The 92,320-nt window shown below is 71.0% G+C and carries 78 protein-coding genes, 1 rRNA gene and 8 pseudogenes; 55 read left to right on the top strand and 32 right to left on the bottom strand.

What is annotated here, in order from left to right; all coding sequences use genetic code 11:
• From rrf to ACFY4A_RS31370, 9 genes are all read left to right on the top strand, one after another.
• A 5S ribosomal RNA gene (gene rrf / locus ACFY4A_RS31410) occupies window positions 1–84 on the top strand; the annotation flags it as partial.
• Between the two features lie 92 nt (window positions 85–176).
• Window positions 177–821, top strand: a complete 645-nt coding sequence (locus ACFY4A_RS31405; RefSeq protein WP_390832707.1) for an HAD family hydrolase — start codon at window positions 177–179, stop codon at window positions 819–821.
• A 337-nt stretch (window positions 822–1,158) separates the two neighbouring features.
• Entirely contained in the window at window positions 1,159–2,388 is a 1,230-nt protein-coding gene (locus ACFY4A_RS31400; RefSeq protein WP_390832706.1) for an MFS transporter, read from the top strand.
• Complete coding sequence (locus ACFY4A_RS31395; protein ID WP_390832705.1) at window positions 2,339–3,511, top strand: acetoin utilization protein AcuC; 1,173 nt, start codon at window positions 2,339–2,341, stop codon at window positions 3,509–3,511. Before ACFY4A_RS31400 ends, ACFY4A_RS31395 begins: the two co-directional genes overlap by 50 nt.
• A gap of 91 nt (window positions 3,512–3,602) precedes the next feature.
• Window positions 3,603–4,418 carry a phosphatase gene (locus ACFY4A_RS31390; protein ID WP_390832704.1) on the top strand — a complete coding sequence of 272 codons (816 nt, stop codon included), beginning with the start codon at window positions 3,603–3,605 and terminating at the stop codon, window positions 4,416–4,418.
• A gap of 129 nt (window positions 4,419–4,547) precedes the next feature.
• Window positions 4,548–4,760 carry a helix-turn-helix domain-containing protein gene (locus tag ACFY4A_RS31385; RefSeq protein ID WP_004984898.1) on the top strand — a complete coding sequence of 71 codons (213 nt, stop codon included), beginning with the start codon at window positions 4,548–4,550 and terminating at the stop codon, window positions 4,758–4,760.
• 164 nt (window positions 4,761–4,924) lie between these two features.
• Window positions 4,925–5,023: a 30S ribosomal protein bS22 gene (locus tag ACFY4A_RS31380; RefSeq protein ID WP_003948845.1), complete on the top strand. Its 99-nt coding sequence runs from the start codon at window positions 4,925–4,927 to the stop codon at window positions 5,021–5,023.
• Between the two features lie 242 nt (window positions 5,024–5,265).
• Window positions 5,266–6,327 carry an NAD-dependent epimerase/dehydratase family protein gene (locus tag ACFY4A_RS31375; protein ID WP_390832703.1) on the top strand — a complete coding sequence of 354 codons (1,062 nt, stop codon included), beginning with the start codon at window positions 5,266–5,268 and terminating at the stop codon, window positions 6,325–6,327.
• Window positions 6,328–6,340: 13 nt separating this feature from the next.
• The gene (locus tag ACFY4A_RS31370; RefSeq protein WP_390832702.1) at window positions 6,341–7,402 is read left to right on the top strand and encodes a lysophospholipid acyltransferase family protein; all 1,062 of its coding nucleotides are present in this window, start codon (window positions 6,341–6,343) and stop codon (window positions 7,400–7,402) included.
• Between the two features lie 70 nt (window positions 7,403–7,472).
• On the opposite strand, the gene ACFY4A_RS31365 is transcribed toward ACFY4A_RS31370, so the two are convergent.
• From ACFY4A_RS31365 to ACFY4A_RS31355, 3 genes are all read right to left on the bottom strand, one after another.
• Window positions 7,473–8,705, bottom strand: a complete 1,233-nt coding sequence (locus ACFY4A_RS31365; protein WP_390832701.1) for a DUF5667 domain-containing protein — start codon at window positions 8,703–8,705, stop codon at window positions 7,473–7,475.
• 233 nt (window positions 8,706–8,938) lie between these two features.
• Entirely contained in the window at window positions 8,939–9,763 is an 825-nt protein-coding gene (locus ACFY4A_RS31360) for an ECF subfamily RNA polymerase sigma factor, BldN family (RefSeq protein WP_390832700.1), read from the bottom strand.
• 473 nt (window positions 9,764–10,236) lie between these two features.
• Window positions 10,237–11,163 (bottom strand): HAD family hydrolase, encoded by a 927-nt coding sequence (locus ACFY4A_RS31355; RefSeq protein ID WP_390832699.1) that lies wholly within the window; start codon window positions 11,161–11,163, stop codon window positions 10,237–10,239.
• A gap of 125 nt (window positions 11,164–11,288) precedes the next feature.
• Here ACFY4A_RS31355 and ACFY4A_RS31350 point away from each other — a divergent pair, with 125 nt between their 5' ends.
• The 8 genes from ACFY4A_RS31350 (at window position 11,289) to hemB (ending at window position 21,112) form a co-directional block, all read left to right on the top strand.
• On the top strand, window positions 11,289–11,573 hold the full coding sequence (locus tag ACFY4A_RS31350) for a glutaredoxin family protein (protein ID WP_390832698.1): 285 nt from the start codon (window positions 11,289–11,291) through the stop codon (window positions 11,571–11,573).
• A 298-nt stretch (window positions 11,574–11,871) separates the two neighbouring features.
• Complete coding sequence (locus ACFY4A_RS31345) at window positions 11,872–12,636, top strand: redox-sensing transcriptional repressor Rex (protein ID WP_390832697.1); 765 nt, start codon at window positions 11,872–11,874, stop codon at window positions 12,634–12,636.
• Window positions 12,633–14,444 (top strand): glutamyl-tRNA reductase, encoded by a 1,812-nt coding sequence (locus ACFY4A_RS31340; protein ID WP_390832696.1) that lies wholly within the window; start codon window positions 12,633–12,635, stop codon window positions 14,442–14,444. The genes ACFY4A_RS31345 and ACFY4A_RS31340 overlap by 4 nt, the downstream gene beginning before the upstream one ends.
• On the top strand, window positions 14,441–15,400 hold the full coding sequence (gene hemC / locus ACFY4A_RS31335) for a hydroxymethylbilane synthase (RefSeq protein ID WP_390832695.1): 960 nt from the start codon (window positions 14,441–14,443) through the stop codon (window positions 15,398–15,400). The genes ACFY4A_RS31340 and hemC overlap by 4 nt, the downstream gene beginning before the upstream one ends.
• Window positions 15,397–17,103: a uroporphyrinogen-III synthase gene (locus ACFY4A_RS31330; RefSeq protein WP_390832694.1), complete on the top strand. Its 1,707-nt coding sequence runs from the start codon at window positions 15,397–15,399 to the stop codon at window positions 17,101–17,103. The genes hemC and ACFY4A_RS31330 overlap by 4 nt, the downstream gene beginning before the upstream one ends.
• Window positions 17,104–17,432: 329 nt before the next feature.
• Window positions 17,433–18,077, top strand: coding sequence for an ATP-binding cassette domain-containing protein (locus ACFY4A_RS31325; RefSeq protein ID WP_390832693.1), 645 nt, complete (start codon window positions 17,433–17,435; stop codon window positions 18,075–18,077).
• Complete coding sequence (locus tag ACFY4A_RS31320; RefSeq protein WP_390832692.1) at window positions 18,074–19,750, top strand: hypothetical protein; 1,677 nt, start codon at window positions 18,074–18,076, stop codon at window positions 19,748–19,750. Before ACFY4A_RS31325 ends, ACFY4A_RS31320 begins: the two co-directional genes overlap by 4 nt.
• A gap of 369 nt (window positions 19,751–20,119) precedes the next feature.
• The gene (hemB, locus tag ACFY4A_RS31315) at window positions 20,120–21,112 is read left to right on the top strand and encodes a porphobilinogen synthase (RefSeq protein WP_390832691.1); all 993 of its coding nucleotides are present in this window, start codon (window positions 20,120–20,122) and stop codon (window positions 21,110–21,112) included.
• 79 nt (window positions 21,113–21,191) lie between these two features.
• Here hemB and ACFY4A_RS31310 read toward each other — a convergent pair whose 3' ends face one another.
• From ACFY4A_RS31310 to argS, 3 genes are all read right to left on the bottom strand, one after another.
• Window positions 21,192–21,593, bottom strand: a complete 402-nt coding sequence (locus tag ACFY4A_RS31310) for a hypothetical protein (protein ID WP_390832690.1) — start codon at window positions 21,591–21,593, stop codon at window positions 21,192–21,194.
• 86 nt (window positions 21,594–21,679) lie between these two features.
• Window positions 21,680–22,168, bottom strand: coding sequence for a hypothetical protein (locus ACFY4A_RS31305; protein ID WP_390832689.1), 489 nt, complete (start codon window positions 22,166–22,168; stop codon window positions 21,680–21,682).
• Between the two features lie 245 nt (window positions 22,169–22,413).
• Window positions 22,414–24,177, bottom strand: coding sequence for an arginine--tRNA ligase (gene argS / locus ACFY4A_RS31300; protein WP_390832688.1), 1,764 nt, complete (start codon window positions 24,175–24,177; stop codon window positions 22,414–22,416).
• Between the two features lie 231 nt (window positions 24,178–24,408).
• Between argS and lysS the strand changes: the two genes are divergently transcribed.
• Window positions 24,409–26,148 (top strand): lysine--tRNA ligase, encoded by a 1,740-nt coding sequence (gene lysS / locus ACFY4A_RS31295; RefSeq protein WP_390832687.1) that lies wholly within the window; start codon window positions 24,409–24,411, stop codon window positions 26,146–26,148.
• Between the two features lie 83 nt (window positions 26,149–26,231).
• Here lysS and ACFY4A_RS31290 read toward each other — a convergent pair whose 3' ends face one another.
• The 3 genes from ACFY4A_RS31290 to ACFY4A_RS31280 all read right to left on the bottom strand — a co-directional run bounded on the left by ACFY4A_RS31290 (window position 26,232) and on the right by ACFY4A_RS31280 (window position 29,501).
• Complete coding sequence (locus ACFY4A_RS31290) at window positions 26,232–27,530, bottom strand: DUF2637 domain-containing protein (protein WP_390832712.1); 1,299 nt, start codon at window positions 27,528–27,530, stop codon at window positions 26,232–26,234.
• Between the two features lie 125 nt (window positions 27,531–27,655).
• Window positions 27,656–28,516 carry a DUF3558 family protein gene (locus ACFY4A_RS31285; protein WP_390832686.1) on the bottom strand — a complete coding sequence of 287 codons (861 nt, stop codon included), beginning with the start codon at window positions 28,514–28,516 and terminating at the stop codon, window positions 27,656–27,658.
• 118 nt (window positions 28,517–28,634) lie between these two features.
• Complete coding sequence (locus ACFY4A_RS31280) at window positions 28,635–29,501, bottom strand: DUF3558 domain-containing protein (protein WP_390832685.1); 867 nt, start codon at window positions 29,499–29,501, stop codon at window positions 28,635–28,637.
• Window positions 29,502–29,685: 184 nt separating this feature from the next.
• Between ACFY4A_RS31280 and ACFY4A_RS31275 the strand changes: the two genes are divergently transcribed.
• Window positions 29,686–30,879 (top strand): RtcB family protein, encoded by a 1,194-nt coding sequence (locus tag ACFY4A_RS31275; RefSeq protein ID WP_390832684.1) that lies wholly within the window; start codon window positions 29,686–29,688, stop codon window positions 30,877–30,879.
• 39 nt (window positions 30,880–30,918) lie between these two features.
• Here ACFY4A_RS31275 and ACFY4A_RS31270 read toward each other — a convergent pair whose 3' ends face one another.
• Window positions 30,919–31,071 (bottom strand): hypothetical protein, encoded by a 153-nt coding sequence (locus ACFY4A_RS31270; RefSeq protein WP_384176265.1) that lies wholly within the window; start codon window positions 31,069–31,071, stop codon window positions 30,919–30,921.
• A complete protein-coding gene (locus ACFY4A_RS31265; protein ID WP_390832683.1) occupies window positions 31,071–31,847 on the bottom strand; it encodes an SDR family NAD(P)-dependent oxidoreductase in 777 nt (258 codons plus the stop codon). The genes ACFY4A_RS31270 and ACFY4A_RS31265 overlap by 1 nt, the downstream gene beginning before the upstream one ends.
• Window positions 31,848–32,406: 559 nt before the next feature.
• Here ACFY4A_RS31265 and ACFY4A_RS31260 point away from each other — a divergent pair.
• From ACFY4A_RS31260 to ACFY4A_RS31245, 4 genes are all read left to right on the top strand, one after another.
• On the top strand, window positions 32,407–33,510 hold the full coding sequence (locus tag ACFY4A_RS31260; RefSeq protein ID WP_390832682.1) for an LLM class flavin-dependent oxidoreductase: 1,104 nt from the start codon (window positions 32,407–32,409) through the stop codon (window positions 33,508–33,510).
• Entirely contained in the window at window positions 33,507–34,139 is a 633-nt protein-coding gene (locus tag ACFY4A_RS31255) for a CE1759 family FMN reductase (protein ID WP_390832681.1), read from the top strand. The genes ACFY4A_RS31260 and ACFY4A_RS31255 overlap by 4 nt, the downstream gene beginning before the upstream one ends.
• A 171-nt stretch (window positions 34,140–34,310) precedes the next feature.
• Window positions 34,311–35,039: a response regulator transcription factor gene (locus ACFY4A_RS31250; RefSeq protein WP_390832680.1), complete on the top strand. Its 729-nt coding sequence runs from the start codon at window positions 34,311–34,313 to the stop codon at window positions 35,037–35,039.
• Window positions 35,040–36,524 carry an ATP-binding protein gene (locus tag ACFY4A_RS31245; protein WP_390832679.1) on the top strand — a complete coding sequence of 495 codons (1,485 nt, stop codon included), beginning with the start codon at window positions 35,040–35,042 and terminating at the stop codon, window positions 36,522–36,524.
• A 241-nt stretch (window positions 36,525–36,765) separates the two neighbouring features.
• Here the strand turns inward: ACFY4A_RS31245 and ACFY4A_RS31240 are convergent, their stop codons facing one another.
• From ACFY4A_RS31240 to ACFY4A_RS31230, 3 genes are all read right to left on the bottom strand, one after another.
• On the bottom strand, window positions 36,766–38,577 hold the full coding sequence (locus ACFY4A_RS31240; protein WP_390832678.1) for a phosphatidylglycerol lysyltransferase domain-containing protein: 1,812 nt from the start codon (window positions 38,575–38,577) through the stop codon (window positions 36,766–36,768).
• A 225-nt stretch (window positions 38,578–38,802) separates the two neighbouring features.
• On the bottom strand, window positions 38,803–39,150 hold the full coding sequence (locus ACFY4A_RS31235) for a hypothetical protein (RefSeq protein ID WP_390832677.1): 348 nt from the start codon (window positions 39,148–39,150) through the stop codon (window positions 38,803–38,805).
• A gap of 74 nt (window positions 39,151–39,224) precedes the next feature.
• Window positions 39,225–39,557 carry a CU044_2847 family protein gene (locus ACFY4A_RS31230; protein ID WP_390832676.1) on the bottom strand — a complete coding sequence of 111 codons (333 nt, stop codon included), beginning with the start codon at window positions 39,555–39,557 and terminating at the stop codon, window positions 39,225–39,227.
• A 144-nt stretch (window positions 39,558–39,701) separates the two neighbouring features.
• Between ACFY4A_RS31230 and ACFY4A_RS31225 the strand changes: the two genes are divergently transcribed.
• Both ACFY4A_RS31225 and ACFY4A_RS31220 read left to right on the top strand, forming a co-directional pair.
• Window positions 39,702–39,917 carry a hypothetical protein gene (locus ACFY4A_RS31225; protein WP_390832675.1) on the top strand — a complete coding sequence of 72 codons (216 nt, stop codon included), beginning with the start codon at window positions 39,702–39,704 and terminating at the stop codon, window positions 39,915–39,917.
• Window positions 39,914–41,824 carry an aKG-HExxH-type peptide beta-hydroxylase gene (locus ACFY4A_RS31220; RefSeq protein WP_390832674.1) on the top strand — a complete coding sequence of 637 codons (1,911 nt, stop codon included), beginning with the start codon at window positions 39,914–39,916 and terminating at the stop codon, window positions 41,822–41,824. Before ACFY4A_RS31225 ends, ACFY4A_RS31220 begins: the two co-directional genes overlap by 4 nt.
• On the opposite strand, the gene fxsT is transcribed toward ACFY4A_RS31220, so the two are convergent.
• Genes fxsT through ACFY4A_RS31200 form a run of 4 tightly spaced genes read right to left on the bottom strand, consistent with a single transcriptional unit; the run spans window position 41,821 to window position 50,656 of the window.
• The gene (gene fxsT, locus ACFY4A_RS31215; RefSeq protein WP_390832673.1) at window positions 41,821–46,806 is read right to left on the bottom strand and encodes an FxSxx-COOH system tetratricopeptide repeat protein; all 4,986 of its coding nucleotides are present in this window, start codon (window positions 46,804–46,806) and stop codon (window positions 41,821–41,823) included. The genes ACFY4A_RS31220 and fxsT overlap by 4 nt on opposite strands.
• Window positions 46,803–48,068 carry an AAA family ATPase gene (locus tag ACFY4A_RS31210; RefSeq protein ID WP_390832672.1) on the bottom strand — a complete coding sequence of 422 codons (1,266 nt, stop codon included), beginning with the start codon at window positions 48,066–48,068 and terminating at the stop codon, window positions 46,803–46,805. Before ACFY4A_RS31210 ends, fxsT begins: the two co-directional genes overlap by 4 nt.
• Window positions 48,069–48,074: 6 nt before the next feature.
• Window positions 48,075–49,724 (bottom strand): hypothetical protein, encoded by a 1,650-nt coding sequence (locus ACFY4A_RS31205; RefSeq protein ID WP_390832671.1) that lies wholly within the window; start codon window positions 49,722–49,724, stop codon window positions 48,075–48,077.
• Window positions 49,721–50,656 carry a trypsin-like peptidase domain-containing protein gene (locus ACFY4A_RS31200; RefSeq protein WP_390832711.1) on the bottom strand — a complete coding sequence of 312 codons (936 nt, stop codon included), beginning with the start codon at window positions 50,654–50,656 and terminating at the stop codon, window positions 49,721–49,723. Before ACFY4A_RS31200 ends, ACFY4A_RS31205 begins: the two co-directional genes overlap by 4 nt.
• Before the next feature lie 468 nt (window positions 50,657–51,124).
• Between ACFY4A_RS31200 and ACFY4A_RS31195 the strand changes: the two genes are divergently transcribed.
• Window positions 51,125–51,328 carry a cold-shock protein gene (locus tag ACFY4A_RS31195; RefSeq protein ID WP_252425628.1) on the top strand — a complete coding sequence of 68 codons (204 nt, stop codon included), beginning with the start codon at window positions 51,125–51,127 and terminating at the stop codon, window positions 51,326–51,328.
• An 87-nt stretch (window positions 51,329–51,415) separates the two neighbouring features.
• Window positions 51,416–53,239 (top strand): DEAD/DEAH box helicase, encoded by a 1,824-nt coding sequence (locus ACFY4A_RS31190; protein WP_390832670.1) that lies wholly within the window; start codon window positions 51,416–51,418, stop codon window positions 53,237–53,239.
• A gap of 100 nt (window positions 53,240–53,339) precedes the next feature.
• Here ACFY4A_RS31190 and ACFY4A_RS31185 read toward each other — a convergent pair.
• Together ACFY4A_RS31185 and ACFY4A_RS31180 are read right to left on the bottom strand one after the other, a co-directional pair.
• Window positions 53,340–53,471: pseudogene (locus ACFY4A_RS31185) on the bottom strand (phosphotyrosine protein phosphatase); the annotation flags it as partial.
• A 115-nt stretch (window positions 53,472–53,586) separates the two neighbouring features.
• Entirely contained in the window at window positions 53,587–53,961 is a 375-nt protein-coding gene (locus ACFY4A_RS31180) for an ArsR/SmtB family transcription factor (protein WP_390832669.1), read from the bottom strand.
• Between the two features lie 373 nt (window positions 53,962–54,334).
• On the opposite strand from ACFY4A_RS31180, the pseudogene ACFY4A_RS31175 reads away from it, so the two are divergent.
• A pseudogene (locus ACFY4A_RS31175) lies at window positions 54,335–55,158 on the top strand (metallophosphoesterase); the annotation flags it as partial.
• Window positions 55,159–55,370: 212 nt separating this feature from the next.
• On the opposite strand, the pseudogene ACFY4A_RS31170 reads toward ACFY4A_RS31175, so the two are convergent.
• Window positions 55,371–55,664 (bottom strand): annotated as a pseudogene (locus tag ACFY4A_RS31170) (tyrosine-type recombinase/integrase); the annotation flags it as partial.
• A 531-nt stretch (window positions 55,665–56,195) separates the two neighbouring features.
• Here ACFY4A_RS31170 and katG point away from each other — a divergent pair.
• Window positions 56,196–58,388 carry a catalase/peroxidase HPI gene (katG, locus tag ACFY4A_RS31165; RefSeq protein WP_390832668.1) on the top strand — a complete coding sequence of 731 codons (2,193 nt, stop codon included), beginning with the start codon at window positions 56,196–56,198 and terminating at the stop codon, window positions 58,386–58,388.
• 77 nt (window positions 58,389–58,465) lie between these two features.
• A pseudogene (locus ACFY4A_RS31160) lies at window positions 58,466–59,022 on the top strand (IS5 family transposase); the annotation flags it as partial.
• Window positions 59,023–59,085: 63 nt separating this feature from the next.
• On the opposite strand, the pseudogene ACFY4A_RS31155 reads toward ACFY4A_RS31160, so the two are convergent.
• Window positions 59,086–59,265, bottom strand: a pseudogene (locus tag ACFY4A_RS31155) (ATP-binding protein); the annotation flags it as partial.
• Between ACFY4A_RS31155 and ACFY4A_RS31150 the strand changes: the two are divergent.
• A pseudogene (locus tag ACFY4A_RS31150) lies at window positions 59,254–59,399 on the top strand (flavoprotein); the annotation flags it as partial. The pseudogenes ACFY4A_RS31155 and ACFY4A_RS31150 sit on opposite strands and share 12 nt — an antisense overlap.
• On the opposite strand, the gene ACFY4A_RS31145 reads toward ACFY4A_RS31150, so the two are convergent.
• From ACFY4A_RS31145 to ACFY4A_RS31125, 5 genes are all read right to left on the bottom strand, one after another.
• On the bottom strand, window positions 59,371–61,113 hold the full coding sequence (locus ACFY4A_RS31145; protein WP_390832667.1) for a relaxase/mobilization nuclease domain-containing protein: 1,743 nt from the start codon (window positions 61,111–61,113) through the stop codon (window positions 59,371–59,373). The pseudogene ACFY4A_RS31150 and the gene ACFY4A_RS31145 overlap by 29 nt on opposite strands.
• Complete coding sequence (locus tag ACFY4A_RS31140; protein ID WP_390832666.1) at window positions 61,110–61,751, bottom strand: MobC family plasmid mobilization relaxosome protein; 642 nt, start codon at window positions 61,749–61,751, stop codon at window positions 61,110–61,112. Before ACFY4A_RS31140 ends, ACFY4A_RS31145 begins: the two co-directional genes overlap by 4 nt.
• 116 nt (window positions 61,752–61,867) lie before the next feature.
• Complete coding sequence (locus ACFY4A_RS31135) at window positions 61,868–62,701, bottom strand: DUF2637 domain-containing protein (RefSeq protein WP_390832710.1); 834 nt, start codon at window positions 62,699–62,701, stop codon at window positions 61,868–61,870.
• Between the two features lie 218 nt (window positions 62,702–62,919).
• Complete coding sequence (locus ACFY4A_RS31130) at window positions 62,920–64,176, bottom strand: DUF3631 domain-containing protein (RefSeq protein ID WP_390832665.1); 1,257 nt, start codon at window positions 64,174–64,176, stop codon at window positions 62,920–62,922.
• A gap of 143 nt (window positions 64,177–64,319) precedes the next feature.
• A complete protein-coding gene (locus ACFY4A_RS31125) occupies window positions 64,320–64,556 on the bottom strand; it encodes a helix-turn-helix transcriptional regulator (RefSeq protein WP_390832664.1) in 237 nt (78 codons plus the stop codon).
• Between the two features lie 440 nt (window positions 64,557–64,996).
• On the opposite strand from ACFY4A_RS31125, the gene ACFY4A_RS31120 reads away from it, so the two are divergent.
• Complete coding sequence (locus tag ACFY4A_RS31120) at window positions 64,997–65,314, top strand: helix-turn-helix domain-containing protein (protein WP_390832663.1); 318 nt, start codon at window positions 64,997–64,999, stop codon at window positions 65,312–65,314.
• Window position 65,315: 1 nt separating this feature from the next.
• Window positions 65,316–66,674: a tyrosine-type recombinase/integrase gene (locus ACFY4A_RS31115; RefSeq protein WP_390832709.1), complete on the top strand. Its 1,359-nt coding sequence runs from the start codon at window positions 65,316–65,318 to the stop codon at window positions 66,672–66,674.
• Window positions 66,675–66,741: 67 nt separating this feature from the next.
• Here the strand turns inward: ACFY4A_RS31115 and ACFY4A_RS31110 are convergent, their stop codons facing one another.
• Window positions 66,742–67,380: a hypothetical protein gene (locus ACFY4A_RS31110; RefSeq protein ID WP_390832662.1), complete on the bottom strand. Its 639-nt coding sequence runs from the start codon at window positions 67,378–67,380 to the stop codon at window positions 66,742–66,744.
• A gap of 338 nt (window positions 67,381–67,718) precedes the next feature.
• On the opposite strand from ACFY4A_RS31110, the gene hemL reads away from it, so the two are divergent.
• From hemL to ACFY4A_RS31070, 8 genes are all read left to right on the top strand, one after another.
• Window positions 67,719–69,035 carry a glutamate-1-semialdehyde 2,1-aminomutase gene (hemL, locus tag ACFY4A_RS31105; protein ID WP_390832661.1) on the top strand — a complete coding sequence of 439 codons (1,317 nt, stop codon included), beginning with the start codon at window positions 67,719–67,721 and terminating at the stop codon, window positions 69,033–69,035.
• Window positions 69,032–69,733, top strand: a complete 702-nt coding sequence (locus tag ACFY4A_RS31100) for a histidine phosphatase family protein (RefSeq protein ID WP_390832660.1) — start codon at window positions 69,032–69,034, stop codon at window positions 69,731–69,733. The genes hemL and ACFY4A_RS31100 overlap by 4 nt, the downstream gene beginning before the upstream one ends.
• A gap of 115 nt (window positions 69,734–69,848) precedes the next feature.
• Entirely contained in the window at window positions 69,849–71,147 is a 1,299-nt protein-coding gene (locus ACFY4A_RS31095) for a hypothetical protein (protein WP_390832659.1), read from the top strand.
• A 66-nt stretch (window positions 71,148–71,213) separates the two neighbouring features.
• Complete coding sequence (locus tag ACFY4A_RS31090; protein WP_390832658.1) at window positions 71,214–71,879, top strand: TlpA family protein disulfide reductase; 666 nt, start codon at window positions 71,214–71,216, stop codon at window positions 71,877–71,879.
• A 6-nt stretch (window positions 71,880–71,885) separates the two neighbouring features.
• Window positions 71,886–72,647 carry a cytochrome c biogenesis CcdA family protein gene (locus ACFY4A_RS31085; RefSeq protein ID WP_390832657.1) on the top strand — a complete coding sequence of 254 codons (762 nt, stop codon included), beginning with the start codon at window positions 71,886–71,888 and terminating at the stop codon, window positions 72,645–72,647.
• Between the two features lie 3 nt (window positions 72,648–72,650).
• A complete protein-coding gene (locus ACFY4A_RS31080) occupies window positions 72,651–74,444 on the top strand; it encodes a cytochrome c biogenesis protein ResB (protein WP_390832656.1) in 1,794 nt (597 codons plus the stop codon).
• On the top strand, window positions 74,441–75,544 hold the full coding sequence (ccsB, locus tag ACFY4A_RS31075; protein ID WP_390832655.1) for a c-type cytochrome biogenesis protein CcsB: 1,104 nt from the start codon (window positions 74,441–74,443) through the stop codon (window positions 75,542–75,544). Before ACFY4A_RS31080 ends, ccsB begins: the two co-directional genes overlap by 4 nt.
• A 25-nt stretch (window positions 75,545–75,569) precedes the next feature.
• The gene (locus ACFY4A_RS31070; protein ID WP_390832654.1) at window positions 75,570–76,004 is read left to right on the top strand and encodes an SRPBCC domain-containing protein; all 435 of its coding nucleotides are present in this window, start codon (window positions 75,570–75,572) and stop codon (window positions 76,002–76,004) included.
• Here ACFY4A_RS31070 and ACFY4A_RS31065 read toward each other — a convergent pair.
• Complete coding sequence (locus ACFY4A_RS31065) at window positions 75,958–76,407, bottom strand: nucleoside deaminase (RefSeq protein WP_390832653.1); 450 nt, start codon at window positions 76,405–76,407, stop codon at window positions 75,958–75,960. The two genes, ACFY4A_RS31070 and ACFY4A_RS31065, sit on opposite strands and share 47 nt — an antisense overlap.
• A 139-nt stretch (window positions 76,408–76,546) precedes the next feature.
• On the opposite strand from ACFY4A_RS31065, the gene ACFY4A_RS31060 reads away from it, so the two are divergent.
• Both ACFY4A_RS31060 and ACFY4A_RS31055 read left to right on the top strand, forming a co-directional pair.
• On the top strand, window positions 76,547–77,314 hold the full coding sequence (locus ACFY4A_RS31060) for a CDP-alcohol phosphatidyltransferase family protein (protein WP_390832652.1): 768 nt from the start codon (window positions 76,547–76,549) through the stop codon (window positions 77,312–77,314).
• 376 nt (window positions 77,315–77,690) lie between these two features.
• On the top strand, window positions 77,691–78,893 hold the full coding sequence (locus tag ACFY4A_RS31055) for an RNA-guided endonuclease InsQ/TnpB family protein (RefSeq protein WP_390832708.1): 1,203 nt from the start codon (window positions 77,691–77,693) through the stop codon (window positions 78,891–78,893).
• Window positions 78,894–79,388: 495 nt separating this feature from the next.
• Here the strand turns inward: ACFY4A_RS31055 and ACFY4A_RS31050 are convergent, their stop codons facing one another.
• A complete protein-coding gene (locus tag ACFY4A_RS31050) occupies window positions 79,389–79,781 on the bottom strand; it encodes a PLD nuclease N-terminal domain-containing protein (protein ID WP_390832651.1) in 393 nt (130 codons plus the stop codon).
• Between the two features lie 87 nt (window positions 79,782–79,868).
• Between ACFY4A_RS31050 and ACFY4A_RS31045 the strand changes: the two genes are divergently transcribed.
• From ACFY4A_RS31045 to ACFY4A_RS31005, 9 genes are all read left to right on the top strand, one after another.
• Complete coding sequence (locus tag ACFY4A_RS31045; RefSeq protein WP_390832650.1) at window positions 79,869–81,326, top strand: menaquinone biosynthesis decarboxylase; 1,458 nt, start codon at window positions 79,869–79,871, stop codon at window positions 81,324–81,326.
• 79 nt (window positions 81,327–81,405) lie between these two features.
• On the top strand, window positions 81,406–82,308 hold the full coding sequence (gene mqnP / locus ACFY4A_RS31040; RefSeq protein WP_390832649.1) for a menaquinone biosynthesis prenyltransferase MqnP: 903 nt from the start codon (window positions 81,406–81,408) through the stop codon (window positions 82,306–82,308).
• A 213-nt stretch (window positions 82,309–82,521) separates the two neighbouring features.
• A complete protein-coding gene (locus ACFY4A_RS31035; protein WP_390832648.1) occupies window positions 82,522–83,193 on the top strand; it encodes a UbiX family flavin prenyltransferase in 672 nt (223 codons plus the stop codon).
• A 98-nt stretch (window positions 83,194–83,291) separates the two neighbouring features.
• Window positions 83,292–83,747 (top strand): Lrp/AsnC family transcriptional regulator, encoded by a 456-nt coding sequence (locus tag ACFY4A_RS31030; protein ID WP_141366372.1) that lies wholly within the window; start codon window positions 83,292–83,294, stop codon window positions 83,745–83,747.
• Between the two features lie 89 nt (window positions 83,748–83,836).
• Window positions 83,837–85,000, top strand: a complete 1,164-nt coding sequence (gene mqnE / locus ACFY4A_RS31025; protein ID WP_390832647.1) for an aminofutalosine synthase MqnE — start codon at window positions 83,837–83,839, stop codon at window positions 84,998–85,000.
• A 56-nt stretch (window positions 85,001–85,056) separates the two neighbouring features.
• A complete protein-coding gene (locus ACFY4A_RS31020; protein WP_390832646.1) occupies window positions 85,057–85,707 on the top strand; it encodes a UdgX family uracil-DNA binding protein in 651 nt (216 codons plus the stop codon).
• Window positions 85,708–85,723: 16 nt separating this feature from the next.
• On the top strand, window positions 85,724–86,248 hold the full coding sequence (locus tag ACFY4A_RS31015; protein ID WP_390832645.1) for a GNAT family N-acetyltransferase: 525 nt from the start codon (window positions 85,724–85,726) through the stop codon (window positions 86,246–86,248).
• A 102-nt stretch (window positions 86,249–86,350) separates the two neighbouring features.
• Entirely contained in the window at window positions 86,351–86,674 is a 324-nt protein-coding gene (locus tag ACFY4A_RS31010) for a DUF4229 domain-containing protein (RefSeq protein ID WP_390832644.1), read from the top strand.
• Window positions 86,675–86,743: 69 nt separating this feature from the next.
• Entirely contained in the window at window positions 86,744–87,403 is a 660-nt protein-coding gene (locus ACFY4A_RS31005; protein ID WP_390832643.1) for a TetR/AcrR family transcriptional regulator, read from the top strand.
• 135 nt (window positions 87,404–87,538) lie between these two features.
• Here the strand turns inward: ACFY4A_RS31005 and ACFY4A_RS31000 are convergent.
• A pseudogene (locus ACFY4A_RS31000) lies at window positions 87,539–87,727 on the bottom strand (MaoC/PaaZ C-terminal domain-containing protein); the annotation flags it as partial.
• Between the two features lie 318 nt (window positions 87,728–88,045).
• Here ACFY4A_RS31000 and ACFY4A_RS30995 point away from each other — a divergent pair.
• A pseudogene (locus ACFY4A_RS30995) lies at window positions 88,046–88,774 on the top strand (AMP-binding protein); the annotation flags it as partial.
• A gap of 258 nt (window positions 88,775–89,032) precedes the next feature.
• On the opposite strand, the gene ACFY4A_RS30990 reads toward ACFY4A_RS30995, so the two are convergent.
• Complete coding sequence (locus ACFY4A_RS30990) at window positions 89,033–89,236, bottom strand: cold-shock protein (protein ID WP_004984723.1); 204 nt, start codon at window positions 89,234–89,236, stop codon at window positions 89,033–89,035.
• A gap of 358 nt (window positions 89,237–89,594) precedes the next feature.
• On the opposite strand from ACFY4A_RS30990, the gene ACFY4A_RS30985 reads away from it, so the two are divergent.
• Both ACFY4A_RS30985 and ACFY4A_RS30980 read left to right on the top strand, forming a co-directional pair.
• Window positions 89,595–90,443: a menaquinone biosynthetic enzyme MqnA/MqnD family protein gene (locus ACFY4A_RS30985; RefSeq protein WP_390832642.1), complete on the top strand. Its 849-nt coding sequence runs from the start codon at window positions 89,595–89,597 to the stop codon at window positions 90,441–90,443.
• 44 nt (window positions 90,444–90,487) lie between these two features.
• Window positions 90,488–92,203, top strand: a complete 1,716-nt coding sequence (locus tag ACFY4A_RS30980) for a serine/threonine-protein kinase (protein ID WP_390832641.1) — start codon at window positions 90,488–90,490, stop codon at window positions 92,201–92,203.
• Window positions 92,204–92,320: the final 117 nt, after the last annotated feature.

The raw sequence follows: 92,320 nt of genomic DNA, 5'->3' as shown, positions 1-92,320 counted from the left end.
TACATTCCGAACCCGGAAGCTAAGCCTTACAGCGCCGATGGTACTGCAGGGGGGACCCTGTGGGAGAGTAGGACGCCGCCGAACAAATTGTGAGAAAACCCCCGTGCCATTCGGCACGGGGGTTTTCTGCGTTTACGGCCGGTCGGCCAGGTCGGCACTCGCCTAGGCTCGTACTCATGCGCTACGACCTCGTCATCTTCGACAACGACGGCGTCCTCGTCGACAGTGAGCCCATCTCCAACCGGCTCCTCGCCGCCTACCTCACCGAGCTGGGGCACCCCACCTCGTACGAGGACTCCATCCGTGACTACATGGGGTCGGCGATGCACCGGATCCACGACCTCGTCCTGGAGCGGACGGGGAAGCGGCTGCCGGACGACTTCGACGATGTCTTCCACGCCCGTGTCTTCGCGGCGTTCCAGCGGGAGTTGAAGCCGGTGGCCGGTGCCGCCGACGTACTGGAGAAGCTGACGGTGGACGGGACGCCGCACTGTGTCGCGTCCTCGGGGAGTCATGAGCGGATCCGGGTGGGGCACCGGACGACCGGCCTGGACCGGTGGTTCGACGAGGAGCGGATCTTCAGTTCGCAGGACGTGGGCCGGGGCAAGCCGGCGCCGGACCTGTTCCTCCACGCGGCCGACCGGATGGGAGTGGCCCCGGAGCGGTGCGTCGTCGTAGAGGACTCCCCGCTGGGTGTGCGGGCCGCCGTCGCGGCCGGGATGGACGTCTACGGGTTCACGGCGATGACCCCGGCCGCGAACCTCGCGGATGCCACTCAACTCTTCTCGCGCATGGAGGAGTTGGCGGACATGCTGACATGACGCCGGCCACCGCCGCGGTACTGACAATTGTCATGCGGAGTTCCGGACGATCGTTTCTACTGGCGGACCCCCTTCACCCGCGAAGCCTTGAGCATGACGACGAACACGATGCGCGTCGAACCTCGCCCCCTGCTCATGGATGTGGCGGTGCCGGTCGGCGGGTACTACCTGCTCAAGAACGGGTTCGGGATGAGCACGCTGGCGGCCCTGGAGCGGAGCAGTGCTCCCGCCACGGTCCAGAAGTCCCCGAAGGGCCTCGCCCTTGCCCCAAAGCTGAGCAGAATTCATCTTTCACCGGACCTACCCACAGGTAGCCCAGGGTCCTACGCTCGCCGCCATGACAGATGTGCTGCGGCGCGGTAGGGCCTCTCTGGCGTTCAGCTTCTTCGCGCAGGGCGTCGCCTTCGCTCTTCTCGTGACGCGCATCCCGGCCGTCCAGGGCCGGTTCGGGGTCTCCGACGCGCTGCTGCCGGTCTTCCTGGCCGCCGTGCCGGTCCTCGCCGGTATCGGCAGCACGACCACCGAACAGCTGGTGAAACGCCTCCGGCCCAGCCGGCTGCTGCGCTGGTCCCAGCCCGTCGTCCTCCTGTCCCTGCTCGGTGTCGGGGCGGGCGACCGGGTCGCCGAACTGGCCGTCGCGCTGGCCGCGTTCGGGCTGGCCGTCGGCGTGCTGGACGCCTCGATGAACATGCTCGGGGTGAGCCTGCAACGGACGTACGGCCGCAGCATCATGCTCGGCTTCCACGCCGTCTACAGCCTCGGCGGGATCGTGGGTGCCTCGCTGGCCTGGGCCGGGGCGCACTGGCACCTGGCGCTGTGGGTGTCGTACCTGCCGGTGGTGGCGGTGCTGCTGCCGGGCGTCCTCGTGGGCAGCCGGTGGTACGTCGACGCCGACTCCGCCGCCGCACCGGACAAGGCCGGCGGGGAGGCCGGCGGGGAAGGCGGTGGGACGGTCGTGTTCCGGCTGCTGCTGCCGCTGTGTCTGGTGATGACCTTCGCGTACATCGGGGACTCGACCGTCTCCAACTGGAGTGCGAAGTACCTCCAGGACACGCTGGGCGGCTCCGAACAGCTGGCGACGGTGCCGTACAACGTCTACATGGTCACCACGCTGCTGGGGCGGGCCATCGGGGACACCGGGGTACGGCGGTTCGGTGCCGTGGCCGTCGTACGGGTGGGCGCGCTGGTGGCGGCGCTGGGGTTCGCGGTGGTCGCCGTGGCGCCCGGCCCCTGGGTGGGCATGCTCGGGTTCACGCTGCTGGGGCTGGGTCTGTGCGTGCTGGTGCCGCAGACCTTCGCCGCGGCCGGGCGCCTGTTCCCGGGTGCGTCGGACAAGGCCGTCGCACGGCTCAACATCTTCAACTACGTGGGTTTCCTGGTCGGCTCCCCGCTGGTGGGCGCGCTGGGCGACGCGTGGAGCTACCGCGGGGCGATGCTGGTGCCCATGGCGTTGGTGCTGGTGACGTCGGTGTGCGCCGGGTCGTTCGCGCCGCGACCCGACCGATACGGTGGCGGTCATGAGCGGCCGCGCACAGCTGATGTGGGACGAGGCAGTAACGGGCTATGACTTCGGCCGGGACCACCCGATGGACCCGGTCCGCCTCGTCCTGACCCGGAAACTGGTCGACGCGCTCGGGCTCGACCGGGAGGCGCGGCTGGTGGCGGCCAGGCCGGCCGGTGAGTCGACGCTGCGGCTGGTCCACCGGGAGGACTACATCGCCGCGGTGAAGGCCGCGTCGGCGGATCCGGGAGCGGCGGACGGGACGTACGGGCTGGGGACGCTGGACGATCCGGCGTTCGCCGGTATGCACGAGGTGTCCGCGCTGATCGCGGGGCAGTCGGTGGCGGCGGCGGAGGCCGTGTGGCGCGGGGATGCGCTGCACGCGGTGAACTTCGCGGGCGGGCTGCACCACGCGATGCCGGGCTCCGCGTCGGGCTTCTGCGTCTACAACGACGCCGCGTTGGCGATCGCGCGACTGCTGGAGCTGGGTGCCGAGCGGGTCGTGTACGTCGACACCGACGTGCACCACGGGGACGGGGTGCAGACCGCGTTCTGGGAGGACCCGCGGGTGCTGACGATCTCGCTGCACGAGCATCCCCGGACGCTGTTCCCGCAGACGGGATGGCCGCAGGAGACCGGGGCGCCGTCCGCCGAGGGATCGGCCGTGAACGTGGCGCTGCCGGCGGGGACCGGGGACGCCGGGTGGCTGCGGGCGTTCCACGCGGTGGTGCCGGAACTGGTCGCCGACTTCCGTCCGCAGGTGCTGGTCACCCAGCACGGGGCCGACACGCACTTCGAGGATCCGCTGGCGCATCTGGCGGTGTCACTCGACGCGCAGCGGGCGGTGCAGATGGCGTGCCATGAGCTGGCCCACGAGCACGCCGGCGGACGGTGGGTCGCGCTGGGCGGTGGCGGATACGCGGTGGTGGAGGTCGTCCCACGGTCGTGGACGCATCTGGTGGGGATCGCGGCGGGGCGGCCGGTGGAGCCGGAGACGGTGATTCCGGAGAGCTGGCGGCAGGCGGTGTACGCGCGGACACGGCAGTTGGGCCCGATGCGGATGACCGATGGGCGGTGGCCGGTGTCCTGGGCGGACTGGGAGGCGGGGTACGACCCGGCGGACCGGCTGGACCAGGCGATCCTGGCGACCCGGCGGGCGGTGTTCCCGCTGCGGGGCCTGCTGCCGTAGTGCCGGTGAGCGGGCCTTCGGATTAGGCCGACTGTGCGGTGTTCCCTGGTTCCCGGGACGTCCGCGGGGGTCGTGCGTCAGCATCGCTCGGGTGTTGAGCATCGCGGCGCTGCGCGCCCATCTGGTGAGGGCCCGTCTCGCCGGGTCGGTGACCACGACGCGGGAGGCCGGTCTGCGCAGCTATCGGCTGTTCGCGGCCCGGGACCCCCGGGTGCTGATCGGGATCGATCCCGAAGGGCCTTGGCAGCAGCGGGACTTGATCGAGCTGATGGCGCGGAGGTGTGGTGTTTCGGCCGATCCGCGGCACACCTTCGGCCCTGATGTCATCGACCCGGATCTGACGCTGGCCGCGCTGGACGCCTTCGCGGACCGGCTCGCTGCGGCGGCGCGGCGGGGTGCCCCCGTACTCCTCGGCACCGGGCATCCGCACCGGCTGCTCGGCTTCTACGCCGCGCTGGCGGACGCCCTGTCGGCGGCGGGGTGTACCGTCCTCACCCCCGCGCAGGGTCGCTGTGTCGACATAACGACCCGGTTCGGCCTACGCACGTGCCGCCTCGAGTATGTACGAGGAGTCGCCCTGGTCCGGCCGTCCGGCACCGAACGCTCCGGTTGTGAGCCCGGCGCGCACACGCATTCGCCGCTCCCGGTTCGGCTGGCGCTCGCGGCGGCGGCCGACGTCGGCGGCCCGCTGCCGGAACTGGTGATCGGGGATCACGGCTGGGTCTGTGGTGCAGGTCAGCTGGGGTTCGAGGCCATGGGGCCGGCCGACACCAACGACCCCGCGCCCTTCGTCGGGCAGGCGGAGGGGCACGTGTCCGTCGTCGTTCCACTTGATGACGGAGTGCGGCCCGCCTACTACCGTCCGCTGGCCCGCTACGTACTCAATCGAGCGTGTCTGTCACAGTAGGCCGCCGATGGGTGCACCTCTTCCCCACTTGCATCACCCGCCCCTAGTCTGGGGAGTGAGCACGCAGCGACGAAGAGTCACCGGAAGGGGAAGCCGGTGGCCGTCGAGTGCGGAAGGTTCAGGTGTGTCATGGCTGCAGCTGGCGAAAGGCCTCTGAACGAGGTTCAGTTCCTTACCGTGGCGGAAGTCGCCTCGGTCATGCGAGTGTCGAAGATGACCGTGTACCGCCTGGTGCACAGCGGTCATCTGCCCGCGATCCGGGTGGGGCGGTCATTCCGTGTCCCGGAGCAAGCGGTTCACGAGTACCTCCGCGAGAGCTACGTGGGGGTTGAAACCGCCTGACGGCGATCAGGAGGGATCCGTGAAGGACACTGCGGAACACTTCCGGATCCCTCCGGACACCTCGATTACGACCTCAGCCCTCGGGCGGGTAGGCTAGCCCCTCGTAGGTCGTGTGGGCCCATGGCGCCCAAACACCGAGTGATGAGAAGTGAGCGAGGGTAGTCGTGGGCTCTGTTATCAAGAAGCGGCGCAAGCGGATGGCCAAGAAGAAGCACCGCAAGCTGCTCAAGCGCACCCGCGTCCAGCGTCGCAACAAGAAGTAGGACGCCGGTCGCGCGAGGTACGCGCCAACGCGAAAGCGTGTCCGTGGCCCCCCACCGCATCCGGTGGGGGGTCGCGTGCGTCCTGGGCCGGCCGGCTGCCGGAGTGGGCCGATTTCGTTCGCACGTACGTACCTGCCGTCACGTCGCGCATCGAGCGCTCGTCGCAGCGCGACATCGACCCGATAGGTTGGCCGCACACGGGGAACCCGGCGGGAATCCAGGCGGGAAGGAGGGCGCTGATCTTGGGACAGGTCGTGCTCGTGACCGGAGTGGCCCGTCAGCTCGCGGGCCGGTTCGTGCGGCGCATTCAGCGTGACCCGCAGGTCGACCGGGTGGTCGCCGTGGACGCGGTCCCGCCCGAGCACCATCTGGGCGGCGCCGACTTCGTCCAGGCGGACATCCGGCAGCCCACGATCGCGCGGGTGCTCGCCGAGACGTCCGCCGACACGGTGGTGCACATGGACGTGACCGGCACCGCGCTGGGCAGCGGCAGCCGGGCCCTGGTCAAGGAGACCAACGTCATCGGCACCATGCAGCTGCTGGGCGCCTGCCAGAAGTCCCCGTCGGTCAAGCGGCTGGTGGTCAAGTCCAGCACCAACGTCTACGGCTCCGCGCCCCGGGACCCGGCGGTGTTCACCGAGACCACCCCGCCCAAGTCCCTGCCCAGCGGTGGCTTCGCGAAGGACACGGTCGAGGTCGAGGGGTACGTGCGGGGCTTCGCCAGGCGGCGGCCCGACGTCGCCGTGTGCGTGCTGAGGTTCGCCAACATCCTCGGTCCGACGGCGGACACCCCGCTCGCCTCGTACTTCTCGCTGCCGGTGCTGCCGACGGTGTTCGGCTACGACCCGCGGCTGCAGTTCGTGCACGAGGACGACGTGATCGAGGTGCTGCGGATCGCCTCCCACGAGCCGCGTCGCGCCACGCTCAACAGCGGCACGTTCAACATCGCCGGCGACGGCGTGCTGCTGCTCTCGCAGTGCTCCCGGCGGCTGGGACGTCCCACGGTGCCGCTGCTGCTGCCCGCGGTGACGTGGGCGGGCTCGCTGGTGCGTACGCTGGGAATGACGGACTTCTCACCCGAGCAGATCCGCTTGCTGACCCACGGCCGGGTCGTGGCGACGGACCAGATGCGCGAAACACTCGGCTTCGCACCCAAGTACACGACCGCGGAGACCTTCGCCGAATTCGCCCGCAGCCGCGGCCCCGGGCTGCTGCCGCCGGAGGCCCTCGCGGGGGCCGTCGACCGGATCGCCGCGCTGTCCCACCGGGGCAGTGGCCACCCCCAGACGCAGAGCGCCAACTGAGGAGCGCAGCACCATGGCGGACGCCAAGGTCATCCCGTTCGACGACGACCGGTCCCGTGGGAGCGCCGTACAGCGGCCGTCGCGGCGCCGGAGCACGGGGAGCCGCCGCACCGGCGCCGAGTCGGCCGCGGTCGGCGAGGTCCAGCCCCTGCCAGCCAGGGGGGCCGCGCAGGGCGGTGTCCCTGTGACCAGTGAGGAACAGCCGTCACAGCCGCCGAGCAGGCCGCCGGACGACGGCGGTCTGGAGCGGCGCATCGCGAGCAGTCTGGCGTTCCTGCGCCGCCGCCTCACCGGGGACTACGACGTCGACGACTTCGGCTACGACGCCGAACTCACCGACCAGCTCCTGATGTCCCTGCTCCGGCCCCTGTACGAGAAGTACTTCCGGGTCGATGTGAAGGGCGTCGGCAACATCCCCGCCGAGGGCGGCGCCCTGATCGTCGCCAACCACTCCGGCACGCTGCCGCTGGACGGGCTGATGATGCAGGTCGCCGTCCACGACCAGCATCCCGCGGGCCGGCATCTGCGCCTGCTCGCGGCCGACCTGGTGTTCGTGCTGCCGGTGGTCAACGAACTCGCCCGCAAGCTCGGCCACACCCTCGCCTGCACCGAGGACGCCGCGCGGCTGCTCGGGCAGGGCGAGCTGGTCGGGGTGATGCCGGAGGGCTTCAAGGGCATCGGCAAGCCGTTCAGCGAGCGCTACAAGCTGCAACGGTTCGGCCGCGGCGGCTTCGTGTCGACCGCGCTGCGCCAGGGCGTGCCGATCATCCCGTGCTCGATCGTCGGGGCCGAGGAGATCTACCCGATGATCGGCAACGCCAAGACCCTCGCGCGGCTGCTGGGCATCCCGTACTTCCCGCTGACGCCCACCTTCCCGTGGCTGGGTCCGCTGGGCGCGATCCCGCTGCCGACGAAGTGGACGATCCAGTTCGGCGAGCCCATTCCGACGGACGGGTATCCGCCGGAGGCCGCCGAGGATCCGATGCTGATGTTCAACCTGACCGACCAGGTCCGCGAACAGATCCAGCACACCCTCTACAAGCTGCTGGTGCAGCGCAGGTCGGTGTTCTTCTGACAGTGCCACGACGGCGGGGGCGCCCCTCGATGAGGGACGCCCCCGCCGTCCTGGGGCTGCTCGGCACCGCCTACTTCGCGTCCTCCGCGTTGATGCCGAGGCCCGGCAGCAGGCCCGGGAGGAGCGGCGGGATCGTCACGTCCGGGCCGCCGGCGGGCGGCTTGGTCGGGGACGGCGAGGCGCTGCCGCTGGGCTTCGGCGGGTCGAGCAGGCCGCCGGTGGAGCCGCCGAGCAGCCCGTCGTCCTCGCTGCCGGAGCCGGCCGACGCGCTGGGGTCGTCGCTGCCGGAGTGGGGGCTGCCGGAGGAGGCGTCGCCGCCGGTGCCGGGCTGGGCCGAGTGCCCGGCGCCGGGCGAACCGGCGGACGCCGTCGGCCGGGGGCCGTGCTGCTTGCCGTCGCCGCCCGGGGCGGAGGGCTGGGGGAGCATCGACTGCAGCGGGGCGACCTCGTCGTCTATGGCGTCGAACACCGACGACACCTGCTGACTGACGTCGCCGAGCTGCACCGGGAGCCGGTCGCGGAGCGCGCCCCAGGCCTCGCGGTGGGACCGCGAGAAGGTGGAGAGGGCCTGGATGGGACGCAGGGAGTCGGGGTCGCGTTCGTACGCTTCGTGCAGCAGGCGGTGGCCCTCGGTGGCGTCGTGCTGCACCCCGGACAGGGTGCGGCGGATCTCGCCGAGCGACTCGTGGTCGAGCTGGCCGCCGCGGCCGCGCTCCATCAGTCTGCGGGCCTCGCTCAACCGGGTCGAGGCCAGGTCGAGGTAGGCCTGGCCCTGCTCGTCGGCGCCGTCGGTCAGGTAGGTGAGCTTGAAGTCCTCGATGCCGCGCTTCAGGCCGTACAGCGAGTCACCGGGCAGGGCACTGGAGCTGGCGGCGGCCACTCCGCCGAAGGCTCCCGCGGCCACACCCACGCTGAGTCCGCCGGCGGCCAGCGACTTGCTCAGCCGCGTGCGCGGCCGCAGTTTCCCCAGGCCGCTCGCCCGGTGTGCGCCGCGCGCCCGTTGCCTGGGCACCGGTGGGTCACTCGCCTCGCCCGCCGCGGTGCTCTCCTGGAGCATGGCCTCCATCGCGGCCACCAGGCGGGCCCGCTGGACGACCTTGACCTCCGGGTCCAGCTCCGGCCGTGGCAGCGCGTCCAGACCGGTGGCCAGGGCCAGCATGCGGCCCTGTTCGGTCTGTTCCGCGGCAGCCGGGGCCGGTGCCGGTCCTTCGGCCTGTTCGGCCGCCGTGCCCCGGTCGGACAGCTCTTCCAGGGACTGGGCGAAGGCGTTCGCCCGCCGGTGCGCCGATACTTTCGCGATCACTGGCGGCACCTCCTCTCGTCATGACGGTCGACTCCCCGGGGATCCTGAGGGCGCACGTCCTCAGCCGATTCTTCCGATCGGTGATCAGGATTGGCCAGGGCGTGACCACAGGGAGCCTCTATCCCGCACAACGAGCGGCTCGGCGCTTGGGTTACGGACCCGGGCGCATCGGATCGAGAAGTCAACGCGACTCCACGGAGCGTGAGTTGAATGTCGCGGAGCGTGTGCGCGGCTCAGCGTGCGTCGTCCGGGAGAAGCCGGGCCAGGGTGCGCACGGCCCGGTACTGAAGGGTCTTGATGGCGCCCTCGTTCTTGCCCATCACACGGGCGGTCTCGGCGACGGACAGGCCCTGGAGGAAGCGGAGCATGACGCACTCCTGCTGCTGCGGGTTGAGCCGCCGTACGGCGTCCAGGAGGGCGGCGTTGGACAGGGACTCGAGGACGGAGTCCTCGGGTGAGCGCTCGACCTCGTTGGCGTCGAGCATCTCGCCGGTGGTGACCTCGAGCCGGAACCGGCTGGACTTGAAGTGGTCGGCGACGAGGTTGCGGGCGATGGTGACCAGCCAGGCGCCGAAGTCGCGGCCCTGCCAGGTGAAGGTCCCGATGCGGCGCAGGGCGCGCAGAAAGGTCTCGCTGGTGAGGTCCTCGGCCGTCGCCTTGCCGCCGACGCGGTAGTAGATGTACCGGTAGACGGTGTCGCTGTACTGGTCGTAGAGCAGTCCGAAGGCGTCGGCCTCGCCGGCCTGGGCGCGCTCGACGAGCTCCATCATCCGGGCGCTGTCGCTGTCCGCGGCCGGGCGGCGGACGGTGGCCGCCGCGGCCGAGCGTCCTCGTCTGCCGGCCGCCCGTCCGTCGCCCGTCCGTCGCCCCTCGACCACGGCGCTGCGAGTCGGCACCTGCTCCATGCCGTCGGCCAGCGCGTAGGCCGGACCTACCGGCGCGGCGGTGGCGAATGCGGGGCCGGCGTACGCGGTGGGGACGAGGCCGCGCAGCAGGTCCAGGACCGTTGCGCGGAGCGTAGCCAGGCCCGAGGCGTCAACCCCGACGTGTGGGTACACGGGACTCCCAGAGGCAGAGCTTCCATCACGTGCAGTGCGGAACCGTTCACCCGTCGTAGCGACGACGGGGTGCCGGTTTGCGTCTGAGGAGAATAACGCTTCGTGCAGGCCCTGCTACACCGAGTTGCTCAAATCATCGATTCCGTCGCTTCCGTAACCGATTGGCATGCGTTCAGACATCGCAGAGTGACCGTTTGCTGACCGATCTGTTCCGCCTTCGGTATAGGTCTGGGGCGCATCCTGGCGATGCACCGCCAAGTCGAATGGCCAGAACGGCATGGGCGTACGTTCGGTCAATTGCCCGCGCTTCCGGGTGCGCCGCACGACCGCGACCGGCGAGGGCCCGTGCCGCCACTGGGCGGCGCGGGCGGCACGGGGGTACGGACGGTGGCCGCCGGCGGCGCGGGTGGTGAGCGGCCGGTGGTGGCGGCCGGTGCTGAGTGGGGGCGGTGCGGGGCAGCGGTGCGCCGGTGTCAGCGGCGGCGGCGGTGCAGGGCGATGGCCGCCGCGGTGCCGCCGGCCACGGCGCCGACGCCGGCCGCCGCGGGGATGCCGACCTTGGCCGCCTTGCGGCCGGTGCGGTAGTCGCGCAGGCGCCAGTCCATCTCCCGGGCGTGGCGGCGGAGTTTGGCGTCGGGGTTGATGGCGTAGGGGTGGCCGACCAGGGACAGCATGGGGATGTCGTTGTGGGAGTCGCTGTAGGCGGCGCAGCGGGTCAGGTCCAGGGCCTCCGCCGCGGCCAGGGCGCGCACCGCCTCCGCCTTCGCCGGGCCGTGCAGCGGCTCGCCGACCAGGCGGCCGGTGTAGACGCCGTCGACGGACTCCGCCACCGTGCCCAGCGCGCCGGTCAGACCCAGGCGGCGGGCGATGACCTGCGCGATCTCCACCGGCGCGGCTGTGACCAACCACACCTTCTGACCGGCGTCCAGGTGGGCCTGGGCGAGCGCGCGCGTGCCCGGCCAGATCCGCTCGGCCATGTACTCGTCGTAGATCTCCTCGCCGATCGACTTCAGCTCGGCGACGCGGTGGCCCTTCACGATCGACAGCGCCGAGTCGCGCGCGTCCTGCATGTGCTCGGGGTCCTCCACCCCGGCCAGCCGGAACCACGCCTGCTGCCAGGCGAACTTGGCGAGGTCGCGCGTGTCGAAGAACTTCCGCTTGTACAGGCCCCGGCCGAAGTGGAACAGCGCGGCGCCCTGCATGACGGTGTTGTCCAGGTCGAAGAAGGCGGCGGCCCTTTCGTCCCCGTGCACCGGGAACTCCGACGCCTCCTGCGGGGACGGCGGGACGCCCGCTTCCTGCGAGGATTTGCGCGCTGCCTCCGCCGAGGCCTCGCCTGCCAACACGCTCCGCGCCGTGGCGGAGCGCCTACGGGAAGTGAGCCATCCGAGAGCGGCCATGGCGTGAGCATAGCCAGTTGGCCGGGTGGTTCCGGAGTCGAGAGGCTTCGCGGGCCGTGAACTCTTCGCGACGGCGTCGTTGCGGCGGTGCCGTCGAGGACGTCACGGCGCGTGCCGGAGCGACAATGGCCGACATGAGTCCCATCTTCCGCCGCAAGTCCCCCGGGCCCCAGGGGCGGCTCGTCACCCTCGTCCGCAAGCCGGGCTGCCACCTGTGCGACGACGCGCAGGCCGTCGTGGAGAAGGTCTGTGCCGACCTGGGCGCCGTCTGGGAGCAGAAGGACATCACCCAGGATCCGGAGCTGTACGAGCGGTACTGGGAGCAGATTCCGGTTGTACTCGTCGACGGTGAACAGCACACCTTCTGGCGGGTGAACGAGGCGCGACTGCGCAAGGCGCTCGCGGGCTGATCGAGACTGACCGAGGAGTACAAACTGGCCGGAAGTCGCCTAGGATCGATGGCGTCTTGGTCTCGGGGGCGGGGATCGTAGAGGAGAGTGTGCGGTTTTGCCCCCAACAAGAAAGGCGCAGTGGTGCGGATGTGCCGGTTCCAAACATCCGCGCCGGGGGTGCGTGACCCCGGTCACGTTGGCCGGGCAAATCGGACACCATCTTTGTGCACACGTTCACAAAGACATAGCCTGCTGTCGACGGGGCGGTCTGGGGACATATGACCGCCCGCAGCCCCGCTCTACCCGCAGGAGCACCGTGGCAACTGGCCGAACTCACCGACCGGCGACCCGTAGCCGAGGGATTCCCGAGGCCACCGTCGCCAGGCTTCCGCTGTACCTCCGAGCCCTGACCGCGCTGTCGGAGCGCTCGGTGCCCACGGTCTCCTCCGAGGAGCTCGCGGCCGCGGCGGGGGTCAATTCCGCCAAGCTGCGCAAGGACTTCTCCTACCTCGGCTCCTACGGGACCCGCGGGGTCGGCTACGACGTCGAGTATCTCGTGTACCAGATCTCCCGCGAACTCGGCCTCACCCAGGACTGGCCGGTTGTGATCGTCGGTATCGGCAACCTCGGCGCCGCCCTCGCCAACTACGGCGGCTTCGCCTCCCGCGGCTTCCGCGTCGCCGCGCTCATCGACGCCGACCCCGCGATGGCCGGCCGCCCCGTCGCCGGCATCCCGGTCCAGCACGCCGACGAGCTGGAGAAGATCATCCGGGACAACGGCGTCTCGATCGGCGTGATCTCGACCCCCGCGGGCGCCGCCCAGCAGGTCTGCGACCGGCTGGTGGCCGCCGGTGTCACCTCCATCCTGAACTTCGCGCCGACCGTGCTGTCCGTCCCGGACGGCGTCGACGTGCGCAAGGTCGACCTCTCCATCGAGCTTCAGATCCTCGCCTTCCACGAGCAGCGCAAAGCCGGTGAGGAGGCCGTCGCCGACCGCGCGCTCCCGCCCGCGGCCGCAGTCCGCGACGAGTCCACCGACCGGGGGCCGGACGGGGATGTCCCCGCCGTGATGCCGGCATGAGTCTTCTCGTCGTCGGACTGAGCCACCGCAGTGCCCCGGTCAGCCTCCTGGAGCGCGCCTCGCTGAGCGCGGACGGCCAGGACAAGCTGCTCCAGGACACGGTCGCCGCCGAGCCGGCCACCGAGGCCGCCGTGCTCGCCACCTGCAACCGCATCGAGCTGTACGCCGACGTGGACAAGTTCCACGCCGGTGTCGCCGAGCTGTCCACGCTGCTCGCCCAGCACAGCGGGGTCGGTCTTGAGGAGCTCACCCCGTACCTCTACGTGCACTACGAGGACCGGGCCGTCCACCATCTGTTCTCGGTGGCCTGCGGCCTGGACTCGATGGTCGTCGGCGAGGGCCAGATCCTCGGACAGATCAAGAACTCCCTGGCCCGCGCCCAGGACCTGCACACCGCCGGGCGTCTGCTGAACGACCTGTTCCAGCAGGCCCTGCGGGTCGGCAAGCGCGCCCACTCCGAGACCGGCATCGACCGCGCCGGGCAGTCCCTGGTCACCTTCGGCCTGCAGCAGCTGTCCGCGGGCGCGGACGTGCAGGCCTGGGCGCGCGGCAAGAAGGCCCTGGTCATCGGCGCCGGTTCGATGTCGTCGCTGGCCGCCGCCACGCTCGCCCGCGTCGGCGTCGGCGAGATAGTGATCGCCAACCGTACGTGGGACCGGGCCGAGCGCCTCGTCCAGATCCTCACCGAGGACGACGACACGGACGTGCTGGCCCGCGCGGTACCGATGGACGCGGTACCGCTCGAGCTGACACGTGCAGATGTCGCCGTCTCCTGCACCGGCGCGACGGGACTCGTCCTGACCGCCGAGACGGTCACCGCCGCGGTCGAGGGCCGTACCGGTACGCCCGTCACCGTGGCGCGGGCCGCCGAGGGAGGGCACGGCAGCGGCCGTACGGCGGTGCGGACGGACGTCCGCGAGACCCCCCTGCCGCCCGTGGGCACCACCGGTGCCGATGAGAACTGCCCGCTGGACCTCGCCGCGGCCGAGCCCGGCTTCTCCCTGATGGGCGAGTCCGCCGTGGCCGGCATGGACGCGGCCACCCTGGAGCAGCACGGCGCCTGGGTCGGTGGGGGTGCCTCCCTGCTCGAGCGGAGCCGAGAGCTTGGGGGAGGAGCCGCCGACCGCCGCGAGTCCGCGCGTGCCGAGGCCGACCCGGAGACCGACGCCGAGCTGATCACCGCGCTCGCCGCGACCGTGGCCAGCGCCGGCCGTGTCCCCGAGCACCGCAGGCCCGAGCCGGTCGCCGCCGCGCCGCGCCCCGAGCCGGCCCTCTTCGTGCTGGACCTCGCCATGCCGCGGGACGTCGACGCGGCCGTGCACCGGCTCGCCGGGGTGCGCCTGGTGGACATCGAGTCGCTCGCCGAGGCCTCCGCCGACGCTCCGATGGCCGCCGATGTCGACCAGGTCCGCCGTATCGTCTCCGACGAGGTCGCGGCCTTCGGGGCGGCCCTGCGGGCGGCGCACATCACGCCCACCGTCGTCGCGCTGCGCACCATGGCCGCCGACGTCGTGAGCAGCGAGATCGCCCGCCTGGAGGGGCGGCTGCCCGGTCTCGACGACAAGCACCGGGCGGAGATCACCCAGACCGTCCGGCGTGTCGTGGACAAGCTGCTGCACGCGCCGACGGTCAGGGTCAAGCAACTCGCGGCCGAGCCCGGCGGCGCCGGGTACGCGGACGCACTGCGCACCCTGTTCGACCTGGACCCCGAGACGGTCGCCTCCGTCTCCCGGGCCGACCGCGATTCCGACGACTCCGAGAAGCACGACGACTCCGAGAAGCACAGCAAGAACCGAGGGCCAGCATGACTGAGAAGGCACTGAGGCTCGGGACCAGGCGCAGCAAGCTCGCCATGGCCCAGTCCGGGTTGGTGGCGGACGCCGTGAGCCAGGTGACCGGACGGCCTGTCGAGCTCGTCCCGGTCACCACCTACGGCGACATCTCCCGTGAGCACCTCGCACAGATCGGCGGCACGGGTGTGTTCGTGGCCGCACTGCGCGAGGCCTTGCAGCGGGGCGAGGTGGACTTCGCGGTTCATTCGCTCAAGGACCTGCCCACCACGCAGCCGGAGGACCTGGTCCTGGCCGCCGTACCCGAGCGCGAGGACCCGCGCGACGTGCTCGTCGCCCGGGACGCGCTGAAGTTCACCGACCTGCCCCGCGGGGCGCGCATCGGTACGGGCTCGCCACGCCGCATGGCCCAGCTGAACGCGTACGCCCGCGCCCACGGCCTGGACATCGAGACGGTCCCGATCCGGGGCAACGTCGACACCCGCATCGGCTTCGTCAAGAACGGTGAGCTCGACGCGGTGGTACTCGCCGCCGCCGGGCTGAACCGGGTCGGCCGGAGCGAGGAGGTGACCGACTTCCTGTCGGTCGACACGATTCTGCCGGCCCCCGGCCAGGGGGCCCTGGCGGTCGAGTGCACCGCGGACAACGCGGAACTCGCCGCCGAGCTCGCCGAGCTCGACGACCCGCACACGCGGGCCGCCGTGACCGCCGAGCGGTCACTGCTCGCCGCCCTGGAGGCCGGTTGCAGCGCCCCGGTGGGCGCGCTGGCCGACCTGTTGGGCGACGGGCAGATTGTCAAGGAAATGCGCCTGCGGGGCGTCGTCGGCAGGCCCGACGGCTCCGCACTGGTGCAGCTGTCCACCACCGGTCCCGTGCCCCAGACGCACGACCAGGCGATGGCTCTCGGTCGCGAACTCGCCACCGAGATGCTCGCCCAGGGCGCGGCCGGTCTGATGGGGGAGCGAGCACAGTGAGCCCCACCACCCTTCCCGCCTGTCCCGAACACGGGCACGTCACCTTCCTCGGTGCCGGACCCGGAGATCCGGGACTGCTCACACTGCGCGCCGTGGAGGCGCTGGCCAACGCGGATGTCCTCGTCGCCGAGCACGAGGTGCTCGACGTCGTGCGCACGCACGCCAGGCAGGGCGTCGCCGTCGTGCACACGGACCCGGGTCCTTCGGCGGACTCGCATCCGGGCACGGGCACGCCCCAGCTCACGGTTGTTGACGGCACGTCAACAACCGCTGGGGTCCCCGCGGTGCGGGATGCCGCACATCTTGTCATGGAGGCCGCGCGGGGCGGCAGGCGGGTCGTCCGTGCGGTGTCGGGGGACCCGGGACTCGACACGTACGCCACGGAGGAGATGCTCGCCTGCGCCGCCGCGGGCGTCCCCTTCGAGGTCGTCCCCGGCATCGCGGCCGCCGTCGGCGTGCCCGCGTACGCCGGGGTGCCGCTGCGCGACGCCCGGGGCACCGACGTGCGGTTCGTCGACGCGCGTACGGCCTCGGAGCGCTGCTGGACCGAGGTCGGCGCCTCGGACGGCACGGTCGTGGTGTCGACCACGCTTGACTCGGTCGCCTCGGCGGCCGGCGAACTGGTCTCGGCGGGCCGCAAGCCCGACACCCCGCTGACGGTGACGGTCGCCGGTACGACCACTCGCCAGCGCACCTGGACGGCGACGCTCGGCACGATCGCGCAGACCCTGAAGCAGGCCAAGGTCCTGCCGTCCCCGGAGGGCGGGCGCCCGGTGATAGCCGTGGTCGGCGAGCGCAGCGCGACCGCCCAGCGCGACCAGTTGTCGTGGTTCGAGTCCAAGCCGCTGTTCGGGTGGAAGGTCCTCGTTCCGCGCACCAAGGAGCAGGCGGCCTCGCTCTCCGACCAACTGCGGTCCTACGGGGCCGTGCCGCACGAGGTCCCGACGATCGCCGTCGAGCCGCCGCGCACGCCCCAGCAGATGGAGCGCGCGGTGAAGGGCCTGGTGACCGGCCGCTACGAGTGGATCGCGTTCACCTCGGTCAACGCGGTGAAGGCGGTGCGGGAGAAGTTCGAGGAGTACGGGCTGGACGCCCGGGCCTTCGCCGGCATCAAGGTGGCCGCGGTCGGCGACCAGACGGCCAAGGCGCTGATCGCCTTCGGCGTGAAGCCGGATCTGGTGCCGAGCGGCGAGCAGTCGGCCGCGGGCCTGCTGGAGGACTGGCCGCCGTACGACCCGGTCTTCGACCCGATCGACCGTGTCTTCCTGCCCCGCGCGGACATCGCCACGGAGACCCTCGTGGCGGGCCTGATCGAACTGGGCTGGGAGGTCGACGACGTCACGGCCTACCGCACGGTCCGTGCCTCTCCGCCCCCGGCGGAGACCCGCGAGGCCATCAAGGGCGGCGGCTTCGACGCGGTGATGTTCACGTCGTCGTCGACGGTGCGGAACCTGGTCGGCATCGCGGGCAAGCCGCACAACGTGACGGTGATCGCCTGCATCGGCCCGGCCACGGCGAAGACCGCCGAGGAGCACGGCCTGCGGGTGGACGTGATGGCCCCCGAGCCGTCCGTCCACAAGCTGGCCGAGGCCCTGGCCGACTTCGGCGCGAGGCGCCGCCTGGCGGCCCTGGAGGCCGGCGACCCGGTGACGCGACCGAGCGAACGCCGTCCGGGGGCGCGGAGGCGTCGTTCGTCGACGTGACGCCCCGGCGAGGTCTGCCTGGCTCAGGACGAACGCCCCGCTGTCCCGTACGGGACAGCGGGGCGTTCGCTTGGCAGCGCAGGGCTTCGTCCCTCGGGCCTCAGCCCTGCTGCGGGTGCCCGATGACCTCCTGCCCGATCTGCTCGGCGAGCCACTGTGAGGCTGCGCGGATGAACCGCGTGCGAGTTCGGACCGCACGATGGAGAAGAGTACGCCGTACAGCGGCCCGGTCGATGGGGTGGATCCCGTAGATTCGGCCCCTGGTACTGCAGGGACCATCCGGGAGGGGAGCCGCGAGGGTGCGAGCAGCCTTGCTGAAAGTTACGGGTGTGAGCCGCACCTTCGGCGAGCGTGAGGCGCTCAGAACCATCGACCTGGAGATCGCCGCGGGGGAACGCGTGGCCCTGGTCGGGCCGAACGGCTCGGGGAAGTCCACTCTGCTGCGCATCGCCTGCGGCCGTGACCGGCCCACCACCGGCACGGTCGAGTTCGACGGCGAGCCGATGAGCGAGGACGACGCGCGTGTCCGGGCCCGGGTCGCCGTGGTCGGCGACGCGCTCAGTTGCTACCCGGACTTGACTGTTCGTCAGCACCTGAAACTGGTCGCCGTGGCCCACAGCGTACCCGTGCACGAAGTCGACCGGCTCCTGAGCGAGCAGCGGCTCACCGGCCACGCCGACTCGTTGCCCGGCGCGCTGTCTTCCGGCCAACTCCAGGCCATGTTTCTCGCGTCGGCGCTGCTGCGCCCCCGCGACCTGCTGGTCCTCGACGAGCCGGAGCAACGCCTCGACCACGGCGCCCGCGTTCGCCTGGTGGACGTGCTGCGCGCCGAGGGCGACAGCGGCACCGCGGTCCTGTTCGCCACCCACCACCGCGAGCTGGCCCGGGCGGCACATCGCGTCGTACTCCTGGATGACGGGGCGGTGGTCGCCGACGGCAGCCCGGACGAGGTGTTCACGGAGGCGGACGCGTGAACGCCATGACGTCAGGGACGAGCACGACGAACGTACGGCCCGGCGGCGTGGACCGGACCGCCGAGACCCGGGCGTGGCTGCAGGACCGGCGCGGCGCCGGCCGGGCCCGCCGGTTCGGGTACGTCGCCTACGTCGTCCTGGTCCTGCTCCTCGGCTGGTACGGCCTGTTCGCCATCGGCCTCTTACAGGAACTCGGCCACCGGCGGCCGCTGACGGAACACGCCGGGGCCATCGCGCGGATGCTGCCCTCCGGCCTGGTCTGCCTGGCCCTGGCGGGACTCTTCCTCACCGTGCGGGACGCCCTGTGGCGAGGTCCGGTGACGCCGCCCCGGCCGGACGTCGACTGGCTGCTCGCCCTGCCGGTCCGGCGCCGCCCGGTGCTGCTGCCCTGGTTCATCCTGTCCGCCGGCGTCTGGACGCTTGCCGCGCTGCTGATCGGCTTCGCCGCCGCCCTGTTCGTCGCGTCGGCCGACCTCGGGGACATCGGCCTGCTCAGCCTCGCCTGCCTCGGCCCCGCGGCCTGCCTGGCCCTGCTGGCCGTGGTCGCCGCGGCCGTGGTCGAACGGTCCCGCAGAGCAGCCGACTGCCTCCACCGAGCCACCCCCGTACTGCTGCTCGCCGTGCTGCTGAGCGCCGTACAGTCCGGCCTCGCGGCACAGGGGCACCGGGCGAGGCCGCTGGAGGCGGTGGAACTCTGGTCCGGTCCCTGGGGCTGGGCGGCACAGCCCGTGCTGGCCGCCGCCGGGCGGGACGTCCCCTTATGGCCGGCGGCGCTCGTGCTGCTGCTGGCGGCCACGGCGGCCGCCCTCGCCTACGCGGGGAAGGCCGTCGCGGAACTGCCCACCACCGTGCTGCGGTCACGGGCCCGGGCCTCGGGCGGTGTGCTGGCCGGCATCCTGGCCGGCGACCTGCGCTCGGTCCGGCTCGCCATGACCGGCGGCCTGGAGGCCCGCAGCCGCGGGCGCGTCGAACGGTGGGCCGCGAGGCTCGCCCCGCCGCGCTCCCCCCGCCTCCTCGTCGCCTGGCGCGATACGGTGGCCCTCCTCATGGCCCCCCGACGGTCCGGCCTCGTGCTCCTGCTGCTCGCCCTCGCCGGGGTGGCCGCCGTCACCTCCGCCGGTACCCGGGGCGGCACGGCCCACCTCGCGGCCGCGGTTGCCGCTCTGTTCGGCTACTTCGCCGCCTCCGCCCTGCTGGAGCCGGCCAGGCTGGACGGCGACGACGTACGGCGCACGGCGTGGTCTCCACGCCCCTGCGAACGCATCGCGCTCGCCCACACCGTCGTACCGATCCTCGCGCTCGTCGTTGCCGGATGTCTCCTCGCGGTGCCTCTGGCCCTGGCCGATCTCCCCTCGGCCCCTCTTGTCGTCCTGGCCGCCGCCCCCGTCCTCGTCGCCGCCGGCCTGCTGAGCGCCTATCGCTCACCTGTGCCTGCCTGGGTCCTCTACAGCGGCCCGCTCCTCGCCGACATCGGTCCCATCGTCGCCATGCTGTGGTACGCCGTCGGCCCCCTCGTCGGCATCAGCGCCCTGACCCTGCTCCTGTCCGGCCCCTTCCCGGCGAACCTTCCCCCGGCGGCGGACCCTTGGGCCCGCCTGGCCGCCTGCTGGCTCCTGGCCGCCCTGATGCTCCGCTGGACGGTCGGGCGGGCACGGAAGCGGGTGCGTCCGTAGCCGCACAAGCCGGAACCGCCCAGTCCGCCGGTCACGCCATCGCGCTGGCTCAGATTTTTGGTGAGGACGGCTGCAGCACGCTGCATCGCCTGCCGCTCGCGTTCATTTGTTGGGTGGGTTTTTCCCAGGGTTCTTTGGTCTTTCACCGCCCCCAACTCCGGCCCGCGCCCAACCGGTACACGTCTTTCCCGGCTCCGGTATCGCCGTCGAAGTGCAGAGGCTCCTCAGCGGGGGACCTCGGAGAAGCCGAGGAAGGTCACAAAGCGCGCCAAGGCCAAAGGATCGGCGAAGGCCGCCGTCTGACGGGCCTGGTCGGGGCCGACTCCCCGTCGGCAAAGGCATCGGGGCGGAAGGCGTAGCGTAGAGGGCATGACGAAGTACGGATCCTTTCCCGGTACGCGTCCTCGCCGGCTGCGCACCACCCCCACCATGCGGCGCATGGTCGCCGAGACCCGGCTGCACCCGGCGGACCTCATCCTGCCCGCGTTCGTCCGCGAGGGAGTGAGCGAGCCCGTGCCGATCTCGGCGATGCCCGGGGTGGTGCAGCACACGCGGGAGAGCCTGAAGAAGGCGGCCGCCGAGGCGGTGGAGGCCGGGATCTCCGGCATCATGCTGTACGGGGTGCCGGAGGAGGGCAAGAAGGACGGCCTCGGGACGGCGGGAACGGATCCGGACGGGATCCTCCAGGTCGCGTTGCGCGATGTGCGCTCCGAGGTCGGGGACGAACTGCTCGTCATGTCCGACCTGTGCCTCGACGAGTTCACCGACCACGGGCACTGCGGCGTCCTCGACGCCGAGGGGCGGGTCGACAACGACGCCACGCTCGAGCGGTACGCCGAGATGGCCCAGGTCCAGGCCGACGCAGGCGCCCATGTCGTGGGCCCCAGCGGGATGATGGACGGGCAGATCGGCGTCATCCGGGACGCGCTGGACCAGATCGGGCGGGAGGACGTGGCGATCCTCGCCTACACCGCCAAGTACTCGTCCGCCTTCTACGGTCCCTTCCGGGAGGCGGTCGGTTCCTCGCTGAAGGGCGACCGCAAGACCTACCAGCAGGACCCCGCGAACCTGCGTGAGTCGTTGCGGGAGCTGGCCCTCGACCTGGAGGAGGGCGCCGACATGGTGATGGTCAAGCCGGCCGGTCCCTACCTCGACATCCTCGCCCGGGTCGCCGACGCCGTGGACGTGCCGGTCGCCGCCTACCAGATCTCCGGCGAGTACGCGATGATCGAGGCCGCCGCCGAGAAGGGCTGGGTCGACCGCGACCGGGCCATCCTGGAGACCCTGACCGGCATCAAGCGGGCCGGGGCGCGCAACATCCTCACCTACTGGGCCACCGAGGTCGCGCAGAAGCTGCGCTGACGCCTCCCGCCCCGCCGGGCCGCCCGTCTCCGCACGGGCGGTCCCGCCGCGCCGTGACCGGTGAGCGGTCCGCGGAGGGTCAGGTTCCCGTGCCCCGCTCGCCTTCGCCTCGTCGGCCGCGGGAACCTCCGCCCGCCGATGCCGGGGCGGTGCCGCCGTGCGAGGCGGCGTGCTGGTTCAGCACCTTCATGATCTCCATGGCCAGGGACTCCGCCAGGGCGGGCGCGAGGGATTCCGCCAACGCGGTCGCCAGGACCTGCGCGAACAGCACCTTCTCCAGTTCCGAGGAACGGGAGTGCGCCGGACGGGAAAGGGTCGTCGCGGCCGCTTCCAGCAGCGCTGCCGTCAGCGGGTCCTTCCCATGCCTGACACCGGTACCGGTGTGCGGAATCCCGGACTCGCGCACCATTTCCTCGAAGACCTCGTCGATGAAGGTCTCCAGGGGATCCCGTTCCGTCTCTCCGCCGGACTCAGCTGCCATTGTGGTTCCTCAAGTTCGATTGCCGTACGGGCCCGCCCCCCGATGCCGGTGAGCGCGGCCGTCGGAGGGCGGGGTGTCGCCAGCTCCTAGCGCCGGGCCAGCGCGGCGAGCAGCAGGGGGTGCTGGATCAGCGAGCCCCCGCGCTCCTCGCGGCGGCGCATGAGCATGGCGAGGAGGAGGGGGTTTTCGATGATGGGGTCCTCCCGTTCCTCCCGGCGGCGCATCAGGGCGGCGAGCAGCAGGGGGTGCTGGATCATCGACTCCCCGCGCTCCTCGCGGCGGCGCATGAGCATGGCGAGGAGGAGGGGGTTTTCGATGATGGGGTCCTCCCGTTCCTCCCGGCGGCGCATCAGGGCGGCGAGCAGCAGGGGGTGCTGGATCATCGACTCCCCGCCTTCCTCCCGGCGGCGCATGAGCGCGGCGAGGAGGAAGGGGTGGTCGATCATCGGGGCCTCCCCGCGTTCCTCACGCCGGGCGAGCAGCGTGGCCAGCAGAAGCGGCCCGATCGCGGATTCCTCTTCCTCCAGACCGACGCCTGCCTTCTCCCGAGTGGGGCTCTCCGTCGTTGCCGTCATGGATTCCTCCTTCTGTGAAGCAAGACGCAGACGCATGACGCAGCGGAGTGCCCGAACTGTGGGGAAGTTCCGCGCTCCGCTCCTTCGTCATCCTCGGGGCGCCCGGTGCCCGCCGCACTTCGATCTTGTGCCGCGCGCGAAAGGGTTCACAGCCACTCGTGCGGGCCCGAGGATGGCCGAAACGCGCGCGGGCCCCGACCCGTCGAGTACGGGGCGGGGCCCGCGGCGACGGACCGGCGGATCCGTCAGAGGCGCTCGGGCGTCCGGATGCCCAGCAGGGCCATGCCCTGGTGCAGGGTGCGGGCCGTGACGTCGCACAGGAACAGGCGGTTCTCCACCTGCTCCGGTGTTTCCGCCTTCAGCACCGGGCACTTGTCGTAGAAGGACGTGTACAGGGACGCCAGTTGGTACAGGTACGCGGCCAGCTTGTGCGGGGCGTACTCCGCGGCGGCCTCCCGCACCGTCTCCGCGAAGGCGTCGGCATGCAGGCCCAACGCCCGCTCCGCCTGGGTCAGTTCGAGCTCCGGGTGGGCACAGGGCCGAACCTCTCCGGCCTTGCGGAGGATCGACTGGATCCGGGCGTAGGCGTACTGGAGGTAGACCGACGTGTCGCCGTTCAGCGAGACCATCTGGTCGAGGTCGAACTTGTAGTCCCGGTTCGCCGAGGTCGACAGGTCCGCGTACTTCACCGCGCCGACGCCCACCTGGGCACCCCGCTCGGCGATCTCCTCCTCCGAGAGGTCCTGCGCCTTCTCCCGGACGACCGCCGAGGCACGCTCGATCGCCTCGTCGAGCAGGTCCACCAGTCGGACCGTCTCGCCCGCACGGGTCTTGAAGGGCTTGCCGTCCTTGCCGAGCACCGTGCCGAACGCCAGCTGATACGCCGTCACGTCGTCGTTCAGCCAGCCGGCCCGCCGCGCGGTCTCGAAGACCATCTTGAAGTGCAGGGACTGGCGGGCGTCCACGACGTACAGCAGCGTGTTCGCCTTGAGGTTGAAGACCCTGTCCCTGATCGCCGACAGGTCGGTGGCCGCGTAGCCGTAGCCGCCGTCGGACTTCTGGACGATCAGTGGGACCGGGTTGCCGTCCGGGCCCCTGACGTCGTCGAAGAAGACGCACAGGGCGCCCTCCGAGCGGACCGCCACACCGGACTCCTCCAGCAGGCGGCAGGTCTCGGCGAGCATGTCGTTGTAGCCGGACTCGCCGACGATGTCCGGGTCCCGGATCTCCATGTCCAGCTTCTCGAAGACGGAGAAGAAGTAGATCTTCGACTCGTCCACGAACTTCTGCCACATGGCCACCGTGTGCGCGTCGCCGGCCTGGAGGTCCACCACCCGGCGCCGGGCCCGCGTCTTGAACTCCTCGTCGGAGTCGAACAGTTTGCGCGCGGCCTTGTAGAGGCGGTCGAGGTTCGACATCGCCTCCTCGCCGGTCACCTCGGTCGCCTTGTGGTCCAGCTCGTGCGGGTGCTCGTCCAGGTACTGGATGAGCATGCCGAACTGGGTGCCCCAGTCGCCGATGTGGTGCCGGCGGACCACGTTCTCGCCGGTGAACTCCAGGAGCTGGACGACGGAGTCGCCGATCACCGCGGACCGCAGGTGGCCGACGTGCATCTCCTTCGCCACGTTCGGCTGGGCGTAGTCGATCACCGTCGTGCCCGGCTGCTCCGCGTACGGCACGCCCAGCCGGCCTTCCGTGTCGGCCGCCCGTGCCGCGAGGTTCTCCGTGATCGCCCGGTCGGTGACCGTGATGTTGAGGAAGCCGGGGCCGGAGACCTCGACGTCCTTGATCACGTCACCGGTGACCACGTGCCCGACGACCTGCGCCGCCAGCTCCCGCGGGTTCGTCCTCGCCTGCTTCGCCAGCGCCAGGATGCCGTTGGCCTGGAAGTCCGCCCGGTCGCTGCGTCGCAGCAGCGGGTCCGCGGCGGCGGTCTCCGGCAGGGTGGCCGAGAGGGCGGACGCGAGGCGCTGGTGGACGGAAGCGGTGAGGGACGTGACCGAGGCCATAGGAAAGGGTGCCGTTCTCCTCGTGGGGATGGATAGACAGGCCCAGTATCCCACGCGGGGTAAAGCGAATTTTCCGGTCGCCGGGCGAACGCCGGGCCGCCCGCGCCCGTCCAACGCGTTGAAAAGGGGTTTTCGTGGATGCCGACCCGCCTGGGACAATGGAGCGGTCAGCCGTACGACCGTACCGGCTGCCCACGGAGAACCTTCAGAGAAACTTCAGGGAAAGAGGACGTGCCGATCGTGGCTCAGAGCACCGAGACCGCCGACTGGGTCTCCCGTTTCGCGGACGACGTCATCGAGGAGTCGGAGCGTCGGGCCCCGGGCAAACCGGTCGTCGTCGCGTCCGGGCTGTCGCCGTCCGGCCCCATCCACCTGGGCAACCTGCGCGAGGTCATGACCCCGCACCTCGTCGCCGACGAGATCCGCCGCCGCGGGTACCGGGTGCGGCACCTGATCTCCTGGGACGACTACGACCGGTACCGCAAGGTCCCTGCCGGTGTCACCGGCATCGACGAGTCGTGGGCCGAGCACATCGGCAAGCCGCTGACCTCCGTCCCGGCCCCGAAGGGCTCGGAGCACCCCAACTGGGCCGAGCACTTCAAGGCCGCCATGGTCGCCTCACTCGCCGAGCTGGGTGTGGAGTTCGACGGCATCAGCCAGACCGAGCAGTACACCTCCGGCGTGTACCGCGAGCAGATCCTGCACGCGATGAAGCACCGCGGCGACATCGACGCGATCCTCGCCCAGTACCGCACCAAGCCCAAGGCGGCCAAGAAGCAGCAGAAGCCCGTGGACGAGGCCGAACTGGAGGCCGAGGAGGGTTCGGGCGCCGCGTCGGAGGACGACGGCAGCTCCGGCTCCGCCGGCTACTTCCCGTACAAGCCCTACTGCGGCAACTGCGAGAAGGACCTCACCACCGTCACCGCCTACGACGACGACTCCACCGAGCTGACCTACGCCTGCACCGCGTGCGGCTTCTCGGAGACGGTCCGGCTCAGCGAGTTCAACCGCGGCAAGCTGGTCTGGAAGGTCGACTGGCCGATGCGGTGGGCGTACGAGGGCGTGATCTTCGAGCCGAGCGGCGTCGACCACTCCTCGCCGGGGTCCTCGTTCCAGGTCGGCGGGCAGATCGTCGGGATCTTCGGCGGCGAGCAGCCGATCGGCCCGATGTACGCCTTCGTGGGCATTTCCGGCATGGCGAAGATGTCGTCCTCGCGCGGTGGCGTGCCCACCCCGGCCGACGCGCTGAAGATCATGGAGCCGCAGCTCCTGCGGTGGCTGTACGCCCGGCGCAGGCCGAACCAGTCCTTCAAGATCGCCTTCGACCAGGAGATCCAGCGCCTGTACGACGAGTGGGACAAGCTCGCCGCCAAGGTGGACGACGGCTTGGCGCTGCCCGGTGACGTCGCCGCGCACACGCGCGCGGTGGGCACCGCCGCCGGCGAGCTGCCGAAGACGCCGCGCCCGCTGCCGTACCGCACGCTCGCGTCCGTCGCCGACATCACCGCCGGCCACCAGGACCAGGCGCTGCGCATCCTGTCGGAACTCGACCCGGCCAACCCGCTGGGCTCGCTCGACGAGGCCCGCCCGCGGTACGACAGGGCCGAGGCGTGGATCAACTCCCACGTCCCCGCCGACCAGCGCACCATTGTCCGCGAGCAGCCCGACACCGACCTGCTGAAGTCCCTCGACGAGCCCTCCCAGCAGTCGATCCGGCTGCTGCTCGACGGGCTCGAGGACCACTGGTCGCTCGACGGTCTCACCCACCTCGTCTACGGCGTGCCCAAGGTCCGGGCCGGGTTCTCCGCCGACGCCACGCCCAAGGAGCTGCCGCCGGAGATCAAGACCGCCCAGCGGTCCTTCTTCGCGCTGCTCTACCACCTGCTCGTCGGCCGGGACACCGGGCCGCGCCTGCCCACGCTGCTGCTCGCGGTGGGGCAGGAGCGGGTGCGGGCCCTGCTCGGGGAGTAGCGGAAACGGCGGAGCGGTACGCAGCGGCACGACGAGGGGCCCTCATGCGAGGGCCCCTCGTCGTGCCGTTCAGGGTTCATCGCTCAGGCGATGTGGTCTTCCTCCAGCTCCGCGTTGAAGCGGTTGGAGAAGTGGCTGACCATGTGCTTGGCCTCGTTGTCGGGCAGCGAGATCCCGTACGTGGCCTCCACGCCGTCGGCGAACTCCCGGGGGGTGGGCAGGCTGCCGTTGATCGACTGACGGAAGACCTGGTAGTAGGCCTCCTCGTCCGGCTCCGTGGGCGGGGTGCCGCCGCCCTCGCCGAGCTGGCGGGTGCGGTTCGGGCCGGCCGGTATGGGGAAGCTGCCGGTGTCCTCCGGGGAGGGCTGCTCGGGCTGCTGCGGCTGCGGGGCCTCGCCCTGGTGCCCCTGGTGTTCCTCGTACCACTCCTCGTACGGGGGTTCCTCGTACGGGGGCTCCGGCTCGTACTCGGGGTCGTAGCCCCCGTGGTAGTCGACGCGCTGGGCGGAGAACCAGGGGCTCGCTTCGTCGGGGGACTGCTGTCCGGGTGCCGGTTGCCCGGCGTTGTGGGGGCCGGCCAGCTCGGGCTGCCCGCCGTGAGGCCCCTCCGTCAGTGCCGGAACGGCCTGGGAGGCACCCTCGCCGCCCGTCCGCGCCGCCTCGGCGGCACGGGCGTCCACGGCCGTGTCGACCCGCGGGGGCGCCGGGATCAGCGCCGGTTCTATGCCCGCCGCCGCCAGGCCCGCCGGGGCCGTCTCCCCCAGCGGGACGCCGTACCGGGCGAGGCGCAGCGGCATCAGGGACTCCACCGGGGCCTTGCGGCGCCAGGCACGGCCGAAGCGGGAGCGCAGCCGGGCCTGGTAGACGAGGCGTTCCTGTTCCAGCTTGATGACCTGGTCGTAGGAGCGCAGCTCCCACAGCTTCATGCGCCGCCACAGCAGGAAGGTGGGCACGGGGGAGAGCAGCCAGCGGGTCAGGCGGACGCCCTCCATGTGCTTGTCCGCCGTGATGTCCGCGATCCGGCCGATCGCGTGCCGGGCCGCCTCCACGGCGACCACGAACAGCACCGGGATCACCGCGTGCATGCCCACGCCCAGCGGGTCCGGCCAGGCGGCGGCGCCGTTGAAGGCGATCGTGGCCAGCGTCAGCAGCCATGCGGTCTGGCGCAGCAGCGGGAAGGGGATCCGGATCCAGGTCAGCAGCAGATCCAGGGCGAGCAGCACACAGATGCCCGCGTCGATGCCGATCGGGAAGACATAACTGAAGTTCCCGAAGCCCTTCTTGATGGCGAGTTCACGGACGGCCGCGTACGAACCCGCGAAGCCGATACCGGCGATGATCACGGCACCCGTGACGACCACGCCGATGAGAACGCGGTGCATCCGGGTCAGCTGTGGCGTGGCCACCGTAACTCCCTCCCCTTGCCTGTTGTTGCGCGCAACAGAGTGGCACATCTGTGCGAGGGATGTGGGACCGGTCTGCTCCGCTTCTACGGCCGTCCCGTGGGTCAGCCGTTGGACGCCGACTTCGACGGCGAGGCGGACTTCGCGGCGGACTTGGCCGCCGAGGGGGACGAGGAAGCGCTCGGCGCCGCGCCGCCGGACCCGCCGTTCGCCGTCGCCACCGCGGTCACCGCCTCCTTGGCGGCCCTCTCCGCGGCCTTCGTCAGGTCGTTGGCGTCCGGGGTCGTGTCACCGGCCAGACCGGCGCCGTTGTAGTCGAGGGTGATGACCACGTTCTCCGCCCGCGCCACGACTGTCTGCTGCTTGAAGGCGCCTTCCTTCTTCTTCAGGTCGTAGCGCACCACCGTGGCCTCGTCGCCCGTCCCGGACACCGGCTCCGACTTCACGTGCTGCGCGTCCGCCACGTGCTGCGCGTCCTTCACCTGCCGCTGGTAGAACTCATGCGCCTGCTTCTCGCCCGTGCCGCGGGTGACATCGGACTCGAAACGCAGCAGCGACACGTTGAGCCAGCGGAACTGAGAGCCCTTCACACCGTTGTTGTCCAGGCTGTTCCAGGAGCAGCCGGTACGCGTGGAGAGGTCGCTGGAGGTGGTCTCCTTGCCCGACTTGGCGCCCTTCGGGAGCAGTTCACCGAGCGTCTTGTCCGACAGCACCTTGCACGCCTGGGGCAGCTTCGCGTACGCCGCCGCCTGCACCGTCGGTGACGGGCTCGCGCTCGCGGAGCCCTTCACGTCGCCCGCCGTGGTCTTCTTGGCACCGCCACCGGCACTGGAGTCCGAGGAGGAGCAGGCCGCGGCGAGCAGCATCACGGGGACGGCGATCGCACAGACAAGGGCGCGGTTCGGACGCTTCGCTCGCGGGGTACGCGGGGCACGCTCTTCTCGCTGCATGGTTCCTTCACTCATGACGCTCGTGGTTCCTGCGGTCGGATCGGGTCCGAGGGGCCACCGTACGCGGTGAGACAGCCGTGCGGTCCCACTTGTCGTACTGAGCGGGGCGGCACCGGGTGCCGCGCGGGAGCCCTCAACCACTCAGTGAATCGGCCAGCCGAGCCGCCAGTTTCCTTGCCTTGTCCTGCATTTCCTTGCTGTCCGGGACCATGCCGACGGTCGCCGGCTGCTCCTCGTAGACGATGGTCACGACCACGTTGGACGTGCGGAACGCCACAGTCACGGTGCGCTGCCTGGCGGTCGAACCGGCGCTGCCGAGCGTGTCGTCGAGGAACGCCTCGTCGCCGAGATCGCTCAGGATCCGGGGCTGGAGGTCGGCCGAAGCGGCGTCGCCGGAGGCGGACGAGGAGGAGGAAGGGGAGTTGAGGGAGGACGAAGGCGACGAAGACGAAGAAGGTGACGAAGACGACGACGGCGACGGGGTGCTGCCAGAGCCGGAGGCGCCCTTGGACTCGGTCGTGGAGGCGGAGTTCTCGGTGGCGGTCGGCTCGGGAAGGTGCGCGGCGGCCCGTTTGGTGGCGAAGACCGACTGCGCCTGGCTGTCGTCGCTGACGGTGTTGTCGTAGGAGACGACCCGCTCGAAATCGACGTAGAGGTGGTCGGTGGCGTCCGAGGACTCCACCTTCCAGCGGCATCCGACCTTGCGGTCGGTGTCGTACGTGAGCGTCGCCTGGCCCTCGTACGCCTTGTCCCGCTGGTCCACGTCCATGATCTGCTTGATGCCGGGCAGCAGCGAGTCGAGCGTGTTGTGTCCGACCGCGCGGCAGGCCTCCGGAAGCGTCCGGTATTTGCCCGGCTGGGCCGCCGCCGTCGTCGCGTCGGAGCCGCCAGGGTTGGCGTTGTCCGCCCGGCTGTCGCTCGACGAACCGCCGGTGCAGCCGCCCAGCAGCAGTGCCGCGAGGAGCGCGGCAGCGCCGGGTACGTACGCCTTCCGCAGCACGGTCAGGCTCCTCTCGCTTTCGATGGCCCCGCAGGTTATTCGCTTGCCGGGCGGGGGCGCTCTCCGGAGACAATGTGTATCGCACGCACTGCCGTGGACGCCGGTCCGTTGTCCTGTTTCGTCGATCTTGGCGCCGGTATTGCGTTTCTGGGCTTCTGTTTTCTTCCGGGGGAATGAGGGCGATATGTCGTATGTGGAGATGCCGGGCGCGAAGGTCCCGATCCGCATGTGGGCGGACCCGGCGACCGTCGAGGACGTCGCGATGCAGCAGCTCCGGAACGTCGCGACCCTCCCCTGGATCAAGGGCCTCGCCGTCATGCCGGACGTGCACTACGGCAAGGGCGCGACGGTCGGCTCGGTCATCGCGATGCGGGGCGCGGTCTGCCCGGCGGCGGTGGGCGTGGACATCGGCTGCGGAATGTCGGCCGTGAAGACCTCGCTGAGGGCCAGCGATCTCCCCGGCGACCTGTCCCGCCTCCGCTCGAAGATCGAGCAGGCGATTCCGGTGGGGCGGGGGATGCACGACGATCCCGTCGATCCGGGACGGTTCCACGGTCTGGCCACCGCGGGGTGGGACGGGTTCTGGGGGCGGTTCGACGAGGTGGCGGAGGCGGTCAGATTCCGTCAGGAGCGCGCCACGAAGCAGATGGGAACGCTGGGCAGCGGAAACCACTTTGCGGAAGTCTGCGTCGACGAGTCCCAGTCGGTGTGGCTCATGCTGCACTCCGGCTCCCGCAACATCGGCAAGGAACTCGCCGAGCACCACATCGGCGTCGCGCAGAAGCTCTCGTACAACCAGGGTCTGGTCGATCGCGACCTCGCCGTCTTCGTGGCGGACACACCGCAGATGGCGGCGTACGAGCACGACCTGTACTGGGCCCAGGAGTACGCGAGATACAACCGCGCGATCATGATGGCGCTCCTGAAGGACGTGGTCCGCAGGGAGTTCAAGAAGGCCAGGGTGACTTTCGAGCCCGAGGTGAGCTGCCACCACAACTACGTGAACCGTGAGCGCTACGAGGGCGTGGACCTGCTCGTCACCCGCAAGGGGGCGATCAGCGCCAGGGCGGGGGAGTACGGCATCATCCCGGGCTCCATGGGCACCGGCTCGTACATCGTCAAGGGCCTCGGGAACGAGAAGTCCTTCAACTCCGCGTCGCACGGCGCCGGCCGGCGCATGAGCCGCAACGCCGCCAAGCGCCGCTTCTCGACCAAGGACCTGGAGGAGCAGACGCGGGGCGTGGAGTGCCGCAAGGACTCCGGCGTGGTCGACGAGATCCCGGGCGCCTACAAGCCGATCGAGCAGGTCATCGACCAGCAGCGGGACCTCGTGGAGGTCGTGGCGAAGCTGAAGCAGGTCGTCTGCGTGAAGGGCTGAGGCGCGGGGTGGGCGCCGCCGTACGGCTGGGCCGTACGGCTACTTGGCGTGGCGGACCGCGTAGATCATCACGAACGCGACGACGTGGATGCCGAAGAGGAAGTAGCCGAGGTAGTACCAGACGTACCGTTCGCGCTTCTTCTCCAGGGCGAGGCGCGCCCGCTCCGGCTCCCGGTCGAGGTCGTCGGTCATCAGGGCTCCCGGTGGATCTTGGTGTTCGACGCCTGGGCGCGGGGGCGGACGACCAGGAGGTCGATGTTGACGTGGCTGGGGCGGGTGACCGCCCAGGTGATGGTGTCGGCCACGTCGTCGGCCGTCAGGGGCTCGGCCACGCCGGCGTAGACCTTGGCGGCCTTCTCCCGGTCGCCGCCGAAGCGGGTGAGGGCGAACTCCTCCGTCCTGACCATGCCGGGGGCGATCTCGATGACCCGGACCGGCCTGCCGACGATCTCCAGGCGGAGGGTCTCGGCGAGGACGTGGGCGCCGTGTTTGGCGGCGACGTAGCCGCCGCCGCCCTCGTAGGTGCCGTGGCCGGCGGTGGAGGAGACCACGACCACCGTGCCGTCGCCACTGGCCTCCAGCTTGGGCAGGAGGGCCTGGGTGAGGTTGAGGGTGCCGAGGACGTTCGTCTCGTACATCGTGCGCCAGTCGGCCGGGTCGCCGGTGGCGACGGGGTCCGCGCCCAGTGCCCCGCCCGCGTTGTTGACCAGGACGCCGACGGCCTTGAAGGCCGTGGCGAACTCGTCCACCGCCGCGCGGTCGGTGACGTCCAGCTGGTAGGCGGTGGCGGAGTGGCCGGCCGCGTTGATCTCCTCGGCCAGCGCCTCGATGCGGTCCTTGCGGCGGGCGGTCAGGACGACCCGGTGGCCGGCGGCTGCGAGCTGCCGGGCCGTGGCGGCGCCGATGCCGCTGCTCGCACCGGTCACGACGGCGATGCGGGAGGCGGCGGACGGGGCGGCGGTGGCCATGGGCTGCTCCTCGGGGCGGAGGTGTGGTGCGTTCGCTCTGCCCAGACTAGGTGAACGTCAGCCGCTGTTCCGTGGCGCCCACATGATCACGGCCATCCCGGCCGGGCGGACCAGCACGCCGGTCACGTCCCAGCGGTCGGGCCGGTAGCCGTCGGCCACAGCATGAGCGCGGCTCGCACGAAGCCTCTGCTCGGAAGAGGGCGGTCCGATCGACCCGTTTTCGGTCACACAGCGTGACACGTTTCGGTTGGTGACTTCGGCTGCCCGGGGATGGCGGGAGTCAATCAAAATAGTCATGAACAAGCACAGATATGGCCGGTCTTGTACGCCCGTCGGTGAACGTACGGTTGATCACATCCGCTTGTCGACCTTGGCCGTGGGGGCCGTCTGGGCCGTGACGTCCTTCCCGCTCGGGTAGCGAGCCGGAGAGCGACCGAGGTGTGCCGGGACAGCGTCCGGCGCACCTCGGTCGTCGTATGGGGCGGGGCGGAATACTTCCGGGACGGGGACGGTTGGGCGGGTATAGTTGAACCATCAACAACTTGGAGAGTGAGTGGCCATGCAGTTCGGGATCTTCAGCGTCGGGGACGTCACGCCGGACCCCACCACGGGGCGTACGCCGACCGAGCGCGAGCGGATCAAGGCCATGGTCGCCATCGCGCTGAAGGCCGAGGAGGCCAGTCTGGACGTCTTCGCGACCGGTGAGCACCACAACCCGCCGTTCGTGCCCTCGTCCCCGACCACCATGCTCGGTTACATAGCCGCGCGGACGGAGCGGCTGATCCTGTCCACCTCCACCACCCTCATCACCACCAACGACCCAGTGAAGATCGCCGAGGACTTCGCGATGCTCCAGCACCTGGCCGACGGGCGGGTGGACCTGATGATGGGCCGTGGCAACACCGGGCCGGTCTACCCCTGGTTCGGGCAGGACATCCGGCAGGGCATCAATCTCGCCGTCGAGAACTACGCCCTGCTGCACCGGCTGTGGCGCGAGGACGTCGTCGACTGGGAGGGGAAGTTCCGCACGCCGTTGCAGGGCTTCACCTCCACGCCCCGCCCGCTGGACGGCGTACCGCCCTTCGTCTGGCACGGTTCCATCCGCTCCCCGGAGATCGCCGAGCAGGCCGCGTACTACGGCGACGGCTTCTTCCACAACAACATCTTCTGGCCGGCCGACCACACCAAGCGGATGATCGAGCTGTACCGGACCCGGTACGCCCACTACGGGCACGGCACGCCCGAGCAGGCGATCGTCGGGCTCGGCGGCCAGGTGTTCATGCGGAAGAACTCCCAGGACGCGGTGCGCGAGTTCCGTCCCTACTTCGACAACGCGCCGGTCTACGGCCACGGGCCCTCACTGGAGGACTTCACCGCCCAGACCCCGCTGACCGTCGGCTCCCCGCAGCAGGTCATCGAGAAGACGCTGTCCTTCCGCGAGTACGCCGGCGACTACCAGCGCCAGCTGTTCCTGATGGACCACGCGGGCCTGCCCCTGAAGACCGTGCTGGAGCAGATCGACATGCTCGGCGAGGAGGTCGTGCCGGTGCTGCGCGAGGAGTTCGCCAAGGGCCGCCCGGCCGACGTGCCGGACGCGCCGACCCATGGCTCCCTGTCGGCCGCGAGCCGGTCCGGGAACGAGGAAGAGGTGACCACCGTATGAAGCTCGTCGTCGTCTCGGCGGGGCTGAGCGTCCCGTCCTCCACGCGGCTGCTGGCCGACCGGCTGGCGGCCGCGACCGCCGAGCGTGCCGCGGTGGACGTGCGGGTGATCGAACTGCGGGACCTGGCCGTGGAGATCGCGCACAACTTCACGGGCGGCTTCCCCGCTCCCGCCCTGGCGGACGCGCTGGACGCGGTCGCGGAGGCGGACGGGCTGATCGTCGTCACGCCGGTGTTCTCCGCCTCCTACAGCGGACTGTTCAAGTCCTTCTTCGACGTGCTCGGAGTACGGGACGAGGGCGCGCTGGCCGGCAAGCCGGTGCTGATCGCCGCGACCGGCGGCACCGCCAGGCACTCCCTGGTACTCGACCACGCGCTGCGCCCGCTCTTCGCGTACCTCAAGGCGGTCGTCGTCCCCACCGGCGTCTACGCCGCCTCGGAGGACTGGGGCGCCGAGGGCCTGCCCGAGCGGATCGCGCGGGCGGCGAAGGAGCTTGCGGAGCTGATGGCGGGGCTGTCGGCGGGACGCCGGCCGGAGCAGGCCGCCGTGCCGGAGCAGGTCGCGCCCGCGCAGGCCGGCGGGTTCACCGTGGTGCCGTTCGAGGCGCAACTGGCGGCGCTGCGGAAGTGACGCCTACCCGCTGCTCGGGAGGGCGGCGGGCGGGCCGGCACCGCCGCCGACGGTGAGAGGACGGTAGGCGGGGCGCCGCATTGCCTCCGAGTCGGTGAGAGGCGGGTAAAAAGGGTGATCGTAGGCCCATTCGTCTCGGTCGCGGGCCCGCGGCCTTGGCAGACTGGACGGGTGCCTCAGACTGTGCTCCTCGCCGAAGACGACCGTGCCATCCGTCACGCCCTGGAGCGTGCCCTGACACTGGAGGGGTACGACGTGACGGCGGTCGCCGACGGCGTCGAGGCACTCGCCCACGCGCACAAGAACCCTCCGGACATCCTCCTCCTCGACGTGATGATGCCGGGCATCGACGGGCTCCAGGTCTGCCGGGTGCTGCGCGCCGAGGGCGACCGCACCCCGATCCTCATGCTCACCGCCCTGGTGGAGACCGCCGACCGGATCGCCGGCCTGGACGCCGGAGCCGACGACTACGTCGTCAAGCCGTTCGACGTCGAGGAGGTCTTCGCCCGGCTGCGCGCCCTGCTGCGCCGCACCAGCCCGGTCGGCGTCGGCGCGGGCGGCGCGGGGGACGTACCGGCGAAGGAGCCGCAGGTGCCCGAGCGGCAGATCGAGGCGGCCGGGATCCGCATGGACCTCCAGGCCCGCCGGGTGTGGCGGGGCACGCGCGAGCTGGAGCTGACCCGCACCGAGTTCGAACTCCTTGAGCTGCTCGTCCGCAACACCGGCATCGTGCTGGACCACTCCACCATCTACGACCGGATCTGGGGCTACGACTTCGGCCCCGGCTCCAAGAACCTCGCCGTCTACGTCGGCTACCTGCGCCGCAAGCTCGACGAGCCGAACGCGCCGCAGCTGATCCACACCGTCAGAGGCGTGGGCTACGTGCTCCGGGAGGACTGAGTGGGCCGCCTCGCGCGGCTGCTGGACAGACCGCGGCCCCGGCTGTCGTCGCTGCGGACCACGTTCGCGGTGTCGTTCGCCGCGGTGACCGCCGCTGTCACCGTCCTCGTCGGCATCCTGTCGTACAACTCCGCCGCCCGGCTGGTGCGGGTGGACCAGCAGTCCGTGTTCACCCAGGTCGTGCAGGACGTACGGGACGAGGTGCGGCGCTACCAGCTGATGCCTTCGGACTTCACCTCCTCGCGTCCCGGGCACGAGCTGGTCCGGCCCAGCCGCACCAACGTGCAGGTGCTCGGCGCCCACGGAGAGATCGTCGACCACGGCACACCGCCGCTGCCCGTGACCGCCGAGGACAGGTCCGTCGCGGCCGCCGCGAAGGCCGGCCGGGCCGTCGAGTACAAGGACGTCCTCGTAGGGGGCGACGTGTACCGGATCGCGACCGTCGCCCTGGGCAGCGGCCACGGCGCCGTGCAGGTCGCCCAGGAGTTCAGCGACACCGAGGACCTGCTGCGCGCGCTCCAGCAGCGCACTCTGATCCTGATGGGGGCGGTGGTGATCGCGGCCGGTCTGTGCGGCTGGTGGCTGGCCCGCCGCATCACACGCCGGCTGGTGATCCTCACCTCCGCCGCCGAGGGCGTCGCCCGCACCCGGCGGCTCGGCATCGAGGTGCCCGTCACCGGCTACGACGAGGTGGGCCGCCTCGGCCGCTCCTTCGACCGCATGCTGGGCCGGCTCGCCCAGTCCGAGGAAGACCAGCGCCGCCTGGTCCAGGACGCGGGCCACGAACTGCGGACGCCGCTGACCTCCCTGCGCACGAACATCTCCCTGCTGCGTCGCATCGACGAACTGCCGTCCGCCACCCGCGAGGAACTGGTCGCCGACCTGACCCAGGAGGCCCGCGAGCTGACCGACCTGGTCAACGAGCTGGTCGACCTCGCGGCCGGGCAGTCCGACACCGAGCCCGTGCAGCGGGTCGACGTCGCCGACATCGCCGAGGACGTCGCGGGACTGGCGCGCCGGCGCAGCGGACGCGACATCGTGGTCCGCTCCAGCGGCGACACCACGATCCAGGGCCGGCCGGGCATGCTCCAGCGGGCCATCTCCAACCTCGTGGAGAACGCCACCAAGTTCGACCGCGAAGGCAAGGCGCCCATCGAGATCGCCGTCGCCGGGCCCGCCCGGCCGGGCATGGTCCGCGTCGAGGTCCTCGACCGGGGGCCCGGCATCGCCGCGGGCGACCTGATACGCGTCTTCGACCGCTTCTACCGCGCCGCGGACGCCCGCTCTCTGCCCGGTTCCGGCCTCGGTCTGTCCATCGTCCGAGAGGTGGCCCTGGCCCATGGCGGCGCGCCGTTCGCATTCCGCCGCGAGGGCGGCGGATCGGTGATCGGGTTCACGGCGGGCGCGGAACGGGACCACCACGACACGGGCGGAACGGCGACCGGGCCCCACGGTCCGGGCCGGGACCCGGGTCGCGGCACCTGAGGCGGGACACCGCCCGGGGCCGGGACGGTGACGGGAGCCGCCGCCTGGTGCTGTGACCGGAAGGGTTCACCGGCTCGCGACGCCCGGCACGGCACCTCGCCGCGTTGTCGCATCACCCGAGTACGTCCAGTACGCGGGCGGCGCTCCGCCTTGCGATGCTCCCCCACTGCCTGAAGGGCCTGGGAGGTGCCCCCGGCACCGGACGCCGCGAGCTTCCCGGCAAATCTTCCCGGTCACAGCATTAGGAAGGCGCGTCGGCGTACTCCGCGGCCGGCCGGGACTCCTTGCGGCGGGTGAGGGAGGGCAGCGCGGGTGGGGTGAGGAAGCCCTCGGCGCGGGCGCTGGCGATGCCGATGCGGGGGATGTCGCTGCTCTTGGCGAACAGCAGGAAGCGGGGCTCCCAGACCGGCCGGTACTTGGCGTTGGCGCGGTACAGCGACTCGATCTGCCACCAGCGGGAGAAGAAGGTGAGCACCGAGCGCCACAGCCGCAGCACCGGCCCGGCGCCGAGCCGTGCCCCGCGTTCGAAGACCGAGCGGAACATGGCGAAGTTCAGCGACACCCGCCGCACCCCGATCTCCCCCGCGCGCAGCAGCAGTTCGACCACCATGAACTCCATCAGGCCGTTCTCGCCGTCGCGGTCGCGGCGCATCAGGTCCAGCGACAGCCCGTGCTCCCCCCACGGGACGAAACTCAGCAGTGCCCGCGGCACCCCGTCGGCGTCCCGGCACTCCAGCATCACGCAGCGGCCGTCGGCCGGATCGCCCAGCCGTCCCAGCGCCATGGAGAAGCCGCGTTCGGTGGCGCCGTCGCGCCAGCGGTCGGCGCGCTCGACCAGCAGCGCCATCTCGTCGTCGGGGATGTCCTCGTGCCGGCGGACGCACACGGTGTAGCCGGCCCGGCGGACCCGGTTGTGGGCCTGCCGTACGACGCGCATGGCACGCCCCTCGAGACCGAAGTCGGCGACGTCGACGACGGCCTCGTCGCCCAGTTCGAGGGCGTCCAGGCCGTGCCGGGCGTAGATCGTGCCGGCCTCCTCGCTCGCGCCCATCACGGCGGGCGTCCAGGCGTGCCGGCGGGCCTCGGCCAGCCAGGCGTCGATGGCGCCGGGCCACGCCTCCGGGTCGCCGATGGGATCGCCGGAGGCGAGGCTGACCCCGCCGACGACGCGGTAGGCGACGGCGGCCTTGCCGGTGGGGGAGAAGATCGCGGCCTTGTCGCGGCGGAGCGCGAAGTAGCCGAGGGAGTCCCGCTCGCCGTGCCTGCCGAGCAGTTCGCGCAGCCGCTTCTCGTCCTCCTCCCCGAGCAGGGCGCGGCCGCGGGGGGAGCGGAAGCAGGCGTACAGGACGAGGAGGAAGGTCGCCGCCATCGAGACGTTGATGGCGATGTCGACCCAGTGGGGTACGTGCACGGCCGGGACGCGGTCGGCGAGCGGGCCGACGCTGACGCCGCGCAGCAGGACGTAGACGATCCTCTCGGCCAGGGAGGCGCCGCCGTGCGCCCTGTTGGTGGCGTCCACCAGCAAGGTGCCGAGGCCCGCGCTGACGAGGACGCCGCCGGCGCCGACGGCGAGGGCGAGTCTCGGGTTGGAGCGGTCGCCGACGGCGTGGAACTCGCGCCGGCCGATCAGCAGCGCGGTCACGAAGAGGCCGGTGAGCGCGGCGGAGACCCAGTTGAAGACGTGGTCGTGGAACCGGTCCTGGGTCAGCGCGAGGACGTAGAGGGCGAACAGGGGCCCGGCGAGCAGCAGGTTGAACGCCCAGGCGGCGCGTTTGCGGCGCCGCATCACCACGGCCAGGAACAGCGCGAGCACCGCCGAGACCAGGCCGGCGGTGGCCAGGTACGGCGTGAAGAAGTCACCGCCGTTGTGCTCGTGGACCTCCTCGCGGAACGGCAGGGAGAGCACCGCGACGATGTTGAGCACCGCGAGCAGCCGCAGATACCACACGGTGGCCGCCGCGGCCCGCGCCCGTAGCCGGAGGCCCGGCGAGGGACGTGCGGATGCGTCGGCGTCACGCTGGACGGGGATGAGGAGCGACTGCTGTGCGGGCATGGGTGACACGTCACCTCGGAGCGGGCCGGGGAAGCCGGCGGGGACGGAATCGGCGGGACGAACGGGGACAGCCGGACGGGCGAGCGGTCGTACGTCCAATGGCGATGGCGTCGACCCTACGGTCTGTAGGGTAACGGGGCCGCGTCGGATCCTTGGCCGCCGTGCGTCCGGAAAAGGTAAGGAAAGGGAACGAAGACGCGAGGCGGGACGGGGCTGGGCCCGGTCCTACTCGGTGGGAAGCGAGGCGGGCGCGCGCCGGCCTTCGGCGGGAGCGGGGCACGGGCCGCCGCCCGCGGCCGGGCGTCTGCGGGACGCCGTCAGCAGCCAGGCCAGGTTGCCCACCGCCGCGCCGGCCGCCACCGTGGCGACGATCACCCCGGCCGTGGCGAAACCGGCCCGGAACAGCCGCGGCCGCGGGTTGAGGCTGTGCAGCCCGAAGCCGCACAGCAGATAGACCCCGACCGCGGCGGCGGTGAGGCTGACGACGAGCAGGACGACGGTCGGCCCGAGCCCGCCCTGCGCGTTCTCCCCGGGCGAAGCACCGGGCCGCCCCGTACCGCGTGCTTCCTGCATGGGTCCCCCGTCGGTGGTTGAATGGCGAGCCGACCCCCTACAGTACGTAGGGCCGCAGCCGGAGGGAAACCGGTTCAGTCACCGGCCGTGTCCGACCGCCACGTCATCGTCACCTTCAGGTGCGCCTCCGTCTCCGACTTGGCGATGACCGCGCCCAGCTCCGCGTTGAACCGCACACCGAACTCCAGGCCGACCTCGCTGGGCCGGCTGGGCATGTCCCGCAGCCGTCGCAGCGCGGCCGCTGCCGCGTTCCGGATCCGGTCGACGCCCTCCTCGAACGACGCCGCGGCGTCGGCCACCGCGTCGCCCGGACGGGAGACCTCGACCACGCCCGGTTCGTCCTCCGCCACCTCCACGACCAGGAAACCGTCACCGTCCTGTGCCGGGAAACGCAGCAACCGCGTCATGTCCGCCCCCTCCTGATGCCTCGTCCGGTCCCGCGCCGGCCCCACGCTGTATGACCTGCGGCCGTCTTCCACTGGCGGGCCATTGCAGCCACCATGGAAGCGCACCCCGAGCCGCCAAACCACCACGTCAGGGGGAACCACGGTATGGCAGAGTCTGCGAAGGACTTCTGTTCCGACCTTGTCGATCTATCCGGGATCTCTTTGGCGGAGCTGCATACCTGCGACGATCCGGCACTGCGACGCGCGTTGAGCTGGGCGGAGATCAGGGCGAGTCTGGCATTCGGGACGCTCGACGAATCCAACAGTGAGGAAATGAGCTTCCTGCGCAGTCGCCGCCGGCCGGATCAGCAGCGGCCGTGACCACGTCGGCGTTGGACGTCCACCGGCTGTCCCGGGAGTCGCTCAGGGCCATCGCGGCGGGCAACGCGACCGAGACGGACCTGCGCCTGCTGCGTTCCGCCCAGCGCAGCCAACTCCTTCTGGTGTTGCGTGCGTTGCTGGACCACCTTGGGGAAGCGGCCCCGCCCGCCCGACATCCCGACGGCCCGCCGTCGGCGGAGGCGGCCTGGCAACTGCTGTGCACGGCTCAGCGAGAGGCCCCCGAGGCGGTCGAGTCCGTACTCGACGACCCCACCGTCATGGCCTGGGCCCTGCGGCTGCTCAGGCGCCTTGGCGGAACCGCCGCCCCGGCGACGCCCTCCCTGCCGCTGTGGGCCGACCTCGGCCAGTTCCAGGCGCTGGCCGCGGCCGCGGCACTGCGTGCCCGGATCCCCGCCGTGCTGCGCGTGCCCGCCTACCGCGGCACGGTCTGGCTGCCCGGCGCGGGCGTGGCGGGCCCGGTGGCGCGGCGCCGATGGAGCCAGGCGGAGATTCGGGTCGACCGGGACGGCGCCGTCGTACGGGGGGAAGCGGCGGACGTACGACTGCCCCGGCGGCCGTCGATGCCGGCTCCGGGCTGGCGGCCACTGCGGCTGGTCCGCGGTGCCGCGTCCGGCGAGGCCGCAGCGGGGCCGTGGCTGGACACGGTGACTCCGTACCGCGACTTCACCCGGTACCCGAAGTCCCCCAGCAGACTGGGGGAACGCCGATTACACGAGTGGGAGGAGCGCCTCGTCGGCGCCTACGCCCTGCTGGACCGGGAGCCGACGGCGGACACCCTCGCGGTGAGGTCGTTGGCGCGGGTGCTCGTGCCGCGTCCGTTCCAGTCGGCGAGGGGCGGTCTCGTGGCCAGCGCGTCCTCGGTCGATGCTTTCGGCGCGATCACGCTGTCCTTGCCGTACGACGCCACGCAGACGGCCGCCGTCCTCGTCCACGAGACCCGGCACCAGCAGTTGAACGCGGTACTCAGCCTGGTGCGGCTGATCCAGGTCGCGGACGACCGCTCGGACGGGCCGGAGCCACGGCCGCGGCTCCACTACGCGCCGTGGCGCAGTGACCCCCGACCAGTGCTGGGACTGCTCCACGGAACCTTCGCGTTCTCCGGGGTGGCGCGTTTCTGGCGGACGCACCGCCGGTATGTGACGGGTGCCGAGGCGCAGCGCGCGGACTTCGAGTTCGCCGTCCTCAGGGAGCAACTGCGCGAAGCCGCGGTGTCACTCGTGGCCGAGACCGGCCTGACCGAGGCGGGCCGGCTGTTCGTCGAGGAGGTCGCGGCGCAGATCCAGGAGTGGCAGGAGGAAGAAGTACCGGCCGTCCCGGGCCGCCTGGCCCGCGACTACTGCCTGCTGCGGCGTGCCGTGTGGCGGGCGCGGCACCTGGAGGTCGAGAACAGCGCGGCGCGGCGACTCGCCGCGGCCTGGGCGGCCGGGCAACCGACTCCGGGCCTGCCGCCCTCCACATTGTGCCCCCGTCCGGACCGGGTCCGCCTCGACAGATTCGGACCGCTGGCCAGGTACCGTCTGTCCGCGCCGGACCGGTTCGAGCGTGACCGCCGGCAGGTGGAGCGGAGTGGGGACCCCGCACGCCGCGCCGAGTACGCCGCCGTCGCGGGCGACACCGCGCACGCCGTGCTCCGCTACGCGGAGTGGACCGCACGGGAGCCGCAGAACGCGGAGGCATGGATCGGGGCCGCGCTGGCTTTGCCGGAGCACGCTCGGGGAGCCGGAGCAGCCCTGCTGCTGGAACGGCCGGAAGTGGTGGCCGCGGTCTGCCGGGCTGTCGCCACCGCCCAGGGCGGCACTCCCGACCCCCTCCACCTGGCCGCATGGCTCGGCGGTGCGGGCGCGGTCGGCAGCCGGCCCGCCCACACCATTCCGAGCGGTGTCTAGAGGGAGATCAGGTCGATGTCCGCGTTGGCCCTCAGGCCCTTCTCGGCATCGAGCGTGGCGGGGTGGGAAGGACCGAGAACGCTTCGGTAGCGCTTCAACGACTCCGCGTACTTCGCCTCGCCCTCCTCGGTCCTCCCCACCGCCTTCAGGTCGTAGCTCAGATTGAGCTGGATGGCCAGGTTCGCCGGGTGGCTCTCGCGCAGCCGCGCCGACTCCTCGGCCACGGCCTCGTCGATGGCACACGCCTCCTGGGTACGGCCGAGCGCGAAGTGGTCACTGGCCAGGTTCATTCGGGCGAGCAGCGTACGGGGGTGGTCCTGACCGAGCGTGCGCGTCAGGCCCTCGACCGCCTCCTGGTCCAGCTTCAGCGCCGCCTCGGGCTGATCGAGCAGCCTGAGCACCACCGCGAGGTTCATGGCGACCGCGTAACTGTGCGGGTGCTCCCGGCCGTAGCTGTCGACGTGCTTGTCCAGCGCCTGCTGGTTCAGGACACGCGACTCCTGGAGCTTGCCGACCTGCCGCAGGTCGGTGGCGTGGCTCACCGCCATCTGCAGGTACTGCCTGCTGCTGGTACCGAAGAGATCGCTGACCAGTGTGATGAGCTGGGACGACAGCGCATGGGCACCCTTGTGGTCGCCCTTCTTGCGGCGGGTCACGCACAGGTTCCGGCTGATCTGCGCGGTGAGCGGGTGATTCTCGCCCAGTTGCTCCCGAACCTCTTCGGTCAGCCGCTCGTAGCCGTCGAGCGATTCCTCGTACCGGCCGATCTCCTGGAGGTCGAGCAGGTAGGCGTTCTGGGTGGACAGCGTGTAGATGTGGTCCTCGCCCAGGGCCTCGATCCTGCGCTGCCAGGTGTCGTAGTCCAGTTCCCGCGCCCTCTCCGAGTCGCCGGCCAGTCGCAGACTGACCGCGTAGTTGTGCGCGGCGAGGAGGGTGGCGGGGTCGTCGGCTCCGAACTCCCGCAGGCTGGTCTCGTACACCTGCTGGTCCATCTCACGCGCCTCCCGGAAGTTCCCCCGGTTGCGGTGGTGGACGGCAAGGAAGCTCTGCGCCTGAAGCGTGTTCTCGTGCGCCTCGCCGAGGATCGTGCGGAAGCGCTCCACGAGCGAGGACTGCATGGTGTACGCGCGTTCGCGGTCGTTGCCCTGTTCGAGCAGAGCCTGGGCGATCTGCTGGTCCACGGCGAGGACCTCCTCATGGTCCTCGCCCAGGCGTTCGCGCCAGATCTTCGCGGCGCGCCTGCCCAGGGCCAGGGCGGCCGCGTGGTCGCCCCGGGCGCGCAGGAACCACACCTCGTTCAGGACCAGGCGGCGGGTCCAGGGCTCCTCGCACTCCACCGCGTTGGAGGCGTTCACATGGGTGAGAAGGCTGGAATAGCGCGGCCAGTACGTGACGCGCTCCGGATTCCTCGGGTCGGCGTGGGAGAGCAGCTGATGGGCGGCGTGCCGCATGGTCGCCTGTTCCTGCGCGTTCATCTGCTCGATCAGCACACGCTGCACCAAGCGGTGCATCTGGACCGTGTTCTGCCGGTGGTCGATCCGCGCCAGCGCGTACCGGCCGATCTCGCGGACCGCACGGCCCAGTTTGACCGGGTCGTCCAGCGCGGACTGGAGTTCCTGCGGGACGGAGATGCCGCGCACCGCGGAGAACAGGTCCCACTCGATGGGCTCGGGAGCGAAGAACGCGCAGACCTGGAGGAGCTGGAGGGCGTCGGGGCGGGTCTCGCGCAGCCGGCCGAGGGAGACGTTCCAGGCGGCCGCCACCGACAGCGGGTAGTCGCCGGGCGGCTCCGACTGCATCAGTTCGGTGAAGTTGCGCTCGTAGACCTCGAGGTACTGCTGCACCGGCATGCCGGTCTCGGCCAGCCACACCGCGGCCTGTTCCACCGCGAGCGGCAGGTCGCCGAGGGCTGCGGCGAGGTGGTCCACGGCGTCGTCGGGCAGCTGGGGGCTGCGGCGGCGCAGCAGCGCGACGCTCTCGTCGCGTGCGAACACGTCGACCTCCAGTGAGCTGGCGTCGGTGGACCACTGGAAGTTCCGGGAGGTCACGACGATGCGCCCGGGCCCGTCGTTGGGGAAGTACTTGCGGACCTCCTTGGGGTTCTCCGCGTTGTCGAACACCAGCAGCCAGTCGCGGTACGGCTCGCCCCGGCGCAGGGCGTCGAGCACCGCGGGCACCGCGCTCATTTCGGAACCCGCCTGGAGGCCCATCTGCTCGCCCAGTTCGATCAGAGACTGGACGATCTGGTTCTCCTGCTCGGACGGGATCCACCAGATGAGCCGGTAGTCCCGGCTGTGCCGGTAGACGTACTCGATGGCGATCTGCGACTTGCCGACGCCGCCCATGCCGTGCAGGGCCTCCGGCAGGACCGCGGTGACACCGCTGCTCAGCCGTTCCTGGAGTCGTTCGAGCAGCGTCTCGCGCCCCGTGAAGTTCCGGTTCCGCTGCGGTACGTTCCCCCAGATGCGGGGCGGGTCGTGCGGGCTTCGCGGGCCCGTGGCAACGGGCAGACCGGCAGTCACGGCGATGCCTCCTTGTCGTGGACGCGCGGGCGGGGACGCGGGCGCGGGGGAGGGGGTGGGGGTGGGGGAGGAGCTGGGCTGGGTGGGCGGAACGGGGGCGGACGACGGTGCCGTGGGTGAATTCCCCGCCGGTTGCGGGGCGTTCGCCGGTTGCGGGGCTTGAGGCGTTCGCGGCCCGTAATGTAGCGCGTCCGTGGGCGCAATGTTCAATTCTGATCGCATTTCTACGGATGAATACCCTGATGGCCGCTTGTGCCCTGGTGTGGGCGCCGTGTCGGCGGCGACCTTTCCGGCCTGGTGGGGGACGGCCGTGCGCTGCAGCAGCCGGCCCAGGTGGTTGGCGCGTGCGAGGTAGGGCCCGGACACCGCGCACAGCGCCGTGTACAGGTGGTTCACGAACGGACGGGTCTCGTCCGTCATCGGGGGGTCCGCCGGATCCCCTTCCGGGGCGACCAGCGCGCTCGCGCCCTCCCCCCACACCTCCTCCAGCACCGGTCCGAGATGGCGCCGGACCTCGTCCAGCGCCCGGATCGTCTCGGCCCGGCTGCCGAGGGCGAGCAGTTCCTCCCGTACGCCTTCCGCGAAGTCGAAGGACACCCGGTGGGGATCCTCGACGTCCGCCGTGTCGTCGGTGCGGCGCACCAGGCCCAGCAGCACGATCTCGGCCAGGTTCCAGAATCTCGCGCCGGGCTGGGCCTGTTGGAGCAGTCGCATCACGGGGAGGTTCAGGGGGGCCGCGGCCAGGCGCTGGGCGAGGGCGTACGCGGCCGGGGAGGCGGTGGCGCGGAAGCGGCGCACCATGGTGGCGGCCCGCCTGGCCCGCCGGACCGCGGGCGACTCGTCCGCGCCGGCCCCGGCACGCCGCGGCTCCGCGGGCCGGGGCGGGTCCGTGCGCCGTGGGTCCGCGGGCCGTGGCGTCGTCCGCTGCGATTCGGGGTGCGTCGGCTCCGCCACGATGGTGGCGAGCCGCTCCGGGACCGGGCCGATCACCGCCGAACGCAGGTCCCGGTCCGGCGCGGTCCACAGCGCGGCCAGCCCGTGCCATTCGCCGCTGCCCGCCGCGGCCACCAGCCGGGCCCAGCGGCTCAGCGACTTCGGCCGCAACTCGACGACGGGGACCGGGATCGCGGTCCCCAGCCCAGGGTGGGGCGCGAATTCCGGCTCGGGGCCCAGCGGGTCCGCGTGCGGGTGCTTCCACTCCGCGTCGTAGGAGCGGTTGGGCGCCGCGGGGGCGGACGCCCGCAGCCGGGTCCGGGTGACGGTGGGCAGCGTCAGGTCCCACAGGTGCTGGGGCAGCAGGCTCAGTACGGCGACGGGGGAGTGCCGGCCCAGCCGGTGCAGCAGCGCGGCCGCCCGGCCGGTGCGCCAGGCGCTGTGGCCGCCGTCGGTGACCGCCAGCAGCAACTGCCGGTCACCCGACCCGAGTTCGGCCGCCGCGAGGCCCGCCGTCGCCGCGTCGCCGTCGTCCGGGTCCCAGCGGAGGCGCCGTACGGTGCGGAAGGCCGCCGTCTGCTCCATCAGCTCGGCGATCTGCCGTGCCGTGTGCGACCACATGGCCATCGAGGGACTGTCGTCCACCAGCAGCAGCAGGTCCAGCCGCCGCTCCGGGACCGGCCGGCAGACCGGTGTCCACACCCCGGCCAGCGCCGCCTGCTCGGCGGTCGCCTCCTCGTCCAGCTCCAGCTCGTGCGGCGAGGCGATGAACAGGCGCAGCGGGCGCAGCGATCTGCCCAGGGCCAGGGAGTCGGCCAGCCGGGTGGACGTGGGCCAGCCGGCCTGGCCGGTGGACCACGCGTCCGCGTGCGGTGCGGGGCGCGTTCGCAGACCGGCCGGCCTCGCCGCGGGGAGCGCGGCGAAGAGCGGGCGGGCCGCGTCCGCCAGGGTGGTCAGCCCCTCCTCCAGGAGGAGGAGTTCGTCTTCGGATGCGAGACCGTCGTCCTGCGCCTCGGAGGTCCGGGAGTCGTCGTCGGGTGTGCGGGAGTCGCCGTGGGGGGTCCGGGAGTCGTCGTCGGGTGTGCGGGAGTCGCCGTCGGGGGTCCGGGAAGCGTCGTCGGGCGTCCGGGAGTCGCCCGGAGCCGGGGTTTCGCCGGCCGGGTGACGGTCGCCCGTGGCGTCCTCGGGGCCCGGGGGCGTGCCGTCCTGGTCCTCGGGCGCGGCGGACCTGCCGGCCGGGTCGCCGCCGGGGTCCCCGGGCGGCCGGGGCTCGCCGGGCCCGGGGGAGTCGTGACGGTCCCGCGGCGCCGGCCGGTCCCCCGGACGGTTCTCCCGGCGTAACCGCTCGCCGCGCTCCCGGGCCTCGCGGCCGGGCACGTCGAACAGCGGCACGGCCGCGTCCTGACAGGCCGCCAGGTACAGCGCGTCGGCCAGTTCCGTCCAGGTCGGCAGCTCCCGGTCCAGGGCAGCCCGGGTTCCCCCCTCCGGCCGGTCGGGTGAGGCGGGGGTTCCGGGGGACGCCGTCATCCGGCCCTCGATTCCGCCCCCGCTCCGTCGAGCCGGTGCCACAGCGCGTCAACGAGGTGCTCAAGCGACTCCTCGTCCTCACCGGGGAAACGGCCGGAGGTGGCCAGGAACACGGCGTTGAGCAGCTGGTCCACGGCGAGGCCGCCCCGCTCCCGGCTGTTGCGCAGGAACCGGTCGACCAGCTCGTCCGCCCGGGCGGAGTTCGCCGACCCCTGCGCCGCCTCCCTCAGATGGGCCGTGATCATGTCGACCAGCTGCGAGCGGTCCGGGTCCGGCATCCGAAGCCGCAGACAGCGGCGGAGGAAGGCCGGCGGGAACTCGCGCTCGCCGTTGGAGGTGATCACCACGATCGGGAAGGCCCGGCACTTGACGACGCCGTCGACGATCTCGGCGCTGCGGTGCGGATCGTCGGTCATCACCGTCACCCTGGGGTGCAGACGCCGGGCCCGGACCAGTTCGGTGATGGGGTACTGGCCTTCCTCGAACACGCCGAGCAGGTCGTTGGCCAGGTCCTGGTCGCTCTTGTCCAGCTCGTCGATCAAGAGCACCCGGGGCAGCTCGTAGGGCAGCAACGCGGTTCCGAGCGGGCCGAGTTGGAGGTAGTCACCGATCCCGGGAAGGGCGTCCTCGCCCGATGTGCGGCCCTGCGGACCGCCGTCGCCCGCGCCGCCCGTGCCGGTCGCGCCGTCCGCGTCGTACGGCCGGTGCGCGGCGCGTAACGCCGCCGAGTCCTGGACCCGGCCGATCGCGTCGTACTCGTAGAGCCCGGAGCGCAGCGTGGTGCGGCTGGTGATGTGCCAGCGCAGCACGCGGCCCAGCTTCAGCTCCCGGCTGATGCGGTAGGCGAGGGACGACTTCCCCGTCCCGGGGCGACCGGTGACGAGGAGCGGCCGGCGCAGCAGCAGGGCCGCGTTGACCATGTCGGCCTCGCGCCTGAGCTGGTCGGAGCCGGTGGACAACGCCGAGACGCGGCCCAGCCGGCGCTCGATCTCCTCGTCGTCCGCCGGGGGCGGGTCGACCACGGGGCCGCCGGTGAACCGGCGCCAGGGCGGCGGGGGTGGCAGGAGCTCGTCGAGGCCGGTGTCGTACAGGGGCTGCCCCGTACCGCGGTAGATCCACCACCGCTGGTCGGAGGCGCCCCGGCCCCCACCGTCGGGTACGGGGCCCGCGGTGCCGTTCGCGTACGGCCGCGGTGCCGGACCGCCCGTCACCCGGTCGCCGTTCGGACGCGTCCCCCCGGATGCGCCGTCCTCGGGAAGCATCTCGTCCTACCCTCCCCCCTGCGCGGATGAATCCGCCGCGTCTGACCGACCGCCCGGTAGGCGGTACGGGTCGTCCCAGAGCAAAGCTGCGTGGCGACCGAGCGTAGAGGAGCCGCCCCCAGCAGGATCCTCGCCCCCGGCCTCTATGCGCAACGACCTGAGAGCGTCGGGGAGTCGATGAATGCCCTTGCGTGAGGTGAGTTCCTGCAATTCGTCACGAAAGGCTGGATCGACTCCCCCGCGCCGGTCCCAGACGACGATCGGCACACCCGCCCGCAGGGACTCACCCAGCTCATCGACCCCGGGGCTCCCGTCGCCGCCGCCCCCGGGCGGATCGCTGAGGACCACCATCACCGGCTGCGGCTCGGTGAGCAGATGGGCGCGGCCCTCGTCGGGGAACCAGTGGACGGGTCCTCCGCAGGCGGTCACCAGGGCGTCCCAGCGTTTGGCCCAGCGTCCATGCGTGTCCGCGCGCTCCATCCTTTCGAGGCTGCGCAGGACCACTGGGTGGTCCTCCCCGAGCGCGCCGTCCGCGCCGTGGAAGCCCTGTTTCGCCCATCTCTCGACCGGCAGGTCCAACAGGTCCCTCGGCAGCAGGAACTCCAGGGTCAGGTCCTCCTTCCAGAAGTAGGCCCAGCCCGTCTCCGCCTCCTCCACCAGCGTCTTCACCCGCTCGGGCAGATCGGCCAGATCGACGCGCACGTCCCCGCCGCGCACCGGGTAGGGCTCCGGGCCGTCGATCTGCCACCAGTACGACAGGAGCCGCTCCCCGCTGTGGTCGGGGTCGGGCAGGGGGCGCAGCCGGATCAGCAGGCAGGCGCCGGGCGCCCAGACGGCGTCCGCGGCGTCGTCCTCCGGCAGCGGGACGGAGGCGGCGGCCGTCACGCCGGCGGGGCGGGTGGTCACGTCCGTGGCCACGGGGGCGCTGCCGGCTGCGGAGGCCAGCAGATGGCCGCCGGCCCGGGCGGCGACGGGCACCGCGGCGGCGCTCGCCCTGGCCGCGGCGGTGGATGCGGCCGTGGTCTGCGCGGTGGCCGCGGCCGGGTGCGCGGCCGGCGCACCGGGATACATGTCGGGGCGGATCAGATGCTCCTCCACCCACTCGAACAGGTCCTGCTGCTGTTGGCCCTTGGCGTAGTGCGCGAGGTGCTCGACCAGCAGGACGCAGGGCAGCGGTTCGCCGGGGCGGGCGTTGAACGTCGCCGCGTGCAGCACCGCCGACCACGGCTCCGCGCAGTGGACCGGCAGCGGATCGGGGCGCCCCAGGGCCTCCCGGAAGATGCCCGGGACGTCCAGCACCTCCAGGCCGCTGAGCAGGGACATCAGCCGTTCCCAGCTCTGCGGCGGGAAGAGCGGCACCTCCGCGAGCGCGATGGCGGTGCGCACCCGGGCCATGTGCCGGGTCTCGCCCTCCAGCGTCGAGACCACGCTGCCCAGCACCTGGATGCCGTCCGGATACGGCATCACCTCCCTGAGCAGGAACAGCAGCGAGAACCGCCGGCGGCCGCTGTCGGGCAGGGCGATCGTGACTCCCAGCGCGCGTCCCACCTGGCGGGCGCACTCCTGCAACAGCCCGGACTCCTCGAAGCACGGGACGGCGTCCAGCGCGTCGAGCAGCACTTTCGGCGGCCCCCAGGCCTTCTGGGCGAGCGTCATGGAGCCTCGCCCCCCGTGGTGGTGGGCCACAGTTCGTCGATGAGGTCCAGCACGGCACCCGCGGGCTCCGACTCGTCGTCCAGCAGCCGCAGGGCGTCGATCAGGGCCTGCCTGCCGTCGTGGTGGTCGGCGCAGGCCTGGACGACGTAGAAGAGCTGGAGCCGGGGGCGGGGGCTGGTGCGGATGGCGCGCCGGATGCGGGCCGGCAGCAGGCGGCGCAGCGCCGCCGCGTCGTCGTCCTCGACCTGAGGAACGTTCAGCAGGGCGTCGGCCAGGGCGAACTGGCTCTTGTCGGACGGCGGTTCGGGGGGCCGTCGTGGTGCGGGCGGCCGGGGCGGCACGAGGGCCGGGGCGAGCGCCGGCCACAGGCGGGCCGCCGACTCCAGCGGGAGCATCCAGGCCACCTTGGCCTGCCGGTCGGTGTAGGCGGCGGTGACCAGCCCGACGACCCGCCGCGCCGCCGGATCCCACACGCCGGCTCCGCTGAACCCGCGTTCCACCGGGACGCCCGTCGTGCCGAGCCCCTCCAGCTGGACCCAGTCCCGGTGCGGCCCGCCGCGCCCGGTCAGCCGGGCGGAGGACCACAGGCCGTCGGGCGCCCCGGCCGGGTGGCCGTACACGCCGACCTCGCGCCGGTCGGGTTCCCCGCACGGGCCGAGCCGCGCCGGAAGCACGTCGGCGGGCGGCGACCAGTCCGTGCTCAGGACGGCGAGATCTCCGTCCGACCCGCCGGCCAGGGGACCGGGAAACCAGCCGTCCGGCACGACGGCCGCCTCACCGGCCTCGACGTCCGGCCGCCCCGGAACGTCCACGACGACAGGCCGCCGGGGCACGCCCCCGGCCTGTCCTACGGCCGCCCCGAGGGCCGACGTCACCACGTGCGCGCAGGTCAGCACTGTGCCCGGCCGTACCAGAACCCCGGCCCCGTGCACGGATCCGCGCGCCGACAGAACGCGTACCCGTCCTGAGGGCGACGCGCCCGCCCTGTCCCCGTTGACCACTGCCACGTCCCTTCCCCCGCGTGCGGCCGTCGTACCGGACGGCACCCGCCTGTGAACCAGCGTACGAAGCGCATGCGCCCGGTACACGGGTCATGTGTATCCCGGAGCTTTACCGGTTGTGCCTCGGGCGAATCATCGGTGCACGGGCGGGCGCGCGGCGACACAAGGGGTCGCACACCCGGATCCGTCAGCGCCCTCCTGCCCCGCACCAGGCCCCGGCACCTCCACGACGCGCCTCGCCGATCCAGCACGGGCCCGCCGGACTGTGCTACGGTTTTGAGGTTGCAGTTGTGGTACCCATGAACCTATGTGCGCCTGACGGGAATGTTTCTCCTCCAGGCGCATTATTTGTTTTCCGGCATCTCCGGATGGGGCCTCTGCCTACAGAAGGAGAGAGTCATGGCACAGGGAACCGTGAAGTGGTTCAACGCCGAAAAGGGTTTCGGCTTCATTCAGCAGGACGGCGGCGGTCCCGACGTCTTCGCCCACTACTCGAACATCGCGACCCAGGGCTTCCGCGAGCTCCAGGAGGGCCAGCGGGTCACCTTCGACGTCACGCAGGGCCAGAAGGGCCCGCAGGCGGAGAACATCGTCCCCGCCTGATCGCCGGGCGCGTATCTGCTCACCGGGGTCGGCACCGACATGGTGCGGACCCCGGTTTGTGCTGTTTCGAGGAAGGCAGACCACCGCATGTCCCGCAGACCCCAGAAGCCGAACCACCGGCGCGCCGCGTCACCCCGGTCGTCCGTGCCGGTGCCGAGGGAGTTCCGGCTGCCGGAAAGTACGACACCCGCTCTTCCCGCCGTCGAGGACTTCACCGCTCTGGACATGCCCGCGGGGCTGCTGAAGACCCTCGCCGAGCAGGGCGTGACCACGCCCTTCCCCATCCAGGCCGCCACGCTCCCCAACTCCCTCGCCGGCCGTGACCTGCTGGGGCGGGGGCGCACCGGCTCCGGCAAGACCCTCGCGTTCGGGCTGGCACTTTTGGCCCGCACAGCCGGACTGCGCGCGGAGCCCAAGGCGCCCCTCGCCCTCGTGCTGGTGCCCACCCGTGAACTCGCCCAGCAGGTCGCGGACGCGCTGACCCCCTACGCGACGGCGGTGAACCTCCGGCTGGCCACCGTGGTCGGCGGGTTGTCCATCACCAAGCAGGCCGGTGCGCTCCGGCGCGGCGCCGAGGTGGTGGTGGCGACCCCCGGCAGGCTCAACGACCTCGTGGAACGCGGCGACTGCGTGCTCGACGGCGTACGCATCACGGTGCTGGACGAAGCCGACCAGATGACCGACATGGGCTTCCTGCCGCAGATCACCAAACTGATCCAGCAAGTGCGGCCCGACGGACAGCGCATGCTCTTCTCGGCCACTTTGGACCGCAATATCGACCGCCTGGTGCAGCGGTTCCTGACCGACCCGGTGGCGCATTCCGTGGACCCGTCCGCGGGAGCGGTGACCACCATGGAGCACCACGTGCTCCACATCCAGGACGAGACCGACAAGAAGGCGGTCACCACGCGCATCGCGGCCCGTGACGGCCGGGTCATCCTCTTCCTCGACACCAAGAGGTCCGCCGACCGGCTCGCCAAGCGCCTTCTCGCCGTCGGTGTCCGCGCGGCGGCGCTGCACGGCGGCCGCTCCCAGCCGCAGCGCAACCGCACCCTGGAACAGTTCAAGAACGGCCAGGTCACCGCCCTGGTGGCGACGAACGTCGCGGCCCGGGGCATACACATCGACGACCTCGACCTGGTGGTGAACGTCGATCCCCCCACCGATCACAAGGACTATCTCCACCGGGGCGGCCGCACGGCTCGCGCCGGCGGCTCCGGCAGCGTGGTCACGCTGGTCCTGCCCGACCAGAAGCGGGACGTCACCCGGCTCATGTCGGACGCGGGCATCCGCCCGCGGACGGCGAGCATCAAGTCGAGCGACGTGGAACTGGCCACCCTCACCGGAGCCCGCGAGCCTTCCGGCGTGGCCGTCACCATCGAGGTCCCCCAGCCCACGACACCGACGGCGTCCCGCCCGGACCGCGAGGCCGGCACCGGGCCCGGCAGGCGGTCCGGCCGCCGACGCCGCAACGGCGGCGGGACCGGACCGGCGACGGGCGCTGCCACCGGCACGGGCGGCCGGGAGCGCCGTGCCCCGGCGGGGGCGGCAGCGGCTGGTGCGGCTGGTGGCACCTCCGCATCCGGCGGGCGCGGTACCGCCCGCCGGGCGGGAGCCGGCGGGGCCAAGGGCGGTGCCGTCGGCACGGGCGGCCGCGGTTCCGACCGCCGTGCCGCGACCGGCTCCGCCTCCGGACAGGCAGTCCGCGGCTCCGGCCGCCGCCCGGCGGCCGGCGGAGCCACGCGCGGCTCCGCCGGCACGGGTAGCCGTGGCTCCTCCGGCACGGGCGGCCGTGGCTCCGCCGGCACGGGTAGCCGCGGCTCCTCCGGCACGGGTAGCCGCGGCTCCTCCGGCACGGGCGGCCGTGGCTCCGACCGCCGGGGCGACCGCCGCGGCTCCGCCACCCAGTAGGGCATCAGTACGGCATCGGGGACGACGTTCACGGCATCAGGGACGGCGTTCGCAGCCGCGTTTCGCAGGCTCATTGCGCCCTGGGTGCCGGTCGTCGAGGTCACGCCTCCTGCTGGGCGCCGATCTCGGCGACCAGTGCCTCGATGCGGGTCCTGATCTCGTCGCGAATGGGGCGCACGGCCGCGACGCCCTTGCCGGCCGGGTTCTCCAGGGCCCAGTCGAGGTACGTCTTGATCGAGGTACCGGTCCTGGTCGCGCTGGTGTACGTCTCGCTGGCCTGGCGGCGGAAGTTCGGCCTGCACGAAGACGCCGCGGACAGCGCCCGGCCGCCGAAATGAGGTGGAGCGTCAGGCCGTGGTCGCCGCGCCGGTGAGCAGCCGGCCCATCGCCGCCAGCACGGAGGGCTCCACCCGGTAGTACACCCAGGTGCCGCGCCGCTGGGAGGTCAGCAGGCCGGCCTCCTTCAGCTTCTTCAGGTGGTGGGAGACGGTCGGCTGGGAGACGCCCACGTCGGAGATGTCGCACACGCAGGCCTCCCCGCCCTCGTGCGAGGCGACCGCGGAGAACAGCCGCAGCCGCACCGGGTCACCCAGCGCCTTGAACATCCGGGCGGCCGTCTCGGCCTCCTCCGCGGTGAACGGACGCTCGGTGAGCGGCGGGCAGCACGGCACCACGGCGTCGGACTCGCGCTCGACCAACGGCAGCACCTCGGCGTTCGACATGCGTCTATGTTGACATACGTCGATTCCCATTGGCCCCGCCCAGGACCAGCGAAAACCCCGGGTCAGGGCCACACCAGGCAGTACGGCTGATGCCCCGCCCCGTGCAGCCGGTGGGAGAAGTCCTGCCACTCGTGCAGCGATTGGCGGCGGCAGCCCACTGACCTGGGGATACTCGGGAGAACGTGCGCTGACCAGGGAAAACTCCTCTCCGTAGTTCTCACTGGTCTACGCCGTTTCCCGGGCTCATGTGCCCTGGATGTGCCTTCGGAGTGCGTGCCGGGGGAGCCATTTGCGGTCGTCCAGTCGCTTGCGGCCCGGATGGTCGGGGCGGCGCTCGACCACTGGCAGCAGCGGCTCGGGCCCGCATCGTCACTGGGCCGTCCTCGGCGTAACCACCGTACTGCTCGCCTGGGGGTACGCCGAGGCCCGCCGCCTGCCGCGCGTACGCCGACTCGACGTGCAACTCCCGCGGCTCGGTGCCGGGCTGGACGGCACCCGCGTCGTCCTCATCACCGACACCCACTACGGCCCACTCGATCGCGCCCGCTGGTCGGCACGGGTGTGCGAGACGGTGAACGCTCTGGAAGCCGACCTGGTCTGCCACGCCGGCGACATCGCGGACGGCACGGCCGAACGCCGCCGCGCCCAGGCCGCCCCACTCGGGGCAGTGCGGGCGACCTGGTCCGTGTGTACGTCACCGGCAACCACGAGTACTACAGCGAGGCCCAGGGCTGGGTCGACCTGATGGACGAGCTGGGCTGGGAGCCGCTGCGCAACCGCCATCTGCTGCTCAAATGGGGACGCGACACCCTCGTGGTCGCCGGCGTGGATGACGTCACCGCCGAGTCCTCCGGCCTGGCAGGCCACCGCGCCCACCTCGCCGGAGCCCTGAACGGCACCGACCCCGACCTACCCGTCTTGCTCCTGGCACACCAGCCCAAATTCGTCGACCGGGCAGCAGCAGCCGGCATCGACCTCCAACTCTCCGGCCACACCCACGGCGGCCAGATCTGGCCCTTCCACCACCTGGTCCGCATCGACCAGCCCGCCCTCGCCGGCCTCAGCCACCACGGCATCCGCACCCTCCTCTACACCAGCCGCGGCACCGGCTTCTGGGGCCCGCCGTTCCGCGTCTTCGCCCCCAGCGAGATCACCCTGCTCGTACTCCGCAGCCCGCACCTGACCACCTCGCCGTAGCACTGGGGGGCCAACACATCCGCTTCGAGGTGTCCTCGAGCTGAGGGGTGCGGCGTCGACAGATGACCAAGCTCGTCTCGCCGAGGACAAGATCCGGGCCATTCCCGGGCCGACGGCTCCAATGAGCCACACCTGACCACGTTTACACAGGTCAGCGACGCTTGACGCCTCTACCACGACCAGAGGAAGAACCTGCTCGCCTCAGCATCGGATCAGGCCGCTTCCCGCAAGCCTGCATCCAAAATGCGAGCCGCCTTCGTGATGCTCCCAGGCATCAGGTGCCGGTAGGCCCGATACGTCTCCTCAATGGACTTGTGCCCCATCCATTCGGCCACGTCGGTGATCGGTATTCCGTTCCCGAGCACGTTCGAGGCGAAGTAGTGCCGGAAGCTGTACATGCCGACACCGTCCTCTGCGCGGAGGTTCTTGAAGAGCCTCTGCACACGGCGGCGCTCCATCGGCTCCGTGTAGTAGCCGCTCGGGCCGCGCAGGAGATAGCCATCCTGCACAGGTCAGCAAGCCGGACACCGTCCGGCCCGATCTGACCATTTGCTGACCCGGAGGCGACGATCAGGGTTATAACTTGCGGAAACACCCAAACGCTAGATCTTCGACTTGAGTATGATGCGCAGCATTCAGTGCTCCTAGAGGTGGCTCCCTGCCTGCTCTCTGCAGGTCAAAGGCGTGCAGTCACTCTACAAGGGCGGGCGCCGCGTGCCACGCCTTACGGCCGCCACCAGCCAGGCCCCTCCGGCAAGTCCGGGAGCTGTCGTACGCGATTCGGCTTGCGTCGGAAATCGGCACGGGAGCAGAAAGGACGACCTTGCTCTCACGTCTGTCATGCGAGGTGCTTTGCGTGTTTCATAGAGGTGTGGTCTGCGGTGCGCGACCATACGGACGCGGCACAGCACATTTTCCAGCCGGTGGGCGCCGTGGCGCGCTGATTGTGTGGGTCGACGGGCTCGACACCAACAAAGCCAACGACGTCAAGAGCGGCAACCGGCAGGCAGAACACCGAGGCAGGAAGAAGGACGGACATGTCCGGCAGTGAAAGCGAGAATCCGGCAATCCCTTCACCGACGCCCACACCGACTCGGCGGCCCAGGACGAACCGGGACTGGTGGCCGAATCAGCTGGACCTTCAGGTTCTCCACCAGCACTCGCCACGATCCAGCCCGATGGACGAGGACTTCGACTACGCGAAAGAATTCGCGACCCTCGACGTCGACGCACTGAAGCGTGACGTCTTCGAGGTGATGACGACATCCCAGGACTGGTGGCCTGCGGACTACGGTCACTACGGGCCGCTCTTCATCCGGATGAGCTGGCATGCCGCGGGAACGTACCGCATCGCGGACGGCCGCGGCGGTGGCGGAAGCGGCGCACAGCGCTTCGCCCCCCTCAACAGCTGGCCGGACAACGCGAGCCTGGACAAGGCGCGCCGTCTGCTTTGGCCGGTCAAACAGAAGTACGGCCGGAAAATCTCCTGGGCCGATCTTCTGGTCTTCGCCGGAAACTGTGCCATGGAATCCATGGGATTCAAGACGTTCGGGTTCGGTTTCGGGCGAGAGGACATCTGGGAACCCGAGGAGATCTTCTGGGGTCCCGAGGACACATGGCTCGGAGATGAGCGCTACAGCGGCGACAGGGAACTCACCGGTCCTTTCGCCGCCGTGCAGATGGGACTGATCTACGTCAATCCGGAGGGGCCCAATGGAAACCCGGACCCGATGGCTGCCGCCCGGGACATTCGGGAGACGTTCGCGCGCATGGCGATGAATGACGAGGAGACAGTCGCACTCATCGTCGGCGGCCACACCTTCGGCAAGTGTCATGGTGCGGTCGAAGCCAGTTATATCGGCCCGGAACCCGAGGCCGCCCCCATCGAGCAGCAGGGCCTCGGCTGGCGGAACACATACGGCAGCGGCACGGGCCCCCACACGCTCACCAGTGGTCTGGAGGGCGCATGGACCACCGAGCCGGCCAAGTGGGACAACGGGTACCTGGACAATCTCTACGGGTACGAGTGGGAGCTGACGAGCAGCCCTGCCGGCGCCCACCAGTGGACTCCGTCGGATCCCGCGGCCAGGAACGCCGTACGCGACGCCCATGATTCGTCGAAGCGGCACGCCCCCATGATGCTGACGACGGACCTCGCGCTGAAGGTGGACCCGGTCTACGGCCCGATCACGAAGAGGTTCCACGAAAACCCGGACGAGCTCGCGGTGGCGTTCGCCAAAGCGTGGTACAAACTGCTGCACCGCGACATGGGACCCCTCTCGCGTTACCTAGGCCCGTGGATTCCCGAGCCGCAGCTGTGGCAGGACCCCGTTCCCGACGTCGATCACGAACTGGTCGGGGACGAGGACATCGCTGCCCTCAAGAGCAGGATCCTTGCCTCGGGCCTCTCCATCGCCCAGCTGGTCACCACCGCCTGGGCATCGGCGGCAAGCTTCCGCGGCACCGACAAGCGCGGCGGAGCGAACGGGGCACGGATCCGGCTGGCGCCGCAGAAGGACTGGGAGCTCAACGACCTCCCCGAGGTGACCGAGGTGGTGCGCACGCTCGAGCGGATCCAGCAGGACTTCAACGTCTCTCAGACCGGCGGAACGCGGGTCTCCCTCGCCGACCTGATCGTCCTCGGCGGGTGCGCGGCCGTCGAGCAGGCCGCGCGGAACGCCGGGCACGACGTCACGGTGCCGTTCGCACCGGGGCGTACGGACGCCTCGCAGGAGCAGACCGACGCGGCGTCGTTCGCCGTGCTGGAGCCCAAGGCGGATGCCTTCCGCAACTACCTTCCGGCTGGCGAGAAGCTGTCGCCGGAGACCCTCATGCTGGACCGCGCCAACCTGCTGACCCTGACCGCTCCCGAGATGGCGGTGCTGATCGGCGGCATGCGGGCCCTGAACACCGGTTTCAAGGGGTCCCCCCACGGGGTCTTCACCCACCGGCCGGGAGTCTTGACCAACGACTTCTTCGTCAACCTGCTCGACATGCGCACGGAGTGGAAGGCGTCGGCTACGGAGGAGAACGTGTTCGAAGGCCGGGATCGCGCCACCGGCGAGGTCAAGTGGACCGCCACCGCCGTCGACCTGATCTTCGGTGCGCACTCCCAGCTCCGAGCCGTCTCGGAGGTCTACGCGTCCCAGGATGTGGGAGAGAAGTTCGTACGTGACTTCGTGGCAGCGTGGAACAAGGTGATGAATCTCGACCGGTTCGACCTCGCCTGAGAGGTCCTAACAAAATAGGGTATTTGCGCTACCTTGGATGTGCTGGTCCGGATCCGTCCTGGCCGGGGAGGTGCACGATGTCCCGCCCCAAGCCCTGGGAAATCGACGACGACCTGTGGGCGCTGATCGAGCCGCTGCTGCCAGTGGTCGAGCGCCGCCCCGACCATCCGGGCCGCAAGCGACTGGACGACCGCAAGGCCCTGCAGGGCATCCTGTTCGTGCTGGCAACCGACATCCAGTGGGAGTGGCTGCCGCAGGAGCTGGGCTTCGGCTCGGGCATGACCTGCTGGCGTCGGCTGCGGGACTGGAACGAGGCCGGCGTCTGGCACCGGCTGCAGGAGATCCTGCTGGCGAAGCTGCGTGGCGCGGACCAGCTGGACTTCTCTCGCGCTGCCATCGACGCCTCCCACGTGCGGGCCCTGCGGGGTGGCCCAAAACCGGCCCGAGCCCGGTCGACCGCGCCCGGCCGGGCTCGAAACACCACCTGATCACCGATGCGCGCGGAACTCCGCTCGCGGTCTCGCTCATCGGCGGCAATCGCAACGACGTCACCCAGCTCATGCCGCTGCTCAAGGCGATTCCCGCGTGTCAACGGCCAGTTCGTTCTCCCCAGAGGCGGCCAGTAATTCTCCCCACTGACGGCCAGCAGAACTTCCCCAACGGCGGCCAGATGTCTCCCCACCGTTGATCGGGTAGGTCAGCGCAAGGGCATCACCCCCTGACCGGAGGTGGCCTGGGTGAGCCGGAAGCTGTCACCCTGGGTGACCACGACGTGAGCGTGGTGGAGGAGCCGGTCGACCGTGGCGGTGGCCAGGGTCTTGGGCATGATCTCGTCGAAGCCGGACGGGTGGAGGTTCGAACTGACCGCCAGAGCCTGGAGCGGCTGCGTAGATGGGCATGATGATCGGTTCCTACGAGCCTCACCGGTCGAAGGCGGGCGGCGGGGCCGACCGCTACCGCTGGGAGGAAGTGCTGGGGCTGCTCACCCCCAGGCTGCCTGCGCGGTCGTGATCAGCGTCGTCGTGCTTGTGACGGGCGCGGGGGCGAGACCGCGGCTGCTTCGGGAGCCAGCGGACTGGGCTGGTGCCCTTTTGGGCCGTGATGCATTGCGGGCCTGGGCTGCGCGGGCGTGTGCGCTGGGTGCCGGCCGTGCGCTGAAGCGCTGCATACGCCAGGCCAAGGTCCCTGCGGGGGAGCGGGCGTCATCCAGGGCACGTTGGCCGGCGGCCTGCTTGAGGAGCTGCTCCGGGTTGTGGCCGAGTGCTTCTGCTTTGGCGAGTGCGGCGGTGAGGGCGTCTATAGCGGGGTCTGCGAGGACCTGCTCCGCGTGCTCGGGCACGGCCCGACGGATGTGGTGGATGTGCCGGTCCACAGTCTGTTGGGGCGGTCGGCGCTTGCCGAGGGCGGTCAGGGGCGCGGCTGCTGCCTGGTCGTAGGCGGCTTGGAGGTGGAGCAGGGTCTGCTGGGCGGCGGCGACCTGCTGGTCGTGGTGGCGGAGCTGGTGCCAGCGGGCGGCGGCTATGGCGACGAGGACCGCGGCATCGAGGAACATCGCCAGAGCCGTGCCGTCCCTGGGCGCGGGCTCGCGAAGCATCGCTCGTACGGCGCCGCGCAGGGCGTGGGCGTGGTGGTGTTCGGCCTGGATGCGGGAGCGGGTGGCACGCTCGAAGGCGGAGGCTGCCTCGCGGAGCTGGGCGCGGATGGCTGCGGGGACGAGGAGGGGCAGGGCGTCGAGGGCTTCGCCGAAGGCGGCGAGGTGGGCCTGGGAGGCTCGGTCGTCGTTCCTGGTGAGGTGGTGGGGGATGCGTTCGGTGGCGGCGGTGGCCTGGTGCCAGGGGTTGGGCCTGCGCCTACCCGGCTGGATGGTCGGCTGCGGGCCGACGGCCTCCAGGCGTGCTCGGAACTTGGGGAAGGACAGGTCCGGGGCGAGTTCGGAGCCGGAGAACCAGACGGGTTCCTTGTCGGCGGTGGTGGTGTCTTCGCTGGCGACCTTGTAGCCGCGTATGTCGCCGGAGGGGAAGTGCACGACTTCGACCAGCACGCCGTCGGTGTGGTTGAGCAGGCGGATGAACTCCTCGGTGCTGGTGGTGGCGGCTACGGCGGTGCGGACGATGGTGCGCAGGCGTTCGCGAGCTGGCTTGTCCTGGCCTTGGCGGCGGGCCTTTTCCTGTTCGGCGCGGGTGGGGCGCTTGGCGGCGGTGCGGTCTCCGCGGACGACTTGGAAGAGGCCGTATTCCTTTTCGATGGTGGCGAGTTCGCGGTCGGCGGTGAGGTAGTCGTTCCAGTGGCGTGCGGTGCTCAGATCGCCGCGGACCTTGGTGGCGGCGATGTGGATGTGGTCGGGGGCGTGGCGGACGGCGACCCAGCGGCAGCCGTCCGGGTCGTCCTGTGGCGCGATGCCGGTGGCCGCCACAACGCGGCGGGCGATGTCGGCCCACTCCTCGTCGCTGAGGTGGCGGTCGGTTGTGGCGGCGCGGAGGGAGCAGTGCCACACGTGCCGCTCGGACGCGCGGCCCAGGCGGCGGGCTTGCTTGACGCGCATGTCGAGATCGGCCACCAGGAGCCTCTTTGTGGCGGTGAAGTCGTCGGTGCGGCCGGGGTCGGGGGCGAAGCCGTCCCAGGACGCGACGAGGTGGGGGTCGGTGTGGTCCTTGGCCTTCTTGGTGTCGAACAGGTAGCGGATCAGGCCGGCCGTGTCCTTGCCGCTGCTGACCTTGGCGATCACCGGACTGTCTTCTTGGTGACGGTCTGGTTCGCCGCTGCCGCGATCTCGTTGATGGCAGCGCGGACCGTGCCCAGGGTGCGTTCGGTCTGGGCCAGGGTGGCGGTATCCCCAGGATGTGGATGACCGCCGGAGTTGAGCTTCCGAGCGATCTGGTTGACGTTGTTGCCGATCTTGGCGACCTGCTCACGCAGGGCGGTCAGCTCGTCGATGTAGTCGTCGAGCGGCGTGCGTTGGCCGGGTAGGGCGAGGTCGCCGTGGATGTGGGCCATGACGACGGCGCCGACGTAGTGGGCGCCGGCGATGTTGAGCGACCGGGCCCTGGTGAGAATGGCGGTCTTCTCTTCGACGCTGTAGCGCACGTCGACGCGTTCCTTGCGCTGGGTGTCTTTGCGCTTTCGGCGACGTGCGATGCGGTGAAGGGCGGCGGCTTCGGCGGCGCGCGGCAGGACGACGGCCGCGGCCTTGTCGCGCTGTTCCTCCTCGGGCGCCCCCTGGCGCCCGAGGACCTCCGCCACCCCTGGGGCGGAGCCCCCGTTGCACCAGCCCTTGGACGGTCCAACGGCATACCTTGCTGGCTGGGTGGCGCTCGTGGTCATCTCCTGTTGGCTAGTGCGTGATTCAGGTTGGGGATCGTGCATCTGACAGCTCTCGGCGGGTGTTGGTAGCGGGATGGCAGAGGGGCAGATGGTGCTGCCACTCTGCCGTCCGTGTGCTGGCGGGCGGGGGACGCGCGGTGTCGATCGGGCGGTGAAGGTCAGGAGGCGTGCGCCGGCGCGCGGTCGAGTTCGGCTTGCAGGCGGTGGGTGACCTCGGTCAGACGGTCTCTGCCGATGGGGTAGCCCTGGGCCCGGATCGCCGATTCGACGTGGCGGCGTGAGACTCGCCCGTTGCCGCCCAAGGGTGCGGTGCGGCCAAGAGCCAGGAGTTCATCCATGGGGGCGCTGGGCTGCCGGCCCTTCGGCCGGGCAGGCCGCTCCGGGGCATCTGCCGCACTGGCCAGGTCTTCCGCCACGTCCACCGCGTCTTCTGCCACATTCTGTGCCTCTGGCGTGACTGCCGGCGTCCCGGGCGCGTCCTCGCCCGGTGCGGGCCGCTGCGGTGCTTCCTCGTCGTGGTTGTGGTGGCTGGGTGGCATGTGGCGGTGGGCGGCGCTGCTCTCGGGGAGGACGTGCCGGGTCGCGGGGTGGCGGCGGATGACGAGGTCGAGGTGGACGGCCCCGGCGAGCGCGAGCGGGGCGATGGCGGACAGGGCGCCGACGGTGACGTCGTCCAGACGGAGTCCGGCGGTGTGGGCTTCCTGGTTGAGACGGACGGCGTGCAGGGCGTTTGCCCAGATGCTGGTGACGGTGGCGAGGCCGACGAGCGCCCATACGTACAGCCGGGAACGCCAAGGCGCGGTGCGCAGGATGAGCAGGGCGGCGACGCCGATGGCAATGAACCCGTCGATCACGAGCGGGAAGGCGTAGGTGAGCATTCCGCGGATGTGGATGGCGACGGCCATCTGCCGAAGGGCGTCATAGGAGAGGGCGAAGCCGATCGTGCCGACCAGGGCGACTCCCAGGCGGATCGCGGCGGTCAACGCCGGCACGGTGGTCGGTGCGGTGCGCGGGGGCAAGCGGCGTACTCCAAGCGAGGGTCGGGTGCCATAGACACAGGGCGGTGCTGATGGGCGGGCAGCGGACTCGTCGCACCCGTCGCATGCCTGGTCAGAGCAGGTACGGGAGAGCGCCGTGGTACGAGTGGACTCGTCACAGCGGCGACACTCGTCGCGGGGCTGACCTGCGATGCGACGGGTGCGACGAGTGGTTACGGGTGCAGTCCCGGACCCTGCGCGCTGCTCTCGTCGCCCTCATCGGGTGTCGAGTCGTCCGGGCAGTAGCGCGCCCATGCGTCGGTGAAGCGGAGGCGGGCGAAGCCCTTGGCCTGCCGCCCACCCTCGAAGCGGAGGGTCGCGGCCTTGATGTCGAAGTCCTTGAGCAGGAGTCCCAGGTGGCGTGGGCTCAGGCCCGTGGCGCCGTACTCGGCCCATGGAGCCTCCTGGTCCTTGACGAGCTCCTCCAGCAGATCCCGGGTGCGCATGATGTCGGGATCACCGCAGCGTGCGAAGGCACGCCGGATGTCCTGCAGCAGGCGGGTCTTCAGGTTCGACTCGTCGTCCTTGCCCGCCTCTGCCGCGCACATCGCCACGCAGGCAGCGCGGGCCTGCTCGGGCCAGGCGCCGCCGGCCAGTTCGGCGACGATCACCAGCGGCTCCCAGGTGTCGGCCGCGCGGTCCTGCACTGGCATCACAGGGACCAGCTCTGCGGCCGTATCGATGAGAGGGCGCAGCCAGGCGGTCAGCCGGTCGCGCAAGATGTGCAGCGCCGGAATGTCGCGGCGGGAGCGGAACTGCTCCACCCGTTCGCCATCCTTGCGGCGCTGCATGCGGATCACTACCGCCCGGTCCATGATCGTGTCCGGCAGGTCTCCGATGCCGGCGAGCGCGGCCATGGCGAAGGTGGGGAACGCCTGCGGCTTGTGCTCCGGGCCGGAGATACGCAGGGCGGGCCGGTTGCGCTGGTGCCCGGCGTTGAGCAGGCCGCGCAGTTCCTCGTTCTTCTCGGCCGCCTTGATGCTGCCGAAGATGGTGTCGGCCTCGTCCACCAGCAGGGTGGGCGGGTCGTCACCGATGGCGCGGAAGACCACCGCCGGGCTGGTGTTGACCGTGATCAGCGGCTCGCGCACGGTCTCTGTGATCACATCCAGCAGACGGGACTTGCCGCACCGCTTCGCCGGCCCGACCACCGCCAGGCGAGGTGCGTGCTGGAGCGCGGGCTGGATGTGCGTGGCCGCCCCCCACAGCGTTACCGCCGTCAGTGCGTCACCGTCGGGCAGGATCACGTACCGGGCGATCGCTGCCCGAAGCCCATCCAGCAGTGCGGCGCCCTCGTCGGCGCTGTCCGGCTCGTCACTTCCAGAGGCCGGGGGCTCGGATTTCGGGCTCTGACCGGGGACGGCCACGGGCGGCCAAGCCAGATGGCTGGTGGGTGCGGCAATGGTAGGAGAGGTCGTAGATTCGTCCACAGGCGTTCCTCCCTGGTGGGCCGGACGGGCAAGGTCCGGCCGCACCGAGACAGGTCGTTCGGGCAAGGGCGATGAGGGCAGGGACCGCGCGGCTCCTGGCGGTGGCTCGCCGGGAGCCGCATCGCTTTCCCTGTGAGGCGGCCTCAGACCGCGAGGTCGTATGCGGCGTGGGCGTTCAGCCAGGCGTCCACCTCGGACCAGCGGTAGCGCAGGTGGCGGCCCACCTTGTGCACGTTGGGGCCGATGCCCCGGTACTTCCACTGGTAGAGGGTCTTCACCGGCGCTCCGAGGTAGTCGGCGACTTCCGCCGGAGTGGCCAGCGGCCCACGCCGTGAGGCATCGGCGGTGGCGTGGGCAGGACGGGGAGAAAGGCTCGGCACAGGGCTCCTTTTTCGGTTTCGGACAGCGGGCATGGACAACACAGCCACATGCCGGGAGGAGAAGTCCAGAGTTGGTTCTTAAACTCTGTAGAAGTTCCCGATGGGTGATGGCGGGAGCAATACCGTAAGGGCGAATCGCCGGTCGACCAAAAAGTTCTCGACGGCATGGTGTTCTTTGTCCCGGTCCTCGGCGTCTGGTCCGTCCTCCCCTTGTCCGTGCTGCATGACCTGCACCTCTGTGGTTGAGGGGTGTCTGATGTGGCAGGCAGGATCCGCGTGGCTCCCGGCAGAGCTGCCGCCCGCGGCGTGACCCGGGGAAACATCTGGGCCGTTTCGATGAATTCTGCGAATGAGCGCCGGCCGGCCCGAGTGCGACTTCTAGTAGGGTTTGTGAACCAACTCTTGCCATAACGCCCGGTTGCAAGTTACAGCTACCTGTCATGGCAAAACGACCTGTCGAAATAGGCCCCGCCGGCCTGCACGCCGCCCGCATGATCGAGCACATACGCCTCGCGCGTGGTCTCACCCAGCACCAGCTCGCTGCCCGCTGCACGGCGCTCGGCCGCCCGATCACCAACACCGCTCTCAGCCGCACCGAGCGCGCCCGCCGACGCTGTGACGTCGACGATCTCGTCGTCATCGCGGCAGCTCTCGGTGTCTCTCCGGCGGCCCTGCTGCCGCTCGGGACCGGCGTCACTCCGGCGCTCCGCCCCGTCGTCCCGGTCCTCGACCGACCCCAGGGAGTCCTTCTTGGCTGACGTGTACGACCGCTGGCACAAATCCCACCCCAAGCCGGACGAGACCGAGTGCGGCGAGCACAGGAGCCGTACCCGGCGGATGATCCCGACGTCGGATCACGGGATCGGCAAGCGCTGGCAGGTCCGCTACCGCGACCTCGACGGCCGCCAGCGCAAGGAGAACTTCCACACGAGGGCCGAAGCCGACAAGCGGGCGGCCGAGGTCGATGTCGAGGTCCGGAGCGGCACCTACGTTGTCCCCGCCGAGACGAAGCAGACCCTCGGGGCCTACGCCCAGAAGTGGCTCGACGCGAACTCGGTCGGACCGACCACCGCTCTGCGGTACGAGGCGACCGTCCGCAACCACATAGTGGCGCACCTTGGCCGGCGCGAGCTGCGGTCCCTGAACAAGCCCTCGATCATTCAGGGCTGGGTCCGCACGCTTCAGGACGGTGGCTTCGAAGTGTCGACGATCGAGGGCATCTTCGACATCCTCTCCAGCATCCTCGGCATGGCTGTGGAGGACGGGCTGCTGCCGAAGAACCCCTGCAAGGCGAAGTCGGTCAAGCTGCCGACCGCGACCAAGAAGAAGATCATCCCTTGGCCGTTGGAGCGCGTGCGTGCGGTCATCGCCGGGCTGCCGAAGCGCTTCCAGGCCGGCGGCCGGCTCGCCTTCGGCTGTGGCCTGCGGCAGGGCGAGGTGTTCGGCTTCGCCGTCGAGGACATCGACTTCAAGGGCGGCTGGATCCACGTCAACCGCCAGGTGCGGCTCGTCGGCACGAAGCCCGTCTTCGCCCTGCCCAAGGGCAACAAGGTTCGGTCAGTGCCCCTGCCCGGTCAGCTCGCCGCCACTCTCAAGGCCCATATGAAGGAGTTCCCCCCGGTGGAGGTCACGCTGCCCTGGGCCAAGCCCGACGGTGAGCCGAAAACCTTCCGCCTGCTCTTCGTCGACGAGAAGCGTCGGGCCTACAACCGCAGCGTCTTCAACATGGGCGCCTGGAAGCGCGCCCTGGCCGCCGCCGGCGTGATCCCTCCCCGCGAGCGCGGGGCGAGGTACCTCCAGGCGGCTCCGGAAGACGGCATGCACGCCCTCCGGCATGCCTACGCCTCCGTGCTCCTGGACGCGGGGGAGAGCATCAAGGCGCTCTCGGAGTACCTCGGTCACTCGGACCCGGGCTTCACGCTGCGGACGTACACGCACCTGCTGCCGTCCAGCGAGACCCGCACCCGCAAGGCGATCGACGACGCCTTCACCGAAGCCGAGGCCAAGGTCGAGGCGGAAGAGGAAGACGACGGCCGGACGTCAGACGCGCCCGCCACCCAGGGCACATCAGTGCCCCCGCCGAAACCAATGTGCCCTCGATGTGCCCTGGCCGCCTGACGGCCCCTGCCGGCACATGACGAGGGCGGGACCCGAAAGTCCCGCCCGAACGCCACGAAACCCCAGGTCAGGGCCACACCAGGCAGTACGGCTGATGCCCCGCCTCGTGCAGCCGGTGGGAGAAGTCCTGCCACTCGTGCAGCAGCTGGTACACGTTGAACGCGTCGCGTGGGCCGCCGCGGTCCGGGACCGTGGACCAGATGAAGGCGGCCGCGCCGACCGCTTCCTCGCCGATGTCGCGCAGGGGGTCGACCACGGTCGTCGGGAGTTTCACGACCGCGTAGTCGGGGTGCAGGACGACCAGTTCCAGCGGCGGCACCTTGTGCAGGGGCACGCCCTCGATGCCGGTCAGCACCATGGCGGCCATCGTCTCCGGCTTGATCTTGGTGAACATGCCGCCCATGCCGAGCTCGTCGCCACCGAGTTCCTCGGGGCGCATCGAGATCGGGACGCGGGCCGCCGTCGCGCCGTCGGGCGCGCCGAAATACTTGTACGTCACCCCCACCCGACCACCATTCCTGCTCCCTGCCCCCAGCAACTCGGCCCGGCGGTCGCCTCGCCGGTCGGCCCGCTCGGACTCACTCGGTACATCCCGTGCCTGGCGTGCTTCGCCCGCTTCCTCAGCGTCGCGCCGGTGCCTTCCCCGCCGGGCACGTCGAGGACCCAGGCCGTCAGTCCCCTCGCCCAGTCCGCCACCGCGATGCATATCTCCACCCGACTGCTTTTCTAGGACGCGTGGCCCCCGCCGCGCAACCCGATCATCGTGTCAGTGACCTCCCCCGCGGCCGCTCGCCGAAACGTGCGCCGAAACATCTGCCCGCGGGATCTTGGCGGTCCGACACGACCCTTCGCTTGTTCATACGTACGCGGAGCCAGTTTCGCAGATGGGCCGCTCCGAATCCGCGAATCCGCCGCTCGTCCCACCCGGATCCGGCCGGGCCGGGCCGCTCCGCCCCCGGTCCGCCGCCGTCGCTGGCCTACCCTGAACAGGTCACTGCCCACCGTATTCGGAGAACCCCCGAGAAATCGGAGAAGTCGCAGGTCATGAGCGAACTGCCATATCCCTACGAAGCCCCTGTCTCGCAGGCGCTGTTCGACCGTGCGGCGGCCGTCACGCCCGGCGGCGTGAACTCGCCGGTGCGCGCCTTCCGCGCCGTGGGCGGCACGCCCCGGTTCATGGTCTCGGGCAGCGGGCCGTACCTGAAGGACGCCGACGGACGGGAGTACGTCGACCTCGTGTGCTCCTGGGGCCCGATGATCCTCGGGCACGCGCACCCCGAGGTGATCGCCGCCGTGCAGGAGGCGGTCGCGCACGGCACGTCCTTCGGGACGCCCGGTGAGGGCGAGGTCGCGCTCGCCGAGGAGATGGTGAACCGGGTCGGCCCGCTGGAGCGGGTGCGGCTGGTCTCCAGCGGGACCGAGGCCACCATGTCCGCGATCCGGCTCGCCCGCGGGTTCACCCATCGGTCCAAGGTGATCAAGTTCGCCGGGTGCTACCACGGGCACGTCGACTCCCTCCTCGCCGCGGCCGGGTCGGGGGTCGCCACCTTCGCCCTGCCCGACACCCCCGGCGTCACCGGCGCCCAGGCCGGCGACACGATCGTGCTGCCGTACAACGACCTCGAAGCGGTGCGCGCCGCCTTCGCCGCGCACCCGGGCGAGATCGCCTGTGCGATCACCGAGGCCTCGCCGGGCAACATGGGCGTGGTGCCGCCGCTGCCCGGGTTCAACCAGGGACTCAAGGACCTCTGCGCCGCGAACGGCGCCCTGTACATCTCCGACGAGGTCATGACGGGCTTCCGCACCAGCCGGGCCGGGTGGTACGGCGTCGACGGGGTCGAGCCCGACCTGATGACCTTCGGGAAGGTGATGGGCGGCGGGTTCCCGGCCGCCGCGTTCGGCGGGCGCGCCGACGTCATGGCGCACCTCGCCCCCGCCGGGCCCGTCTACCAGGCCGGCACCCTCTCCGGGAACCCCGTCGCCACCGCCGCGGGGCTCGCCCAGCTGCGCCTGCTCGAGGACGCGGCGTACACCAGGATCGACTCCGTCTCGCAGCAGATCCAGGCCATGGTCTCCGAGGCGCTGACCAAGGAGGGCGTGGCGCACACCCTGCAGAACGCCTCCAACATGTTCTCCGTGTTCTTCACGGACCGCCCGGTGCGCGACTACGAGGACGCCAAGGCGCAGGAGTCGTACCGCTTCACCGCGTTCTTCCACGCGATGCTGGCGAACGGCGTCTACCTGCCGCCCTCGTCCTTCGAGTCCTGGTTCGTCTCCACCGCGCACGACGAGACGGCACTCCAGCGGATCGCCGACGCCCTTCCGGCGGCGGCCCGGGCGGCGGCGGAGGCGACGGCATGAGCAGCGCCCCCGAGAAGAACGCCGGAGACGACATCACCGTCGTCCACCTCATGCGGCACGGCGAGGTCGAGAACCCGGACGGGATCCTGTACGGCCGGCTGCCCGGCTACCACCTGTCCGAGCTCGGGCGGAAGATGGCCGAGCGGGTCGCCGAGCACCTCGCCCCCCGCGACATCACCTACGTCGTCGCCTCCCCGCTGGAGCGGGCGCAGGAGACGGCGACGCCGATAGCGAAGGCGCACGGACTCGACCTGGCCGCCGACGAGCGGCTGATCGAGGCGGACAACGTCTTCCAGGGCAAGACCTTCGGCGTGGGCGACGGCGCGCTGCGCCGGCCCGCCAACTGGAAGCACGTGGTCAACCCGTTCAAGCCGTCCTGGGGCGAGCCGTACATCGACCAGGTGGTGCGCATGATGGGCGCGCTGAACGCGGCGAAGGACAAGGCGCGCGGGCACGAGGCGGTGCTCGTCAGCCACCAGCTGCCGATCTGGATCGTGCGCTCCTACGTCGAGCGGCGGCGGCTGTGGCACGACCCGCGCAAGCGGCAGTGCACGCTCGCCTCGCTGACGACGTTCACCTACCGGGGCGACCGGATCGTCTCCGTCGGTTACACCGAGCCGGCCCGCGATCTGGTGCCGGCTCACCTCCTCGCGGGCGCCAAGCCGGTGAAGGGGCAGGGCAAGGCGTTCGGCGCGTAAGAACGCACTCCGCCTTTGTATTTGTTGTGAAATTCATACTGGTTCGCGGAACCCCTGCGTTCGTCGCTGCCTCTGAGTGAGTGACCATCAGCGGCAGTGACGAATCGGGGATCTCATGCGCACCTTCTCCCGAAGGGGAATACTCGGCCTCGGCGCGGGCGCCGCGGCCGCCGTCGGGCTCGCGGGCTGCGGCACCGTCAAGTCCTCGGAGCCGGGCCGCACCGGCTCTTCCCCCGACGCGAGCACGCCCAGCCCGAGTGCGCGTACGACAACCCCCGTGCGTCCCATCGGCGACGGCTCGACCTCGTTCACCGGCGGGCAGCCGCTCCAGCCGGCCGCGCCGGTCCCGCTGGAGCCGGGCGAGACCCCGCCGCAGTTCGTCGTCTTCTCCTGGGACGGGGCCGGCGAGGTCGGCAACGGCCTGTTCCCGCGCTTCCTGGACCTGGCCAGGCAGCACGAGGCGCACATGACCTTCTTCCTCTCCGGGCTCTACCTGCTGCCGGAGTCGAAGAAGCGTCTGTACGACCCGCCGAACAACCCGCGCGGCGCCTCCGACATCGGCTACCTGACCGACGACCACGTCAAGGCCACGCTCAGCAACGTCCGCCGCGCCTGGCTCGAGGGCCACGAGATCGGCACCCACTTCAACGGCCACTTCTGCTCCGGCCGCGGCTCGGTCGCAGGCTGGACGCCCAAGCAGTGGCGCAGCGAGATCGACCAGGCCAAGGCCTTCGTGAAGCAGTGGCGGACCAACACCGGCTGGAGCGATCTGCCCGCCCTGCCCTTCGACTACGACAAGGAACTCGTCGGCGGCCGCACCCCCTGCCTGCTCGGCCAGAACCAGCTGCTGCCCACCGCCCGCGAACTCGGCTGGCGCTACGACGCCTCCTCGCCCGGCGGCCGCCAGGTGTGGCCGGACAAGCGGCTCGGCATCTGGGATCTGCCGTTGCAGCAAATACCCTTCCCCGGGCGCAGGTTCGAGGTCCTCTCGATGGACTACAACATGCTCGCCAACCAGTCGGTCAACTCCACCAACGCGCCCACCCACAACCACCCGGGCTGGCGCAAGCAGTCAGCGCAGGCCTACATCCAGGGCTTCAGGCGGGCATACGAGACAAATCGGGCGCCCTATTTCATAGGCAACCATTTCGAACAGTGGAACGGCGGCATCTACATGGACTCCGTCGAGGAGGCCTTCAAGCACATCGCGCGGGAGAGGGAGAAGGGCGCCGACGTGCGCATGGTCTCCTTCCGGCAGTTCGTCGACTGGATGGACGTACAGAAGCCGGAGGTGCTCGCCAAGCTGCGCACCCTCGACGTGGGGCAGCGGCCGGCGGGTGGCTGGAAGGAGTTCCTCGGGGGTGCCGGCAGCACCGGCACGGCACCTGTGAAGGATCCCTCGAAGGCGGCCTGAAATGCGCTTTTCCGGCCGTGAGGGGGGTGTGCAAGATCCCCGGAAGGGGCATGCGAAACTTTTCACATGAGTGCCGTCAGTCGTGCCCCCCAGTGCTCGAACCGGGCGAACCGCACGCCCCGTCCGCACCGCACGCGTTCGAGCCGCGTCCGTGGCCGTGCCGCCCTGCTCGCCGCCGGGGGCGCCGCCCTGGCACTCACCCTGTCCGCCTGCGGCTCCGGCGGCACCTCCGGCGGCTCGGGCAACACCAACTTCATCACCGGCGCCGACGGCATCGCGACCGTGCCGAAGGCCGACCGCAAGCCCGTACCCGACCTGTCCGGCAAGACCCTCGAGGGCAAGCAGCTCGACATGGCCGCCTACAAGGGCAAGGTCGTCGTCCTGAACGTCTGGGGCTCCTGGTGCTCGCCGTGCCGCGCCGAGGCGCCCAACCTGGCGAAGGTGGCCAAGGACACCGCCGACAAGGGCGTGCAGTTCGTCGGCATCAACACGCGCGACACCAGCACCCAGCCGGCCCTCGCGTTCGAGAAGCAGTTCGACGTGCCGTACCCGAGCCTGTACGACCCCACCGGCAAGCTCATGCTCCGCTTCCAGAAGGGCACCCTGAACCCGCAGATGATCCCCACCACGATCATCGTCGACCGGGACGGGAAGATCGCCGCGCGCGCCCTCCAGGCGCTCAGCGAGGACAAGCTGCGCAAGATGCTCGACCCGGTCGTCGCGGAGAAGTGAGCCACCGTGCTACTGGCCGCAGCCACTGATCCCAACCAGACGGTGTTCAGCGGAGCCCTGCTGCTCGCGCTGCCCATCGCCGTACTCGGCGGGCTCATCTCCTTCTTCTCTCCCTGCGTCCTGCCGCTCGTCCCCGGTTACCTCTCCTATGTGACCGGAGTCACCGGCACGGACCTGGCCGAGGCCCGCCGCGGACGGATGGCCGTCGGCGCCGCCCTCTTCGTCCTCGGCTTCACCGTGGTCTTCGTCTCCGGCGGGGCACTGTTCGGGTTCTTCGGGCAGACCCTCCAGGACTACAAGGGCACCCTCTCCAAGGTGCTGGGCGTGCTCATGATCCTCATGGGCCTCTTCTTCATGGGCCTGACGCCCTGGCTGTCCCAGCGCGAGTTCCGCTTCCACCGGCGGCCGGCCGCGGGCCTGGTGGGCGCGCCCCTGCTCGGGGCGCTGTTCGGGATCGGCTGGACCCCCTGCATCGGTCCGACCCTCTCCGCGGTCCAGACGCTCTCCTTCCAGCAGGCGAGCGCCGGGCGCGGCGCCCTGCTGACCGTCGCCTACTGCGCCGGCCTCGGCATCCCGTTCGTGCTCACCGCGATCGCCTTCCGCAAGGCGCTGGGAGCCTTCGGCTGGGTCAAGCGCCACTATGTCTGGGTGATGCGCGCCGGCGGCACGATGATGATCCTGACCGGCGTGCTGCTGCTGACCGGCGCCTGGGACCGGCTGGTGCAGGAGATGCAGACGTGGTCCACCGGCTTCACTGTGGGGATCTGATCCATGAGCAAGACGCCAACCAGTACGACGGCCGACGGGACCCCGGCGGTGGTGCCGCCCGGCGACGAGGACCTGGGCGCCGCCGGCTCCCAGCTGTCCACCGCCCCCGCCGAGACGGCCGTCCCCGGCTCCTTCGGCGGCAACCGGGCGCCCGGACTGGCCGGCCGGCTCGCCTGGACCTGGCGGGAGATCCTCGGCTGGGTCCGCTGGTTCTGGCGGCAGCTCACCTCCATGCGCGTCGCGCTGATGCTGCTGTTCCTGCTCTCCCTCGGCGCCGTCCCCGGCTCGCTGATCCCGCAGAGCGGCACCGACGCGCTGAAGGTCGAGGCCTTCAGGCAGGCGCACACGACGCTCGCGCCGCTCTACGACAAGCTCGGCCTGTTCCACGTCTACAGCTCGGTGTGGTTCTCCGCGATCTACATCCTGCTGTTCGTCTCCCTCATCGGCTGCATCGTGCCGCGCACCTGGCAGTTCGCCGGCCAGCTGCGCGGCCGGCCACCGGGCGCCCCCAAGCGGCTGACCCGGCTGCCCGCGTACACCACCTGGCGCACCGCCGCCTCCCCCGAGGAGGTCCGCGAGACCGCGCTGAAGGTCCTCAAGCAGCGCCGCTTCCGCGCGCACACCGCCGGTGACGCCGTCGCCGCCGAGAAGGGCTACCTGCGCGAGGCCGGCAACCTCGTCTTCCACATCGCGCTGATCGTGATGCTGGTCGCCTTCGCCTGCGGCCAGTTGTACAAGACCGAGGGCAACAAGCTGATCGTCGAGGGCGACGGCTTCGCCAACACCCTCACCCAGTACGACGACTTCAAGTCCGGCAACCTCTTCAACGACGACGACCTGGTGCCCTTCAGCTTCAACCTGAAGAAGTTCACCGGCACCTACGAGCGCACCGGACCGCAGAAGGGCACGCCGCGCGTGTACCGGGCGGACATCACCTACAGCGTGGGCGCCCACGGCGAGGAGCAGAAGGCCGGCGTCTCGCCCAACCACCCGCTGACCGTCGGCGACGCCCGGGTCTACCTCGTCAGCCACGGCTACGCGCCCACCGTCACCGTCCGGGACGGCAAGGGCGAGGTGGTCTACCGCCAGGCCGTGCCGCTGCTGCCGGTCGACGCCAACGTCACCTCGCAGGGCGCGATCAAGGTGCTCGACGGCTACAGGAACGCCCAGGGCAAGTCCGAGCAGCTCGGCTTCTCCGCCTTCTTCGTGCCGACCTTCGCCGGTGCCGGCAAGGGCACGATGTTCTCCCAGTTCCCGGCGCTGGACTTCCCCGTCCTCGCGCTGACCGGTTACCACGGCGACCTGGGCGTCGACGCGGGCGTTCCGCAGAACGTCTACCAGCTCGACACCAAGAACCCGAACCTCAAGCAGTTCAAGGATGCCAAGGGCAAGATCGTCGCCGCCCGGCTGCTGCCCGGCGAGACCATGACGCTGCCGAACGGCGCCGGCTCCATCACCTTCGACAAGGACATCAAGGAGTGGGCCGGCTTCCAGATCGTGCAGCAGCCCGGCACCGGCTGGGCGCTCACCGGCGCGCTCGCCGCCATCGCCGGCCTGGTCGGCTCCCTGTTCATCCAGCGCCGCCGCGTCTGGGTGCGCGCCGTGCGGGGCGCCGACGGCGTGACCGTCATCGAGATGGCGGGCCTGGGCCGCAGCGAGTCCGCGAAACTCCCCGAGGAGCTCGGCGACCTGGCCGCCCTCGTCCACGACAAGGCGCCCGCGCAGACCGACGCCGACCCCGACCGGGAGCCGGACGCCGGCACCCCCGTACCCGCCGAAGGGGCTGAGGAGAAATGACTCTCGCCGCCGCAACCGAGCTAGCCACGGCGACCAACGAGAACCTGGCCAACATCAGCAACACGCTGATCTACTCCGCGATGGCCGTCTACACCCTGGCCTTCTTCGCGTACATCGCCGAATGGCTCTTCGGCAGCCGCAGCAAGGTGGCCCGCACGGCCGCCGCGCTGACCGCCAAGGACGGCGCGGCCAAGGTGCGGGGACCGGCGGTGACGGCGAAGTCCGCCGGGGGCACCGCCGTGCTGGAGCGGCCCAAGGTGGTCGTACGGTCCGCCGCCGGCGCCCGTGACGTGCCCGACGGGCCCGGCGCGCACGGCGGCGACGAGAAGGGCGACCTGTACGGCCGGATCGCGGTGTCCCTCAGCGTGCTCGGCTTCCTCGTCGAGCTTGGCGGCGTGCTCGCCCGCGCGGCCTCCGTGCAGCGGGCGCCGTGGGGCAACATGTACGAGTTCAACCTCACCTTCTCCACCGTCGCGGTCGGCGTGTACCTGCTGCTGCTCGCGCTGAAGAAGAACGTGCGCTGGCTCGGCCTGTTCCTGACCACCACGGTCCTGCTCGACCTCGGCCTCGCGGTCAGCGTCCTCTACACGGCGAGCGACCAGCTGGTCCCGGCCCTGCACTCGTACTGGCTGTACATCCACGTCTCCACCGCGATCTTCTGCGGCGCGGTCCTCTACGTCGGCGCGCTCGCCACGCTGCTGTACCTGTTCAAGGACTCCTACGAGAGCAAGCTCGTCTCCGGCGGGAAGCCCGGCCGTTTCGCGACCTCCGTCCTGGAGCGGCTGCCGGCGTCGGCGTCCCTGGACAAGTTCGCCTACCGCGTGAACGCCGCCGTCTTCCCGCTCTGGACGTTCACGATCATCGCGGGCGCGATCTGGGCGGAGTCCGCCTGGGGCCGCTACTGGGGCTGGGACCCCAAGGAGACCTGGTCCTTCATCACCTGGGTCGCCTACGCCTGCTACCTGCACGCCCGCTCCACGGCCGGCTGGAAGGGCCGCAAGGCCGCCTACATCGCGTTGATCGCGTTCGGCTGCTGGCTGTTCAACTACTACGGCGTGAACATCTTCGTCAGCGGCAAGCACTCGTACTCGGGCGTCTGACCGGCCGCTCGGCGACACTGGTGTCATGACCGGTTCCATCGAACAGGGCACCAGCCAGACCCACGGGAACACACACATCCTCGCCTTCCTGGTGCGGTTCCCCCGGCCCATGGAGAAGGTCTGGCCGGAGCTGACCACACCGGAAGGACTCGCGCGCTGGTTCACCGACGCCGACGAGCTGGAACCCCGGCTCGGCGGCGCGGTGACCCTGCGCGGCCTCGGCAGCGGGCGGATCACCGCGTGGGACGTGGACCGGGTCGCCGAGTACACCGTGGAGGGCGGCGGCCGCATCCGCTTCCACCTGGAGCGCCACGGGGAGGACGGCTCCACCCTCCGCTTCACCCACGAGTTCCAGGGCGAGACGGAGTCGGAGCCGCGCTGGCGGGCCCGCTTCGAGCGCCTGATCGAAGTGGTTACTCGCCGATGTCCTCGTGCCACAGGTCCGGATGCTTCTCGATGAAGTCCCGCATCAGTCCGACGCACTCCGCGTCGTCCAGGACCACGATCTCCACACCGTGCTCCGCGAGCCAGTCGTGCCCGCCCCGGAACGTGGCCGCCTCACCGATCACCACCCGCGAGATGCCGAACTGACGGACCAGGCCACTGCAGTACCAGCAGGGCGAGAGGGTCGTCACCATCGTCGTACCACGGTACGAGCGTTGCCGTCCCGCGGCGCGGAACGCGGCCGTCTCCGCGTGCATCGACGGGTCGTCGTCCTGGACGCGACGGTTGCGGCCGCGGCCGAGCAGGGTGCCGTCGGCTCCGTAGAGCGCGGCGCCGATGGGAACGCCGCCCTCGGCCAGCCCGGCGCGGGCCTCGGCGAGGGCGGTGGTGAGCCATGAACGTGCCTGTTCCTGATCCATGCCCTCACTGTGCTGACGCGCGCGCCGCACGGCAACGGCCGGTGCCCGCCCCCGGAAACCGCGCGCGCCGCACTCTGTACCCTGACTCGATCATCGCCGCACGTGCGGCAGTCGGGCCCGGTGGTGGGAGGAAACGGTCATGGTTGCTGCTCCGGTCCTGGAGGAGCTGCGGGAGGTCTGCCAGCCGCGGGGGAAACTGGCGAGCCGCAACGGCGAGCACTGGGCGGGCCGCCTCTACATGCGGAGGATCTCGCTGCGGTTCACCCGGCACCTGGTGCGCACCCCGGTGACCCCGGACCAGCTGACCTGGACCATGGTGGTGTGCGGGATGGCCTCCGGCGCCGCGCTGCTGATCCCGGGCCTGACCGGGGCCGTCCTGGCCGTCGTGCTGATGCAGCTGTTCCTGCTCTTCGACTGCGTGGACGGCGAGGTCGCCCGCTGGAAGGGCCAGAACAGCGCGGTCGGCATCTACGTCGACCGGCTCGGCGCCTACCTCGCGGACGCCGCCCTGATGGTGGGCGCCGGTTTCCACGCGGCCCGGTCCGGCTTCGGCGGCTGGGTGTCGCTGGGTCTGGCGACCGCCCTCGGCGTGGTCCTGCTGAAGGCCTCCACCGACCTGGTCGACGTGGCCCGGGCCCGGCGAGGGCTGGCCGTCGCCGACGACGAGTCGACCCGGCCGCGCTCTCAGGGCGTGGCCACGGTGCGCCGGCTGGCCGCCGCGTTCAAGATCCACCGGGTGACCAACGGCATCGAGGCTTCCCTGCTCCTGCTGGCCGCGGCCATCGGCGACACCGTCACCGGCGGGGTCGACGTCACCCGCTGGGCGCTGATCGCCCTCGCCGCCATCACCTGGGTGATGGTCCCGGCCCACCTGCTGTCGATCCTGTCGTCGTCCCGGCTGCGCTAGGGCTGTGACCGGAGAGGTTCACCGGCTTGTGACGCCCGGCAAACCTTTCCGGTCCCGGCGGAGAGCCGCGCCACACCGCCGTCCTTCCCCCGCGTGCGGCCGCACCGGTCATCTGCTCTTTTGCGAGGAGGGCCCGGCGTTCACGCCGGGTAGGAATCGCATCGTGTGACGGCGGCGCGGAGCGCCGCCGCGTCCGGGTTCCGGGGCGCGGAGTGCCCTGACGGTCTGCCCGGCGGAGCAGGGTAAACGCGAACACGTGTACTGGTGTTCGCTGATCGGGGTGATCGCATCGGAAGATGGGTGCGGCTGTTCGGGTGTCGTGCGTACGGTCGCATGGTGGGTGCCGGGTGATCGGGACAAGTGCCGGGGGGTGGGTGTGGCGGCGGTGTGGGAGGGCGACGGGGGCGGACATGCCCGGTACACGTACCGGCTGCGGGTGTCCGCCACGGCCCGGGCGGGCCTGGAGGCGGAGTGGGGGCGGTGCCGGTGGGTGTGGAACGAGTGCGTGGCCCGTTCCAAGAAGGCCCACGCCGAGGGTGAGGAGTGCGGTCCGGCCCGGCTGGACCGGATGCTGACCCAGGCCCGCGCGGTGACACCGTGGCTGGCCGCAGGCTCCTGCGTGCCGCAGCAGCAGATCATCCGCGACTTCGCCGCATCCCGCACGAAGGCACTCAGGGGCATCAAGGACCGGCTGCCGCTGAAGCGGCGGGGCGGGATGCCTCGGCACAAGAGGAAACGCGGGGCCGATCCGACGCTGAACTACACGCGGCGCGGGTTCCGGCTCAAGGACGGGCGGCTGCACCTGGCGGGTGGGATCGTCCTGACCGCGGTGTGGTCTCGTCCTCTCCCGGCCGAACCCTCCTCGGTGCGCGTCTACCGCGACCACCTCGGCCACTGGTACGCCTCGTTCGTCGTCCCCGCCCGTATCGAGCCACTCCCGTCGACCGGTGCGGTGATCGGAATCGACTGGGGCGTCAAGGAGACCGCCACCACCACCTCCTACGCCCACGACCTCCCCCACGCGCAGCACGGCCGGAGGTCCCAGGCCGAACTGGGCCGGTACGACCGGATGATGGCCCGCCGCAGGCCCAGGAAGGGGCAGACCGCCTCGAAGGGCTATCGGGAGGCGAAGAGGTGGCGGGCCAAGACCTACGCGAGGATCGCGCGGCAGCGGCAGGACACCGCCCGCAAGTGGGCGAAGAAGGTAGTGCGCGACCACGATGCGATCGCGGTGGAGGACTTCCGGCCCAAGTTCCTCGCCCGGACGTCGATGGCCCGCAAGGCGGCGGACGCCGCGATCGGCGCCACCAAGCGGGCCCTGATCGAGATGGGCCGCAAGCACGCGCGGGATGTGCGTCTGGTGCATCCCGCGCACACCACCATGGACTGCGGAACGTGCGGAGCGAGAACCAAGCACGCACTGCCGCTGTCGGAACGCACCTACACCTGCACCGCGTGCGGAGCCGTCTGTCCCAGGGACAAGAACTCCGCCCGCGTGATGCTCGTCCGGGCAGGTCTGGACCCGGCTGGTGCCGAGGGCGCAAGACCTCCTGGAGCGCTGCTCCAGGAGGCGGCCTGAGCCAGGAATCCCCTCCCTTCAGGGAGGGGAGCAGTCAAGTTGTCGCCGAAGTGGTAGCTCCTGGGATTGACCGTGATGCTGTCCACCCGCACCTGGAACTCCGTCTCGGGATTCTCGATCGCGTGGACGATGCTGCCGACGAGCCCGTCCAGTTGCTCCCGTTGGCTGCTGGTCACCACCGCGATGGACGGGCCGGACGTCTCGACGGCCAGGACGTACTGGTCGGTCGCCGGCAGCACGGCCACAGCAGCCTCTTGCCGACCCGCAGTTCGATGGCCCGCAGAGAGGGTGGGACGGCGGGCGGCGGTGGGATGTCGAAGTGCCCCGGCGGTTTGGCTTTGTCCATCGGTCCCCCTGGAGTGCGGCTGGTGCCATCACTGAGTGAGGAACATCAACTCCGTACCGTGTCCTGGGTGCAAGCCGACAATGACCGTCAACTGTGCGGCGAATATGGGCAGTTGGCGAACAGGGGCGGCCCGTCGCCCCGGCGGCGCCTCAGCTGCTCTTCGGCTCCTCGCCGTTCTCCTTGCGGCGCAGTTCCTCCTCGCGCCGGCGCAGATCGGCCTCCCAGTTCTTCAGCAGGTCCTCGTCCTTCTTGTTCTCCTCGGCGAGGGACTTCAGGAACGCGGGGTTGTCGTCCGGGGCGACGTACTCCAGCCGCTGGTTGCGGTGCCACTCCGAGGGCGTGCGGCCGTTCGCCGGGGGGCGCCGGTCCTTGCCAGCGGCGAGCCAGACGATCGGGCCGACGATCCAGAAGAGCAGGATGATGAAGACCCAGGCGACCTTGGGAAGGTGCTTGGCCTCGTCCTCCGGTGTGTTCAGGCAGTCGATGAACGCGAAGATCGTCAGTGCCAGCGGCACGACGTAGAACAGCAGCACTCTGAGCATGTCGAGCAGCCCCCTGGAACGCGGCGGAGGGGCCCTGTACCGGCCCCGTGACGGGGCCAGGGTAGCCGCTCGGGGATACTGGACCCCATGGCGTACGACGATCTTCGTTCCCTGCTCAGGGCGCTGGAGCGCGAGGGAGACCTCAAGCGCATCAAGGCCGAGGTCGACCCGTATCTGGAGGTCGGTGAGATCGTCGACCGGGTCCAGAAGTCCGGCGGCCCCGCGCTGCTCTTCGAGAACGTGCGCGGCTCCGCCATGCCCCTCGCCATGAACGTCTTCGGTACCGACCGGAGGCTGTTGAAGGCCCTCGGCCTGAAGTCGTACGGCGAGATCTCCGACAAGATCGGCGGGCTGCTGCGGCCCGAGCTGCCGCACGGCTTCGTGGGCGTGCGCGAGGCGTTCGGCAAGCTCGGCGCGATGACGCACGTACCGCCGAAGAAGGTGAAGTCCGACAACGCCCCCGTGCAGGAGGTCGTCCTGCACGGCGACGACGTCGACCTCGACGCCCTGCCGGCCCTCTTCACCTGGCCCCAGGACGGCGGCTCCTTCTTCAACCTGGGACTCACCCACACCAAGGACCCGGAGAGCGGCGTCCGCAACCTCGGGCTGTACCGCCTCCAGCGCCACGACAGGCGCACCATCGGCATGCACTGGCAGATCCACAAGGACAGCCGCAACCACTACCAGGTCGCCGCCAGGCGTGGGGAGCGGCTGCCGGTGGCGATCGCCTTCGGCTGCCCCCCGGCCGTGACGTACGCCTCGACCGCCCCCCTCCCCGGCGACATCGACGAGTACCTGTTCGCCGGGTTCATCGCGGGCAGGCGGATCGAGATGGTCGACTGCAAGACCGTCCCGCTCCAGGTCCCGGCGAACGCCGAGGTCGTCCTGGAGGGCTGGCTGGAGCCCGGCGAGATGCTGCCCGAGGGGCCGTTCGGCGACCACACCGGCTTCTACACCCCGCAGGAGCCCTTCCCGGCGCTGACCATCGACTGCGTGACGATGCGCAAGCGGCCCCTGCTCCAGTCGATCGTCGTGGGCCGCCCCCCGACGGAGGACGGACCGCTCGGCCGGGCCACCGAGCGCTTCTTCCTGCCCCTGCTGAAGATCATCGTCCCGGACATCGTGGACTACCACCTGCCCGAGGCGGGCGGCTTCCACAACTGCGCGATCGTCTCGATCGACAAGAAGTACCCCAAGCACGCCCAGAAGGTGATGCACGCCATCTGGGGGGCACACATGATGTCGCTGACCAAGCTGATCGTGGTCGTCGACGCCGACTGCGACGTGCACGATCTGCACGAGGTCGCCTGGCGGGCCCTGGGCAACACGGACTACGGCCGCGACCTCACGGTCGTGGAAGGCCCCGTCGACCACCTAGACCACGCCTCCTACCAGCAGTTCTGGGGCGGCAAGGCAGGAATCGACGCGACGAAGAAGCTGCCCGAGGAGGGCTACACGCGGGACGGCGGGTGGCCGGACATGGTCCTCTCGGACCCGGAGACATCCGAACGGGTGACGCGACGCTGGAAGGAGTACGGACTCTGATGGGCACCGATGCGTTGGTGTGCGGCAGTGCGGAGACGGGGTTTCCCCGCCGCCGCGGGGGTGAACCGGAGTACGGCCTGTGAGCTCGGCGTCTGCCGCGATCCCGCAGCCGGGACGCACCAGGGCCTTCCTGCGCCTGGTCATGATCGAGCACTCGATCTTCGCGCTGCCCTTCGCCTACATCGCCTCCCTGACCGCGATGTACGAGTGGGACAGGACCATCCACTGGGGCAGGCTGCTGCTCGTCACCGTGGCGATGGTGGGGCTGCGCACGTTCGCGATGGCGGTCAACCGGATCATCGACCGGGAGATCGACGCCCGTAACCCGCGCACCGCGCAGCGCGAACTGGTGACCGGCGCGATGTCGGTGCGGCACGCCTGGACGGGCGCGCTCATCGCGCTCGTCGTGTTCCTGGCGGCCGCGGCCCTGCTCAACCCGCTCTGTCTGGCCCTCGCCCCCATCGCGGTGGTCCCGATGGTGGTCTACCCCTACGGCAAGCGGTTCACGAACTTCCCGCAGGCCATCCTGGGCCTGGCCCAGGCGATGGGCCCGGTCGGCGGCTGGCTGGCGATCTCCGGCAGCTGGTCCTGGGAGGCGGTGATCCTGGGCCTGGCCGTCGGCATCTGGATCGGCGGCTTCGACCTCATCTACGCCTGCCAGGACGTGGAGACCGACCGCGAGATCGGCGTGAAGTCGGTCCCGGCCCGCTTCGGCGTCCCGGCCGCCATCCGGGGAGCGCGGGCCTGCCACCTCGTCACCACCGCGCTGTTCGTCTGGTACGCCGTCGCCACCGGCGCCGGCGCCTTCTTCTGGCTGGGCCTGGTCGTCGTCGCGGGCGCCTTCGTCTATGAGCACACGATCGTCCGCCCGCACGACCTGTCCCGCCTCAACCGGGCGTTCTTCTCGACCAATGGCTTCATCGGCATCAGCCTCTTCGTCTGCGCGCTGATCGACCTGCTGGTGCGAGGGCTCACGGTGTAACCCGTTCGGGCGGCATCGCCACACATGTGTGGTTCGCCTCTCCTGGGACCCTTGCGCTGGTCAGGACTTGGACGGGCACTTCCCTCGCCTCAGCGGGGGTGACCCGAGCGCGATGCCCATGAATCCGTTCACGTTCGAGTCGCTCCCCGCCCCTGCGGGGTTCGCCGTCCGGCCGCCCGGCGCCCATGTCGGGCGGCCGGATAGGCTCAGCGTGTGAACGTAGGAGAAACGCGGCGCGCGCCTTGGATCGTGGGGGTGTCCGGCGCGTCCGGCACGCCGTATGCGGCCGCTGTGCTGCGTGCGCTGCTCGACGCCGGACAGAGCGTCGACCTGGTGGTCAGCCGGGCCTCGCGGCTCACCCTGCTCGACGAGACCGGCATCTCCTTCCGGGACGCCCACTGGCGGGACGACCTGCGGGAATGGCTGTCCTTGGGCGCCGACGGCAAGCCCGGCACGTTCGACGTGGACATCACCGGGATGCGGCACTGGAGCGCCGGTGACCTGGCGGCCGGGCCGTCCTCGGGGTCGTACCCGGCGAAGGGCATGCTGATCGTGCCCGCCTCGACGGCCTGTGTGGCGGGCGTCGCCCTCGGGCTGTCCAAGGATCTGCTGCAACGGGCGGCGAGCGTGACCCTCAAGGAGGGCAGGCCGCTGGTCGTGGCCGTACGGGAGACCCCGCTGAACGGCCAGACGCTGCGGCACATGGTGACGCTGGACGACGCGGGCGCCACGGTCCTGCCCGCCTCGCCCGCCTTCTACGCCGGGGCGACACACATCCAGCACCTCGTGGACTTCGTCGCCGGCCGGGCCCTGGACGCGGTGGGCGTGCCGCACCGTCTCTACCGTCGCTGGGAGGGCGAACTGGGCGGCTCCCGGCCCGCGTGAGCGTCAGGCGGCAGTCAAGCAGTACCGGTACCACTCGACACTTCAGGAACTTTCTTCAGATCTCTCGTCGGATCTCTTCAGTGGAAGGCTTCGATCGCATGGACGCGGTGGACAGGCAGCTCATCCAGGCCCTGAGGGAGAACGGCCGGGCATCGTACGCGGAGCTGGGGCGCCTCGTCGGCCTGTCGGGACCGAGCGTCACCGACCGCATCAACCGGCTGGAGGCGGCCGGTGTCATCACCGGCTACCGGGCCACCGTGGACGCCGCCTCGCTCGGTCTCGGCGTCACCGCCCTGATCGGCATCTCGCTCTCGGACGCCGCCGACCACGAGGACGTGGCGCAGCGGCTGAAGGACCTCTCCGAGATCGAGGACTGCTGGTTCATCGCCGGCGACGACTCCTTCATGCTCAAGGTGCGCGCCTCGGACGTCGACGGACTGGAGAGCATCATCCGGCGGCTGTCCGGAACCAAGGGCGTCTCCCGGACCCGTACCACCATCGTGCTGTCCACGAAGTGGGAGAACCGGGTGGGTGAGCTGCCCGAAGAGGTCTGATCCTCCAGGCGCGGAGCGCCGTTCGGGGGCACCTCCGCCCGGAGGGTGGGGGAGTACGGTGGTCGCAGTCTTCAGGAAAGAGGTAGAGCATGGACGTCGGGCTCAAGCGCGAGCTGGAGGAGAAGGTGAGGGCGGGCGTTCGCCTGACCCGTGAGGACGGCATCGCGCTGTACGAGTCGGACGACCTGGCGTGGCTCGGCGGTCTCGCCCACGAGGTGCGCACCCGCAAGAACGGCGACGTGGTGCACTTCAACGTCAACCGGCACCTCAACATGACGAACGTGTGCACCGCGTCCTGCGCCTACTGCTCCTTCCAGCGCAAGCCGGGCGAGAAGGACGCGTACACGATGCGCATCGAGGAGGCCGTGAAGCTGGCCAAGGCGATGGAATCGGAGAACCTCACCGAGCTGCACATCGTCAACGGCCTGCACCCGAACCTGCCGTGGCGCTACTACCCGCGCTCCCTGCGCGAGCTGAAGGCGGCGCTGCCGAACGTGTCGCTGAAGGCGTTCACGGCCACCGAGATCCACCACTTCGAGACGATCTCCGGGCTGTCCGCCTCCGAGATCCTCGACGAGCTGATCGAGGCCGGTCTGGAGTCCCTGACCGGCGGCGGCGCGGAGATCTTCGACTGGGAGGTGCGGCAGCACATCGTCGACCACCGCACCCACTGGGAGGACTGGTCGCGCATCCACCGGCTGGCGCACGAGAAGGGCCTGAAGACCCCGTGCACCATGCTCTACGGGCACATCGAGGAGCCGCGCCACCGCGTGGACCACGTGCTGCGGCTGCGTGAACTCCAGGACGAGACCGGCGGGTTCCAGGTCTTCATCCCGCTGCGCTACCAGCACGACTTCGTCGACATGCAGGACGGCAAGGTCCGCAACCGCCTCCAGGCCCGTACCACCATGGCGACGGGCGCGGAGGCGCTGAAGACCTTCGCCGTCTCGCGGCTGCTCTTCGACAACGTCCCGCACGTCAAGGTGTTCTGGGTGATGCACGGCGTGCAGACCGCCCAGCTCGCGCTCCAGCACGGCGCGGACGACATGGACGGCTCGGTCGTCGAGTACAAGATCACGCACGACGCGGACAACTTCGGCACCCCGAACAAGCTGACCCGCGAGGACCTGCTGGAGCTCATCCGCGACGCGGGCTTCCGCCCGGTGGAGCGCAACACGCGCTACGAGATCATCCGTGAGTACGACGGCCCGGACCCGGCGCGCCGCGAGTCGCCGCAGCCGATGCGGGTGTGAGCCCGCGCGTTCCGCGCACCCCGTGACGCCTCGGGCCGGGCGGGTACCCGTCCGCCATGGCCACCACGAAGGCGCCCGAGGACGCCTACACCGCCGCCCCCTTCGTCCCCGAGCACGCGGATCTCGCCGCCCTGCGCGAGGCGGCCGCCGGCTGCCGGGGCTGCCCGCTGCACCGGGACGCCACACAGACCGTGTTCGGCGCCGGGAACACCGGCGCCAGGGTCATGCTCGTCGGCGAGCAGCCCGGGGACCAGGAGGACCGGCGGGGCCGGCCGTTCGTCGGGCCCGCCGGGAAGCTGCTGGACCGGGCGCTGTCCGAGGCGGGCATCGACCCGGGCGAGACGTATGTGACCAACGCGGTCAAGCACTTCAAGTTCACCCGGTCCGGGCCCGGCAAGCGCCGTATCCACAAGGCGCCCAGCCTGCGCGAGACGGCGGCGTGCGGGCCCTGGCTGGCGGCCGAACTCAGGCTGGTGGAGCCCGAGCTGATCGTGGTCCTGGGCGCGACGGCCGGCAAGGCGCTGCTGGGCTCCTCGTTCCGGGTGAGCGAGGTGCGCGGGACGGTGCTGGAGGAGGAGATCCACGGGCGCCGGGAGCGGCTGGTGCCGACCGTGCACCCCTCGTCGGTGCTGCGCTCGGACGACCGGGAGGCCGCGTACCGGGGGCTGGTCTCCGACCTGAAGGTGGCTGCGCGCTCCCTGGCGTAATAGATACTATCGCTCAATGCCCCTTACTTTCACCCTTGGTCCCACCGTCGACCCGGCCCTGCGCGACGGCATCCTCGACCTGTGGACCGATGTCACGAACGCCGGCGGAGCGGTCGGCTTCGTGCCGCCCGCGACGCGGGAGGAGATACGTCCGGAACTGGTCAAGCAGTTCCTGGCGCTGGCCGAGGGCCGCGCCCGCCTGCTGGTCGGCCACGACGAGGAGGGGCGGGTCGCCGCCACCGCCTTCCTGACCTTCAACACCCACCGGCTGATGACGCACTGGCTCTGGCTCTACACGGTGATGGTGCACCCGCGCCACCAGGGCCGGGGCTACGGGCGGGACCTGCTGGCGGCCGCCGCGGACGCGGCCCGCGGCTTCCCGGGCATCGACGCGATCCGGCTCACCTGCCGCGGCGGGCTCGGCCTGGAGCGGTTCTACGCCTCCTGCGGCTACAAGGAGGTCGGGCGGGTGCCCGGCGCCATCCGGGTGGCGCCGGGCGACGACCGGGACGACGTGATCATGCTCCTGCCGCTGACCTGAGGCTTTACCGGTCCTTGGCACCCCCCTGCGTGGTCCGGCGCCCGGCGTGCTTCACTGGACGGTGCCCCTTTGGGAATTTTAGGAACGGAAGAGTGGATTGAGATGCTCCGCTACACGCTGATGCGCCTCGGGATCTTCGTGGGCTGCCTCGTGGTCGTCTGGGGCCTCGTCTACTCCGGTCTCGCCCCGCGCGGCCTCGGCAGCTCCAACGGTCTGTGGATCGTCACGCTCGCCCTGGTGATCTCGGCTCCGATCAGCTTCGTCGTCCTGCGCAAGGAGCGGGACCGCGCGTCGGTGCGGGTGTCCGAGCGGGTGGACCGCATGAAGGCGAGTTTCGAGGCCAATGCGGGCCAGGAGGACCTCGCCGACGACCGGGCGCGGGCCCAGGCGCAGCCCCGGGAGCAGGCTCAGGGACAGGCGTCCTGACGTCCTGATCCGGCCGGTGCGGCGTCCGCGCGGCCGTTGAGGCCGGTCCCCGGACCGTAGGCTTGCCCCATGGTTGCCGTGAGGACCAGGCGGATGCCGAGGGCGGTGCGCGAGCAGCAGATGCTCGACGCCGCCGTCCAGACCTTCGGGCGGCGCGGCTACACGGCCGCGTCGATGGACGAGATAGCCGAACTGGCGGGCGTTTCCAAGCCGTTGGTCTATCTGTACCTGAACTCCAAGGAAGACCTCTTCACCGCCTGCATCCGCCGCGAGGCCACCGCGCTGACCGAGGCGGTCCGTGCCGGAGTCCGCCCCGGACTGCCCGCCGACCGTCAACTCTGGGAAGGGCTGCGGGCGTTCTTCACGCACACCGCGCGGCACCCGGAGGGCTGGGCGGTGCTGCACCTGCAGGCCCGTACGCACGGGGAGCCGTTCGCGGCCGAGATCGCCGCGATGCGCGCGGAGACCGTGGCGTTCGTCACCCGGTTGATCCTCATCGCCGCTCGTGAGGCCCACCACGACCCCGCCCTGCCCGAGCGCGAGGTCGCCGGGCTCGCCGAGGCCCTGGTCGGCGCCGCCGAGTCCCTCGCCACCTGGGCCAACGCCACTTCGGGCGTGACGGCTCGTCAGGCGGCGGCGACCCTGATGAACTTCGCGTGGGCGGGCCTGGGCGACCTCATGGCGGGCCGGCCCTGGACCCCGCCCGCCGACCCGGCGCCGGAGGCCTGACACGCGCGGCGCCGATGACGTGCGCCGATCGACGGCACTCACCTGAGCAGCGGAAGTCAGGTGGACCCGTTGTCCGGAGGCGTCGCGCAGTTCGAAGCGGCCGATGCCGTCGGCGGCGTGGGCGACCGTGCCCGGCAGTAGCACCGGGGGTCTGAACTGGGCCCGGACCCGCGCGGCTTCGGTGGCGCCGTGGGTGGCGAGGCAGCGGGCGACGGTCCACGTGCCGTGCGCGATCGCCCGCGGGAAGCCGAACGGGCCGGCGGTGAGCGGGTGGAGGTGGATCGGGTCGCGGTCCCCGGAAGCGGCTGCGTAGCGCCGCCCCACGTAACCGGTCCGAGGCGCCGCTCGGCGGGGGCGGGCAGGGGCCGCGTTGCTGCCGCGCGGGCTCGGGCGCGGGCCCGTCGACGCGGTGGCGGGCCAGGTACGTGCTCGTCGACTCCCGTACGACGTCTCCGCCCGCCGCCCTCGGCACGGTGACGACGGCGGCCTCCGTGCCGCGTCGGTGCGGTGCCGACCCGGGGGCGTGAACGGTCAGTTCGTACGCGCCCGTGGCGGGCAGGGGGTGTGCCGGGTGATGTCGGCCGAGGTGTGCACCAGTCCGAGCAGCGGCAGCGGGAAGTCCCCGCCGCTCATCAGATTCATGGCCGCCGCCTGGCCGCGTTCTACGAGGGCGCCGGCGTCGAGGTCTACGAGGGCTACGGCCTGACCGAGTCGACGGGCGCGGCCACGGTCACGCCCCCGCGGAGACCCCGCCTGGGCACGGTCGGCTGGCCGCTGCCGGGCACACGGGTGCGCATCGCGGCGGACGGCGAGGTGCTGCTGGCCGGCGGCCAGGTCCTCCGCGGCTACTGGAACCCGCAAGCGGGCGGGGTGGTGCCGGCGACGCACGACGGCTGGTTCCCGACGGGCGACATCGGCCGCCTGGACGACGACGGCTACCTGACGATCACGGGCCGGAAGAAGGAGGTCCTGATCACCGCGGGCGGCAAGAACGTCGCCCCGGCCCCCCTGGAGAACTGGCTCCGCGCCCACCCGCTGATCTCCCAGTGCATGGTGCTGGGCGACCGCCGCCCCCACATCTCCGCCCTGATCACCCTGGACCCCGAAGGCATCACCCACTGGCGCCAGATGAACGGCAAGCACCCCGTCCCCGCCGAACTCCTCGTCGACGACCCCGCTTTGACGGCGGTCCTGCAACGCGCCGTCGACGAGGCGAACAAACTCGTCTCCCGCCCCGAGTCCATCCGGCGCTTCGCCGTCCTCCCCGTGGACTTCACGGAAGGGGCGGGCCACCTGACCCCGACGATGAAGCTCCGCCAGGAGGCGATCCTGCGCGACTTCGCACGCGAGGTGGAGGGGCTGTACGCGTAGCGTCCGCAACGGTGCGAACCGCCGCGGCGCCCACTCACGGCCGCCGCGGCCTTTCGCCTTGCTCTGGCAATCTCCGGGGCGGCGCGGCATTCATTTCCGGGTCCGTTCCGAGGGTGCCGCGGAAAGAGTTCGCCGGGAATTCACCGGGCTGTATGTCCGGGGTTGGGCCGACCCGGCCGGGAAAGGCAGGAGCCCCGTCGCCGGACGGCGCGGGGCTCCTTGGGTACTGCACTCAGATCGGATACTGCGCGCGAACGCTCAGACCGGGGTGACGTTCTCCGCCTGCGGGCCCTTCGGGCCCTGGGTGACGTCGAAGCTCACCTGCTGGTTCTCTTCGAGGGAGCGGAAACCGGTCGCGTTGATTGCGGAGTAGTGGACGAAGACGTCGGGGCCGCCGCCTTCCTGGGCGATGAAACCAAAGCCCTTTTCGGCGTTGAACCACTTCACGGTTCCGGTAGCCATAAGCCCTCCTTGGGCTCAAAGGGTCGCCCTGCTCCAGAACCTGCAAGTGTGATAACGAAATCGCCGCACAACTGCATACGTCTGAAAACGACCAGAGCCCGCGGTCACATGCTCCGCAGGCTCTGTACTGCAAGGGAAACCAAACTGCAACTTGCTGGCGAGCCTAGCATGTGGGCAGCCGAATGCAATAGAGGTCAAGATCACTTCACCCGGATGTTTGAAGGCTCGGGTGAGAGGTTGACGCAGTGAGATCGGCGGGGCCTCGCAGAAGGATGGCAGAGACTGCGCCAATCGGGGTCCCCGGGGTGGCGGCGGGGGCGGCGGGGGGAGCGCGCCGCGCAGGGTCTAGCCTCCCGATGTGGACAATTCTCGCACCCGGCCGCGCGTCGGCCACATCCAGTTCCTCAACTGCCTGCCCCTGTACTGGGGGCTCGCGAGAACCGGCACGCTCCTCGACTTCGAGCTGACGAAGGACACCCCGGAGAAGCTCAGCGAGCGGCTCGTGCGGGGAGAACTCGACATCGGGCCGATCACCCTCGTCGAGTTCCTCAAGCACGCGGACGACCTGGTCGCCTTCCCCGACATCGCCGTCGGCTGCGACGGCCCGGTGATGTCGTGCGTGATCGTCTCGCAGGTCCCGCTGGACCGGCTCGACGGCGCCCGGGTCGCCCTCGGGTCGACCTCCCGCACCTCCGTCCGCCTCGCCCAGCTGCTGCTGGCCGAGCGGTACGGGGTGACGCCCGACTACTACACCTGCCCGCCCGACCTGAGCCTGATGATGCAGGAGGCGGAGGCGGCGGTGCTCATCGGTGATGCGGCCCTGCGCGCGAACCTCCACGACGGCCCGCGCTACGGCCTCGACGTGCACGACCTCGGGCAGCTGTGGAAGGAGTGGACGGGACTGCCGTTCGTCTTCGCGGTCTGGGCGGCGCGGCGCGACTACCTCGAGCGCGAGCCGGACATCACCGGCAAGGTGCACGAGGCCTTCCTGGCCTCCCGCAACCTGTCCCTGGAGGAGGTCGGCAAGGCCGCCGAGCAGGCGGCCCGCTGGGAGGCCTTCGACCAGGAGGTCCTGGAGCAGTACTTCACCACCCTCGACTTCAGCTTCGGCGACCCGCAGCTGGCCGCGGTGGCCGAGTTCGCACGGCGCGTCGGCCCGACGACCGGCTTCCCGGCGGACGTGAAGGTGGAGCTGCTGCGGCCGTAGCGCACTACCCTGCTGTGAGGCGTACGGGGGAGGGGAAGGACGCCATGCGGCCGCTCGAAGAGGACGAGCCCGCCACCGTGGGTCCCTACCGGCTGCTCGGCCGGCTGGGCTCCGGCGGCATGGGCCGTGTCTACCTGGGCCGCAGCGCGGGCGGCCGCACGGTCGCGGTGAAGACCGTGCACCCGCACTTCGCGCTCGACGAGGAGTTCCGCGCCCGGTTCCGCCGCGAGGTCGAGGCCGCGCGCCGGGTGGGCGGCGCCTGGACCGCGCCGGTCCTGGACGCCGACCCCGAGGCGCGGGTGCCGTGGGTGGCCACTGCCTACGCGGCCGGCCCCTCCCTCGCCGCGGCGGTCGCGGACGCCGGCCCGCTGCCCGAGCACTCCGTACGGGTGCTGGGGGCAGGCCTGGCCGAGGCGCTGGCGGCGGTGCACGAGCTGGGCCTGGTGCACCGGGACGTGAAACCGTCCAACGTGCTGCTCACCCTCGACGGACCGCTGCTGATCGACTTCGGCATCGCCCGCGCCACCGACGGCACGGCGTCCCTGACCTCGACCGGCGTCTCGGTCGGCTCGCCCGGCTACATGTCGCCCGAGCAGATTCTCGGCAAGGGCGTCACGGGCGCGGCCGACGTCTTCTCCCTGGGCGCGGTGCTGGTGCACGCCGCGACGGGCGAGCCCCCGTTCCCGGGCGGCTCCTCGGCGGCCCTCCTGTACAAGGTCGTCCACGAGGAGCCCGAACTGGGTCCTCTGGCAGGGGACTTGCGGGACCTGGCGGCGGGCTGCCTGGCCAAGGACCCCGGCGCCCGTCCCGGCCCCGGCGAGGTGGCCCACCGCCTCGCCCCCGAGGGCGCCTCCCACCTGGTCGCGGCCGGCTGGCTCCCGTCCCGCCTGGTCGAACAGGTCAGCCGCAGCGCCGTGTCGCTGCTGAACCTGGAGGCGACCGCGGCGGACCAGACATCCCAGTCGGCGTCCGGACCCGTGGGGTTCAGCAGAGTCTCGGGGCCGGGCCCCGCCCCGGAAGCCACCGGTGAGTCCCCGCCCGCGGAAGCCGTACCCGGCGGCGGGTTCGGCCCCCCACCCCCCATGCTGGCCGCGCCGCCCCCTCCCCTCCCCGAGCGGGAGGACGCATACGCACCCCCGCGGGGAACCACCGCACCGGCCGCCGGCCCCGGCCGGTTCTCCGTCACCATGGCCGGCGGCGCGGCGCCCGGCACCGGGCGCCGGGGCCGCCGCCTGAGCTGCACCGTGGTCCTCGCGGTCGCGGGCGCGCTGGCGGTGGTGACCACCGGTTCGCTGCTGGGGCTGTTGCCGTTCCGGGCCGACCGCGGCGACAGCGCCGGCGGGACATCGACACCGGCCGCCACCGCGGGCAGCGGCCACCGCTCCACCGGGCCGACCGCCACCGCCTCCCCCGTCCCCGCCCGCTACCTCGGCACCTGGGAAGGCCAGGGCACCGCCCTCGAGGGCACCCTGCCCCTCGGCGACTTCCGGCTGACCGTCCACCAGGCCGCCGTGGGCCAGAAGCTGGGCACCCTCCGCCAGACGGACCAGCTCGGCGGCGTCTGCGACGACGTACTCACCCTGAAGCAGGTGACGAGCACCCAGCTGGTCGCCGTCTCCCGGGGCGCCAAAAGCAACCACGCCGGCTGCAACCCCGCCCCGCACACGGTCCGCCTCACCTCGGTCGGCGACGACCTCAAGTACACGGCCGACAGCTCGGCGGAGGGCAACCCGGTGGCGCGGCTGTCGAGGGTCGAGTAGCGGAAGTGAACGGCGTCGGAGGCTAGGGCGTGTTTCGAAAGTAGCGCCGTCCGCCCGGAGGGCGGGCCCCGCGGCGTCCGGTGCGGTGCATCGCAAGGCGGAGGGTCGTCCGCGTAC

The organism is Streptomyces sp. NPDC001292 (assembly GCF_042896465.1).
Classification (GTDB): domain Bacteria; phylum Actinomycetota; class Actinomycetes; order Streptomycetales; family Streptomycetaceae; genus Streptomyces.
Note: the sequence above shows the minus strand (reverse complement) of the source record. Positions and strands in the feature narration are given on the sequence as shown.

Coding starts and splice junctions, on each gene's coding strand:
- ACFY4A_RS31195 (WP_252425628.1), top strand. CDS start 51,125: ATGGCACAGGGAACCGTGAAGTGGTTCAACGCCGAAAAGGGTTTCGGC.
- ACFY4A_RS31305 (WP_390832689.1), bottom strand. CDS start 22,168: ATGACGGCAACGACGGAGAGCCCCACTCGGGAGAAGGCAGGCGTCGGT.
- ACFY4A_RS31010 (WP_390832644.1), top strand. CDS start 86,351: ATGCTCCGCTACACGCTGATGCGCCTCGGGATCTTCGTGGGCTGCCTC.
- ACFY4A_RS31015 (WP_390832645.1), top strand. CDS start 85,724: ATGCCCCTTACTTTCACCCTTGGTCCCACCGTCGACCCGGCCCTGCGC.
- ACFY4A_RS31225 (WP_390832675.1), top strand. CDS start 39,702: ATGGCAGAGTCTGCGAAGGACTTCTGTTCCGACCTTGTCGATCTATCC.
- ACFY4A_RS31235 (WP_390832677.1), bottom strand. CDS start 39,150: ATGCAGGAAGCACGCGGTACGGGGCGGCCCGGTGCTTCGCCCGGGGAG.
- ACFY4A_RS31230 (WP_390832676.1), bottom strand. CDS start 39,557: ATGACGCGGTTGCTGCGTTTCCCGGCACAGGACGGTGACGGTTTCCTG.
- ACFY4A_RS31350 (WP_390832698.1), top strand. CDS start 11,289: ATGGCCGACATGAGTCCCATCTTCCGCCGCAAGTCCCCCGGGCCCCAG.
- ACFY4A_RS31275 (WP_390832684.1), top strand. CDS start 29,686: ATGTCGTATGTGGAGATGCCGGGCGCGAAGGTCCCGATCCGCATGTGG.
- ACFY4A_RS31255 (WP_390832681.1), top strand. CDS start 33,507: ATGAAGCTCGTCGTCGTCTCGGCGGGGCTGAGCGTCCCGTCCTCCACG.
- mqnE (WP_390832647.1), top strand. CDS start 83,837: ATGGACGTCGGGCTCAAGCGCGAGCTGGAGGAGAAGGTGAGGGCGGGC.
- ACFY4A_RS30980 (WP_390832641.1), top strand. CDS start 90,488: ATGCGGCCGCTCGAAGAGGACGAGCCCGCCACCGTGGGTCCCTACCGG.
- ACFY4A_RS31060 (WP_390832652.1), top strand. CDS start 76,547: ATGGTTGCTGCTCCGGTCCTGGAGGAGCTGCGGGAGGTCTGCCAGCCG.
- ACFY4A_RS31190 (WP_390832670.1), top strand. CDS start 51,416: ATGTCCCGCAGACCCCAGAAGCCGAACCACCGGCGCGCCGCGTCACCC.
- ACFY4A_RS31005 (WP_390832643.1), top strand. CDS start 86,744: ATGGTTGCCGTGAGGACCAGGCGGATGCCGAGGGCGGTGCGCGAGCAG.
- ACFY4A_RS31285 (WP_390832686.1), bottom strand. CDS start 28,516: ATGAGTGAAGGAACCATGCAGCGAGAAGAGCGTGCCCCGCGTACCCCG.
- fxsT (WP_390832673.1), bottom strand. CDS start 46,806: ATGACGGCGTCCCCCGGAACCCCCGCCTCACCCGACCGGCCGGAGGGG.
- ACFY4A_RS31210 (WP_390832672.1), bottom strand. CDS start 48,068: ATGCTTCCCGAGGACGGCGCATCCGGGGGGACGCGTCCGAACGGCGAC.
- argS (WP_390832688.1), bottom strand. CDS start 24,177: ATGGCCTCGGTCACGTCCCTCACCGCTTCCGTCCACCAGCGCCTCGCG.
- ACFY4A_RS31050 (WP_390832651.1), bottom strand. CDS start 79,781: ATGCTCAGAGTGCTGCTGTTCTACGTCGTGCCGCTGGCACTGACGATC.
- ACFY4A_RS31110 (WP_390832662.1), bottom strand. CDS start 67,380: ATGCATCGCGGTGGCGGACTGGGCGAGGGGACTGACGGCCTGGGTCCT.
- ACFY4A_RS31180 (WP_390832669.1), bottom strand. CDS start 53,961: ATGTCGAACGCCGAGGTGCTGCCGTTGGTCGAGCGCGAGTCCGACGCC.
- ACFY4A_RS31205 (WP_390832671.1), bottom strand. CDS start 49,724: ATGACGCTCGCCCAGAAGGCCTGGGGGCCGCCGAAAGTGCTGCTCGAC.
- katG (WP_390832668.1), top strand. CDS start 56,196: ATGTCCGGCAGTGAAAGCGAGAATCCGGCAATCCCTTCACCGACGCCC.
- ACFY4A_RS31355 (WP_390832699.1), bottom strand. CDS start 11,163: ATGGCCGCTCTCGGATGGCTCACTTCCCGTAGGCGCTCCGCCACGGCG.
- hemB (WP_390832691.1), top strand. CDS start 20,120: ATGACGAAGTACGGATCCTTTCCCGGTACGCGTCCTCGCCGGCTGCGC.
- ACFY4A_RS31265 (WP_390832683.1), bottom strand. CDS start 31,847: ATGGCCACCGCCGCCCCGTCCGCCGCCTCCCGCATCGCCGTCGTGACC.
- ACFY4A_RS31140 (WP_390832666.1), bottom strand. CDS start 61,751: ATGCACGATCCCCAACCTGAATCACGCACTAGCCAACAGGAGATGACC.
- ACFY4A_RS31240 (WP_390832678.1), bottom strand. CDS start 38,577: ATGCCCGCACAGCAGTCGCTCCTCATCCCCGTCCAGCGTGACGCCGAC.
- ACFY4A_RS31090 (WP_390832658.1), top strand. CDS start 71,214: ATGAGTGCCGTCAGTCGTGCCCCCCAGTGCTCGAACCGGGCGAACCGC.
- ACFY4A_RS31030 (WP_141366372.1), top strand. CDS start 83,292: ATGGACGCGGTGGACAGGCAGCTCATCCAGGCCCTGAGGGAGAACGGC.
- hemL (WP_390832661.1), top strand. CDS start 67,719: ATGAGCGAACTGCCATATCCCTACGAAGCCCCTGTCTCGCAGGCGCTG.
- ACFY4A_RS31395 (WP_390832705.1), top strand. CDS start 2,339: ATGAGCGGCCGCGCACAGCTGATGTGGGACGAGGCAGTAACGGGCTAT.
- ACFY4A_RS31120 (WP_390832663.1), top strand. CDS start 64,997: ATGGCAAAACGACCTGTCGAAATAGGCCCCGCCGGCCTGCACGCCGCC.
- ACFY4A_RS31270 (WP_384176265.1), bottom strand. CDS start 31,071: ATGACCGACGACCTCGACCGGGAGCCGGAGCGGGCGCGCCTCGCCCTG.
- hemC (WP_390832695.1), top strand. CDS start 14,441: ATGACTGAGAAGGCACTGAGGCTCGGGACCAGGCGCAGCAAGCTCGCC.
- ACFY4A_RS31310 (WP_390832690.1), bottom strand. CDS start 21,593: ATGGCAGCTGAGTCCGGCGGAGAGACGGAACGGGATCCCCTGGAGACC.
- ACFY4A_RS31400 (WP_390832706.1), top strand. CDS start 1,159: ATGACAGATGTGCTGCGGCGCGGTAGGGCCTCTCTGGCGTTCAGCTTC.
- ACFY4A_RS31370 (WP_390832702.1), top strand. CDS start 6,341: ATGGCGGACGCCAAGGTCATCCCGTTCGACGACGACCGGTCCCGTGGG.
- ACFY4A_RS31065 (WP_390832653.1), bottom strand. CDS start 76,407: ATGGATCAGGAACAGGCACGTTCATGGCTCACCACCGCCCTCGCCGAG.
- ACFY4A_RS31080 (WP_390832656.1), top strand. CDS start 72,651: ATGAGCAAGACGCCAACCAGTACGACGGCCGACGGGACCCCGGCGGTG.
- ACFY4A_RS31385 (WP_004984898.1), top strand. CDS start 4,548: ATGGCTGCAGCTGGCGAAAGGCCTCTGAACGAGGTTCAGTTCCTTACC.
- ACFY4A_RS31070 (WP_390832654.1), top strand. CDS start 75,570: ATGACCGGTTCCATCGAACAGGGCACCAGCCAGACCCACGGGAACACA.
- ACFY4A_RS30990 (WP_004984723.1), bottom strand. CDS start 89,236: ATGGCTACCGGAACCGTGAAGTGGTTCAACGCCGAAAAGGGCTTTGGT.
- ACFY4A_RS31340 (WP_390832696.1), top strand. CDS start 12,633: ATGAGTCTTCTCGTCGTCGGACTGAGCCACCGCAGTGCCCCGGTCAGC.
- ACFY4A_RS31260 (WP_390832682.1), top strand. CDS start 32,407: ATGCAGTTCGGGATCTTCAGCGTCGGGGACGTCACGCCGGACCCCACC.
- ACFY4A_RS31045 (WP_390832650.1), top strand. CDS start 79,869: ATGGCGTACGACGATCTTCGTTCCCTGCTCAGGGCGCTGGAGCGCGAG.
- ACFY4A_RS31020 (WP_390832646.1), top strand. CDS start 85,057: ATGGCCACCACGAAGGCGCCCGAGGACGCCTACACCGCCGCCCCCTTC.
- ACFY4A_RS31095 (WP_390832659.1), top strand. CDS start 69,849: ATGCGCACCTTCTCCCGAAGGGGAATACTCGGCCTCGGCGCGGGCGCC.
- ACFY4A_RS31290 (WP_390832712.1), bottom strand. CDS start 27,530: ATGCACCGCGTTCTCATCGGCGTGGTCGTCACGGGTGCCGTGATCATC.
- ACFY4A_RS31100 (WP_390832660.1), top strand. CDS start 69,032: ATGAGCAGCGCCCCCGAGAAGAACGCCGGAGACGACATCACCGTCGTC.
- ccsB (WP_390832655.1), top strand. CDS start 74,441: ATGACTCTCGCCGCCGCAACCGAGCTAGCCACGGCGACCAACGAGAAC.
- ACFY4A_RS31405 (WP_390832707.1), top strand. CDS start 177: ATGCGCTACGACCTCGTCATCTTCGACAACGACGGCGTCCTCGTCGAC.